Raw genomic sequence first — 110,530 nt, 5'->3', positions numbered from 1 at the left:
GTATGGCGCCAGGCGAACAAGTACAAGGTGCCGCGCATCGCGTTCGTCAACAAGATGGACCGCATCGGCGCGGACTTCTTCCGCGTGCAGCGCCAGATCGGCGAGCGCCTGAAGGGCGTCGCCGTGCCGATCCAGATTCCGATCGGCGCGGAAGATCATTTCCAGGGCGTCGTCGATCTCGTGAAGATGAAGGCGATCGTCTGGGACGACGAAAGCCAGGGCGTGAAGTTCACGTACGAAGACATCCCCGCGAATCTCGTCGAGCTCGCGCACGAATGGCGCGAGAAGATGGTCGAGGCCGCCGCGGAAGCCAGCGAGGAACTGCTCGAGAAGTACCTGCACGACCATGAATCGCTGACCGAGGACGAGATCAAGGCCGCGCTGCGCCAGCGCACGATCGCCAACGAGATCGTGCCGATGCTGTGCGGCAGCGCGTTCAAGAACAAGGGCGTGCAGGCGATGCTCGACGCGGTGATCGACTACCTGCCGTCGCCGGTCGACGTGCCGGCGATTCTCGGTCACGACTTCCACGATCCGGAGAAGCCGGCCGAACGTCACCCGAGCGACGACGAGCCGTTCTCGTCGCTCGCGTTCAAGATCATGACCGATCCGTTCGTCGGCCAGCTGATCTTCTTCCGCGTGTATTCGGGCGTCGTCGAATCGGGCGACACGGTGCTGAACGCGACGAAGGACAAGAAGGAGCGGCTCGGCCGGATCCTGCAGATGCACGCGAACGAGCGCAAGGAAATCAAGGAAGTGCGCGCGGGCGACATCGCAGCGGCAGTGGGCCTGAAGGAAGCGACGACGGGCGACACGCTGTGCGATCCGGCCAAGCCGATCATCCTCGAGAAGATGGAATTCCCGGAGCCGGTGATCTCGCAGGCCGTCGAGCCGAAGACGAAGGCCGACCAGGAGAAGATGGGCCTCGCGCTGAACCGTCTCGCGCAGGAAGATCCGTCGTTCCGCGTGCAGACCGACGAGGAATCCGGCCAGACGATCATTTCGGGGATGGGCGAGCTGCACCTCGAAATCCTGGTCGACCGGATGAAGCGCGAGTTCGGCGTCGAGGCGACGGTCGGCAAGCCGCAGGTCGCGTATCGCGAAACGGTGCGCACGACGGCATCCGATGTCGAGGGCAAGTTCGTCAAGCAGTCGGGCGGGCGCGGCCAGTACGGGCACGCGGTGATCACGCTGGAGCCGAACCCCGGCAAGGGCTACGAGTTCCTCGACGAGATCAAGGGCGGCGTGATTCCGCGCGAATTCATCCCGGCCGTCGACAAGGGCATCACCGAGACGCTGAAGAGCGGCGTGCTCGCGGGCTACCCGGTGGTCGATGTGAAGGTGCACCTGACGTTCGGCTCGTACCACGACGTCGACTCGAACGAAAACGCGTTCCGGATGGCCGGCTCGATGGCGTTCAAGGAAGCGATGCGCAAGGCCAAGCCGGTGCTGCTCGAGCCGATGATGGCCGTCGAGGTCGAGACGCCCGAGGACTTCATGGGCAACGTGATGGGCGACCTGTCGAGCCGGCGCGGCATCGTGCAGGGGATGGAAGACATCGCGGGCGGCGGCGGCAAGCTGGTGCGCGCCGAGGTGCCGCTCGCGGAGATGTTCGGCTATTCGACGTCGCTGCGCTCGGCGACGCAAGGCCGTGCGACGTACACGATGGAGTTCAAGCACTACGCGGAAACGCCGGCGAACGTGTCGGAAGCCGTGATCAACGCGAAAGTGAAGTAAGCGCGGCGCGCCTGCGCACTGGTGCGCGGCAAGCACGAGCCCGTCCGGTTCCGGACGGGCTTTTTTTCGTCCGTCGAACGCAGCGATGCGACCGGCCGGCGACGTTTTTGATCGGCACGCCAGGCATTTTTTTCGCATGCCACAATGCATCGCGATTCGTCCGACGGAACCCTGCCGATGCCACGCCCCCCTGCCCTGCGCCGCCTGCTGATGCTGTATGCCGGCCTGATCGCCGCGAACGTCGCCGTCTGGCTGTGGGCACTCGCGGTGCTGCGCGACCATCCGCTGCTGCTCGGCACCGCGGCGATCGCGTACGGGCTCGGCCTGCGTCATGCGGTCGACGCCGATCACATCGCCGCGATCGACGTCGCGACGCGCAAGCTGATGCAGGACGGCCGGCGTCCGGTGACGGTCGGCCTGTTCTTCTCGCTCGGCCACTCGACGATCGTGATCGCCGCGACGCTCGGCATCGCGCTGAGCGCGTTCGCGCTGCGCGACCGCTTCGACGCATTCCGCGAGATCGGCGGCACGATCGGCACGGCCGTGTCGGCCACCTTCCTGCTCGTGCTCGCGTGCATCAACCTGGTGATCCTGCGCGACGTGTGGCGGCGCTATCGCGGCGCGCCCGATCAGGCGCACGACGCCTCGCATGCACATCCTCCGGCCGGCCTCGTCGGTCGGCTGCTGCGTCCGCTGTTCCGCTTCGTGTCGAAGAGCTGGCACATGTATCCGGCCGGGGTGCTGTTCGGCCTGGGTTTCGATACTGCAACCGAAATCGCGCTGCTCGCGATCGCGGCCGCACAGGCGAGCCACGCGCTGCCGCTCTATACGGTCATGCTGTTTCCCGCGCTGTTCGCCGCCGGCATGACGCTGATCGACTCGACCGACAATGTCCTGATGATTCATGCGTACGGATGGGCGATGGACGACCCGCGGCGCAAGCTGCTCTACAACGCGAGCATCACGCTGCTGTCGGCGGCCGTCGCGCTGGCCATCGGCGGGATCGAGGCCGCCGGCCTGCTCGCCGACAAGCTGTCGTTGACGGGCCCCGTACGCGATGCGCTCGATGCACTCGGGGAACGCTTCGGCGCGATCGGTTACGGCATCGTCGCACTCTTTCTCGTCGCCTGGATCGCGTCGATCCTCTGCCATCGCTGGCCGCGCGCTGCCGACACGACGGCGCGCCAGACGTAGTCAGACGTTTCAGTTCGGAAACAAAAAGCTCACGACGACGTATCGCACGCTGTCGCGCACTACGTGCGCGCCTTGCGCCGCGGGCATAGCCGGCCGGTGGCACGAATCTCGCAGTTAGGGATTCGCACGGCGGGCCCGCGTGCCGACTCGTGCTCGCGGCTGGCCTCTGGCGCCGGCCGGACACACGTCGGCCGCCGAAACGACACTGCATCGTTGCTGGTCCCCTGCTCCACACGTTGATGAACGCGCGTGTCGAGGCATCGCGCGCATCGGGAGGCCAATGATGAGCAGAACGAAACAACTGTCCCGCACGACGGGACGGTGCTATCGCATGACCCTGCTGGCCGCAGCCGCGATTGCGTGCTGCTGCTCGTATGCCGTCGCGCAGGACACGACAACCGTCGTTCCTGTGACCGTGCTGCCGGGTGACGGCACTTCCACCACCCCATCCGCCCAGATCGAGCAGAACGCGGCGCCTGACGCCACGTCCAGCGCGGACACCGTGATGATCTTGGCCGAAAACGCTGCGTCATGTGCGGCCAACCCGGCCGCTTGTGCGGTGCGTGTGTATGCCGGCGGCGGCAATGGCGGAAATGGCGGCCTCGGTAGCGGCGGAACGACCGGAAGCGGGAGCGCCAGCACGGGTAGCGGCGGAAACAACGGCAATGGCGCCGTCGGCCCCGCAGGCGTCGGCGGGACAACGGGCGGGACGAACGGCTCGGTTGGCTCGGGGGGCACCGGCCGCGGCGGCAATGCCTCCGGCAGCGGGGGCTCAGGCGGTGGTACTTCGGGCGGTGGTACTTCGGGCGGTGGTACTTCCGGAGGCGGTACTTCCGGGGGCGGTACTTCCGGAGGCGGTACTTCCGGAGGCGGTACTTCCGGAGGCGGTACTTCCGGAGGCGGTACTTCCGGAGGCGGTACTTCCGGGGGCGGTACTTCCGGAGGCGGTACTTCCGGGGGCGGTACTTCCGGAGGCGGTACTTCCGGGGGCGGTACTTCCGGAGGCGGCCATGGTGGCGGTGGCGGCTCCGGCGGTGACGGAGGCCATGGCGACGGAGGCCACGGTGACGGAGGCCACGGTGACGGAGGTCACGGCGACGGAGGTCATGGTGGTGGCGGCTCCGGCGGCGGCGGAGGCCACGGCGACGGAGGTCACGGTGGTGGCGGCTCCGGCGGTGGCGGAGGCCACGGCGACGGAGGTCACGGCGGTGGCGGCTCCGGCGGTGGCGGAGGCCACGGCGACGGAGGTCACGGTGGCGGCGGCTCCGGCGGTAGCGGAGGCTCCGGTGGCGGAGGTCACGGTGGTGGCGGCTCCGGCGGTGGCGGAGGCCACGGTGGCGGTGGTTCCGGCGGCGGTTCCGGTGGCGGTTCCGGCGGCGGTTCCGGCGGTGGTTCCGGCGGTGGTTCCGGTGGCGGTTCCGGCGGTGGTTCCGGCGGTGGTTCCGGCGGTGGTTCCGGCGGTGGTTCGGGCGGTGGTTCCGGCGGTGGTTCCGGCGGTGGTTCCGGCGGTGGTTCCGGCGGTGGTTCCGGCGGTGGTTCCGGCGGTGGTTCCGGCGGTGGTTCCGGCGGTGGTTCCGGCGGTGGTTCCGGCGGCGGCGGCCATGGCACCGGCGGCCATGGCACCGGCGGTCACGGCAACGGCGGTGGCAACGGTAATGGCAACGGTAGCGGCGGCGCTGGCAACGGTGGCGCCAATGGCGTCGGCAATGGCAATGGAAGCGGCAGTGCCGGCGGCAACGGCGGATCGTCCAGTGGCCATGGCCACTGACCGACGCGTCGCCTGCCCCCGACGCGGTCAGAGCATTTCGAGCGCGCGCTTGCTGCGCGGCGGACGGAAGTACCCGTCGAGTTGCGCGCGCTCGTCATCGCTCAACACGAGATCGAGCGCGGCGCGATTGTCGCGCACGTGCTCGATCCGTGACGTCTTCGGAATCGCGAACACGCCCGGCTGCGCAAGCACCCAGGCGAGTGCGACGCGCGTGACCGACACACCGCGCTGCCGCGCGATTTCATCGAGCGGAGAACGCTTCGGCAGCCGTCCGTGATCGACCGGGCTGTAGGCCATCGCCGGCATCCGGTGATCGGCGAGCCACGGCAGCAGGTCGAATTCCGGGCCGCGCCGCGCGATGTTGTAGAGAATCTGGTTGGTCGCGCACGCGCCCCCGCCCGCCTCGTCGACGAGCTCGGCCATGTCGGCCGTATCGAAGTTGCTGACGCCCCAGTGGCGGATCTTGCCCGCGCGTCGCAGCGCCTCGAACCCCTCGACGGTCTCCTCGAGCGGCACCGAACCACGCCAGTGCAGCAGGTACAGGTCGAGACGATCGGTACGCAGACGCTTGAGGCTCGCGTCGCACGCGACGACGACGCCGCGCCGGCTCGCATGATGCGGATACACCTTGCTGACCAGGAACACGTCGTCGCGCAGGCCGGCGAGCGCCTCGCCGACGAGTGCCTCGGTCGCACCGTCGCCGTACATCTCGGCGGTATCGACCAGCGTCATCCCGAGATCGATCCCCTCGCGCAATGCGGCGATCTCGTCGGCGCGGCGCGCGGGCCGCTCGCCCATTTCCCAGGTGCCCAGGCCGAGTTTCGGAATCGTCTCGCCGTCCGGCAGGACGACCGTGGCGATCGTGTCTGTCATGTGCTCCTCGCTGCGGATTCGTGGCCGCGCACCCGCGGCCGAAGCATCAAATACGACGCATCAGTGTAGTCAATCGGTGCGGCGTCCACCTGTTACGCGGCAAAAACCGGCTATAACGGCACCGCATGATGACTTAGAATGGCCGGCACCCTGATCGATACCCATTCCATGAAGGCACCCACGGACGACCGCTGGCAGGACCTGCGCCCCGACCCCGACAACGACACGCCGCTCTACCTGCAGCTCGCCCGCAAGCTCGGCGACGCGATCCACGACAATCGCTGGGCGGCCGGCGAGGCGCTGCCGTCCGAACGCGTGCTGTCCGAAGCGCTCGGCGTGTCGCGCATTACCGCGCGCAAGGCGATCGCGCTGCTCGTCGAGCAGGGCCTGATCCGCCGCACGCAAGGCGCCGGCAACTTCATCCGGCCGCGCTACGAGGATCCGCTGTCGCGGCTGTCGAGCTTCAGCGAGATGCTCGAGCGCCGCGGCTTCAAGCCGAGTTCGCAATGGCTCGAGCGCGAAATCCAGCCCGCGAATCGCGACGAAGTGATCCAGCTCGGCCTGTCGCCGGCCGCCTCCGTTACACGGCTGAAACGCCTGCGCCTCGCCGACGGCATCGTGATGGCCGTCGAGAATTCGACGTTCCCCGCCACGCTGATTCCCGATCCGCAGGCGATCGGCGGTTCGCTGTACAGCTATCTCGAAGCGCGCGGCACGCCGATCGTGCGCGCACTGCAGCATTTCCGCGCGGTCAATGCGACCGACGAGATCGCGCAACAGATGGGCATCGCGCCGCACGACGCGCTGCTGCTGATCACGCGGATCGGTTATACGGCCGACCAGCGCGCGATCGAACTCACCGATACCTACTGCCGCAACGACTACTACGACTTCGTCGTCGAACTGCGCAAGTAACGCCGGCAATACTCACGGCGTACGGCGCCGCCGGCGCTCACAGCCAGCATGCTTCGTCCGTGCCGAGCGGCACGGGCGGCCTCGAGAAGCGCGGCGGTGTCGCAGACAGGCGTTCGGCCGGACGCACGGCATCGATCGTGCCGAACGGCGACGCGCTCCGGTCCATCCGGTCGCGCACGTCGTCGAACGTGAAATCCGGCGCCCGCAGGCCGTCCGGCACCACGCCGAGCGATTGCAGCCAGCGCCCCGTCTGCGCGAGCGAGAGCCGCACGTGCCAGCTCCCTCCTTCCGTCGCACGGCGCGCGAGCGCGATCATCGCGCCGAACGCCGCGAGATAACCCGTCGCATGATCGAGCGCCTGGCATGGCAGATGGCGCGGGCCGTCCGCGTGCGCGGCGTGCTGCTCGTGCCACGCGATACCGCTCGCCGACTGCACGAGACTGTCGAAGCCACGCCGCATCGACCACGGCCCCGCGTGCCCGTATGCGGACACCGACACGCAGACGATGCCGGGCCGCAACTCCGCCAGCGCCTGCGGCGAAAACCCGCGCGCCGCGAGCGCGCCGGGGCGATAGGCCTGCAGGAATACGTCGGCGTCGCGTGCGAGCGCGCGCAACGCGGCGACACCGCCCGCCTCGCGCAGGTCGATCCACGTCGAGCGCTTGCCGCGCCCGTTGTCGATCACGAGCGACGCGATGTTCGGCAGGTGCGGGCCGTTGACGAGCAGCGTCTGTGCACCGTGCGATGCCAGCGTGCGGCCCGCGACCGGCCCCGCGATGATGCGCGTGAGATCGAGCACGCGCACGCCCGCGAGCGGCTGGTCGGGCGCGCCGTGGCCGATCGCCTCGACGGGCGCGTCACCGATCCGCTCGATCTCGAACAGCGGCAGCGACGCGAGTGCCCGTGCCTGGTCGTGCGCCGCCCATTCGTCAGGGGTTCTGATCAATGCCGCGCACAGGCCGGCCTCGGCGAGCGCGGTATCGAGTGCCGCGCCGTCCCACGTGCGGATCGCCGCGGCCACTTCATCGCGCTGCGGGCCGCTGCCGAGCACGTCGAGAATCCCGTGCAGGTGATGCGGAAAGTTCGCATGCAGCTGGATCCAGCGCCCGTCGCGCGTGTCGTAGAAGCCCGTCACCGGATGGCGCGGCTCGGGCGGCAGGCCGTCGTCCACGCGCAGGTAGCGTTCGCTGCGAAACGCGACGAGCGCGTCGCGCATCGACACGTCGACGCGCTGCGCGACGCCCGTGCGCAGCCGGTGGCATTCGGCCGCCGCGAGCCCGGCTGCCGCGATCGTCGCCGCGGCGAGCGTGCCGACATGGAACGCCGATGGCAGCGTCGGGTCCTGCCCCGCCACGGCCGCGCGAGCCAGTGCGCGCGGTTCGCCGTGCGCGAGTTGCCACAAGTGGGTCAATGCGAGTTCGGGGGTCATGGTGGAAGCGCGCCGTGGAGGAGACGCATTCGAGTCTAGAATTCGCGACAGGCGCGATCAATCTTGATTGCGCGAATCAATGCATAACGAATAGTTGTAGCCGGGCCGCGCTTCATGCGCCCCGACAGGAGCGATCGGCATGACGTCCCTCAGCGCGCCGGAAGCCGCCGGCATCCTCGGTGTCAGCGTGAGCACCCTTTACGCGTATGTGAGCCGCGGCCTGCTGCGCTCGCTGCCCGACGGCGCGAGCAAGCGCCGCCGCTACGACGCGGACGAGGTGCGCCTGCTCGCGCGCCGCCGCGCCGATGCAAAACGCGCGGGCGGCGTCGCCGAACGCTCGCTCGACTGGGGCGTGCCCGTGCTCGAATCGCGGATCACGCAGATCGCCGATGGGCGCCTGCGCTATCGCGGCGCCGATGCGATCGCGCTCGCGAACGACGCGACGCTAGAGGAAACGGCGGCCCGCCTGTGGGATTGTCCGCCCGCACGGCTCGCTGCGGCAGCGCTTGCATCGACCGGTTTCGACGCCGCCCAGTGGGAAGACTGGGCCCGCCGCTGGGCCCATCTCGCGCCGCTCGAGCGCACGCTGGTGCTGCTCCCCGCCGCGGCCGCCTCGCTGCCGCGCCTGTGGGCGCAGGGGCGCGACGCGCAGTTCGACGCGGCCACGCTGCTGCTGCGCGTGACGACGGCCGCGCTCGCCGGCATCGCGCCGGGCGACGCGCCCGTGCATCGACAGCTCGCCGCCGCGTGGCGGATCCGGCGGCGCGACGAAGCCGACCTGCTGCGCCGCGCACTCGTGCTGTGCGCCGATCACGAACTGAACCCGTCGACCTTTGCGGTGCGCTGCATCGCGTCGACCGGCACCCACCTGTTCGGTGCGATCGCGGGCGGGCTCGCGGCGCTGTCGGGCCCGCGCCACGGCGGCGAGACGTTCCGCGCGGGCGCCCTGCTCGACGAAGCCGCGCGGGCCGCCGACCTCGACCGCTACCTCGCGCTGCGCGTCGCACACGACGAACGCGCGGACGGCGCACGCACGGCGCTGTCCGGTTTCGCGCATCCGCTCTATCCCGACGGCGATCCGCGCGCACGCGCATTGCTCGACGCACTGCACGCGACGCTGCCCGCCCGGGCGCCGCTGCGCATGGCCCGCGCGCTCGCCGCGCGCGTCGAGGCGGCGACCGGCCTGCGGCCGTCGATCGATTTCGCGCTCGCGGTGCTGGAGCGCACGCTTGCGCTGCCCGACGGCGCCGCGTTCACGCTGTTCGCGGCCGGCCGCACTGCGGGCTGGATCGCGCACGCGCTCGAACAGTACGCTAGCGGCAAGCTCATCCGGCCCCGCGCGCGCTACGTCGGCAGCGACGCGGCGGCCTGAGCGCGGCCGCCGCGCCATGCGGCGAGCCGCCGCCATGCGCTCGGCGCAGCCTGCACGGCCGGCGCCGCCTGCGGGCCGAACGCGAACACCGCGCCGCCCGCCGCCGCGCTGATCCAAACGCGCATGCCGGGCAGCAGCGCGAGCGTCTCACCGGCATGCAACCAGTGATCGTCGGGCCGGCCCTCGATCGTCACCCACAGACCGCCGTCCGCGACCTGCAACGCGGTGCGATCGACGATCCGCCACCGCCCGGCCGGTTCGTTGCCGTCCATCTCGTAGAGTCGCAGTTCGCGCATGGCCGCCTCCGGGTCGTGTGGGTTCGATGACGCCAGTATTTCGGACAGTGGCGAAACACGGACAGATACGCCTGCAGACACTTTCGACTGAACTGTATCGGTCCGCCACCGGACAGGCGTCCGGACCGATCCTGCGTGGCACGGCGGCTTTGCCTACAATGGCGGCTGTCCCGCGCCACCGGTCCGTCCCCATGTTCCAACGCCCGCCCGCCGCCGCTCCCGGCGAAAAGAACCTCACCATAATGCTCTGGCTCGTTGCGACGGGCTTCTTCATGCAGACGCTCGATGCGACGATCGTCAACACGGCGCTGCCGTCGATGGCAGTGAGTCTCGGCGAATCGCCGCTGCGGATGCAGTCGGTCGTGATCGCCTACTCGCTGACGATGGCGGTGATGATTCCCGTCTCGGGCTGGCTCGCGGACACGTTCGGCACGCGGCGCGTGTTCTTCAGCGCGATCCTGGTGTTCTCGCTCGGTTCGCTGCTTTGCGCGAACGCGCATACGCTGTCGCAGCTCGTCGTGTTCCGCGTCGTGCAGGGGGTGGGCGGCGCGATGCTGCTGCCGGTCGGGCGGCTGGCCGTGCTGCGCACCTTTCCGGCCGAACGCTACCTGCCCGCACTGTCGTTCGTCGCGGTTCCCGGGCTGATCGGGCCGCTGATCGGGCCGACGCTCGGCGGCTGGCTCGTGAAGATCGCGTCGTGGCACTGGATCTTCCTGATCAACGTGCCGGTGGGCGTCGCCGGCTGCGTCGCGACCTTCTACTCGATGCCCGACGCGCGCAACCCGGCCGTCGGCCGCTTCGACCTGAAGGGCTATCTGCTGCTGACGATCGGGATGGTCGCGATCTCGCTGTCGCTCGACGGGCTCGCCGATCTCGGGATGCAGCACGCGGCCGTGCTCGTGCTGCTGATCCTGAGCCTCGCGTGCTTCGTCGCGTACGGGCTGTACGCGGTGCGCGCGCCGCAGCCGATCTTCTCGCTCGAGCTGTTCAAGATCCATACGTTCAGCGTCGGCCTGCTCGGCAACCTGTTCGCGCGGATCGGCAGCGGCGCGATGCCGTACCTGATCCCGCTGCTGCTGCAGGTGAGCCTGGGCTATTCGGCATTCGAGGCCGGGCTGATGATGCTGCCGGTCGCGGCGGCCGGGATGTTCTCGAAACGGATCATCACGCGCCTGATCACGCAGCACGGCTACCGCAAGGTGCTGCTCGCGAACACGATCATGGTCGGGGTGATGATGGCGAGCTTCGCGCTGATGCGCGACACGGTGCCGGTGTGGGTGAAGGTCGTCCATCTCGCGCTGTTCGGCGGCTTCAACTCGATGCAGTTCACCGCGATGAACACGCTGACGCTGAAGGATCTCGGCACCGGCGGCGCGAGCAGCGGCAACAGCCTGTTCTCGCTCGTGCAGATGCTGTCGATGAGCCTCGGCGTCACGGTCGCGGGCGCGCTGCTGGCCACCTTCACCGGGATGCTGCGCACGGTGACGCCGAGCAACACGCTGCCCGCGTTCCATGCGACCTTCATCTGTGTCGGGATCATCACGGCCGCGTCCGCGTGGATCTTCGCGCAACTCGCGCCCGACATCCGCGGCGGCACGCAGCACAAGACCGATCCGTCCGAACGCGCGTGACGCACGGCGCGCGCCGCCGCAATCGCCACGGCGGCGCGCCGCGCACCATGTCGGTGCAGCACGGCTGCACCGCGCGCGCCCTGCCGGCCGCGACGGCCCGCCGCACGGGGCACGATGCCGTGCATGCTTCTTGCTCGCCTATTCTGTAGGTAAACTGGCAGTCCTCCTTCGGCCGACATCATGAGCATGATCGACATCGATCCACCCGGCTTCCAGCCGCCCCGCCCCGTCGCTGGCGACGACGGGAAGCGGCGCACCGTGCTGTACGGCGCATACACCGTGTTCAGCGTGTTCCAGCCCGTTTTCTCGGTGTCGCACCGCCGCGCGATCGGCTATCACGCGTCGCTGCGCGCGCACGACGAGGACAGCCGCCAGGTCGCGTCGCACGAGGTGTTCACGCAGGCGGCGCGGCGCGGCGACCTGCTCGAGCTCGGCCGGCTCGCCGAATCGCTGCATCTCGGCAACTTCCACGCGTTCGACAGTCACGACGAATGGCTCTTCCTGAGCCTGCACCCGGCGGCACTGATGGACACCGTCTACGGCGACGCGCTGCTCGCCAACCTGAAGGCGCTCGGCCTGCCGCCGCATCGCGTGGTGCTCGAGGTGCCCGAGCAGGCGGGCGGCGAGACGCCGCGCTATGCGGCGATCGTCGACGGGCTGCGCAAGGCCGGCTTCCTGATCGCGCTCGGCGGCTTCGGCGCGAAACATTCGAACATCGACCGCGTGTGGCACCTGCACCCCGACATCGTCACGCTCGACCGCGGGATCCTCGCGCAGGCGAGCGAACACTCGCATCTCGAGCGCGTACTGCCCGGGCTCGTGTCGCTGCTGCACGAATCCGGCCAGCTCGTGCTGATGGGCGGGCTCTCGACCGAGCGCGACGCGATGATCGCGCTCGAATGCGACGTCGATTTCGTGCAGGGACAGTACTTCGCGGGGCCGAGCGTCGACCCCGTGCAACCGCAGGCCGCCGCAGGCTGCATGGATACGCTGTCGGCCGCGTTGCGGCTGCGCGTCGCGCAACGCGAGCGCACGCAGGCCGAACGCCTCGCGCCGTATGTCGCCGCGCTGGAGGAAGCCAGCCGGAAGCTCGTCGCGGGCGAATCGCTGATCGACGCGGCCGGCGCCGTGCTCGGGTTGCCGGAAACCGCGCGCTGCTTCCTGCTCGATGCATCGGGCCGCCAGATCGGCGACAACGTGCTCGCGCGCGGCAGCGTCTCGCAGCGGGCGAAGCGCTTCCGGCCGCTGCTGCATTCGGAAGGCGCGAGCTGGGAGCGCCGCCCCTACTTCATCCACGCGATGCGCGCGCCCGGCCGCGTGCATCTGACGCCGCCGTACCTGTCGATCAACGAAGCGCACCTGTGCGTGACCGCATCGATCGCCGCGCCGGCCGCGACCGGCATGCAGGTGCTGTGCGTCGACATCAACTGGGAAGCGGCACTCAGCCGCGAATGAGTTCGCGCGGCCGCGCTCACGCGGCGCCGTCGAGGTCGTTGGCCCGGCGCGCGATCAGCCGGTGCACGCGCTTGCCGGACGACGCGCTGACCACCTCGTGCTCGTCGATCACGTGCATGCCGGCGCCGAGCGCCGCATGCATGCGCGCCGAATCGAGCGGCGTATACAAGCGGCCGCGCTCGTCGCGCAGCGCGCCGTTGCCGGCCACCCGCCAGCTCAGGTACAACGTGCCGCCGGGCATCAGCAACCCGGCCAGCCGCGCGGCCGCCGCTGCGGCATCCGCCTGTTCGAGATGCATGACGACCGTCTCGCACAACACGTTTCGAAACGCGCCGGCCGGCACGCCGGCGAGCGCCGGCAGCGCTGCCAGCTCGAAGTTCAGCAACGGATGGCGCAAGCGCGCCTCGGCAAGCAGCGCGGCGCTCGCATCGTAGCCGCGCACGTCGAATCCGCGCGAAGCGAGCCACGCGGTGTCGCGTCCCGCACCGCAGCCGACGTCGGCCGTCGGCCCGGGCGAGAAATGCTGTTCGAGCAGTGCATACATGTCGTCGGGGGCGGCCTGGTCGAGCCAGTCCTGCGCGTATTGCGCGGCATGGGCTTCGTAGGCATCGAGAGTCGGGCGATCCACCATGGCGATTGCTCCGCGTACGCGTCCTGTCGTGCGACGCACCCCGCATCTTAGCCGTTGCGCGTCGCGCGTGGGATGGCGGGCGACGCGCGGCCCCGCGCCGCTCGCAGGTCGCCGGCGCGGTCAGTTCGGCCCACGGCGCATCGCCGCGCCAGGGCCGGCCGCGATGCCGCCGCGAACCGGCCGCCGAAGGCGCAGCCGACCGCGTCCGCGCCGAACCCGCAGGCCGGCGCGGCCGACGCGTCAGACATGCGAATGCGCGCCGCCGTGCACGGGCCCCGCGCGCCGCTCGACCTCGCGGCGCACGTCGCCGCGCAGGCCCGCGAAAAACGCGACTTCGGCGACGACGAACAGCGGCCCGACCATCAGCCCGACCAGGTCGTCGACGAACGCGGGCTTGCGCCCCTCGAACCAGTGCCCGACGAACTGCACGATCCAGCCAACCACGAACGCGCCGATGCCGATCCCGAGCCATTGCGCGGTCGGCAGCAGCGCGAGCGTCTGCGCGGCCCACAGGCCGAGGGCGAACAGCGCGGTCATGACCGCCCCGAAGCGCAGGTCGAGGCGCAGGTAGAACACCGCGAACGCCACCGCGAGCAGCAGCGCCGGCGACAGCGCGACACCGGCCAGCGTACCGAGCGCCGGCCGCGACAGCAGCACCTCGACCGCGAACACGATCATCGGAATACCGACCAGATGCGTCGCGATGTTGCGTGCGTCGCGATGGTAGGCCGCATACTGGGAAAGGTGGTCTTCGAGCGTCTTCATGGCGTCTCCTGAACGATCATTGGGCGCTATGATGCGCGTCACGCCCAGGAACCTCTGTCAGCTACCCGACATCGCGTGCCCATGCCCTCGCCGCTCGCCCCGTACCTGCCGCAGATCGAAGCGCACCCGTGGTTCGCCGCGCTGCCGCGGGCATTGCGCGACGACCTGCTCGCCCGCGCCGCGTTGCGGCACCTGCCGGCCGGCCACGCGCTGTTCCGCCGCGGCGACCCGCCATGCGGGCTGTATGCGGTGCTGGCCGGCGCCCTCACCATAGGCGCGGTCGATCCGCAGGGCAAGGAAGCGCTGCTGACGGTCGCCGAACCCGTCACGTGGTTCGGCGAGATCGCGCTGTTCGACGGCCAGCCGCGCACGCACGACGCGATCGCGCTCGACGACACGCTGCTGCTGCACGTCCCGCAGCGCGCGCTGCTCGCGATTCTCGACACGACGCCGCAATACTGGCGGCAGTTCGCGCTGCTGATGGCGCAAAAGCTCCGGCTGAGCTTCCTGACCGTCGAATCGATGAGCGTGATGCCGGCCGCGCAGCGGCTTGCCGCACGGCTGCTGATGATCGCCGACGGCTACGGCGGGATCAGCGCCGGCCGCACGCGCATCCGGCTGTCGCAGGAAAAGCTCGCGGCGATGCTGTCGCTCACACGGCAGACCACCAACCAGCTGCTGAAGGCGCTGCAGGCCGACGGCGTCGTGCGGCTGCATGTCGGCGAGATCGAACTCGTCGACGTCGATGCGCTGCGCCGGGCGAGCGGGCTGCCTGACGGCACTCACTGACGGCACGCACTGACGACGCGCCGCCTCCGTCCTGACGCGCCCGTCGTGACGCCATCGAGCGATCGCCGCAACGCCGCATTCCCGCCGTCATCGCTTCGCGCTATCGTGGCGGCTCGTTCGTCCTTCTCCCCGCATACGCGCTTGAACACGTCCACCCTTACCGCCCCTTCCCGCCACGCGTGGCCTGTCTTCGTCGCGTTCCTGCGGCTCGGCCTCACGTCGTTCGGCGGGCCCGTCGCGCATCTCGGCTACTTCCGCGACGCGTTCGTCACGCGGCGCGGCTGGCTGACCGAACGCGCGTATGCCGATCTCGTCGGCCTGTGCCAGTTCCTGCCGGGGCCGGCGAGCAGCCAGGTCGGGATGGCGATCGGCCTGTCGCGCGCGGGTTATGCGGGAATGTTCGCCGCATGGCTCGGCTTCACGCTGCCGTCGGCGCTGCTGATGATGCTGTTCGCACTCGGCATGCACGCTGCGGGCATGCCGGTCGCGGCCGGCGCGCTGCACGGGTTGCGGATCGTGTCGGTCGCGGTGATCACGCAGGCGGTGTGGGGCATGGCGCGCACGCTGTGCCCGGATGCGCGCCGCGCCACCCTGATGGCGGTCGCGGCCTGCCTCGCGCTGCTCGTGCCGGCCCCATGGCTGCAGGTGGCCGTGATCGTCGCGGCCGGCGCGGCCGGGCTCGTACTGTTGCCGCAGCCCGAGCGCGGCGCGCACGATCCGCTGCCGCTGCACGTGTCGCATCGCGCGGGTGCGCTGTGGCTCGTGCTGTTCGCCGCATTGCTCGTCACGTTGCCGTTCGCGGCGGGCGCGCTGCATTCGCACCCCGTCGCGGTGGCCGACGCATTCTTTCGCACCGGCGCGCTGGTGTTCGGTGGCGGGCACGTCGTGCTGCCGCTGCTGCAGGCAGCCGTCGTCGCGCCGGGCTGGGTCGGCGATGCGGCGTTCCTCGCCGGCTACGGTGTCGCGCAGGCCGTGCCGGGGCCGCTCTTCACGTTCTCGGCGTTCCTCGGTGCGTCGCTGCGCGACGCGCCGAACGGCTGGCTCGGCGGGACGATCGCGCTCGTGTCGATCTTCGCGCCGTCGTTCCTGCTCGTCGCGGGCACCGCGCCGTTCTGGGAACGCCTGCGCCGCAGCACACGCATGCAGGCCGCGCTCGCGGGCGTGAACGCGGCGGTGGTCGGGCTGCTGCTCGCCGCGCTGTATCACCCGGTGTGGAGCGAGACGATCGTGTCGCCGCGCGACTTCGCGGCGGCGCTCGTCGCGTTCGTCGCACTCGTGTTCTGGCGGGTGCCGCCGTGGGCCGTCGTGATCGCGAGCGCGGCGCTCGGCTGGTTGGCGACGGCGCTCGCGTGATCCGGCAAGTGCCACGCATCGATTCCCGCCCGACCAAAACAAAAAAGCCCTCGTGACGAGGGCTTTTCTTCGGGTGCCGCGCGCCGCAACGGCGCGCAGTACGCATGGACTTACGCGAAGTTCTTCGCTGCGAAGTCCCAGTTCACGATGTTCCAGAACGCTTCGACGAACTTCGGACGTGCGTTGCGGTAGTCGATGTAGTACGCGTGTTCCCACACGTCGATCGTCAGCAGCGGCTTGTCGGCCGTCGTCAGCGGCGTGGCGGCGTTGCTCGTCGACACGATGTCGAGCGAACCGTCGGCCTTCTTCACGAGCCATGCCCAGCCCGAACCGAACGTGCCGACCGCGGCCTTCGAGAACGCTTCCTTGAACGCGTCGTACGAACCCCACTTCGCGTTGATCGCGTCGCCCAGCGCGCCCGACGGTGCGCCGCCGCCGTTCGGCGACAGGCTGTTCCAGAAGAACGTGTGGTTCCAGATTTGCGCGGCGTTGTTGAAGATGCCGCCCGACGACTTCTTCACGATCTCTTCCAGCGACAGGTTTTCGAATTCCGTGCCCGGGATCAGATTGTTCAGGTTCGTCACATAAGCCTGATGATGCTTGCCGTAGTGGTACTCGATCGTCTCTTTCGAGATGGTCGGCGCGAGTGCGTCTTCAGCGTACGGGAGCGGCGGGAGCGTATGAGCCATGGCGATTCCTTCGTTGAGTATGTAGGGAGGCTGTGTTGAATGCTGCCGAGCGTCCGATTGTAGGCGAGTCCGAATATCCCCGCAAACTCACGGGCATTTATCCGCGGTATGCAGAAAATCGGCGTTCCCGCTTCATCCGGCAGGACGAGAAGACGGATGCGCAGCATCCGTTCCCGCGCCGTGCGCCGGACTATCCGGAGCGCCGGACGCGCGACCTTCGTTCCGCTTACGCCGCCGTCGTCAGATCGTATCGGTCAGCCGCGGCTGCACGTCGGCGAGCGATACGTCGGCCGAGCCTTCGGCGAGATGCACGGTCAGGCGGCGCTGCGGTTTCAGCGCGTTCGGCGCGCGCACCGCGCGGCCGGTCTGCGTGTCGATCAGCGCCGCGTAGCCGCGCTCGAGCGTGCGCTGCGGGCTCAGCACCTCGAGCCGCGCCGCGCAGGCCGACACGCGCGCGGTATCGCGCTCGTGACGGCGCTGCAGCGCCACCGCGAGACGTTGCGACAGCCCGGCCAGTGCCTGACGCGCCTGCGCCGGGTCGGGCCGCGCGCGCTGCCAGCGCAATTGCGCGAGCGCGAAACGCGCACGCGCGTCGCGCACCGGCCGCGACGCGGCCGAGGCGAGCCGCACCGCCAGTTGCTCGACGTGGGTACGCTGCCGCTGCAGCCGCTCGGCCGGGCTGACGAGCCGGCGCGCGAGCCAGTCGAGCTGCTGCGCGCGCTGCTCGAGCCCGCGTTCCAGGCAGCGCGCAAGCGCGCGCTGCCGGTCGGCCACCTCGCGCAACAGCAACGCACGCTGCGGACTCGCGAGCTCGGCCGCGCCGGTCGGCGTCGGCGCGCGCAGGTCGGCCGCGAAGTCCGCGATCGTGAAATCGGTTTCGTGGCCGACGCCGCTGACGACCGGCAGTTCGCTCGCCGCGATCGCACGCGCGAGCGCTTCGTCGTTGAACGACCACAGATCCTCGATCGACCCGCCGCCGCGACAGACCAGCAGCACGTCGACCTCGCGCCGCGCGTTCGCCGCCTGCACGGCCGCGACGAGCTTCTCGGCCGAGCCCGCACCCTGCACGGGCGCCGGATAGACGATCACCGGGATGTGCGGCGCGCGGCGCGCGAGCGTGGTCAGCACGTCGCGCAGCGCGGCGGCCTGCAGCGACGTGACGATGCCGATCGCGCGCGGGTGCGCCGGCAGCGGCCGCTTGCGCTCGGGCGCGAACAGGCCTTCGGCCTCGAGCTGCGCCTTCAGCCGCAGGAACGCCTCGTACAGGCGCCCCTGGCCGGTCCGCCGCACGGCCTCGACGTTGAGCTGCACTTCGCCGCGCGGCTCGTACATCGTGACGACCGCGCGCACCTCGATCCGGTCGCCTTCGCGCGGCGTGAATTCCGCGTACTGCGCGCGACCGCGGAACATCACGCAGCGCATCTGCGCCTGCTGGTCCTTGATCGAGAAATACCAGTGGCCGCTCGCGGCGCGCGTGAAATTCGACACTTCGCCCGAAATCCACAGCAGCGGAAACGAGCGCTCGAGCATCGTCGAAATCGCGCGATTGAGCGCCGAAACGGGAATCACTTCGTCGCCGCCGCGAGTCGCGCCGGGAGCGGAAAAAGGAGAGTCGGAAAGCATGGGCGGTCGGATGAATGCTGGCGGCGACACGATAGTCCGACACGCGCGCGGCGTCCAGCGCCGGCCGCCCGCGCTGCACCATTTGGAAGGTGTCCACACTCTGGCAATCGTCCATCAAAAACGCTTCAAAACCGCGGAAAAACCCAGACGATTCCTCGCAACGCATTGATTTTTATAGTTTTTTAAACCTTGTAGTTTGATTTGCCGCCGATTCGATGTCCGCCCGGCGGGCGTTTCACGCGGACAGGCCGGGAGTTTTTCACAGAGTTATCCACAGCCCGTTCCGTTCCGGCCCCATCGGGTGCGTCGCCCGGCCGCGCTTGCCGCGCCCGCGTGCGGCGCGCTAGAGTGCCGCCTTCCGAACCCCTAGCGGCATGCGCCGCCCCACGGAGAATCCGTCTTGACGAATCCGTCCCACGCCGCGGCGCACGACGCGCCGCGCCCGGCCCGATGAGCGCGCCCGGCGGCCCGCTCGCGCGGCTCGAAGCGCGCCTCACGCGCGAATGGCAGCGCCGCGGCGCCCTCGCGTGGGCGCTCACGCCGTTCGCGTGCGTGTTCGGCCTGTGCGCGGCGCTGCGCCGCACGGCCTACGCGCAGGGCTGGAAGCAATCGGTCGACGTCGGCGTGCCCGTCGTCGTGGTCGGCAACGTGACCGTCGGCGGCACCGGCAAGACGCCGACCGTGATCGCGCTCGTCGACGCGCTGCGCGCGGCCGGCTTCACGCCGGGCGTCGTGTCGCGCGGCTACGGCGCGAACGTGAAGGCGCCCACCGCGGTCACGCCCGCGTCGCGCGCGCGTGCGGCCGGCGACGAACCGCTGCTGATCGCGCGCCGCACCGGCGCGCCCGTGTGGGTGTGCCCCGACCGCGTCGCGGCCGCGCAGGCGTTGCGCGCCGCGCACCCGGACGTCGACGTGATCGTCAGCGACGACGGCCTCCAGCACTACCGCCTCGCGCGCACGGTCGAGCTCGTCGTGTTCGACCACCGGCTCGGCGGCAACGGCTTCCTGCTGCCGGCCGGCCCGCTGCGCGAGCCGCTGTCGCGCCACCGCGACGCAACGCTCGTCAACGATCCGTACAGCGGCGCGCTGCCGCCGTGGCCCGACACCTATGCGCTCGCGCTCACGCCGGGCGCCGCGTGGCACCTCGACCAGCCGGCGCTGCGCCGCCCGCTGTCGCAGTTCGCGCACGAGCGCGTGCTCGCCGCGGCCGGCATTGGCGCGCCGGAACGCTTCTTCGCGACGCTGCGTGCGGCCGGCCTCGCGCCGGCGACGCGCGCGCTGCCCGACCATTACGCGTTCGCCGACAATCCGTTCGTCGACGACGCGGTCGATGCGATCCTGATCACCGAGAAGGATGCAGTAAAATTGGGCGCTTCCTGGCGCGACGCTCGGCTGTGGGTCGTCCCCGTCGAAGCCGCGCTCGATCCTCGCCTCATTGCCCTCGTTGTGGAGAAACTCCGTGGACGCTCGCCTGCTTGAAATTCTTGTGTGCCCTATCTGCAAAGGCCCGCTCCACTATGACCGCGCCGCGCAGGAGCTGATCTGCAACGCGGACAAGCTCGCCTACCCGATCCGCGACGGCATCCCCGTGATGCTCGTCGACGAAGCACGCCAGACCGTCGAAGGCACGCCGGTCGATCCCGCCGGCCCGGCCGGCAGCTAAACGCCGCACCACTGCACCGGCGCCCGGCCGCGCTTCTTCGCGGCCGCGTGCCGGCCCTGCCGGGCGGCACGCCTTCCACGCGCCGCCCGCCCCGCTCTTCTCACCGCTCAGCCCCGATGACTCATCCGCAGCCCTTCATCGCCGTCATTCCTGCCCGGCTCGCGTCGACGCGCCTGCCGAACAAGCCGCTCGCCGATCTCGGCGGCAAGCCGATGGTCGTGCGCGTCGCCGAGCGCGCGCGCGAAGCGGGCGCGCAGCAGGTGCTCGTCGCGTCCGACGCGCAGAGCGTGCTCGACGCGGCCCGCGAGCACGGTTTCGAAGCGGTGCTGACGCGTGCCGACCATCCGTCCGGCACCGACCGGCTCGCGGAAGTCGCCGCGACGTTCGGGTGGAGCGACGACACCGTCGTCGTCAACGTGCAGGGCGACGAGCCGCTGATCGACCCGGCGCTCGTCCGCGACGTAGCGTCGCACCTCGCCGCGCACCCGGACTGCGCGATCGCGACCGCCGCGCACCCGATCCACGACGCGGCCGATGTGTTCAATCCGAACATCGTGAAGGTCGCGCTCGACGCGCGCAACGTCGCGATGTACTTCTCGCGCGCGCCGATTCCGTGGAGCCGCGATGCGTACCAGCCGCACTGGCCCGACGTCGCGGCCATGCCCGCACCGGCCTTTCCGGTCTATCGCCACATCGGACTCTACGCCTATCGCGCGCGTTTCCTGCGCACCTATCCGTCGCTCGCGCAGGCGCCGATCGAGCAGGCCGAGCAGCTCGAACAGCTGCGCGCGATGTGGCACGGCGAGCGCATCGCGGTGCTGATCACCGAGCATGCACCCGAAGCCGGCATCGATACGCCGGCCGATCTCGCACGCGTGCAGGCCCTTTTTCGGCCGGGTTCAAAATAACCCGTGGCATAATCAGGCGATTGTGCGAGCCGTCCGCGACCCGCGCGTCCTAGCTTGACCCTGCCACGGCCCGTCCCGGCAGCCGCGCGTCGCGTTTCGCCGACGCGCCGCATCAGACCGGTCCGCCGCGCGCAAGGCAAGCCCCGCGCACGCTGTCGCCGACGCTTTTGCGTCTCGCCACACGAATCTACATACCGGAGATATCACCATGCGTTTGATCCTGTTGGGTGCGCCCGGCGCGGGCAAGGGTACCCAGGCAAACTTCATCAAGGAAAAGTTCGGCATCCCGCAAATCTCGACGGGCGACATGCTGCGCGCGGCCGTCAAGGCCGGCTCGCCGCTCGGCGTCGAGGCGAAGGGCTACATGGACGCCGGCAAGCTCGTGCCGGACGCGCTGATCATCGGCCTCGTGAAGGAGCGCCTGAAGGAAGCCGACTGCGCGAACGGCTACCTGTTCGACGGCTTCCCGCGCACGATCGCGCAGGCTGACGCGATGAAGGAAGCCGGCGTCGCGATCGACTACGTGCTCGAAATCGACGTCCCGTTCTCGGAGATCGTCGAGCGCATGAGCGGCCGCCGCACGCACCCGGCATCGGGCCGCACGTACCACGTGAAGTTCAACCCGCCGAAGGTCGAGGGCAAGGACGACGTGACGGGCGAACCGCTGATCCAGCGCGACGACGACAAGGAAGAAACCGTCCTGAAGCGTCTCGAAGTGTACGAAGCGCAGACCAAGCCGCTGATCACGTACTACGGCGACTGGGCGCAGCGCGGCGAGGAAAACGGCCTGAAGGCCCCGCAGTATCGCAAGATCTCGGGCCTCGGCAGCGTGGACGAAATCCGCGAGCGTGCGTTCGACGCACTGAAGTAAGCACCGCGTCGTGCACCGCAAGCCGCCCTTTCGGGGCGGCTTTTTTTTGGTTCATCGTGGAATTTCGTGAACCGGCGACGATGCATGTGCCTCTGGCCGCGCAAATCCCAACGCTGTCGCCGCGATGAACGTGGTCACCCGTTGTGCGCGAATGCCAGCACGATCGCGTTGCCCAGTTCATCGACAACCCTGGCCGACGCGCCCGGTGCCGCGAACATCGTGAACTCGACATCGGGCAGGGCCGGCAGTCCGGCATCCGGCGGAATCGCACGCAAGCCGTGCGCAAGTTGTGTGTGCACGATCGGCGTCACCGCAAGGCCCGCGTGCGCGGCGGCGCACAGGCCGGCGCCGCTCGGGCACACGAGCACGATCCGGTAATCCACGCCCGCTCGGGCCAGTGCTGCCAGCGAGGCCTCGCGATACGGGCAGGGTTCCGGCAGCAGCGCAATCGGCACCGGTACGCCAGGCGTGAGCGACGCCCAATCCGCACCGGCCCACACGAGCGGCTCGCGCCAGAGCACGCGTCCGGCGGGCCCGCCGTGGCAGCGCCCGCCCATCACCACATCCAGTTCACCGTGATCCAGCGCCTGGAGCAGATCGCCCGGGATACCCACTCTGATGCTGAATGCGATGCGCGGGTACCGCCCGGCAAACGCCTTCATCACATGCATCAGCCTGACGTTGGCGAGGTCTTCCGACAGACCCACGCGGATCGTGCCCGCGCTCGGTTCGCGCAGCAGTTGCGCCCGCGCGTCCTGATTGAGCGCGAGGATGGCGCGCGCGTAACCCAGCAGCAGCTCGCCGTCCACCGTGAGCGCGACCGAGCGCGTGGTGCGCACGAGCAGGTCGCGGCCGACCTGTTTTTCCAGGCGGCGCAGATGCGCGCTGACCGCGGACTGCGTCAGATTCAGACGGGCCGCGGCATGCGTGAACCCGCCTTCCTGGACGACGGCCACGAAGGAGCGCAGCAAAACGGTATCGAACATGAGATGTCCCGCAATACAGTGCGAATGCTACTGAGTAGCGTGATGATACTTCGTTTATATTTCGAATCGAACTATGTTCTGATGAGGGCCGTCAACCCGTCAGGAGTCGTTCCATGTCGACCTTGCTTCATATCGAATCGTCCCCGCGCAAGTCGCGGTCCGCATCACTCGACGTTGCGCACGCGTATCTGGAAGCCTGGCGCGACGCGCATCCGGTGCATCGGGTCGACGTGCTCGATCTGTGGGCGACGCAATTGCCGGAACTCGACGGCGATGCGCTCGATGCCAAATACGCGGACTTGAGCGGCACGCCGCTCAGCGAAGGCCAGCAGCAAGCGTGGGCGGATTTCCGGCAGCTGGCGCAGCGGATGCACGACGCGGATACGCTGCTGTTCTCCGTGCCGCTGTGGAATTTTTCCATCCCGTACAAGCTCAAGCATTTCATCGACGCCGTGTCCCACCGCGGCCTCCTCTTCTCATTCGACGAGCGTGGGTTGGCGGGATTGCTGAACGGCAAGAAAGCCGTCGTGATCTATGCGAGAGGCCTCGACTATTCAAGGCAATCGAGCACGCCCGCCGAGTCGTTCGACTTTCAGCGGCCGTTTCTTGAAGCGTGGCTGCGCTTCATCGGTATCACCGACATCGAATCGATCGTCGTCGAGAAAACGCTGTTTGGACCCGAAATCGATCACGCGGGCAGAGAGGCTGCGCGCGAACAGGCAGTGACGCTGGTACACGCGGCTTCAGCATCAGCTTCGGTTGACGGCTGAACTGGCCAACGGCTGGAGACCGCCGAGCGCCGACGGTCTTCCACGTGTTCGCCGGTAATCTTCGATGAACCTTTTTTCCGCCTGCGCCATCCGTTTCGTCCGACCTCGCACGACCGCGCCGGTCTCGCCGGCATCCGGCGGCGCCCCGTACAATCGATCGAATACGTGCGCCGCACGAACCGGCGCGGCGGCCGTGCCTCCGATCGACCGGCATCGGACCCAACCAAGGAGACAGTGATGGAGATTCGCGACAACGTCTTTCTGATCACGGGCGGCGCATCGGGCCTCGGCGCCGGAACGGCCCGCATGCTCGCTCAGGCCGGCGGCAAGGTCGTGCTCGCCGACCTCAACGAAGCAGCCGGCGCGGCGCTCGCGGGCGAACTCGGCGGCGTATTCGTGCGCTGCGACGTATCGAGCGAAGTCGATGCGCAAGCGGCCGTCGACGCCGCGACGCGCGCGGGCACGCTGCGCGGCCTCGTGAATTGCGCAGGCATCGCGCCCGCCGCGAAAACCGTCGGCAAGGACGGCGCGCATCCGCTCGACGTGTTCGCGAAGACGATCAACGTCAACTTGGTCGGCACCTTCAACATGATCCGGCTCGCGGCCGCCGCGATGGCCGCGACCGCGCCGAACGCCGGCGGCGAACGCGGCGTGATCGTCAGCACCGCGTCGGTCGCCGCGTACGACGGGCAGATCGGCCAGGCCGCGTATGCGGCGTCGAAGGCCGGTGTCGCTGGCATGACGCTGCCGATCGCGCGCGACCTGTCGCGCCACGGCATCCGCGTGATGACGATCGCGCCCGGGCTGTTCGAGACGCCGATGCTGCTCGGCATGCCGAAGGACGTGCAGGACGCGCTCGGCGCGATGGTGCCGTTCCCGCCGCGGCTCGGCAAACCGGACGAATACGCGATGCTGGTGCGCCAGATCGTCGAGAATCCGATGCTCAACGGCGAAGTGATCCGCCTCGACGGCGCGATCCGGATGCAGCCGAAGTAAGTGCAAGCAAGCAGCTGCAAAAAAACGCCCGCGATGCGGGCGTGTCGACGTTCGGGGTGCCGGTGAGACTACGACGGCTCAGTCCTCGCCGTCGCGCTGCATCCGCTGCCGCAACTCGGTCACCTGCGACTCGACGACGGTCGCGTCCTCCGCATCGGGCCGCTCGCCGAGATACTGCTCGAGATCCTCGAGCGCGGGGCGCAGGTAGTCGAGCCGTGCATACGCGAAGCCGCGGTCGCGCACTTCGTCGAGCTGTTCCGGCAGCAGGATCACGAGCCGCTGCTGCACCGCGAGCAGCCGCTGCCAGCGTTCCGTCTGCAGATAGATCGTCTTCAGGTTGCGCAGCATCCGCGCGATGATCTCGCGGCTCGTGGCCGGCTGCAGCAGCGCGCGCAACGCGCTGTCGACCGCGCCCGCCGCACGCGCGACGTAGGGCTCGAGCATCTCGACCATCTCGGCCTCGGACAGCGAATGGCCGTTGGTCGGATCGATGATCAGGTCGCCGTCCGGCAGCGTCACGCGCAGCAGGAAGTGGCCGGGGAACGACACGCCGCGCGCCGGCACGCCGATCTGCTCGGCGAGCTCCAGGTACAGCACCGACAGCGAGATCGGAATCCCGCGCCGCCGCTTCAGCACCGCGTTCAGGTGGCTGTTATCGGGGTCGTAGTAATCGTTGTGATTGCATGCGAAGCCGAGTTCGCGGAAGAAGAACTCGTTGAGCGCGGCGACGCGGTCCTTCAGGTCCGCATCGTCGGCGAGCCGGCGGCTCAGCCGCGCGGCCAGGATGTCGAGTTCGGCCAGCGTACCCTGCAGGTCGAGGTCGGGATACGCGTCCTGCGCCAGCGACAGCGCGGTTTCCGTGACGGGCAGACTGTCGTCGTCCGCCACGAGCGTGCTGAAGTAGTCGAGGACGCGGGTCATTGCGGTCGTCACTTGGCGCGCCTTCTGAAGTAAGCGTATTTGAAGCCCATCACCCACAACATACCGAAATATAGTGCAGCGAACAGCACGAGGCACGCGGCCATCAGTGCAATGCGATCGAGCGGCTGCGCACGCATGCCGGCCCAGTCGAAGTTGATCGCGCACCAGTGCATCAGGCCGGCGAGCACGAGCGCCGCGCCGATCAGCTGCACGAAGAAGCGCAGCCAGCCGGGCGACGGCTGGTAGATGCCGCGCTTGCGCAGCCCGAGGAACAGCAGCAGCGAGTTCAGGCAGGCACCGACGCCGATGCTCAGCGTGAGGCCCGCATGGCCGATCAGCGGCACGAACACGTAGTTCGAGATCTGCGTGACGATCAGCACGCCGATCGCGATCTTCACCGGCGTCTTGATGTCCTGCTTCGCGTAGAAGCCCGGCGCGAGGATCTTGATCAGGATGATGCCGACGAGACCGATCCCGTAGGTCGCGAGCGCGCGCGCGACCATCGTGACCGTATGCGCGTCGAACTTGCCGTAGTTGAACAGCGTCGCGGTGAGCGGCGTCGCGAAGAAGAACAGCGCGAGCGCGCTCGGCGCCGCGAGCAGGAACGTGACGCGCAGCCCCCAGTCGAGCAGCGCCGAATATTCATGCGAATCGGCGTCGACGTGCGCCTTCGACAGGCTCGGCAACAGGATCGTGCCGAGCGCGACGCCGAGCAGCGCGGTCGGGAACTCCATCAGGCGGTCGGCGTAGTTGATCCACGAGACCGCGCCCTGCCCGAGCCGCGACGCGATGTTGGTGTTGATGATCAGCGACAGCTGCGCGACCGACACCGCGAACGTCGCGGGCACCATCTTGGCGAGCACCCGCTTCACGCCGGGATGACGCAGCGCGCGCACCGGGTTGAGGCCGATCAGCGGCACCATGTCGATCTTCTTCAGCCCCGGCAGCTGCACGATGAACTGCAGCACGCCGCCCACGATGACGGCCCACGCGAGCGCGTAGACCGGCACCTTCAGGTGCGGCGCGACGAACACGGCCGCGGCGATGAACGCGACGTTGAGCAGCACGGGCGCGAACGCCGGCAGCGAGAAGCTCTTGTAGGTATTGAGCACGCCTGACGCGAGCGTCGTCAGCGAGATGAACACGATGTACGGGAACATGATCCGCGTCATCGTGACCGCGAGCGGGAACGCCTGCCCGTCGGTATGCAGGCCGGACGCGACCGCGAACACGACCCACGACGCGCCGGCGATCCCGACGACCGACAGCACGGCGAGCGCCCACGCGAGCACGGTCGACATCGCGTCGACGAGCGCCTTGGTCGCATCGTGCCCCTGCTGGTTCTTGAACTCGGCCAGGATCGGCACGAACGCCTGCGAGAACGCGCCTTCGGCAGACAGGCGGCGCAGCAGGTTCGGAATGCGGAAAGCGACGTAGAACGCGTCGGTGTATTGACTGGCGCCGAACGCACGGGCGATCAGCGTCTCGCGGGCCAGTCCGGTCACGCGCGACAGCAGCGTGAAGCCGCTGACCGTCAGCAGGGCTCGGAATAGATTCATGGGGCGCTTATTATACGGACGTTGCGTGGCCCGGCACGGACGGATGGCGAAAAGGGCGCACGTCGCCGGCGCCCCCGTCCGGCCGACGTCACGTTGACCTTGCCACGCGCTTGATTTTGTTGCTATAATCGCCGGTTTCTGAGCCTGTTACATGCACAGCGCCTGTCGTTTTCATGTCTCGGCCTCGGTTAAAATCACCGTTTTTTATGCGCCCCTGGGCAATCGCTCTCAGGGGACGGATCGAAAAGCAGCGCTTGGCCGTCAGGCTCCAAGCTCTGGAAACAGGACAGGATAAGGAACCGTCATGGCTAACTCCGCACAAGCACGCAAGCGCGCCCGCCAAGCCGCGAAGGCAAATTCGCACAACTCGGCGCTGCGCTCGAAATTCCGTACCGCGATCAAGTCGGTTCGCAAGGCTGTTGAAGCCGGCGACCAGGCAAAGGCTGCCGAGCTGTTCAAGGCTGCCGTGAAGACGATCGACACGATCGCCGACAAGAAGATCGTTCACAAGAACAAGGCCGCTCGCAGCAAGAGCCGCCTCGCCGCAGCCGTCAAGGGTCTGCAGGCAGCAGCGTAAATCCGGCGTGCCCGCTTCGGCGGGCGCTCCTGTTTCCTGCGATCGCAAAAAAGCCCGCCTAGGCGGGCTTTTTTGCTGTGCGTCGCCCGCGCATCGCGCCGGGCGACCGCCAGGCAGGGGCGCGGCACGCGCCCTCGCCCGTCGAACTCACTTCTTCTCGCGGTAGTCCGGCAGCTCGCACGCCTCGGTGACGACGAGGTTGTTGTCCTTCGCGAAATTCAGCACGAAATCGAACGCCATCGGCTCGACGTCGCGCAGCCGGGAATCGAGGATCACGCATTTGAGGTCGCCGAGCATCGTCGGGCGCACGTACAGCGAATATTTCAGGCGCGCGTTCGGCCCGCTCGCACCGGGCCCGAAGCAGGCCATCACGCCGGCCAGACGCTCCGACCAGTCGCTCGGGCGAAACTTTTTCCCGTCTTTCGTAATGCCCTGGATGAAGAATTCGGTCGGAGGGGTTTCAGCCATGTGGTTACCCAAGTGACGGCCCGGCGATGTCCAGGCGACAGCGCCCGGATACGCGAACACAAAGCTCGAGCGGACAGCGGCACTCGCGCTCCGATATCCCGAAAAAACAGGCTGTCGAGGCGTGCCGCCGACGCGCCGCACCGGATTTGTGCAGCGCATGGCTTGTGTCCGGCAGAGCGCGAAGAGGCTTGCCTGCCGGGCTGGAGAAAACTTTTGGATTATACCGCAGCGCGGCATCGCGCGTCGTCTCGCCGCCCCTCTTCCGGCGCCTTCCAGCGTGCGCCACGATCCCAACCCGGTTTTCGTCGCGGCTCGTCAAAGCACAGAAAATCCTTTATGCTGCTTTGAGTTATCCACACCCGACGGCGGCGCCGTCCGGCCCCGCGGCCGGTTCAGACCCGCCGTATTTCGTTTCATGACCGCCAAAACCATTCGTCACTACCTGCAGTTCAAGGATTTCTCGCTGGAAGACTACGAGTACGTGCTCGAACGCACGGGTATCCTGAAGCGCAAGTTCAAGAACTACGAGACCTATCACCCGCTGCACGACCGCACGCTCGCGATGATCTTCGAGAAGAGCTCGACGCGCACGCGCCTGTCGTTCGAAGCCGGCATCTTCCAGCTCGGCGGCCACGCGGTGTTCATGAGCACGCGCGACACGCAGCTCGGCCGCGGCGAGCCGGTCGAGGATTCCGCGCAGGTCATCTCGCGGATGGTCGACATCATCATGATCCGCACGTTCGAGCAGGACGTGATCACGCGCTTCGCGGAAAACTCCCGCGTGCCGGTGATCAACGGCCTGACCAACGAATACCACCCGTGCCAGGTGCTCGCCGACATCTTCACGTACTACGAGCACCGCGGCCCGATCGCCGGCAAGACGGTCGCGTGGGTCGGCGATGCGAACAACATGCTGTACACGTGGATCGAAGCCGCGCAGATCCTCGGCTTCAAGCTGCGCCTGTCGACGCCGCCGGGCTATGCGCTCGACATGAAGCTGGTGGCGCCGGACAGCGCGCCGTTCTACGAGGTGTTCGACGATCCGAACGAAGCGTGCAAGGGCGCCGATCTCGTGACGACCGACGTGTGGACGAGCATGGGCTTCGAAGCCGAGAACGAAGCGCGCAAGCAGGCGTTTGCCGACTGGTGCGTCGACGAGGAAATGATGGGGCACGCGAATCCCGACGCGCTCTTCATGCACTGCCTGCCCGCGCACCGCGGCGAGGAAGTGACGGCCGGCGTGATCGACGGCCCGCAGAGCGTCGTGTGGGACGAGGCGGAAAACCGCCTGCACGTGCAGAAGGCGCTGATGGAGTTCCTGCTGCTCGGCCGCCTCAAGCACTGACCGCCGCGCGCATCGCCGCCATCCGCGCGGCATGCGAAAAAAGCGCCGATCGTCGTCGATCGGCGCTTTTTTGTTGGGTCGGACGAACGCGAATGAACCGCGCGGCGCAACACCGCGTTACAGGCACACGGGCTCGGGTTCGAGCTCGACGCCGAACCGTTCGCGCACGTCGTCCTGGATCGCGCGCGCCAGCGCGAGCACGTCGGCGCCCGTCGCGCCGCCGCGATTGACCAGCACGAGCGCCTGCCGGTCGTGCACGGCCGCCGCGCCGAGCGCGCGCCCTTTCCAGCCGCAGCGGTCGATCAGCCAGCCGGCCGCGAGCTTCACCTGCCCGTCCGGCTGCGGATACGACACGACTTCGGGGGCGCGCGCGCGCAGCGCGTCGAACTGCGCGACGTCGATCACCGGATTCTTGAAGAAACTGCCCGCGTTGCCGAGCACGAGCGGATCGGGCAGCTTCGCGCGGCGAATCGCGACAACGGCGTCGAACACGTCGCGCGGGGTCGCGGCGTCCGGCGCGATGCCGCGTGCGTCGAGCTCGCGCGTGACGTCCGCGTAGCCGAGCCGCGGCGTCCAGCGCTTGGGCAGCCGGAACGTCACGGCGACGATCGCGAAGCGGCCGCGCCCTTCCCGCTTGAAGAAGCTGTCGCGATAGCCGAACCCGCAGCGCGCGGCGTCGAAGCGCTCGCTGCGCCCCGTCGCGAGCTCGACGGCGACCAGCGAATCGAAATAGGTCTTCATCTCGAGGCCGTATGCGCCGATGTTCTGGATCGGCGCGGCGCCGACGGTGCCCGGAATCAGTGCAAGGTTCTCGAGGCCCGGCATCCCGTGCTCGAGCGTCCACGCGACGAACGCGTGCCAGGTCTCGCCGCCGCCGGCCTCGACGTACCACGCGTCGTTGTCCTCGCGCACGACGCGACGGCCGGCGATCTCGTCGAGCAGCACGACGCCGTCGAAATCGCGCGTGAACACGACGTTGCTGCCGCCGCCGAGCACAAGCTGCGGCAGCGATGCGACGCGCGGGTCGCGGTGCAGCGCCTCGAACTGCGCCGCATGCGTGACGCGCGCGGCAAAGCGCGCCTTCGCGGCAATGCCGAACGTGTTGTGCGCGGCGAGCGGATGGTCGGGGAGCAGCGACAGGGCGGAATCGTCAGGAGGCATCGGCATTCGCGTTCACGTCCGCCGGGCGGGCAGACAGCCGGCCTTGGGCAAACGGAGGGGCATCGGTAAAATGGCAAACAGTCCGCAATTATAGCGAGTGCCCGCGCGCGAGCCGGGCGCCCGCATCTCAAGGGAGAATGCCATGCCATCGTTCGACGTCGTTTCCGAAGCGAACATGATCGAAGTGAAGAACGCCATCGAGCAGTCGAACAAGGAAATCTCGACGCGCTTCGACTTCAAGGGCTCCGACGCGCGCGTCGAGCAGAAGGAGCGCGAGCTGACGCTGTTCGCCGACGACGATTTCAAGCTCGGCCAGGTCAAGGACGTGCTGATCAACAAGCTCGCGAAGCGCAACGTCGACGTGCGCTTCCTCGACTACGGCAAGGTCGAGAAGATCGGCGGCGACAAGGTCAAGCAGGTCGTCACCGTGAAGAAGGGCGTGACGGGCGACCTCGCGAAGAAGATCGTCAGGCTCGTGAAAGACAGCAAGATCAAGGTGCAGGCGAGCATCCAGGGCGACGCGGTGCGCGTGGCCGGCACGAAGCGCGACGACTTGCAGAGCGTGATCGCGATGCTGCGCAAGGACGTGACCGACACCCCGCTCGACTTCAACAACTTCCGCGACTGATCGACGCGGTCGGCCGCGCCGTCAAGCGCGCCGTCGACCGCGCCGTCACCGATCACGCCGCGCCGCCGGGCCCCGCATGCGGGGCGCCCCGGCGGGCGGCGGCAATCCCCTTCCTCAGGCCTTCCCGCCGTCCTGCGCGCCGCCGTCGGACGCCGCCTTCTTCTTGTCGCCGATCCGGCTTTCCTGCCCCGCCAGCAGCTTCGAGATATTGCCGCGGTGACGCCACACGAGCAGCACGCTCATCGCGAGCACGGCCCACGCGACCGGGTTGTGGCCGGTGCCGAACAGGAACACGTCGAACACCGGTGCGAACACGGCCGCCACCAGCGCCGCGAGCGACGAATAGCGGAAGAAGAACGCGACGATCAGCCAGGTCAGCGCGGTCGCGAGGCCGAGCACCGGGTGCACGGCGAGCAGCACGCCGGCCGCGGTCGCGACGCCCTTGCCGCCCTGGAAGCGGAAGAACACCGGATAGAGGTGGCCGAGGAACACGGCGATCGCGACCCACGCGACGGCGACGTCGGACAGCCCGAAGTGCCGCGCGAGCCAGACGGCGAACCAGCCCTTGAACGCGTCGCCGACGAGCGTCAGGATCGCGGCCTTCTTGTTGCCGCTGCGCAGCACGTTGGTCGCGCCGGGATTCTTCGACCCGTACGAACGGGGATCGGCCAGGCCCATCGCGGCGCTGACGACGACGGCGAACGACACCGAACCGATCAGGTAGGCAACAAGTGCGGCGAGCAGGATCTGCATGCGGAAAACTCTTCTTTCAACGTATCGGTAAAGGGACGGCCGGGCGCGGCAGGCCGGCCCGTCGGGGCAGGCGCCGCCGCGGCGAACCGCCGGCAGGCCGTGGCAGCCGGCCGTGCGGGCCGACCGGCCGAAACGGCGCCCATTCTACCGAACGAGCGCGGCCTGCCACGAAGGTGAAACCCTCAGTCGACGCTCGCGCACTGCACGGGCGTCGCGCCGAGCAGCGTCGTGAGTACCGCCGGCGCGAGGCTGACAAGGTAGCCGCGGCGGCCGCCGTTCAGGTAGATCGCCGGCAATTCGAGGATGGTCGACTCGACGTACACGGGCATCGTCTTGCGCGTGCCGAACGGCGACGTGCCGCCGACCAGATAGCCGGAATGGCGGTTCGCGACGTCGGGCTTGCACGGCTCGACGCGTTTCGCGCCGATCTGCCGCGCGAGGTTCTTGGTCGACACCGTGCGGTCGCCATGCATCAGCACGATCAGCGGCTTCGCGTGCTCGTCCTCCATCACGAGCGTCTTCACGACGCTGTGCTCGTCGACGCCGAGCTGGCGCGCCGACTCGCCGGTGCCGCCGTGCTCGACGTAATCGTACGGATGCTCGCCGAACGCGACGCCGTGGCGGCGCAGCAGCTGGGTCGCGGGTGTCTCGGACACGTGTCTGGATTTGCTCATGGCGGCATTTTAATGGCGAACGACCGGCGGGCGGGCGGCGTTGCGGCCATCGCATGCATCGCACACCATTGCACACGAGCGCATCACGCCTTCGCCTTCGCGACAGCGTACCGGGCGCCGGCGGTATACTCGCGGCCCTTTTGTCCCGGGGCGAGCGCAGCCGCAGCCGCGTCGAGCCGATCCGCGCCGCGCCGCGCCGGCATCATTGCGGACATCGCGAACCGCTATTGCCCGATTGACCGATTGTGGCGCGCCCGCCGCCATGGCACGATCGTTCGCAAAACTCGCCGCGCCACCGCCCGGCCCTTCTTCTGGAGACGCCATGTCCTCGCCTGTCCGCTCATCCGCGCCGCTCGACGTCGCGGCACTGCTCGCCGCGCTGCCCGGCCGCATCGCCGACGTGCCCGCCCGCTGGGCCGCGCAAGCGCCCGCGCAGCCGGCGCTGATCGAAGACGCGCGCCGCCTGTCGTACGGCGAGCTGGCGCGGGCCGTCGATGCGGCCGCCGAGCGGCTCGCGCGCCTCGGCGTGCGCGGCGGCGATCGCGTGATGATCGTCGCGGAAAACAGCGTCGCGCAGATCGTGCTGCTGTTCGCGGCCGCGCGCGTCGACGCTTGGGCGCTCGTGTCGAACGCGCGGCTGTCGGCCGGCGAGCTCGATGCGATCGCCGCGCACGCGCGGCCGAAGCTGATCGCGTTCGCGACGGAAGCATCGCCCGATGCGCGCACGCACGCGGCACGCCACGACGCGACGCCCGCCGACGCGCTGCCGGTCGACATCGGCGCGTGGTCGTACCGCGTCGACGCGAGCGCGCCCGCCGAGCCGGTGGCACCCGACGGGGCCGCGCAGTGCGCGGCGCTGATCTACACGACCGGCACGACGGGTACGCCGAAAGGCGTGATGCTGTCGCACCGCAACCTGCTGTTCATCGCGGCGACGTCGAGTGCGCTGCGCGGCGTGTCGCCCGACGACGTCGTCTATACGGTGCTGCCCGTGTCGCACGTGTACGGGCTCGCGTCGGTCTGCCTCGGCAGCCTGTACGCGGGGGCGACGCTGCGGCTCGCGCCGCGCTTCGCGCCCGAGGCCGTGCGCGTCGCGCTCGCCGACGAAGGCGTAACGATCTTCCAGGGCGTGCCCGCGATGCACGCGAAACTGCTCGAGCACCTGCACACGCACGCGCACGCATGGCGCGCGCCGCGGCTGCGCTTCGCGTATTCGGGCGGCTCGCCGCTCGACGCCGACCTGAAGGCGCGCGTCGAACGCGTGTACGGCGTGCCGCTGCACAACGGCTACGGCATGACCGAGAGCAGCCCGACGATCACGCAGACGCCGCTCGACGCGCCGCGTACCGACTGCTCGGTCGGCGTGCCGATCCCGGGCGTCGAGATGCGGATCGTCGCAGCGGACGGCACCGCCGTGCCGCCGGGCGAAGTGGGCGAAATCCGCGTGCGCGGGCCGAACGTGATGCTCGGCTACTACCGCAACGCGGACGCGACGCGCGCGGCCGTGTCGCCGGACGGCTGGCTCAGCACCGGCGATCTCGCGCGCCAGGCAGCGGACGGCTCGGTGACGATCGCGGGCCGCAGCAAGGAGCTGATCATCCGCTCGGGCTTCAACGTGTATCCGGTCGAGGTCGAACAGGTGCTGAACGCGCACCCGGACGTCGTGCAGGCGGCCGTCGTCGGCCGCGCGGTCGAGGGCAACGAGGAAGTGCTCGCGTTCGTCGAGCTGGTGCCGGGCGCGGCCGCGACCGAGGCCGCGCTGCAGGCGTGGTGCGCGCAACGGCTCGCGCCGTACAAGCGCCCCGCGCGCATCCGCGTGCTCGATGCGCTGCCCGCCGCATCGACGGGCAAGGTGCTGAAGCACAAGCTGCGCGCACTCGCGTGACGCGCGGCGCTGGCCGCATCGCGCGCGTGGGCCCGCGCGCGCCGCGCTAGCCGCGCGGGTGGTGTTGCGCGTGCAGCGTCTTCAGCCGCTCGCGCGCGACGTGCGTGTAGATCTGCGTGGTCGAGATGTCGCTGTGGCCGAGCAGCAGCTGCACGACGCGCAGGTCGGCGCCGTGGTTCAGCAGGTGCGTCGCGAACGCGTGGCGCAGCGTATGCGGCGACAGGTGCGCGCGCACATCGGCCTGCTGCGCGTGGCGCTTGATGATGTTCCAGAACTGCTGGCGCGTCATCCCGTCGCCGCGCGCGGTCACGAACAGCGCGTCGGCCGCGCGCGCGCCGAGCAACGCGGGCCGCGCGTCGCGCAGATAGCGTTCGATCCAGCCGTGCGCGACTTCGCCGAACGGCACGAGCCGCTCCTTCGAACCCTTGCCCATCACACGCACGACACCCTCGTTGAGCCCGACCTCGACGGTCTTCAGCGTCACGAGCTCGCTCACGCGCAGCCCGCTCGCATACATCAGCTCGAGCATCGTGCGATCGCGCAGGCCGAGCGGCGTGCCGATGTCGGGCGCGCCGAGCAGCGCTTCGACCTGCGCCTCGGACAGCGTCGACGGAAACCGCGCGGCCTGCTTCGCCGACGTGATCCGCAGCGTCGGGTCCGCGCTCGCGTGACGCTCGCGCACGGCCCAGCCGTAATAGCGCCGGAACACCGACAACCGCCGGTTCGACGATGTTGCCTTGCCGTCACTGCGCGCGGCGATGTAGCCGGTCACCATCGCTTCGTCGGCCGAGTCGAGCGACGTGTCGTGCGTCGCGGCCAGCCATTGCGAAAACAGCGCCAGGTCGCGCCGGTACGCATCGAGCGTGTTGCGCGCGAGCCCGTGCTCGAGCCACAGCGCATCGCAGAACACGTCGATCGACGCGCGGCTCGCGAGCAGCGCGGGCGATGCGGCCGCCGCGCCATCGCTGGCGTCGGATGCGGAATCGGAATCAGGGGAAAGCAACGGTTCGCTCATCAGTACGGCACGCCTTCATGCGCCAGCAGCCAGCGCTTCACTTTCTGGTAATAGCCATTGTCGTCGTGATTCGCGAAACCGCCGAGGCCGCCGGCCGCGACGACGCGATGACACGGGATCACGAGCGGGAAATAGTTCGCGCCGCACGCCTGGCCGACCGCGCGCGGCGCGCTGCCGATCCGCTTCGCGACCTGCCCGTAAGTCAGCACCGTGCCCGGCGGAATGTCGCTGATCACGTTCCACACGCGGTGCTGGAATGCACTGCCGACGTCGGCGAGCGGCAGGTCGAAGCGCGCCGACGCACGCTCGAAATAACGTTCGATCTGCTCGACCGCGCGCTTCGCGAGCGGCGAATCCGGATCGACCGACTCGACCGACTCGGGCAGATAGACGATCTCGCGCACCACCGCGGCATCGGTGCGGATGCCGACCTTGCCGAACGGCGCGTCGATGACTGCGTTGAACATGAACTTCTCCTGACCGGTGAAACACGCGGCGCCGCCGCGCGCCGACGACACTTTACGCCGCCTTCATGCGGCACGCAGCGCCCATTCGACATGCTCGCGCACGACCGGCGACGGATCGTCGGCCCGTGCGCGCAACGCGGCGACGATCGCGGTGCGCGCTTCGGGTGCGAGCCGATCGGCCGGCGCGCGCAACGCATTGCCGAGCCCGACCGCGAGATTGCGCAGCCAGCTTTCGTAACCGATGCGCCGGATCGCGCTGCCCTGCATCCGCGTGTCGAACGCATCGGCGTCCCACGCGAACAGCTCGACGAGCGTCGCGCGGTCGAGCCCGTGCCGCACGTCGAAATCGGCGACGGGCGCGGCCTGCGCGAACTTGTTCCACGGACACACGAGCTGGCAGTCGTCGCAACCGTACACGCGGTTGCCGATCAGCGGCCGCAGCGGCTCCGGAATGCTGCCTTTCAGTTCGATCGTCAGGTACGAGATGCAGCGGCGCGCGTCGACGCGATACGGTTCGACGATCGCGCCCGTCGGGCACGCGGCGATGCAGCGCGTGCAGCTGCCGCAGTGCGCGCCGGGCGTCTCGGGCGCGCGCTCGGGCGCCGTTTGCGCGTCGGTCGGCAGCGGCACGTCGACGTAGATTTCGCCGAGGAAGAACAGCGAACCCGCGTCGCGCTGCAGCAACAGCGTATGCTTGCCGCGCCAGCCGACCCCGGCCTTCTGCGCGAGCTCGACCTCGAGCACCGGCGCCGAATCGGTGAACACGCGGTAGCCGAATGCGCCGATCTCGCGCTCGATGCGCTCCGCGAGCGTCTGCAGCCGGTTGCGCAGCACCTTGTGATAGTCGCGGCCGCGTGCGTAGATCGACACGACGGCCGCCTGCGGATCGTCGAGACGCGCGCGCTCGCGGCCGCGCCAGTCGTGCGGCGCGAGCGCGCCGGATGACGCATCGGGCGCGTCGGCGGCGAGCGTTTCGGCCGGCAGATAGGCGAGCCGCGCGGAAATCACGCGTCGCGTACCGGCCACAAGTTCGGCCGGCCGCGCGCGTTTCATCCCGTGTTTCGCCATATAATCCATTTCGCCGTGGTACCCGGCTTCCAGCCAGGCGGCGAGGCCTGCTTCGGCATCCGAGAGATCGGTATCGCTGATGCCTATCGCCCCGAAACCCAATTCGCGCCCCCACGCCCTGATGCGCGCGGCGAGCGCAGTCAACGTCGCATCATCGAGCGCGCACGGCGCCGCGCCTTCGGCACGAGTCGAAGGCCTGTCGGATGCGGCGAGTTCCGGTAATCGGTTCATCGCACTATTTTACGAGAATGCCAGCCACGTCCCATACGCCTCATGCCGACACGCTGCCCGCCCCGCTCGCGGAGCGCGTGATCGCACTCGCCGACGAAGCGGCGACCGAGGCCTTCGGCACCCGCTTCGCGCACGCGCTCGACGCGGCGCGCAGCGAACTCGCCCATGCACACGCGTTCAACGGGCTGCAGATCCAGCTGATCGGCGACCTCGGCGCGGGCAAGACGACCCTCGTGCGCGCGATCCTGCGCGGCCTCGGCCACCCGGGGCGCGTGCGCAGCCCGACCTACACGCTGGTCGAACCGTACGCGTTCGCGCGCGACGACGGGGAACTTGAGGTCTATCACTTCGATCTGTATCGATTCAACGATCCGGCCGAATGGTCCGATGCAGGCTTTCGCGAGTATTTCAATTCCAGCGCGATCTGCCTCGTCGAATGGCCGCAGCAGGCGGGCCCCCTGCTCGGCGTGCCCGATCTGGTTTTCTCGCTCGACGTGGATGGCGACGGCCGCGCCCTCACCGTCCGTGCGTACAGCGCTTCAGGAAAGGCATGTCTCGAAAGATGTTGATCAAACCGTTCCGCTCGATCGAATCGGCGGCCACCGCCACGCACAACTGGCGGCGCCGCCAGATCCTGTGCGCGGGCGCGTCGACGCTGGTGCTCGGCCTCGTCGCGCCGCGCCTCGCGCACGCGTCGTCGGTGCTCGGCGTGCGTGTATGGCCCGCGCGCGATTACACGCGCGTCACGATCGAATCCGACCAGCCGCTGCAGAATAGCCAACAGCTGCTGCAGGGTCCCGACCGGCTCGTCGTCGACCTGAACGGGCTCGATCTCGACCAGGCGCTGCGCGACCTCGTGTCGAAGATCGCGCCGAACGATCCGCAGATCCAGTCGGTGCGCGTCGGCCAGTATCAGCCGCACGTGGTGCGGATGGTGTTCGACCTGAAAGGCTCGGTGAAGCCGCAGGTGTTCACGCTGCCGCCGGTCGGCACCTACAAGTACCGGCTCGTGTTCGACCTGTATCCGGCCGTCGCGCCCGATCCGCTGACCGACCTGATCGCGCAGACGGAACGCAAGGAACAGGCGCTCAACGACACCGCGCGCGCGCAGCAGGTGCAGCCGCCGAGCGCGCTGAACGGGCCGGCGACGCCGCCCGTCGCGGGCAACGACAACAGCGACGCGTTCTTCCAGCGCTTCGCGCAGAACACGCCGGCCGCGCCGCGCACGCCGCCGGCCGCCGCGACGCCGTCCTCGCCTGCCACGCCCGCGAAGCCGGCCGTCAAGCCGCCGCCCGTCATCGCCCGCCGCGACGACACCGAGGACGACGGCGACACCTACAAGTTCACCGCGCCGAAATCCGGCAAGGGCGGCACCGTGCGCCTGCTGACGGTCGCGATCGACCCGGGCCACGGCGGCGAGGATCCGGGCGCGATCGGCGGCGGCGGCACGTACGAGAAGCACGTGGCACTCGACATCGCGAAGAAGCTGCGCGCGAAGATCGACGGCGCGCCGAACATGCGCGCGATGATGACGCGCGACGCCGACTTCTTCGTGCCGCTGAACGTGCGCGTGCAGAAGGCGCGCCGCGTCGGCGCGGACCTGTTCGTGTCGATCCACGCCGATGCGTTCACGACGCCGTCCGCGCGCGGCTCGTCGGTGTTCGCGCTGTCCGACCACGGCGCGTCGAGCGCCGCGGCGCGCTGGCTCGCGAACAAGGAGAACTCGTCCGACCTGATCGGCGGCATCAACATCAAGACGCAGGACGCGGCAGTCAGCCGCGCGCTGTTCGACATGTCGACGACCGCGCAGATCCGCGATTCGCTACGCTACGGCAACTACGTGCTGAAGGAAGTCGGCGGCATCAACAAGCTGCACAAGGGCTCGGTCGAGCAGGCCGGGTTCGCGGTGCTGAAGGCGCCCGACATTCCGTCGATCCTCGTCGAGACGGCGTTCATCAGCAATCCGGAAGAGGAAAGCCGGCTGAACGACGACAGCTATCGCGACCAGATGGCCGACGCGATCTTCCGCGGCATCAAGCGTTACTTCGCCGCGAATCCGCCGCTCGCGAAGAGCCGGATGGCCTGACCGGCCACCCTTCCCCGCCGCCGGCACGCGCTGCGTGCCGGCGCGTCACGACGCCGCGAAGCGGCGCGCGAGCTTCCCGCCGAACACGTTCACCGCGAGCCCGCCCATCACGAGCGCGGCGCCGATCAGCTGCGCGTCCGTCAGATGCTCGTCGAGCAGCAGCGCCGACGACGCGAGCCCGACGATCGGCACCAGCAGCGAGAACTGCGCGACCTGGGCGGCCGGATAACGCGACATCAGGCGGCTCCACAAGCCGTAGCCGAGCAGCGTCGCGACGAACGCGAGATAGACGACCGCGAAGATCGACGCGCCGTTCAGCCCGAGCAGCGCGGCCTCGATCCGCTGCGGCCCCTCGAACCACAGCGACAGCAGGAAGAACGGCACCGGCGGCACGAGGCTCGCCCACACGACGAGCGACACCAGGTTGGCCTTGCCCAGCTTCTTCGTGACGATATTGCCGAACGCCCACATCGCGGCCGAGCAGAGGGTCAGCAGGAAGCCCGCGAGCGTCATCGCGCGGCCGCCCTGCGCAGCGATCACGACGAGTCCGGCCGCGGCGACCGCGAGCCCGACCAGGCTCTGCACGCGCAGCCGCTCGCCGAGGAACAGCATCGCGAACACCAGCGTGAAGAATGCCTGTGACTGCAGCACGAGCGACGCGAGGCCGGCCGGCATGCCGACGTACATGCCGGTAAACAGGAGCACGAACTGGCCGAGCTGGATCGTCGCGCCGTACAGGATCAGCATGCGCCACGGAATCTGCGGCCGGCGCACGAAGAACACCGCGGGCACCGCGGCGAGCGTGAAGCGCAGCGCGCCGAGCAGCATCGGCGGCATGCCGTGCAGGCCAACCTTGATCACGACGAAGTTCACGCCCCACGCCAGGATCACGACCAGCGCGAGCAGCAAGTCCTTCGGGGCCATCATCGGCGTCTCCTCGATTTTGTCGGATGGTTTCCTGAACGCCGCTCAGTCTACCGAATTTCGCCGCGCGACCCGATACCCGCGCGGCGCACATGGAATCGGCGCCAGGCACGGCGACGTGGCCGCGCTGCACGACGCGTGCCTGCCCCACGGCCGCATCGCGCGGCGGACATCCGGCTGCCCGTTGCACGCGTGGCCGCCGTGCCGCCAGTACAATGACCGGCATTCCTGCCGTTCCCCACGAGGCCCGCCATGACCGATCCGATCAAAGCCCTGCTGAAGCCGCACATCCGCGACATCGGCAACCTGCAGGTGCGCCGCACGCTGCCCGCGCTCGCCGCACGCCTCGTCGGCCCGTTCATCTTCTTCGATCACATGGGGCCCGCGACGCTGCCGGCCGGCACCGGTCTCGACGTGCGCCCGCATCCGCATATCGGGCTCGCCACCGTCACCTACCTGTTCGACGGCGCGATCCTGCACCGCGACAGCCTCGGCTCGCTGCAGGAGATCGTGCCGGGCGACGTGAACTGGATGACGGCCGGCCGCGGCATCGTTCACTCGGAGCGCACGCCCGACGCGCAGCGCGCGAGCGGCCACACGGTGCACGGGATCCAGACCTGGGTCGCGCTGCCGGTTGCCAACGAGACCACCGAGCCGTCGTTCGAGCACCATGCGGCCGACACGCTGCCCAAGCGCGACGAGAACGGCGTGTCGCTCACGTTGATCGCCGGCGACGCGTTCGGCCTGCGCTCGCCCGTCACGACGTTCTCGCGCACGCTGTACGTCGCCGCCGAATTCGTGGCCGGCAGCCGCCTCGAACTCGACGCATCGCACGAGGAACGCGCGGTCTACGTGGTCGACGGCGACCTGTCGATCGACGGCACGCCGGTGCCGGCCGAGCAGATGGCCGTGCTCGCACCGGGCGCCACCGTCACGCTCGCGAGCGGCAACGGCGCGCGCGCGATGCTGCTGGGCGGCGACAAGATCGACGGCGAGCGCTTCATCGAATGGAACTTCGTCGCCAGCAGCCGCGACGCGATCGAGCGCGCGAAACGGGCGTGGACGAACCAGGAAATGGGCAAGGTGCCCGGCGAAACCGAGTGGATTCCGCTGCCCGAGTCGAAGCCGCGTTGAAAAAGGGACGCGCCGCCCCCATCCTGACGACATTCGAACCGAAGAGAACGACATGGACACCACGCTTGCCACTTTCGAGAAAGACGTCATCGAGGCGTCGCTGGACACGCCCGTGCTGGTCGACTTCTGGGCGCCGTGGTGCGGCCCCTGCAAGACGCTCGGTCCGCTGCTCGAAAAGCTCGAAGCCGACTACGAAGGCCGCTGGAAGCTCGTGAAGGTGAACGTGGACGAGAACCAGGAGCTCGCCGCGCACTTCCAGACGCGCAGCATCCCGCACGTGATCGCGTTCGCCGACGGGCGCCCGGTCGACCAGTTCATCGGCGTGCTGCCGGAAGGCCAGTTGCGCGCGTTCCTCGACCGGCTGCTGCCCGCGCCCGACGAAGCGGAGCGCCGCGCCGCACAATACGCGATCGCCGAATCGCGCTACGACGATGCGATCACCCACCTCGAAGCGGCGCTCGCGCTGAACCCCGGCTTCGACGACGCGCGGCTCGACCTGATCGAACTGCTGCTCGCGAACAACCAGGTGGACGCCGCACGCGCCGAGGCCGAACGCCTGTCGCCGCAGACCGTGCAGGGCACCGATCCGCGCTACCAGGCGATCAAGACCCGTTTCGATGCGCTCGACGCGACGGCCGACCTGCCGCCGACCGACGCGCTCGAGGCGCGCATCGCGGCGAACCCCGCCGATCTCGACGCACGCTTCGACCTCGCGCAGAGCCTGATCGCGCGCCGCGCGTACGAAGGCGCGCTCGAGCAGTTGCTGGAAATCGTGCTGCGCGACCGCGCGTATGGCGACGACCTCGGCCGCCGCACGATGATCTCGGTGTTCGAGCTGGCGGGCGATCGCCCGGAACTCGTCGCCGCGTGGCGGCGCAAGCTGAGCATGGCGCTCAACTGACGAACGACCGGCCGGGCCGTGGCGGCCTGGCCGACTCGCCTCGTCGCGCGCGGCGGGTCCGCCGCGCCGCAACATTCCTTGGCGCGTCGCTCGACGCCCCGATCAACCCGCGGCCCGCGCCGCGATCGCCCGCAACGCATGCGCGGCGGCCGCGAAACCGAAGCTCGCGGTCACGCACACGCTCGAACCGAACCCCGCGCAGTTGAGCCCCGCGACATGCGCGGCGGTCGACGGCTCCGCGCCATCCTCGATGTCGCACGCGGCCGCTTCCGGATAGATCAGCGGCTCGTCCGAATACACGGCGCTGACCTTGAAGCGTGCCTTCGGCCCGCGCGGAAAGCCGTGCTGTTTGCGCAGCTGCGCACGCACCTTCGACAGCAGCGGATCCTGGATCGTCAGCGCGAGATCGTCGATGCGGATGCGCGTCGGGTCGAGCTGCCCGCCTGCGCCGCCGACCGTGACGAGCGGCTGCCCTTTCGCGACGCACCACGCGATCAGCGCGACCTTCGTGCGCACGCTGTCGATCGCGTCGATCACGTAGTCGAAGCCGCCGCCGAGCAGCGCGTCGAAGTTGTCGGGTTCCGCGAAATCCTCGATCCGGTTCACGCGGCACGCGGGATCGATCAGCGCGATCCGCTCGGCCATCGCGTCGACCTTCGGCTTGCCGTAATTGCCGTCGAGCGCGTGGATCTGCCGGTTCGTGTTGCTTTCGGCGACGTTGTCGAGATCGATCAGCGTCAGCGTGCCGATCGCGCTGCGCGCGAGCGCCTCGGCCGTCCACGACCCGACGCCGCCGATGCCGATCACGGCCACGTGCGCGCCCTCGAACGCGGCGAGCGCCGGGGCGCCGTACAGCCGCGCGATGCCGCCGAAGCGGCGCTCGCGATCCACGTCAAGCTGGATTGTCGGGGTCGGGGTAAGATCAGAGGAACTGAGCGGGGCGGTGTCGGCAGCGGACATGGCAGCAAGGAAAACGTAAGTCGAGCAGCCCTCTATTTTGCCTGAACTCCCCGCCGGCACGCGCCACTGTGCACGCACGATTCTCGCGCGTTCGCTATACTGGCCCCAGATTGAAGCGTTTGCATAACATGACGACTCTCGCCGATCTCCGCATCAACTATTCGCGTGCTTCGCTCGACGAAGCCGATGCCGCCCCCGACCCCTTCGCCCAGTTCGATCGCTGGTTCAAGGAGGCGCTCGCCGCCAAGCTCCCCGAGCCCAACACGATGACGCTCGCCACCGTCGGCGACGACGGCCGGCCGTCGGCACGCATCGTGCTCATCAAGGCTGTCGACGAACGCGGGTTCGTCTTCTTTACCAATTACGAAAGCCGCAAGGGGCGCGACCTCGCCGCCCATCCGTACGCGGCACTGCTGTTCTACTGGATCGAGCTCGAGCGCCAGGTGCGCATCGAGGGCCGGATCGAAAAGACCAGCGCCGACGAAAGCGACCGCTATTTCGCGTCGCGCCCGCTCGGCTCGCGCATCGGTGCGTGGGCGTCCGAGCAGAGCGCCGTGATCGACAGCCGCGCGACGCTCGAAGCGCGCGAGAAGGACGTGGCCGAACGCTACGGCGAGAACCCGCCGCGCCCGCCGCACTGGGGCGGCTATCGCGTCGTGCCCGACGCGATCGAGTTCTGGCAGGGCCGCCCGTCGCGGCTGCACGACCGCCTGCTCTATACGCGCGACGCCGCTGCGGCGTCGAGCTGGACGATCTCGCGCCTGTCGCCGTAAGCCGAACCGCGGCCGCGGTGCCGCTCGCCGGTCGTGTCTCGTGTTGCATCCGGGCGCCCGCCTCGCAGGAGGCGGGCGCCGGTCAAGATACTTGGCTGTATTCGATTCAACGAACAAACGGAGAATCCAAATGTTCTGGGAAAAGAAGCTGGCACAGTGGGCGGACGAAGTACGGGCGAAAGCGAACATACCGGCGCGCCTCGTGCTGTGGAACGGCGATCAACTCGATTTCGGCACCTTCAGCGCGCCGCAGGTCACGCTGAAGGTCAACAGCGCGTCGGCGCTGCCGCTCCTGCTCGAACCGAGCCTCGACAATCTCGGCGAGGCGTACGTGAAGGGCAAGATCGACATCGAAGGCCGGCTGTCGGACATCATCAACATCAGCTATTCGCTCGCGCGCAGCACGGTCACCAGCGCGAGCAAGCTCGCGCGCGTGAAGCGCTACTTCAATCACACGAAGAACACCGACCGGAAGGCGATCCAGTATCACTACGACGTCTCGAACGAGTTCTACCGGCTGTGGCTCGACGAGAACATGGTGTACTCGTGCGCGTACTTCGAGAACGGCGACGAGGATCTCGCGACCGCGCAGATCAAGAAGATCGACCACATCCTGACCAAGATCCAGCTCGAGCCCGGCCAGCGCCTGCTCGACATCGGCTGCGGCTGGGGCGCGCTCGTGCTGCGCGCCGCGCAGAAGTTCGGCGCGACGTGCCTGGGCGTGACGCTGTCGCAGAACCAGTTCGATCTCGCGACCGCGCGCGTGAAGGCCGCCGGGCTCGAGGACAAGATCGAGATCCGCCTGCAGGACTACCGCGAGATCGACGGGCAGTTCGACCGCATCACGAGCGTCGGGATGTTCGAGCACGTCGGCCGCAAGAACCTGCCGCTCTATTTCTCGCGCGTGCACGACCTGCTGACCGACGACGGCATCGCGATGAACCACGGGATCACGTCGACCGACGCGGAAAGCGGCGAAACGGCGCTCGGCGGCGGCGAATTCATCGACCGCTACGTGTTCCCGGACGGCGAGCTGCCGCATATCAGCCTCGCGCTCGAAGCGGCGCAGCGCGGCGGGCTCGAGGCGATTGACGTCGAAAGCCTGCGGCGGCACTATGCGCGCACGCTCGACATCTGGACCGAGAACTTCGAGGCGAAGGCGGACCAGGCGCGCGCGCTCGTCGACGACGAGAAATTCCGCATCTGGCGCGTGTACCTCGCCGGTTGCGCGTATGCGTTCGAACACGACGACGTGTCGATCTTCCAGATCGTGTGCCGCAAGGCCGGACGCAGCGCGAAAACGCTGCCGTGGTCGCGGCGCTACATGTACGAACACACGCTGCCGCGCTAGGCGGCACTTCACGCTGGGCATGCATGGGTGACGGCAGGACGCGGCGCAACACGGCGCCGCAACGACAGCAGCGCGACGAACCGGACGGATCGCACGCCGACGGGCAGTTCGACCTGTTCGGCGGCGCGGCGCCCGACGACGCGGGCGCGGCCGCGCCCGCGGATGGCGACAGCGCTGCAGGTGCCGACGCACGCGTGACGCCGGACGAGCACGACGCTGCGCGGCCGGCAAAGTCGCCCGCGCGCCCCGGCCGTGCATCGCCCCGCCCTTCCGCCGACCAGGAGCCGGTAGAACCGCCCCCCGCCTCCGGCCTGCTGTGGGACGAACCGTCTCCACCGGCCGCGCCGCCGAAGAAAAGCCGGCGCCGGCGCGGCGTGCCGCCCGCCCCGGTTTCCGCGGAAGTCGCCGACGCCGCGGCCGCGCTGCCGCCCAATGTGCGGCTCGGCACGTCGTCGTGGTATTTCCCCGGCTGGGACGGCATCGTCTACGACGGCGATTTCGCGCAGACGAAGCTGTCGCGCGAGGGGCTCGAGGCGTACGGCGCGCATCCGCTGCTGAAGAGCGTGAGCCTCGACCGGTCGTTCTACGGGCCGCTGTCGGTGGCCGATTACCTGCGCTACGCGCAACAGGTGCCGGACGACTTCCGCTTCGTCGTGAAGGCGCCGGCGTCCGTCACCGATGCGGTCGTGCGCGGCAGGCGCGGCGAGCCGTCGGGCCCGAACCCGACCTTCCTCGACGCGCAGCTCGCCACCCGGGAATTCGTGCAGCCGTGCCTCGAAGGGCTCGGCCGGAAGGCCGGCGTGCTGGTGTTCCAGTTCTCGCCGATGCCCGATCAACTGCTCGCCGAGCCGGCCGCGCTGATCGACCGGCTGTCGGCATTCTTCGCGGCATTGCCGCCGCTGCCGCCGGACGCCGACGGCACGCGCTACGCGATCGAGATCCGCGACGCGAGCCTGCTCACGCCGCGCTTCATCCGCGCGCTCGCGGCGCTCGGCGTGCGCTACTGCGTCGGCCTGCACGCGCGGATGCCCGACCCGCTGCGCCAGGCGGCCGCGCTCGCGCTGCTCGACGGCGATGCGCCGGGCCCGCTGATCGTGCGCTGGAGCCTGCACGGCGGCTTCAAGTACGAACAGGCGAAAGCGAAGTACGAGCCGTTCGACAAGCTCGTCGACGAGGACCCGGCAACGCGCGCGGCGCTCGCCGAGCTGGCCGCGCGCTACGCGCTGGCCGGACAGCCGGTGATCATCACGATCAACAACAAGGCGGAAGGCTCCGCGCCGCTGTCGTGCCTCGCGCTCGCGCGCGAGATCGCCGCCGCGTGCGCGCACTGGCGCAGCGAGGCGGCGTAGGGGGCGCGGCGCGGGTGCCCGCGCCGCTTGCGGCTGACGCGTCGATTACGCGCCGCGCTGCGACTTCAGCCGGTGCGAGAACTTCTGGCGGAATTTCGCGAGCTTCGGCCCGATCACGACCGAGCAGTAGCCCTGCCCCGGATTGCGTGCGTAATAGTTCTGATGATAGTCCTCGGCCGGCCAGTAGTTGCCGTCGAGCGGCACGACCTGCGTGACGATCGGCTGCCCGAACACCTGCTCGCGCTCCAGTTCGCGGATCACGTCGAGCGCGACGTCGCGCTGCGCGTCGGAATGCGTAAACACGACCGACCGGTATTGCGTGCCGACGTCGTTGCCCTGCCGGTTCAGCTGGGTCGGATCGTGCGTCGCGAAGAAGATCTCGAGGATCTCGCGATAACCGATGCGCGCCGGATCGAACGTCACGTTCACGACCTCCGCGTGACCGGTGTCGCCGTCGCAGACGTCGCGATAGCCGGGATTGCGCGTATGGCCGCCCGCATAGCCCGACTGGACGGCCGTCACGCCGTCGACGTCCAGAAACACGGCCTCCGTGCACCAGAAGCACCCGCCGCCCACAGTCGCGGTTTCAAGCATCTCGTTCACCATGAAATCAGTACCTCGTTGAAGACGGCGGCCGGCACGCGGGCGCGTGCCGGCGCCGCCGGTCCTTATCGTCGCTGCCCGGTTGCCCGGCGCGCAGCGGCAGCGTTCAAGTATCTCACTCGCGCGCGAATCCGGCAGAACCGCATGCGCGCCGCGCGCCACCGGCTGCGCGTTTCTCGACTACACTTAGGCACGCTTCGCCGCGACGGCACACCGTCCGGCTGTACGCAGCGTCCGATGCATGCCCGCCCTGATGCCAACCACATCTGCCGGAACATCGATATGCACGCCTCAGCAGAAATCACCCGCATGACGGGCCTAACCGCCGGTGCCCCGCGCGCCGTCGCCTTCACCGCACCCTCGCGTCACCGTGCGCCCGTTGCGCCGCCTGCGCGACGATCCGGCGCGCCGCGTTTCCCCACTTTCCCGACCTGATACACCGCACCGCGCGTCCTGCAATTGCGCGCAACCGCCTGTGCATTCCCGTCACTCAACCTGTTCGACCCGCACGCCCGCAGTGAACGGCCGTGCGCCCGTGATCCGATACAACCGAGAGAGGCACTACGATGAGCATGCGGCCTGACCCGACCTTTCACGCTTCGCCGGAACTTGCGATGCAGGCGCCGGCGGAAGAGTTTGCCTATACGTTGTTGCTGAGCCCCGATTTTTCCAGGCCCGACGCGCTCGCCGTGATCGACGTGAAACCCGGCTCGGCGACCTACGGCAAGATCGTGCACACGGTGACGATGCCGAACACCGGCGACGAATTCCACCACTTCGGCTGGAATGCATGCTCGTCGTCGCTGTCGCCGCTGACCGGTCACGCGTTTCTCGAGCGCCGCTTCCTGATCATCCCGGGCCTGCGCTCGTCGCGGATCTACGTGATCGACACGAAGCCGCACCCGACGCAGGCGGGCATCCACAAGATCATCGAGCCCGGCGAGGTGTTCGCGAAGACCGGCTATTCGCGGCCGCACACGGTTCATTGCGGCCCCGAGGGCATCTACGTGAGCACGCTCGGCGGCGCGGGCCCGGACGGCACCGACGGCGCGCCGGGCATCTTCATCATGGACTGCGAGACCTTCGACGTGCTCGGGCGCTGGGAAATCGACCGCGGCCCGCAGGACAAGCATTACGACTTCTGGTGGAACCTGCCGCGCGACTACATGGTGTCGAGCGAATGGGCGCTGCCGCCGCAATTCGAGAACGGCATCGTGCCGGAAGACCTGCTCGCGAACCGCTACGGCCACCGGCTGCATTTCTGGGACCTGCGCGCGCGGCGCAACGTGCAGACGATCGATCTCGGCGCGCAGCACCAGATGGCGCTCGAAGTGCGGCCCGCGCACGATCCGGTGCGCGAATACGGGTTCGTCGGCGTCGTGGTCGACACGACCAATCTCGAAGGGTCGATCTGGACCTGGTGGCGCGAGGACGGCCAGTTCCATGTGGAGAAGACCGCGACGATTCCGCCCGAGCCGGCCGCCGCCGACGAACTGCCGCCGCTGCTCCAGGGATTCGGCGCGGTGCCGCCGCTCGTGACCGACATCGACCTGTCGCTCGACGACCGTTTCCTGTACGTATCGTGCTGGGGCACGGGCGAGATGCGTCAGTACGACGTGTCGGATCCGCGTCACCCGGTGCTCGCCGGGTCGGTGCGCATCGGCGGGATCGTGCGCCGCGCGCCGCACTCGAACGGCCGCGCGTTCGCGGGCGGCCCGCAGATGGTGGAAATCAGCCGCGACGGCCGGCGCGTGTACTGGACCAACTCGCTCTACTCGACGTGGGACGACCAGTTCTATCCGGACGGCGTGCCGGCCGCGCAGGTGCTCGCGCATGCGGGGCCGGACGGCGGGCTGACGCTCGCCGACGACTACTGGGTCGAGTTCCCCGACGGCTATCGCGCGCACCAGATCCGGCTGGAAGGCGGCGACTGCTCGACCGACTCGTTCTGCTATCCGTCGGTCAAGCGTTGAGCGCCGGCCTCTCCGCGCCGCTCGCGCTGTGGGCGGCCGTGCTCGCGAGCGGCGTCTATCACGGGCTCAATCCGGCGATGGGCTGGCCGCTCGCGGTGTCGAACGCGTTGATGACGCGCCGCGGCGGCGCGCTCGTCGCGGCGCTCGGCTATCTCACGCTCGGCCATGCGCTCGCGGTATTCATGGTGATGCTGCCGTTCGGGCTGCTCGCCGCGCTGCTTGCATGGCAGTCGGCGATCCGGATCGGCGCGAGCGCGCTCGTGATCGGCTTCGGTGCGGTGCTGCTGATCCGGCGGCGCCACCCGCGTGCGCTCGCGCGGATTCCGCCCGCGCGGCTCGGGCTGTGGTCGTTCGCGGTCGCGCTCGCGCACGGCGCCGGGCTGATGCTGGTGCCGATCTATCTGGGGCTTTGCGGGCTCGACACGGACACCGGCGATCGCGCGGCGGCCACGCTCGTCGACGCGCATCTCGGGATGGCGCTCGTCGTCGCGGCCGTGCACGCGGCCGCGATGATCGGCACGGGCGGCGTGATCGCGTGGCTCGTGTACCGCTATCTCGGGCTGAAGTTCGTCGCGCGGAGCTGGTTCAACCTCGATGCGGTGTGGGCGTCGAGCCTGATCCTGACGGGTGCGCTGTCGCTCGGGCTGGCGGCGGCGCGGTAGCGCACGCGCGGCGGCTGCCGCGGCGGTCGCGCGTGATGCATGGCGTGGCGGAGGGCCTGCCGCATGGGCAGGCCACCGACCGCACGCGATAAAACGCGCCTGAAACGCCGCCGCCGGCCTGATCGCGGCGCCGCGCGACTGTGTTCGCTACCTCACGCCGGCCCCGCAATGCACCGTCCGCACGGGCCCGGCGGTCGCGATTCCGCTAAAATCGCGCCATGCGCACCACTTCCCGACCGACCGCCCTGGCCTTGCCGCCTTTCGTCCGCCGCGCCTCCCGCACCCGCCGCGCGCCGCGCCTGTCCGTTTCGATCCGGATGGCCGCCCGATGAAGCATGCCACCCCGCCCGATTTCGACTCGGCCGCCTTTCGCCAGGCGCTCGGCCAGTTCGCGACCGGCGTCACGGTCATCACGACGCGTGCGCCGTCCGGACAGCTGATCGGCATCACCGCGAGCTCGTTCAACTCGGTGTCGCTCGATCCGCCGCTCGTGCTGTGGAGCCTCGCGCACAAATCGGCGTCGACGCCGGTGTTCCGCAGCAACAGCCATTACGTGGTGAACGTGCTCGCGGCGTCGCAGCTCGACCTGTGCAAGCGCTTCTCGACCTACAAGGGCGACCGCTTCGAAGGGATCGCGCACGCGGCCGGCAACTCGGGCATGCCGGTGCTCGACGGTGCGCTCGCATGGTTCGAATGCCACAACCGCAGCCGCTACGACGAAGGCGACCATGTGATCTTCGTCGGCGAAGTGGAACGCTGCGGCGTGCGTGCCGTGTCGGATGCCGCTCCGCCGCTCGTGTTCCACGGCGGCGGCTTCCACGGCCTCACACCGCTTTGATCGCCCCCATGCGCGCCAGCCCGACCGGCGCGCCCGCTTCGTCCTTCAGCGTCTGCAGCACGATGTTCGAACGGATGTCCATCACGCCCGGCGCCTTGTAGAGCCGGTTCAGCACGAAATCCGAATAGTGCTTGAGGTTGTGCGCGAGCACGCGCAGCAGGTAGTGGCTCTCGCCCGTCACGACGAACGCGCCGACCACCTCCGGCCATTCGCGCAGCGCCTCCGCGAAGCGCTCGTGCCATTGATTCTCTTCGTTGCGCATCGACACCTGCACGAACGCCTCGAGCTCGAAGCCGAGCTTCTCGCGGCTCAGGCACGCGCGATAGTGCTCGATCACGCCCTGCTCCTCGAGCAGGCGCATCCGGCGCAGACAGGCGGATGGCGAAAGCGAGATGCGCTCCGCCAGATCGAGATTGCTGATTCTGCCCTCTTCCTGCAGGACCGCCAGAATCCGGCAGTCGGTGGCATCGAGCGTGATCGCGTGCATTTTTGGTCCCCGTTTTCCCTCTGAGTCGAATTATCTGCCAATCGGGCGGATTGTCCATGTTTATTTCGCAAGCACTTTCTGCGAGCGTCCACCTATCATTCGAAGCATCGATTCACCGACTCGTCATGCCATGGACACACTCTGGGACATCTCGCCGCCCGTCAGCCCCGCCACCCCCGTGTGGCCGGGCGACACGCCGGTTTCCGTCGAACGCGTCTGGCGGATGGAGGCCGGCTCGCCGGTCAACGTCGCGCGCCTGACGCTGTCGCCGCATACCGGCGCGCACTGCGACGCGCCGCTTCACTACGACGCCGACGGCGCGCCGATCGGCGCGGTGCCGCTCGACACCTATCTCGGCCCGTGCCGCGTGATCCACTGCATCGGCGCGTCGCCGGTCGTGCGCCCGGCCGACCTCGAGGCCGCGCTCGCCGGCGTGCCGACGCGCGTGCTGCTGCGCACCTATGCGCGCGCCAGCGTCGCGCAATGGGACAGCAGCTTCTGCGCGGTCGCGCCCGAGACCGTCGACCTGCTCGCCGCGCACGGCGTCAAGCTGATCGGCATCGATACGCCGTCGCTCGACCCGCAGGAATCGAAGACCATGGATGCGCATCACCGCGTGCGCACGCACCGGATGGCGATCCTCGAAGGGATCGTGCTCGACGACGTGCCGCCCGGCGACTACGAGCTGATCGCGCTGCCGCTGAAGTTCGCGACGCTCGACGCGAGCCCCGTGCGTGCGGTGCTGCGCGCGCTGCCCGGCCGGTCCTCCTGATTCATCCAACCATCGACCCGCGAACCACTCGTCCGCGAACTACTGACCCGACATCATGATCATCAAGACCCGTGAAGACGCGCTCGCCCTCGACCGCGACGACCCGCTCGCCGCGCTGCGCGACCAGTTCGCGCTGCCCGACGGCGTGATCTATCTCGACGGCAACTCGCTCGGCGCGCAGCCGCGCGCATCGGCCTCCCGCGCGCAACAGGTGATCGGCGCCGAATGGGGCGAAGGCCTGATCCGCAGCTGGAACACCGCCGGCTGGTTCGCGCTGCCGCGCCGCCTCGGCGACAAGCTCGCGACGCTGATCGGCGGCGCGCCCGGCGAAACCGTCGTGACCGACACCATCTCGATCAACCTGTTCAAGCTGCTGTCGGCGATGCTGCGCCACCAGGCCGAACGCGCGCCGGAGCGCCGCGTGATCGTGTCGGAGCGCTCGAACTTCCCGACCGACCTGTACATCGCGCAAGGGCTGATCGAACAGCTCGGCGGCGACTACGAGCTGCGCCTGATCGACGATCCGGCGGACCTGCCCGACGCGCTCGGCGCGGACACGGCCGTCGCGATGATCACGCACGTGAACTACCGCACCGGCTACATGCACGACATGCCGGCCGTCACGCAGCTCGTGCACGATTCGGGCGCGCTGATGCTGTGGGATCTCGCGCATTCGGCCGGCGCGGTGCCGGTCGACCTGAACGGCGCGCACGCGGACGGCGCGGTCGGCTGCACGTACAAGTACCTGAACGGCGGCCCCGGTTCGCCGGCCTTCGTGTGGGTGCCGCAGCGCCATCTCGCGCATTTCTCGCAGCCGCTGTCGGGCTGGTGGGGCCACCGCGCACCGTTCGCGATGCAGCCGGGCTTCGCGCCCGATCCGGGCATCGCGCGCTTCCTGTGCGGCACGCAGCCGATCGTGTCGATGTCGATGGTCGAATGCGGGCTCGACGTGTTCCTGCAGACCGACATGCACGCGATCCGCCGCAAGTCGCTCGCGCTGACCGACGCGTTCATCGCGCTCGTCGAAACGCGCTGCGCGGGCCTGTCGCTGAAGCTCGTCACGCCGCGCGCGCATCACCAGCGCGGCTCGCAGGCGAGCTTCGAGCATCCGCACGGCTACGAGGTGATGCAGGCGCTGATCGCGCGCGGCGTGATCGGCGACTACCGCGAGCCTTACGTGCTGCGCTTCGGCTTCACGCCGCTCTATACGCGCTTCGTCGACGTGTGGGATGCCGTCGAGACGCTGCGCGACATCCTCGCCACCGACGCGTGGAAGGCGCCCGAGTTCGCCGAGCGCGGCGCGGTGACCTGACCGCTTCCAGCCCGGCGCGCGCCGCCGCGACGTGCGGATTGCGCGCCGCGCCCCGTCATTCAAATCTGGAGAAAGTCGTGAATTCTGGTCATATTCAGCCACCCGGCGACGATGCGCCGGCGGGCTGCCCGTTCTCGGGCGCACGCGCGGCCCAACCGGCTCATGAAGCGCCGCACGTGCCCGGCGAAGCCACTGCTCAAGCCGGCTGGCACGATGCGCAGCTCGATTTCTCGAAGTCGATGAGCTACGGCGACTACCTGTCGCTGAACGCGATCCTCGACGCGCAGCATCCGCTGTCGCCCGATCACAACGAGATGCTGTTCATCATCCAGCATCAGACGAGCGAGCTGTGGATGAAGCTCGCGCTGTTCGAGCTGCGCGGCGCGCTCGACGCGGTGCGCGGCGACGCGCTGCCGCCCGCGTTCAAGATGCTCGCGCGCGTGTCGCGGATCCTCGAGCAGCTCGTGCAGGCGTGGAACGTGCTGTCGACGATGACGCCGTCCGAGTATTCGGCGATGCGGCCGTATCTCGGCCAGTCGTCGGGCTTCCAATCGTACCAGTACCGGCAGCTCGAATTCCTGCTCGGCAACAAGAACGTGCAGATGCTGCAGCCGCATGCGCACCGGCCCGACATCCTCGAACAGGTGCGCGCGACGCTCGAGGCGCCGTCGTTCTACGACGAGGTCGTGCGCCTGCTCGCGCGGCGCGGTTTCCCGATCGCGCCCGAACGGCTCGAGCGCGACTGGACGCAGCCGATGCGTCACGACGAAACGGTCGAGGCCGCGTGGCTCGAGGTCTATCGTCACCCGCAGCAGCACTGGGAGCTCTACGAGATGGCCGAGGAACTCGTCGATCTCGAGGATGCGTTCCGCCAGTGGCGCTTCCGTCACGTGACGACCGTCGAGCGCATCATCGGCTTCAAGCAGGGCACCGGCGGCACGAGCGGCGCGCCGTATCTGCGCAAGATGCTCGACGTCGTGCTGTTCCCCGAGCTCTGGCACGTGCGCACCACGCTGTAACGCACGCCTCGCGCCCGCGCGTCACGACGACGTGCGGGCCGGCGCCTCCCCTTCGCGCGGCAACGCACGTTCGTGCGCGAGCCGCGGAATGTGCCGGCGCGGCCTGCGCGGCCGGCTCGCACAAGGGCGGCCGGGCACGCACGGGATCGGTCTCGCGCCGTCCGCGCGCGGGATCCGATGCCGACGCGGTCGCCGCGTTTCCGACGGGCCGACGTACCGACGTATCGACATACCGACGTATCGACGTATCGACGTATCGACGTATCGACGAACCGCCGTGCCGCCGTGCCGCCGTGCCGCCGGGACGATCGCCGGCATATCGCCATATCGTTGCGGCGCCGCACCATCCGCTGCGCATGCTCACCGCGTTCCGACAGCGCCTCGGCATCCTGTCGGGGCCGGTCGGCAAGCTCGCTGCTCGACGAACTCGTCACATCGATGCGCGACGGACGCTAACGCCTTCCGCCTTCCGCCCCCGCCCCCGCCCCCGCCCCCGCCCCCGCTTCCGCCCCGCCCGCCCCGCCCCGCCCACGCGCCGCCGCAGCGCACCATCGAAATGCCGCGTCCGCGCCTTGACTTTCGCCCGCCCGAATACGATCATTCGCTCACACAAAGAGCAAATGATCGTATTCGACAGGAAAACTGGCACGAACAGGAGACACCGGATGAGCGAATCGCCCTCCGCCCACGCGCCCGTGCTGCTGCACATCGGCGCAGGCTCGTTCCACCGCGCGCACCAGGCGTGGTATCTGCACCGCGTGAACGCGGCCGTGCCGGCCGACGAACGCTGGTCGCTGACCGTCGGCAACATCCGCGACGACATGCGCGCGACGATGGACGCGCTCGCCGCGCAGCACGGCGCCTATACGCTCGAAACCGTCACGCCGCAGGGCGAGCGCGCGTACGAGACGGTCCGCGCGATCTCGCGCGTGCTGCCGTGGTCGATCGATCTCGCCGCGCTGATCGACGCCGGCGCCGACCCCGCGTGCCGGATCGTGTCGTTCACCGTCACCGAAGGCGGCTACTACCTCGACGAACACAACCGGCTCGACCTCGCGAACGCCGATCTCGCGGCCGACCTGCAGGGCGCGCGCACGACGCTGTACGGCGCGCTCGCGGCGCTGCTCGCCGAACGCGCGAAACGCGGCGCGGGCCCGCTCACGCTGCAGAGCTGCGACAACCTGCGCAACAACGGCGCGCGCTTTCGCGCGGGCATGCGCGAATTCCTCGAACGCCGCGGCGAGGCCGATCTGCTCGCATGGTTCGATGCGCACGTCGCGACGCCGAGCGCGATGGTCGACCGCATCACGCCGCGCCCGACCGCCGACGTGCGCGAACGGGTGCGCGCGGCAACCGGCGTCGACGACGCGTGTCCGGTGATGGGCGAGTCGTTCATCCAATGGGTGATCGAGGACCGCTTCGCGGCGGGCCGGCCGCGCTGGGAGCTGGCCGGCGCGGAACTCGTCGACGACGTGCATCCGTACGAGGAAGCGAAGATCCGCATCCTCAACGCGACGCACAGCTGCATCGCGTGGGCCGGCACGCTCGCGGGCCACACGTACATCCATGAAGGTACGCACGACGCGGCGATCCGCCGCTTCGCGCACGACTACGTGACGCAGGACGTGATCCCGTGTCTCAGCCCGAGCCCGCTCGATCTCTGGCGCTACCGCGACGTGGTGCTCGAACGGTTCGGCAATCCGTACGTGCTGGACACGAACCAGCGCGTCGCGGCCGACGGCTTCTCGAAGATTCCCGGCTTCATCGCGCCGACGCTCGCCGAATCGCTCGCACGCGGCGCGGCGCCGGTCGCCACCGCGGTGCTGCCGGCGCTGTTCCTGCGCTTTCTCGAACGCTGGGCGCGCGGATTGCTGCCGTATGCGTACCAGGACGGCGTGATGGACGACGGCGCCGCGCGGGCGATCGTCGAGGCCGACGACCCGGTCGTCGCGTTGTGCGCGAGCCGCGCGCTGTGGGGCTCGCTCGCCGGCAACGCGGCGTTGTTCGACGCGCTGCGCGCCGGGCTCGCACGCGTCGACGCATGGCTCGCGCAGCGCTGACGCACGGCGGCCCGCGGCCTCGCAGCCGGCCGCCCGCGAGCGGCCGCGCATCCGGGCGAACCTGCGTTGGCAGGCGCGCGCGCGTGCGGCTAAAGTAGCGGCTCCTCACTGACGGAACGGATCGCTCATGTATCTCGGCATCGACCTCGGCACCTCGGAAGTGAAGGTGCTGCTGCTTGCTCCGGACGGCACCGTGGTCGGCACCGCCGGCACGCCGTTCAGCGTGTCGCGGCCGCACCCGCGCTGGGCCGAACAGCATCCGGACGACTGGTGGCAAGGCACGCTCGCCGCGCTCGCGGCGCTGCGCGAACGGCATCCGCAGGCCTTCGCGCAGGTGCGCGGGATCGGCCTGTCGGGCCAGATGCACGGCGCTGTGCTGCTCGGCCGCGACGACCGCGTGCTGCGCCCCGCGATCCTGTGGAACGACATGCGCAGCGCCGACGAATGCGCGCTGCTCACCGAACGCGCGCCCGATCTCCACGCGCTGGCCGGCAACCTCGCGATGCCCGGCTTCACCGCGCCGAAACTGCTGTGGGTCGCGAAGCACGAACCCGACGTGTTCGCCGCAACGGCCTGCGTGCTGATGCCGAAGGACTACCTGCGCTTCCGGCTCACCGGCGCGAAGGTGTCCGATCCGTCCGACGCGGCCGGCACGTTGTGGCTCGACGTCGCGCGCCGCGACTGGTCCGACGCGCTGCTCGCCGCGTGCGACATGACGCGCGCCCAGATGCCGCGCATCGTCGAAGGCAATGCGCCGTCCGGCACGCTGCGCGCCGACGTCGCGCGCGAACTCGGGCTGTCGGAGGCCGTCGTGGTGGCGGGCGGCGGCGGCGACAACGCGACGAGCGCGCTCGGCATCGGCGCGATCCACGCGGGCGACGGCTTCGTGTCGCTCGGCACGTCGGGCGTGCTGAGCGTGGTCGGCGACCGCTTCATGCCGAATCCGGCATCGGCCGTGCACGCGTTCTGCCACGCGATTCCCGATCGCTGGCAACTGATGAGCGTCGTGCTGTCGGCCGCGAGCTGCCTGCGCTGGGTCTGCAAGCTGACGGGCACCGACGAGCCGGCGCTGCTCGCCGAAATCGCGGCGCTCGACGCGGACGCACTCGCGACGGCGCCGCTGTTCCTGCCCTACCTGTCCGGCGAACGCACGCCGCACAACGATCCGTATGCGCAGGGCGTGTTCTTCGGGATGACGCATGCGACCGAGCGCGCGCATCTCGGCTACGCGGTGCTCGAAGGCGTGACGCTCGGCCTCGCGGACGGCCTCGACGCGCTGCACGCGGCCGGCGTCGAAACCGACCGGCTGTCGCTGATCGGCGGCGGCGCGCGCAGCGCGTTCTGGGCGCAGCTGATCGCCGACGCGCTGGACGTGCGCACCTGCCAGCACGGCGGCGGCGAAACGGGTGCGGCACTGGGCGCCGCGCGGCTGGGCTGGCTCGCCGTCGGCGGCGATCCGCAAGTCGTGCTGACCAAGCCGCCGGTGCGCGCCGAATACGTGCCCGACGCCGCGCGTCATGCGCTGCTGCGCGAGCGCCTCGACGCGTTCCGCGCGCTGTATCGCCACGTGCGCCCGCTTTACGAACCGTCGCGCGCGCGGCTCGCGTAGGCGACGACGCAGGGCGGCCGTCGGCCGCCCGCCGCGCATGCGTTACAGTGGATGCCGTTGCGCCGCCCGACGGCCGGTCCGCGGGCGGCCCCCCAGATCCGAACCGAACCGCTATCGTGTCCAAGTCCTCAGAAAAACTCGATCTCGCCACGCGTGCCGCGTGGCTCTACTACGTCGCGGGCGACACGCAGAACGAAATCGCCGAGAAGCTGCAGGTGTCGCGCCCGGTCGCGCAGCGCCTCGTCGCGTTCGCGGTCGAGAAGAACCTGATCCGCGTGCGCGTCGATCACCAGCTCGCCGACTGCCTCGAGCTCGGCGCGCAGCTGTCGAAACGCTACGGGCTCACGATGTGCGAAGTCGTGCCCGTCGATGCCGATGCGGCCGAAGCGATCGACCGCAAGCTCGCGGTCGCCGGCGCGCAGGTGATGGAGCGCTACCTGAACGAGACGCGGCCGATGGTGATCGCCGTCAGCAGCGGCCGGACGCTGAAGGCGGCGGTCGCGCAGATCGCGCAGATCGAGCGGCCGCAGCACCGGCTCGTGTCGATGGTCGGCGCGATCGCCGCCGACGGCTCGTCGAACCGCTACGACGTCGCGCAGTACATCTCCGAGAAGACCGGCGGCAAGCACTTCCTGCTGCCCGCGCCGCTGTTCGCCGACAGCGACGCCGAGCGCGCGCAATGGTGCAATCACCGGCTGTACCGGATCGTCGACGCGCTGTCGGCGCAGGCCGACGTCGCGTTCGTCGGGATCGGCAACATCGGCCCGCACTGCCCGCTCTATGAAGACGGCTTCATCACCGAACAGGAACGCGACGAGATGACCGCGCTCGGCGCGGTGGCCGAACTGCTCGGCGTGCCGATCGATGCGCAGGGCCGGCTCGTCGACGTGTCGACGAGCGCGCGCGTGACGAGCGTCGCGCTCGACGCGCCGCCGAAGCGCCCGACGATCGCGTTCGCAGGCGGCCCGAAGAAGCGCGACGCGGTGATCGCCGCGCTGCGCGGCGGCTGGCTGTCGGGGCTCGTCACCGACGAAACCTGCGCACGCGCGGCGCTCGACGCGAAGGCGGCCTGACGCCGCCGCACGCTCACGCGGCCGCGCGCGGCGCCGGGAACGCATGCCGGCGCGCGCGCCATGCGCCGAGCCACGCCGCCGCCAGCAGCGCGACCAGCACCCACGGAATCGCGCCCGCGCCCGTCGCGCCGAGCAGCATCCCGCCCGCGATGCCGCCGCCCGCGATCGCGAGGTTCCACACCGTCACGAGCATCGACTGCGCGACGTCGGCCGCATCGCCCGCCGCGTTCGCGGTGGCCGTCTGGAACAGCGTCGGCGCGCCGCCGAACGCGAGCCCCCACAGCGCGACACCCGCATAAACGATCGTCATCCCGGACCCCGCACCGAGCATCGCCGCCGCAAGCGCGAACAGCGCGATGCTCGCGAGCGTCAGCCGCCGCTGCGCGGCGCCGATCCATGCGCCCGTCAGCGCGATGCCGACCAGCGACGCGATACCGAACACGAACAGCACCGCATCGACCTGCGCGCCCATCCGCACGCCGGCAAGGAACGGCGCGACGTACGTGTACAGCATGTTGTGCGCGAGCACATAGGCGAACATCACGACCAGCACCGGCCGCACGCCGGGCAGTGCGATCACGCCGAGCACCGGCTCGCGGGCGCCGGCGGGCTGCCCCGGATAGTCGGGCACGCGCAGCCGGATCCAGCCGATCAGCGCGAGCGCCGCGACCGTGATGCCCGCGAACGCGATGCGCCAGCCGAACATCGCGCCGAGCGCGGTGCCGGCCGGGATGCCGATCGACATCGCGACCGGCGCGCCGAGCATCGCGACCGCGATCGCCCGGCCGCGCAGCGATGCGTCGACCATCCGGCTCGCATAGCCGGCCAAGAGCGCCCACAACAGCCCGGCCGACATGCCCGCGACGAAGCGCGCGGCGAGCGTGAGCGCGTAATACGGCGACGCGGCCGTCAACGCATTCGACACGACGAACCCGGCAAGCGCCGCGAGCAGCAGCCGGCGCCTGCGCATCGCGCGCGTCGCGGCGACGAGCGGGATCGCCGCGACGATCGAGCCGAGCGCGTAGACGGTCACGAGCTGGCCGATCAGCGCCTCGGTCACGCGCAGGTCGACGCTCATTAGCGGGAGCAAGCCGGCCGGCAACGCTTCGGTGAGGATCGTGATGAACCCGGCGGTGGCGAGCGCCAGCAGGTTCGCGACCGGCAGGCGTTCGCGCACCGGTGCGGACAGACCGGACGCAGGGTCGGAGACGCGGTCGGAAGCGCGGTCGGGAACGGATACGCACTCGCTCATGCCGCGCTCCGGTCGTCGACGCCATACACCGCATCGCGCACGTCGGTGACGACACGCCCGTGCATCCCTTCGTACAACGTATTGGTCAGCGCGACGACCGTCAGCCCGGCCGCGCGGTCGACGAACCACGCATGCCCGTACGCACCGCCCCAGCGCCACGTGCCGACCGACTCCGGCGACTGCGCGGCCGCCGGATCGCGCAGCACCGAAAAACCGAGCCCGAAACCGAATCCCGGCGCGTCCGGCAGGTCATGCGCGCCCGGCTGCACGCGCGCCATCTCGTCGATCCAGCGGCGCGCGAGCCAGCCGTCGCGGCCGGTGCGCAACGCATCGAGCAACGTCATGCAGTCGCGCGCGGTGCCCACCATACCCGCGCCGCCCGACGGCCACGCGGCCGCGTCGAACGCGCGCGCCGGCGCGAAGCGGATGCCGACCGTGCCGTCGTACACCGGCGCGAGATCGTCGTCGGCCATCCGGCGCGGCGCGCCCGGCGTGCTGACGTACGGTGTCGCGAAGCGCGCGGCGTCATTCGAGAAGAACGCGGTGTCGGTCATCCCGAGCGGCGTCGTGACGAGCGCGGCCACGGCTTCGGCGAGCGGCCGGCCGTCGACCGCCTCGATCAGCGCGCCGACCACGTCGGTCGCGAGCGAGTAGTTCCACGACGTGCCGGGCGCGAATTGCAGCGGCACGCCGGCGATGCGCCGCACGTTCTCCGCGAGCGACAGGTCCGCGCGGTCCATCCCGTCGGACACGCCGGCACGCGCATACGGGCCGTCGGCGTCGGCTTCGAGGAAGCGGTAACCGAGCCCGGCCGTATGCGAAAGCAGATGACGCAACGTGATGTCGGCCGGCGTGCCGTCGGGCAGCGTCGGCCGGAACGCGGGCAACCAGCGCGCGACCGGCTCGTCGAGCCCGATGCGCCCCGCCGCGACCAGCCGCATCGCGGCGGCCGTCACGATCGGCTTCGACACCGATGCGAGCCGGAACAGCGCGTCCTCGCGCATCGGCGTGCCGGCCTCGCGATCGGCCAGACCGGCCGCGCGCGCATAGCGAAGTTGGCCGTCGCGGGCGACCAGCACGACCGCGCCGACCACGCGCGCATCGGCCAGCGCGCGATCGAGCGCGGCGTCGAGGCGCTCGGCCAGCGCGGCGTCGGCGTCCGGTTCGGCGCGGTGGGCGGTGACAGGCAGGGATGACATGGCGTGACCTCGAACAGTGAAGGAACGCCCATCGTAGGGAGCCGGCGCGAGAAGAAAAACCGGGTTAGAGTTCCGGACACTCCGGACATCGGTGTCCGCAATCGGGGACCAGCATGGAAAATCTTGGCGGTTTCGTCGTGTTCGTCCAGGTCGCGGAAACGCGCAGTTTCGTCGCGGCCGGCCGCGCGCTCGGGCTGTCGGCGTCGGCGATCGGCAAGCGCATCGCGCGGCTCGAGGCGCGGCTGAACGTGCGCCTCTTTCACCGCAGCACGCGCAGCATCACGCTGACCGCGGAAGGCACGCGCTTCCTGGAACGGTGCCGGCGCGTGATCGCCGAGATCGACGCAGCCGAGCAGGAACTGACGCACAGCGCCGAAGCGCCGCGCGGGCGCCTGCGCGTGAGCCTGCCGACGATCGGCACGCTGCTGCTGCCGCTGCTCGCCGATTTCATGGCCGCGTATCCGGAGATCGAACTCGACATCGACTTCAGCGACCGCCTCGTCGACGTCGTCGAAGAAGGTTTCGACGCGGTGCTGCGCACCGGCCAGCCGACGGATTCGCGGCTGTCGTCGCGGCTGCTCCGCCATTTCCGCCAGCACCTCGTCGCGGCGCCCGACTACCTCGCGCGGCACGGTACGCCGCGCACGCCGGCCGATCTCGCGCAGCACCGCTGCCTGCACTACCGCTTTCCGAGCAGCGGCAAGCTCGAGACCTGGCCGCTGCGCGTGCCACACGCGAGTACGCCGCCCGAGGTGCCGGTCGCGATGGTCAGCAACAGCGCGGAAGCGCGCCTCTGCTTCACGCTGCGCGGGCTCGGCATCGCGTGCCTGCCCGAGTTCTTCGTGCGCGACGCACTCGACGACGGCACGCTGCGCGCGGTGCTCGACGAACACGTCGCGAGCTGCACGCCGATCTACGTCCTGTGGCCGTCAGGCCGCCATCCGACGCCGAAACTGCGCGCCTTCGTCGATTACATGGCCGAGCATCTGCGGCTCTGACCGGCGCGCGCCCTCACGCCGCCTTCGCGTGCGCGCTCAAGCGCCGGAACGCCTGGCCGTGCTCGTCGAACAGGTGGCAGTGCTCGGCCCGCGCATGCACGTGCAGCGCCTCGCCGGTGCGGTACGTATCGAGCGGCGGAATCCGTGCGATCAGCCCGTCCGGCGCGACGGCCGACTCCGCATACAGGTACGCGGCGTCGCCGAGCGATTCGACGGCCATCGTCCGCGCGGCCACGCCGGTCTCCGCCTGCCCCACCATCAGATGCTCGGGCCGCACGCCGACGGTCACCGCCGCGCCGCGCAACAGCCCGGCCGCCTCGACCGCGACGCGCTGCGTCTCGCCGCTGCCGAAGCGCACCAGCACGCCGGCCGCGTCGACCGACTCGACGGTGCCTTTCAGGAAGTTCATCTTCGGCGAGCCGATGAAACCCGCGACGAACTGGTTGGCCGGCGCGTGGTACAGCGCGTTCGGCGTGCCGACCTGCTGCACCGCGCCGCCCGACAGCACGACGATCTTGTCGGCGAGCGTCATCGCCTCGACCTGGTCGTGCGTCACGTAGATCATCGTGGTCTTCAGCTCGTCGTGCAGCCGCGCGAACTCCAGCCGCATCTTCACGCGCAGCGCCGCGTCGAGGTTCGACAACGGCTCGTCGAACAGGAACACCTTCGGCTTGCGCGTGATCGCGCGGCCGATCGCGACACGCTGCCGCTGGCCGCCCGACAGCTGCTTCGGCTTGCGATCGAGCAGATGGTCGATGTGCAGGATCTTCGCGGCCTGCTTCACCGCCTGGTCGATCTCGGGCTTCTTCGCGCCGGCGAGCTTCAGGCCGAACGCCATGTTGTCGTACAGCGTCATGTGCGGGTACAGCGCATACGACTGGAACACCATCGCAATGCCGCGCTTCGCGCTCGGCACGTCGTTGACCTTCGCGCCGTCGATCAGCAGTTCGCCGCTCGAGATGTCCTCGAGCCCGGCGATCATCCGCATCAGCGTGGATTTGCCGCAGCCGCTCGGCCCGACGAACACGACGAATTCGCCGTCGGCGATGTCGAGGTTCACGTTGCGCAGCACTTCGGTGTCGTCGTAGCGCTTCGCGATGTTGCGCAGGAGCACGCTTGCCATGGTCTGTCTCCGTTCGTTCGTGATGCGCCGCGTTGAAGGCGGCGCGCATTCGTTCCTGGTTGCTAGTTCGGCAGCACCGCGCCGGTCGCCTGCCAGCGCGCGACGTAGCCGGGCAGCTCGTGCATGTCGTCGAATACGTGACGCGCGCCGATCCCGCGCAACGCGTCGATCTGCGCGGCCGACGCATGCCCGCCGCCGACGAAGCCGAGCACGGTCATGCCGGCCGCGGCGGCCGCGGTGATGCCGGTCACGCTGTCCTCGACGACGAGGCATTGCGCGGGCACCGCGCCGAGCGCACGCGCGGCCGCGAGATACACGTCGGGCGCCGGCTTCGGCCTCGCCACGGCGTCCGCGCAGAACAGCCGGTCGCCGAAGAAGCGCGCGAGGCCGGTGCGCGCGAGCGCCGCCTCGACGTACGCGCGGTAGCTGTTGCTCGCGCACGCGGTCGTCAGGTTGAGCGCCGCGAGGGCCTTGTCGATGCCGTCGACCATCGGCGCGTTGACGGCCGCCGCCTCGACCGCGCGGCGGATCGCGTCGACGTCGCCGGCCGACAGCGTGCGGCCGACGGCCTCGCCCGCGCCGGCCAGCACGCGCTCGATGCGCAGCCCGAGCAGCGGCATCACCGCCGGCCGCGCGTCGACACCCGGCCAGCGCGCATCGAGCTCGCGCACGATCACGTCGGCGGCGACGGCCTCGCTGTCGATCAGCACGCCGTCGCAGTCGCAGATCAGCACGTTCATCCCGTGACCGAACGCGCGTTCGCCGGTAGCAGCTTCGCCGGTAGCGCTCATTTGACCGCCCCGAACGTGAGCCCGCGCACGAGCTGCTTCTGCGACAGCCAGCCGACGATCAGGATCGGCGCGACCGCGAGCAGGGAAGCCGCGGACAGCTTCGCCCAGAACAGCCCCTCGGGGCTCGAGTACGACGCGATGAACACGGTGAGCGGCGCGGCGTTCGAGCTCGACAGGTTGATGCTCCAGAACGCCTCGTTCCACGACAGGATCACGAGCAGCAGCGCGGTGGACGCGAGCCCCGGCAGCGCCATCGGCATCAGCAGGTAGACGATCTCCTGCCACGTCGACGCGCCGTCGATGCGCCCCGCTTCGAGGATGTCCTTCGGGATCTCGTTGAAGTACGTGAAGGTCATCCACACCGCGATCGGCAGGTTGATCAGCGTGTACACGATCACGAGGCCCGACACGGTATCGAGCAGCCCCGCGTTCTTCCACAGCAGGTAGATCGGCACGAGCACGCCGACCGACGGCATCATCTTGGTCGACAGCATCCACAGCAGCACCTTCTGCGTGCGGTGGTTCGGGAAGAACGCCATCGCGTAGGCCGCCGGCACCGCGAGCAGCAGCGAGATCACCGTGACGCCCGCCGAGATCAGCACCGAGTTCCACGCGAACGCGAAGTAGTTGCTGCGCGCGAACACCTCGCGGAAGCTGTCGAGCGTCGGCATGAAGAACAGCGTCGACGCGTACGCCTGCTGCTCGGTCTTGAACGCGGTGATCGCCATCCAGAAGATCGGGAAGAACAGCAGCAGCGCGAGCAGCCATGCGAGCGCGCCGGGCAGCGCGCGCCGCACGAGGCCGAATGCAGCCGGCGCGCGCCGGCCTTCCAAAGTCAGGTCGCTCATTTCTCGTACTCTCCCTTCAGGTTGCGCGCGAGCATCCGCACCAGGAAGAACGACACGACGTTCGCGACCACGACGGCGATGATCCCGCCCGCGGATGCGAGGCCGACGTCGAACTGCTGCAGGCCGAGCGCATAGATCAGGTACGACAGGTTGGTCGTCGCATCGCCGGGGCCGCCGCCCGTCGTCGTGTAGATCTCCGCGAAGATCGACAGCAGGAAGATCGTCTCCATCATCACGACCACGGCGATCGCGCGCTTCAGGTGCGGCAGCGTGATGTAGAAGAACATCGCGATCGGGCCCGCGCCGTCGATGCGCGCGGCTTCCTTCTGCTCCTGGTCGAGCGACTGGATCGCGGTGAACAGGATCAGGAACGCGAACGGCAGCCACTGCCACGCGACGATGATGATCACGGCGGTGAGCGGATAATCGGCGAACCAGTCGACCGGCGTCATCCCGAGCGCGCGCATCGCGTTCGCGACGAGCCCGTACACCGGATGCAGGATCATGTTCTTCCAGATCAGCGCGGCGACCGTCGGCATCACGAAGAACGGCGCGATCGCGAGCAGGCGGGCCACGCCCTGCCCGTAGAACTTGCGGTCGAACAGCACGGCCATCAGCACGCCGCCGACCACGGTGATCGCGAGCACCGCGCCGATCAGCACGAGCGTGTGCCAGATCGCGGGCAGGAACGACGGATCGGTCGCGAGGAAGCGGTAGTTGTCGATTCCGGCGAAGCCCTTCACGTCCGGGTTCAGCAGGTTGTAGCGCGAGAACGAATACCAGATCGTCATCGCGAGCGGGATCGACATCCACAGCAGCAGCACCGCGACGGACGGCGACACGAGCCAGCTGGCGCCGCCGCGCGCGCGGCGCGGCGCGCCCGGCGGCGACGACGCGTCGCCGACCGGCGACGCATGGCTCAGGGGAAGACGCAAATGACGCATGATCGGAGTCCCTCCGGTTGAGACGCGGGCACGAACGGCCGGCCCGCCTTTCTGCATCGGCGACGCGCACCGTGCGCGGCGGCGCGCACGATGCCAGCCGCGTTACTTCTTGTAGCCGGCCTGCCGGACCGCGCGGTCGGCCGCCGCCTGCCCGGCGGCGAGCGCCTGGTCGACCGTCATCTGGCCGGCCACCGCACCCGCGATCGCCTGTCCGACCACCGTGCCGAACGACTGGAATTCAGGAATCCCGACGTACTGCACACCCGTGTACGGCACCTTCTTCAGCGACGGATCGTTCGGGTCGGCCGTCTCGATCGCCTTCAGCACGAAGTCCGAGAACGGCGCGGCGGCCTTGTACTCGGCGCGCTGGTAGGTCGACGTGCGGGTGCCCGGCGGCACCGACGCCCAGCCTTCGTCCTTGCCGGCCATCTCGATGTACTGCTTCGACGTCGCCCACGCGATGAACTTACGCGCGGCGTCCTGCTGCTTCGACGTCTTCGGCACGGCCAGCGCCCACGCCCACAGCCAGTGCGAGCCCTTCGGCGTGGCGGCGACCGGCGCGGCGGCGAAGCCGATCTTGTCGGCGACCTGCGACTGCTGTTTGTTATAGAGCATCCCGGCCGCGACCGTCGCGTCGATCCACATCGCGCACTTGCCCGACGCGGTCAGGGTCAGGTTTTCGTTGAAGCCGTTCGAGCTCGCCCCCGGCGGGCCGTCTTTCTTCAGCAGGTTCACGTAGAAGCCGATCGCCTTCTTCCATTCCGGCGACGTGAGCTGCGCGTTCCAGTTCTCGTCGAACCAGCGCCCGCCGAACGTGTTCACGACCGTCGACACGTACGCCATGTTCTCGCCCCACCCGGCCTTGCCGCGCAAGCAGATCCCGTAGGTGCCCTTCGCCTTGTCGGTGAGCTTGTCCGCGAACTCGGCGATCTGGTCGTAGGTCGGCTGGTCGGGCATCTTGAGCCCCTTCGCCGCGAACAGGTCCTTGCGGTAGAACGTCATCGAGCTCTCGACGTAGAACGGCAGCGCATACAGCTGGCCGTTGTACGACAGGCTGTCGCGCGCGGTCTTCACGATGTCGTTCAGGTCGTAGTCGGCGGGCAGCCCCGTGATCGGCGCGAGCCAGCCGCGCTTGCCCCACTGCGGCGTCTCGTAGGTGCCGATCGCCATCACGTCGAACTGGCCGCTGCCGGTCGTGATGTCGGTGGTCGCGCGCTGGCGCAGCACGTTCTCCTCGAGGATCACCCAGTTCAGCTTGATGTCAGGGTTCGCCTTCTCGAACGCCGGCGACAGCTTCTTCAACTCGATCATGTCCGGGTTGTTCAGCGTCGCGATCGTCAGCGTGCCGGCGGACGCCGCGCACGCGGCCGTCGCGAGCGCGGCCCCGGCGAAGCAGCGTGCGGCGGCATCGAGCATCTTTCGTTGCATGGCATGTCTCCTGTGATTGTTCGAACTGTCGTCGGTGTTGCGTATTGCGTATTGCGTATTGCGTGTGTCGCGTTGCTGCACTCCCTTCGCGGCCCGTCACGCCGGCCGCTGCATCCCGCACGCGCGCGCATAGTGCGCGATCACGTCGCGTATCCGGTGGCGCACCCAGGCGCGCGGCTCCTTCGCGAGGCCGCCCGCGCGGCACGCCGCGTACACGTCCGGCAGCCACTGCGCGACGAGCGTTTCGGGCACCGGCTGCCGCGCGAGGTTGTCGAACAACTGCTCGACCGCCGCCGCGACGGCCGGCTGCAGCCAGTAGTAGCGGATCCGGTCGCTGTAGCTGAACTGGCGCGCGAGCCGCTGCTCGGTCTCGTCGCCGCGGTAGTACGGCGCCCAGTGCTCGGGCTGCGCGCGCATCGCGGCGTCGACCACGTCGCGCAACCGCGAGCGCTGCGCGCCGTCGCCGATCAGCGCGTCCTCGATGAAGGTGAGCGCGAACAGCGCCTCGCGCAGCGCGAAGGTCAGCGCGGGGCCGACCTTCAGCACCGCGAAGTGGTCGCGCACGAGCGCGGCGAGCGCGCCTTCGGTCTGGTAGTCGGTCGAATGCGCTTCGAACACGAGGCGCGGCGTGCGCAGGATGCTTGCACCGAGCGATGCGGCCCTCGCGCTGTCGTAGTCGAGCACGTGGCGATCGTCGAAATCGACGCCCGGTTGCGCGACGATCGCGACCACGCGCGTCCATGCGTCGTCGAGCCCGGCCGCCGCGAATGCGCTGCGATGCGCGTCGAGCGTCGCCGCGATGCTGTCGCTGCGCGTGACCGCGATCCGCGCGATCGCATCGCCGGCTGCGTCGCCGGCCACTTCGCCGCCCGGCGTCGGCACCTCGGTGCCGATCACGTAGACGGGCGCGACGCCGGTGCGCGCCGCCGCGTCTTCGGCCGCGCGGCAGAGCCCGGCCGCGCGCGCGGCGATCGTCCGGTCGTCGAGCCGCGCCGGATCGTCCGCACACGCCATGCTCGCATCGAGGTGGATCTTCTCGAACCCGGCTTCGACATACGCGGCGACCATCGCCGCCGCTTCGCGCATCGCGTCGGCCGCGCGGCGGTGCCGCCACGGGTTCGGTCCCAGATGGTCGCCGCCGAGCACCAGCGCCGACGGCGCGAGCCCGCAGCGCTGCGCGATCGCATCGACGTCGCGCCGGAAATCGGCGGGCGTCATGCCCGTATAGCCGCCGAGATGGTTCACCTGGTTGCAGGTCGCCTCGATCAGGAGCGGCGAGCCGTCCGCGCGCGCGGCCTCGCACGCGGCCTCCAGCACGAGCCGGTGCGCGCTGCAGACCGAATAGATGCCGCGCTGCGCCTGCGCGCGGTTCGCGTCGAAGATCATCCGCAGCACGGCGCCGGCGTGCGCGCTGCGCGGGCGTTCGGCAGTGGAAGTCAGGCCGGGCATGCGACACCTCGTTCGGTCAGGAAGCGGTCGATCTCGGCCGCGCTGCTGTTGCCCTCCATCGGGCCGCGCCGCGTGACCGCGATCGCGCCGGCCGCGTTCGCGCGGCGCAATGCGACGTCGATCGGCAGGCCGGCGACGAGACTCGCGACCAGCGTGCCGCCGAAGCAGTCGCCGGCGCCGGTCGGATCGCGTTCGTCGACGGGATAAGCCGGCGCGTCGACGCGGCTCGCACGGTCGAACGCGACGCTGCCGGCCGCGCCGCGCTTGAGCACGACGCGTTCGAGCAGCGGATGCGTCGCGAGCAGCCCGGCGATCGCGCGCTCGGCCGGCTGCGGCCCGCAGAAGAACGGCAGGTCGGCCTCGCTCGGCAGGAACAGGTGACACGCGGCGAGCAGCGTGTCGAGCGCCGCGCGCATCGGGCGGAAGCTCAGCATCTCGGGCCGCACGTTCGGGTCGAACGACACCTTCGCGCCGGCGCGCGCCGCCTCGATCACGCCGCGCTGGACCGCCGCGATCGCCGATTCGCTCGTCAGCGACGAGCCCATCACGTGAAAGTAGCGGCAGCCGTCGAACATCGCGGTGTCGACGTCGGATGCGTCGACGCACGCGGCCGCGCTGGTCGACAGGCTGAACACGAAGCTGCGCGAACCGTCGTCGCGATACGCGACGAACGCGGTGCCGGTCGGACGTGCGACGCGACGGATGCGCGCGACGTCGACGCCATCGCGCTCGAGCCGCGCGACGATCGCGTCGCCGAACGCGTCGCGGCCGACGCAGCCCGCATACGCGACGCGCACGCCGAGCCGCGCGGCCTGGTCGGCGAAGATCGCCGGCGCGCCGCTCGGGAACGGGCCCGCGAACAGGCCCGGCACGTCGAAGCCCTGGCCGCGCTCGGCGGCGACGAATTCGGCCAGCAGTTCGCCGGCGACCACGATCTCCGCCATCATGCGTGTCCTCGTGCGGCGGCGGCCGCGCGCGGCACGAACGCCAGGGGTAAGCGTGCGAGCGGCGCCACTTCAGCTCATCCAGTTGCCGCCGTCGACGTTCAGCGTCTGGGCGGTGATGTAGTCGGCGTCGGCCGACGCGAGGAACAGCGCGGCGCCCGTGAGGTCGCCCGGCACGCCCATCCGGCCGAGCGGCACGGCAACGCCGACGAGCCGCTTCTTCTCACCGAGCGGCCGGTTCTCGTAGCGCGCGAACAGCGCATCGACCTGCTCCCACATCGGCGTGTCGACCACGCCCGGCGCGATGCCGTTCACGTTGATCCGGTGCGGTGCGAGCGCGAGCGCGGCCGACTGCGTATAGCTGATCACCGCGGCCTTGGTCGCGCAGTAGTGCGAAACGAGTGCCTCGCCGCGACGCCCCGCCTGCGACGACATGTTGACGATCTTGCCGCCGCGGCCCTGCTCGACCATCCGCTGCGCGACCGCCTGCATCAGGAAGAACAGCCCTTTCACGTTGACCGCGAACAGCCGGTCGAACACGTCCCAGGATTCGTCGAGGAGCGGGCGCATGTCGAACAGCGCCGCGTTGTTGAACAGGATGTCGACGCCGCCGAAGCGCTCGACCGCGGTCGCGACGATGCGCGCGATGTCGTCGCGGCGCGTGACGTCCGCGGTAACGGCCACCGCCCGGCCGGGATTTTGCTCGATCAGCCGCGCGAGCGAGCCGCTCGGCGGCTTCACGTCGACCAGCACGCAGCGCGCGCCCTCGTCCAGATAGCGTTGCGCGACCGCTTCGCCGATGCCGCTTGCCGCGCCCGTCAGGATCGCGACCTTGTCTGCCAGTCTCACTGGTTGTCTCCGGTTCGTTCTGCTGCACGAAGGCCGCGAGGTGAGCGAACGCTCGCCGGCCGATCAATTGCTCTGTTGTTGATCGAATGATCGGATACGCGATTCATGCTGTCAAGGCGACACGGCGGCTTTCGATGATGCGCTGCGGCACGGCCGCGCCGTGCGCCGGCCGGCGACCCGCGCCCGGCAAGGCGCGGCGGGCTGGGTGCGGCGCGGCTGAAACGGCGCTGAAGGGGACGGAGCGCGTGCATCGGCAGGAATTCGGGCTGCACGGCATGGAGATACGTTATATCATCGCGATACTTCGTTTCATTGCCTGCTTCACGCCATGGCCACCTCATCGCCCATCGACGCCCGGCTGTCCCGGGCCGACGCATTCGCCGCCGAGCACGGGCTCGCGTGGACGCCGCTGCGCCGCCAGGTCTACGAACGCGTGCTGGCCGCGCAGCGCCCGATCGGCGCGTACGACCTGCTCGCCGAGCTCGAGCCGCAACGCGGCCGCGTGCCGCCCACGACCGTCTATCGCGCGCTGGATTTCCTCGTCGAGCACGGCTTCATCCACCGGATCGAATCGAAGAACGCATTCTTCGCGTGCTGCGAGATCGGCGTGCCGCACGAAGGCCAGTTCCTGATCTGCGACTCGTGCGGCGAGACCGTCGAGATCCCGGGCAGCGACCTCGCGAAACAGTTGTCCGCGAGCGAGCCCGCGCACGGGTTCGAAGTCCACCACCAGGTCGTCGAGCTGAACGGCCTGTGCGGGCACTGCAAGGGCAAGCCCGCGCAACGCTGACACCGCACCGCGCGGCGCACCCGCCGCCCCTTCCAACGAGGAGTTTCATGTCCATTGCCCTGAAGCGCGCGCCGCGGCGCGCCCTGCCGCTTGCCCGCCTGCTGGCCGCCGCTGCTGCCGCGCTGTCGATCGCGGCGCCCGCGTTCGCGCAGGCCGCGACTGTCAACGTGGTCGCCGCCGAGAATTTCTATGGCGACGTCGCGTCGCAGATCGGCGGCCGCCATGTCGCGGTAACCAGCATCCTCAGCAGTCCCGACCAGGATCCGCACCTGTTCGAAGCGAGCCCGAAGACCGCGCGCGCGCTGCAGCACGCGCAGGTCGTGATCTACAACGGGGCGAACTACGACCCGTGGATGGCCAAGCTGCTGTCCGCATCGAAGCAGGCGAAGCGCGCGACGATCGTCGTCGCGGATCTCGTCGGCAAGAAGGCCGGCGACAACCCGCACCTGTGGTACGACCCGGCAACCATGCCGGCCGCGGCGCGCGCGATCGCGGCCGAGCTCGGCCGGGCCGACCCGGCGAACAAGGCCGACTACGACGCGAACCTGCAGAAGTTCGTCGCATCGCTGAAGCCGATCGACGACAAGGTCGCCGCGCTGCGCGCGCAGTACAAGGGCGTGCCGGTGACGGCCACCGAGCCGGTGTTCGGCTACATGTCGGATGCGATCGGCCTCGACATGCGCAACCAGCGCTTCCAGCTCGCGACGATGAACGACACCGAAGCCAGCGCGCAGGACGTCGCCGCGTTCGAGAACGACCTGCGCAAGAAGCAGGTGCGCGTGCTGATCTACAACAGCCAGGCCGAAGCGCCGATGACCAAGCGCCTGCTGAAGGTCGCGCGCGACGGCGGCGTGCCGAGCGTCAGCGTCACCGAGACGCAGCCGGCCGGCAAGACCTTCCAGCAATGGATGGCCGGCCAGCTCGACGCGCTCGCGGCCGCGCTTTCCGCCAGCAAGAAATGATTCACGCTACGACATGACCGCCACTCCCCACGCACTCGCACTCGATCGCGTCACGCTCGAACTGGGCGGACGCACGATCCTGCGCGACGTGAGCTTCTCGATCGAACCCGGCGAATTCGTCGGCGTGCTCGGGCCGAACGGCGCGGGCAAGACGACGCTGATGCGCGCGGTGCTCGGCCTCGTGCCCGTCACGGGCGGCACGCTGTCGGTCGGCGGCGTGCCGGTCGTGCGCGGCAACGCGTCGATCGGCTACATGCCGCAGATCAGAAGCGGCCTCGCGAATCGCCGGATGCGCGGCTACGACTTCGTCGCGATGGCCGCCGACGGCCACCGCTGGGGGCTGCCGCACACGAACGCTGCGACGCGGCGCGACGTCGACCGCGTGCTCGACCTCGTCGGCGGCCCGACGCTTGCGCGCCGGCCGCTGTCGGAACTGTCGGGCGGCGAGCGGCAGCGCCTGCTGCTCGCGCAGTGCCTGCTCGGCAGCCCGAAGCTGCTGCTGCTCGACGAGCCGCTGATCAGCCTCGACCCGAACCACCAGCGCGGCGTCGTCGAACTCGTGCGCAACGTCCAGCGCGAGCTCGGCATCACCGTGCTGTTTTCCGCGCACGAACTGAATCCGCTGCTGAACGCGCTCGACCGCGTGCTGTATCTCGGCAACGGCGTCGCGGCGCTCGGCACCGTCGACGAGGTGATCACGAAACCCGTGCTGTCGCGCCTGTACGGCTCGCCGATCGACGTGATGCGCGTGAACGGCAGGATCTTCGTGATGTCGGGCGACGTCGAAATCGAGAAGCACGATCACGAACACGAGGACGACGGCCACTCCCACGGCGGCGGCGGTCACGATCACGGTCACCACCACCACGGACACGCTCATCCCGGGCATTCGCACGATGTTTGAATACGACTTCATGATCAACGCGTTCGCCGCGTCGGGGATCGTCGCGGTGCTCGCGGGCATCGTCGGCTACTTCCTGGTGCTGCGCGGACAAACCTTCGCCGGCCACGCGCTGTCGCACGTCGGCTTCACCGGCGCGACCGGCGCGGTGCTGCTCGGCATCTCGCCGATCTGGGGGATGGTCGGCTTCACGCTCGCGGCCGGGATCGGGATGGGCGCGCTCGGCGAACGGCTCGCGGGCCGCGACGTCGCGATCGGCGTAATCCTGTCTGGCGCGCTCGGCTTCGGGCTGCTGTTCCTGCATTTCTACACGTCGTTCGCGACGCAGGTCACCGCGCTGCTGTTCGGCAACGTGCTCGCGGTCAGCCACGATACGCTCGCGGTGCTGGCCGGCATCGGCGCGGTGAGCCTCGTCGCGCTCGCGCTGATCGCGCGGCCGCTGCTGTTCGCGTCGCTGCAGCCCGAGCTGGCCGAAGCCAAGGGCGTGTCGCTGCGCACGGTGTCGATGCTGTTCCTCGCGGTGTGCGCGCTCGCGGTGGCCGCGGCGACGCAGATCGTCGGCGTGCTGCTCGTGTTCACGCTGCTGGTCGGGCCGGCCGCAGCCGCGCAGAACGTGTCGACGCGGCTGTCGACCGGCGTGCTGCTCGCCGCGCTGTTCGCGCTGTTCGAAGCGTGGGCCGGGATCGCGCTTGCGTATCACACCGACTGGCCGACGAGTTTCTGGATCACCGCGCTGTCCGCGCTCGTGTATGGGGCGAGCCTGTTGCGGCGACGCACATGACGTTCGGCGGGCGCTCGACAGGGCGCCGCGCATGTCGCACGCACCCCAAAGGCGTGCACGGAATCAGCAGGGGATGCGTGACCATCGAATCGACGATCGATTACGCGCGACTGAGAAACTTGCTGATCGCGCAGAAGCCGGTTCCGATCCCCGGCTCCTCCGTGCGCGCGTACGGCACGATTACCGTCGAATGAAGCGAGTCGCGTACCGAGCCGCGGTGACCGCGTGGGTACTCGTGGCATCCGTGTCGCTTGCACGGCTGTGCCTCACTCACGAGTCGTTCGCACTGCCGATATCCGAGCGCGCGTGGGCTTGGCTCGTCACGCATGTTCCCGGGTTCTGGGACGGCGAGTCGGGCGATGATCTCGTCATCGTCGTGCATTTGCTGATAGCGCTTGCGGTCGTGATACCGCTGACCTGGCTCGCCTTGCGCATGCTGCGAAAGCGGAAGCGCCACGCCACTCGCTGATGGAGGGTGGCGCGGCTGGTTTATCGCACTAACGTGCCAGCACCCGCGCATGATGCGCGACGTGATCGGCGATGAACGTCGAGATGAAGTAGTAACCGTGGTCGTAGCCCGCATGTCGGCGCAGCGTCAGCGGCTGGCCGGCCTTCGCGCACGCGGCTTCGAACACGTCGGGGTTCAGCTGGTTCGCGAGGAACTGGTCGGCGAGGCCCTGGTCGACGAGAATGCCGTCCGCGAACTTCGGCGCATCCGCACGCGCGACGAGCTCGCTTGCGTCGTGCTGTTTCCACGCTTCGCGATCGTCGCCCAGATAACCCGAGAACGCCTTCTCGCCCCACGGGCAGCGCGTCGGCGCGGCGATCGGCGCGAACGCCGACACCGACCGGTACAGGTCGGGGTGACGCAGCGCGAGCGTCAGCGCGCCGTGCCCGCCCATCGAGTGGCCGAAGATCCCGAGCCGCGCGCCGTCGATCGGCAGCTCGGCCGCGACGAGTTCGCGCAGCTCGCCCGTCACGTACGACTCCATCCGGTAGTGCGTCGACCACGGCGCTTGCGTCGCGTCGACATAGAAACCCGCGCCGACGCCGAAATCCCACGCCTCCGACTCGCCCGCCACACCCGCGCCGCGCGGGCTCGTATCGGGCATCACGAGCGCGAGGCCGTGCTGTGCCGCGTACTGCTGCGCGCCGCCCTTGATCGCGAACGTCTCCTCGGTGCAGGTGAGCCCCGCGAGATAGAACAGCGCCGGCACGCGGCCGTGCGCCGCCTGCGGCGGCAGGTACACCGAGAACTTCATCGGCAGGCCGATCGCCTTCGAATCGTGGCGATAAAAGCGTTGCTCGCCACCGTGGCAAGCATGCGAAGAAACGAGTTCGAGCATGGGGTTCCCTTCCGTTCAATACAGCACGATCGGGCGAATCGATTCGCCCTTCTTCATCGGGTCGACGCCGTCGTCGAGCATCTCGCGCGGCAGCGCATGTGTGATCAGGTCGCGCCGTGCCGCGCGACACGGCGAAGCCGTATCGTGTCCGGCATGATCTCCGATCCCGCTGCCCGTCGCGCGCGGGAAACGGCCGTCGGCTTGCCGCGAGGCGTCACCGCTGTCGCAACAGGACAATCCAGGACAAGTGCCCGAGTTTAAACGCCGCTCGTGAACCACGCATCCGCTCGCGCATACAGATCGATGAAACGCGCATGACGGGCGGCCAGCGCGCGATCGTCGCGCGGCGCGGCGACGGGTGACGCAGCCGGCGCCAGCGTGCGCAGCGCGTCGTCGCGCCAGTGTCCGATCGCGACGCCGGCGAGCAGCGCGGCACCGCGCGTCGCGGCGTTCGGGCAATCGACCGCGTCCAGCGACGCGCCGAGCGCATCCGCGAGCAACTGGCGCCAGCGCGGATCGACCGAGCCGCCGCCGGCGAGGCGCAGCGTCGTCACCGGATCGGCCGGGTTCGCAGCGCGGATCGCATCGAGCCCCGCGCGCAGCGCGAACGCGACACCTTCGAATGCGGCGCGCATCATCGCGCCGCGCGTGTCGCCGAGCCCGAGCCCGAGCCAGCCGCCGCGCGCATCGGGATTCATCCACGGCGAGCGCTCGCCCGTCAGGTACGGCAGGAAGCACAGCCGCTCGGACGCCGGCTGCGCGAACGCGTCGTCGTACGCATCCGCCCAGCCCGGATAGCCGAGCCAGCCGCGCACGGCTTCGAGCGCGAGCCCGACATTCTGCATCGCGGCCATCGTGTAATAACCGTCGCCGGCTGCCGCGCGATAGCGGTGCAGCCCGCGCCGCGCGGGCGGCAGCGCATCCGCGAGCACGACGATCTGGCCGCCGCTGCCGGTGGTCAGCAGCGCGTCGCCGGCCGCGACGAGCCCGCTGCCGAGCGCCGCGCACGCGGTATCGGCCGCCCCCGTCGCCAGCGGCACGCCGGCCGGCAGCCCGAGTGCCGCCGCGGCCTTTGCGTCGAGCACGCCGCAGCGCGCGCCCGACGCCCGCACCGGCGCGAACCGGTCGGCCGGCAAGCCCAGCGACTCGATCAGCGCCGTATCCCATGCGCCGTCCGGCGTCGCGAGCGCGGTCGCGCACGCGTCGCTCGGATCGGCCACGACCTCGCCGCCCAGCGCGACGCGCAGCCAGTCCTTCGGCTGCACGGCCCAGCGTGCGGCCCGCAGCGCCTGCGGTTCGTGTGCGGCCAGCCAGCGCAACAGCGGGCCCGCCATGCCGGGCGCGACGGGATTCGGTGCGACGGGCAAACCGGCGGCGGGCCAATCCGCCGCGTCCGCTTCGCGCACCGCGCGCGTATCGGGCCACAACAGCGCGGGCCGCACCGGCTGCCCGGCCGCGTCGATCAGCACGACGCCGTGCATCTGGCCGGAGAAGCCGATCGCGGCGACCTGCGCGCGCTCGCCGGCCGGCAGCCGCGCGGCGGCCCGCACGAGCGCCTGCCTCCAGACGTCGGGCGCGATTTCGGCCCAGCCGGGCTGCGGCGACGACAACGCATAGGGTTCGCTCGCGACCGCGCGCTCGACGCCATCGGCATCGAGCGTGACGAGTTTGACGGAGCCGGTGCCGAGGTCGATTCCGAGCAGGCGCATGACGGGATGGCGTAGTCGAGTGAACGGATATCGATGATAGCGGGATCGCGCCATTCGCCCCGATTTTTGCGACGCTTTCGGCCGCGCGGCGACGCGAAAACACGGCCGTGCACGACCGCCCACGCCGGGCTGCACCTTGCCCGCCAAAACAGCCGCTCGCGGGTTAACCCGGCGCGATTTTTCGCCGGTCGTTTTTGCCACTATGCCGCGGTCGCGATACACACCATAAAGCGGCCGATATTTGACACGGGGGTCCGCGCTATTTTGTAGGGCTATAAAACCGGGGAACCTCACTCCAGCGGCAGTTTCCCGATGATCGACACCCTGTTTCATGCCGACCAGGCATATCGAACCAGCAAAGAACGGAATAGAACCCAGCGCTCTTGTTGCGATGTGGCATTCCGCATAACTTCGTACCACCCCGAAAACAAGATCATGGAGTGAGACAGATGCAATCGAACACGGTCCATCCGTGCGATGAGGTGCTGCCGACCGGCAAGCTTGTAACGCTTGGTCTCCAGCACGTCCTCGTCATGTACGCCGGCGCCGTCGCCGTGCCGCTTATCGTCGGCGGCGCGCTGAAGCTGCCGAAAGACCAGATCGCGTTCCTGATCAGCGCCGATCTGTTTTCGTGCGGCATCGCCACGCTGATCCAGACGCTCGGCCTGTGGATCTTCGGGATCCGCCTGCCCGTCATTATGGGCTGCACGTTCGCGGCCGTCGGCCCGATGATCGCGATCGGCACCAACCCCGGCCTCGGCATTCTCGACATCTTCGGCTCGACCATCGCGGCCGGCATCATCGGCATCGTGCTCGCGCCGATGATCGGCAAGCTGTTGCGGTTCTTCCCGCCGGTCGTGGTCGGCACCGTGATCGCTGTGATCGGGCTGTCGCTGATGGAAGTCGGGATCAACTGGGCAGCCGGCGGCGTCGGCAACCCCGAATACGGCAGCCCCGTCTACCTCGGCCTGTCGCTGCTCGTGCTCACGCTGATCCTGCTGATCAACAAGTACGGCCGCGGCTTCCTCGCGAACATCTCGGTGCTGCTCGGCATCGTCGCCGGCTTCGTGATCGCGTTCGCGATCGGCCGCGTGAATACCGACGGCGTCGCGCACGCACCGTGGGTCGGCTTCGTGATGCCGTTCCACTTCGGCCTGCCGCACTTCGACCCGCTGTCGATCGCGACGATGGTCACGGTGATGTTCGTCACGTTCATCGAATCGACCGGCATGTTCCTCGCGGTCGGCGACATGGTCGATCGTCCGGTCAACCAGGACCGCCTCGTGCGCGGCCTGCGCGTCGACGGCCTCGGCACGCTGATCGGCGGCATCTTCAACTCGTTCCCGCATACGTCGTTCTCGCAGAACGTCGGCCTGATCGGCGTGACGGGCGTGAAGAGCCGCTTCGTCTGCGCGACGGGCGGCGTGATCCTGGTGCTGCTCGGCCTGTTCCCGAAGATGGCGCAGGTCGTCGCGTCGGTGCCGCCGTTCGTGCTCGGCGGCGCGGGCATCGTGATGTTCGGGATGGTGGCCGCGAACGGCATCAAGGTGCTGTCGAAGGTCGACTTCGTGAACAACTCGCACAACCTGTTCATCGTCGCCGTGAGCGTCGGCATGGGCCTCGTGCCGGTCGTGTCGCCGCACTTCTTCTCGAAGCTGCCGCCCGCGCTCGCCCCGATCCTGCATAGCGGCATCCTGCTCGCGTCGGCCACCGCCGTGATCCTGAACGTCGTGTTCAACGGCGTGAAGGGCGAGAAAGACGCGCGTTGCGAGATCCGCCGCGCAGGGCATGACTTCGACGGACGCCCGGCCGACGTGCATCACTGATCGGTCCGACCCGGACGCGCCGAAGGACGGCGCGATACGGTAAAGGAAAAACGCCACGGCTTGCCGTGGCGTTTTGCTTTGCGGCGAGTGATTGAGCGACGATAGCGGAGGTGCCGGTGATGACGATCCGCGGTCGCGGCCAACCGAACCGGCCGCACATAAAAAAACGCCACGGACCTTCGTCCGTGGCGTTGTCTCATCCCGGGGACCGCGACTTCGGCGAACCGGCGCGGTCGCCCGCCCCTGCCCGCCGTCGTGCTTACCCGTTCGTCGCTGCCGCCGACGCAGCGGCCGGAGCAGCCGCCTTGTCGTAGTCGACCGTCTCGTCCGGTGCGCGCGGCGTCTCGCCCGCGTGCTGGATCCAGCCGCCGCCCAGTGCGCGGTACAGCGTGACGAGGTTCGTCCAGCGTGCCAGGCGCGCGCTGATCAGCGACTGCTGTGCCGAGTACAGGTCGGTTTGCGCGGTCAGCACCGACAGGTAGCTGTCGACACCGTTCTTGTAGCGCAGGTCCGACAGGTCGAAGCGACGCTGCTGCGCGTGCTCGTTGCGCTCGAGCGCGGCGATCTGCTGGTCGTACGTGCCGCGTGCGGCCAGCCCGTCCGACACTTCGCGGAACGCCGACTGGATCGCCTTCTCGTAGTTGGCGATCTCGATGCGCTTCTGCACGTTCGCGAGGTTCAGGTTCGCGATGTTCTGCCCGCCTTCGAAGATCGGCATCGTGATCTGCGGCGCGAACGACCACGCCGCGGTGCCAGCCTTGAACAGGCCGCCGAGCGTCGGGCTGCCGGTACCGAACGCGCCCGTCAGCGAGATGCGCGGGAAGAACGCCGCGCGTGCCGCGCCGATGTTCGCGTTCGCGGCCAGCAGCGTCTGCTCGGCCTGCATCACGTCCGGACGACGCGTCAGCAGGTCGGACGGCAGACCGGCCGGCACGTCCGTCAGCAGGTTCTGCGCGTCGAGCGGCATGCCCGCCGGCAGATCGTCCGGCAGCGGCTCGCCGATCAGCAGCACCAGCGCGTTCAGTGCCTGTGCACGCGCGCGCGCCTGCGCCTGCTGGTTCGCGAGCGCCGTCTCGACGACCGTCTGCGCCTGACGCAGCTCGAGCTCGGAGCCCGTGCCGTTGTCGAACTGCAGCTTGGTCAGGTCGTACGACGCCTGGGCCGACTTCAGCGTGTTTTCCGTGACCTGCAGCAGGTCGTCGGTCGACAGCAGCGTCAGGTACTGATCCGCCACCTGCGACACCAGCGAGATCTCGGCGGCCTGCCGTGCGTACGACGTCGACAGGTACTGCGCGAGCGCCTGATCCTTCAGGCTCTGCACGCGACCGAACAGGTCGAGTTCCCACGACGCGGAAACGCCGACGTTGTAGGCCCGCGAGATATACGGCGCACCCGTCTGCGACAGGCCCTGCGGCACGCGCTGGATGCTGCCCGTGCCCGTGCCGTCGAGCGTCGGGAACAGGCCCGCGCGCGTGATCTGGTACTGCGCGCGCGCCGCCTCGATGTTCAGCACCGACACGCGCAGGTCGCGGTTGTTCTTCAGCGCGATCTCGATCAGCCGCTGCAGGCGCGGATCGACGAAGAATTCGCGCCAGCCGATGGCGGTCGCCGCCTGGCCGTTCGCGCTGCGCGCGCCGGCAGCGCCCGGCTGCGTCGCATAGACGCCGCCGGCCGGGTACGCCTGCGCGACGGGCGCGTCGGGCCGCGTGTAGTGCGGCGCCATCGTGCAGCCCGTGGCCAGCAGCGCGACCGCGATTGCAGTCAAAGCGTGTTTTTGCATCATCACTGTCCCTTGTTGCCTTCGTCGCCGTTGCCCGGCTTCTCTTCGTGGTGCGAGTGCTCCTGAGCCAGACGCAGCGCCTGGTCGACGTCTTCCTTCTCGCCGCTGAAGATCGCGCGGATCTTCACGAAGAACATCGGGATCATGAAGATCGCGAGGAACGTCGCCGTGATCATCCCGCCGATCACGCCGGTACCGATCGCGTGCTGGCTCGCCGAACCCGCGCCGTTGCTGATCGCGAGCGGCATCACGCCGAGAATGAACGCGAGCGACGTCATCAGGATCGGACGCAGCCGCAGGCGCGCCGCTTCCAGCGCAGCCTCGATCGGCCCCATCTTCTCCGTCATCTGCAGTTCGCGCGCGAATTCGACGATCAGGATCGCGTTCTTCGCGGACAAGCCCACCGTGGTCAGCAGGCCGACCTGGAAGAACACGTCGTTCTCGAGGCCGCGCATCGTCGCCGCGAGCAGTGCGCCGACCACGCCGAGCGGCACCACCATGATCACCGAGAACGGGATCGACCAGCTTTCATACAGTGCCGCAAGACACAGGAACACGACGAGGATCGAGATCGCGTACAGGATCGGCGCCTGCGAGCCGGACTGGATTTCCTGGAACGACAGGCCGGTCCACGAATAGCCGATACCGACCGGCAGCTTCTTCGCGAGCCCTTCCATCGCGGTCATCGCCTGACCGGTCGACTTGCCCGGTGCGGCCTGACCCTGGATTTCCATCGCCGACACGCCGTTGTAACGCTCGAGCTTCGGCGAACCGTACGTCCAGTGACCGGTCGCGAACGCGCTGAACGGCACCATCCCGCCCGACCCGTTGCGCACGTACCAGATGTTCATGTCCTCCGGCGTCATCCGGAACGGCGCATCCGACTGCACGTACACCTTCTTGATCCGGCCGTCGGTGTCGAGGAAGTTGTTCACGTACTTCGACGCCCACGCGATCGAGAACGTCTGGTCGATCGCATCCGCCGTCACGCCGAGCGCATTCGCCTTCTCGCGATCGATGTCGACCTTGTACTGCGGCGTATCGTTCAGCCCGTTCGGACGCACGCCCTGCAGCGTCGGATCCTTCGACGCCATCCCGAGCAGCTGGTTACGTGCGGCCATCAGCGCGTCGTGGCCGAGACCGGCGTTGTCCGTCAGCTCGAAGTCGAAGCCGGCGGCGGTGCCGAGTTCCGGAATCGACGGCGGGTTGAACGGGATCACGATCGCGTCCTTGTAGCCCGAATAGCGCCCGAACATCCGGCCGATCAGCGCCTGGACCTTCTGGTTCGCGTGCTGGCGCTGCGAGTAGTCCTTCAGGCGCACGAACACGAGACCCGAGTTCTGGCCGCGGCCGGCGAAGCTGAAGCCGTTGACCGTGAACGCCGATTCGACGATTTCCTTCTCGTCCTTCAGCAGGTAGTCGGAAATGTTCGCGAGCGTCTTCGCGGTCGTTTCCTGCGTCGAGCCCGACGGCGTCTGCACGATCACGAACATCAGGCCCTGGTCTTCATCGGGCAGGAACGACTTCGGCAGGCGCACGAACAGCAGGCCGACCGCGACGATCACGACCAGGTAGATGATCAGCCAGCGGCCCGAGCGCTTGATCACGTGGTGCACGCCGACGTGGTACTTGTCGCGGCTGTTGTTGAACGTGCGGTTGAACCAGCCGAAGAAGCCCTTCTTCTCTTCGTGATGGCCCTGCGGGATCGGCTTGAGGATCGTCGCGCACAGGGCCGGCGTCAGAATCAACGCGACCAGCACCGACAGCACCATCGCCGACACGATCGTCAGCGAGAACTGACGATAGATCGCGCCGACCGACCCGCCGGAGAACGCGACCGGCACGAACACCGCCGACAGCACGAGCGCGACGCCGACGAGTGCGCCGGTGATCTGGCCCATCGCCTTGCGGGTCGCCTCCTTCGGTGACAGCCCCTCTTCCGCCATCACGCGCTCGACGTTCTCGACCACCACGATCGCATCGTCCACCAGCAGGCCGATCGCGAGCACGAGGCCGAACATCGACAGCGTGTTGATCGAGAAGCCCACCAGCGACATGATCGCGAACGTGCCGAGCAGCACGACCGGCACCGCGATCGTCGGGATGATCGTCGCCCGCAGGTTCTGCAGGAACAGATACATCACGAGGAACACGAGCACGATACCTTCGAGCAGCGTCTTGACCACTTCCTCGATCGACAGCTTCACGAACGGCGTCGTGTCGTATGGATACTTCACGACGAGACCGTGCGGGAAGAACGGTGCGAGCTCGTCGATCTTCGCGCGCACGGCCTTCGCGGTCGCGAGCGCGTTTGCGTTGGTCGCGAGCTGGATACCGAGTGCCGCGGTCGGCTGACCGTTGTACTTCGTGTCGAAGTTGTAGTTTTCGCCGCCGAGGCCGATCTGCGCGACGTCCTTCAGGCGCACCTGCGAGCCGTCCTGGTTGACCTTCAGCAGGATGTTGCCGAACTGCTCGGGCGTCTGCAGCAGCGTCGATTCGGTGATCGTCGCCTGCAGCACGGTGCCCGGCTTGGCCGGCGTGCCGCCGATCTGGCCGCCCGCGATCTGCACGTTCTGCGCGGTGATCGCGCTCGTCACGTCGACCGGCGTGAGGCCGTAGTTCGTCAGGCGGGTCGGGTCGAGCCAGATCCGCATCGCGTACTGCGAGCCGAACAGCGTGACGGTACCGACGCCGTTCAACCGGCTGATCGGATCCTTCACGTGCGACGCCACGAAGTTCGCGAGGTCGTACTTGTTCATGCTGCCGTCTTCGGAGTTGAAGGCGAGCACCAGCAGGAAGCTGCTGCTCGACTTCGTCACCGACAGACCGAGCTGCTGCACGACCTGCGGCAGAACCGGCGTCGCGAGCGACAGCTTGTTCTGCACCTGGACCTGTGCGATGTCGGCGTTGGTGCCCGGCGCGAACGTCAGCGTGATCGTGGCGTTGCCCGAGTCGTCACTCGTCGACGACATGTACAGGAAGTTGTCGAGACCGCTCATCTGCTGCTCGATCACCTGCGTCACCGTGTCTTCCACCGTCTTCGCGGAAGCGCCCGGGTAGTTCGCGGTGATCTGGATCGATGGCGGCGCGATCGTCGGATACTGCGCGATCGGCAGCGTGAAGATCGCCGCAACCCCGGCCAGCATCAGGATGATGGCGATCACCCACGCGAAGATCGGGCGATCGATAAAAAACTTTGCCATGAAACAGGCTCCCTGTTATTGCGCGCTCGAAGCAGCGGCGGCGCTCGCCGGCGCTGCGCCCGATGCGGCGGCGCCGGACGCGGCGGCGGCGCCGGAACCGGCGGCAGCCGGCGCGGCGGTGGCAGCGGCGACACCCGATGCGGCACCGGCCGCCGGTGCGAGTTGTGCCTCCACCGACTTCACGGTCGCGCCCGGACGCACCTTCTCGCCCCCCTGCACGATTACGTGGTCGCCCGCCTGCAGACCGCCTTCGACGATCCAGTCCTGGCCGCGCATGCCCGCCGTCTTCAGCGGACGCGGCTCGACCTTGTTGCTCGCGTTCACCACCATCGCGATCGCCTGGCCCTTCTGGTCATGCGTGACGCCGATCTGCGGCACCAGGAACGCGTTCTCGTTCACGCCTTCCTCGATCCGTGCGCGCACGAACATCCCCGGCAGCAGCACGCGGCCCGGGTTCGGGAAGACCGCGCGGATCGTCACCGAGCCGGTGGCCTGGTCGACCGTCACGTCGGAGAACTGCAGCTTGCCGGCTTCGGAGTACGTCTTGCCGTCTTCCAGGATCAGCGACACCTTCGCCGCGCCCGGGCCGCTCGTCTTCAGGCGGCCGCTCTGCACGTCCTGGCGCAGCTTCAGCCCGTCGAGGCTCGACTGCGTCAGGTCGACATAGACCGGATCGAGCTGCTGCACCGTCGACATCAGCGTCGCCTGGCTCGCCTGCACGTACGCGCCCGGCGTCACCTGCGAAATGCCGACGCGGCCGGTGATCGGCGAGACCACATCCGTGTAGCCGAGATTGATCTGCGCGGTGTCGACCGCCGCCTTGCCGGCCGCGACGTCCGCCGCGGCCTGCCCTTGGGTGGCCACCGCGTTGTCGTAGTCCTGCTTGCTGACCGCGTTCGCGGCCACCAGCACCTTGTAGCGCGCGACCAGCGCGTTCTGCGTGACGAGGTTCGCCTGCGCCTTCGCGAGCGTCGCCTTCGCGCTGTTCAATGCAGCGAGGTACGGCGCCGGATCGATCTTGTACAGACGCTGGCCGGCCTTGACGTCGGTGCCTTCGGTGAATTCACGGCGCAGCACGATGCCGTCGACCCGCGCGCGGACCTGCGCAACGAGGAATGCGCTGGTACGGCCCGGCAGTTCGCTGTAGACCGGCACGGCTTGCGGCTGGACGGTGACGACGCCGACTTCCGGCGTTTGCGGCGGCGGTGCCGATTCTTTTTTTCCGCATGCAGCCAGGAAAACCGCGGCTGCCGCGACAGTGATCAAGCGGTATGGAACCCGTTCGACGCGCATGGAGCGACCTCTGTGTGTAACCAATGGAATGAGTGCGGCGCACGGACGGAGCGCCACACGGATGCGCCTCGCGGCGCAGATCGAACACCTGAATTACTGGACTACTGGATACAGCAAGTCGGCACGAGACCTCCATGCCGACGAGATGCCGCGAACTGCGGACTGGTACTTTGGCGGGAATCAGCAGAGTGGGATATTAACTGATTGCCACTTTGGTCATTCGATCGTAGGGTGGTATTGTATATACATTCACGAATGTATGTAAAAAGCCCGCTCGTCCGTCGCCAACCGCCAAGTCTTACGAATTATTACCAGTCGCAAGCATAGCCCGTCCGCACAGCCGCGACGAGGGTTACGGACCCTATATTCACCTACGATCGATCCATTCAGGCCTGCACATGGTCAGACGCACCAAGGAGGAGGCGCTCGAGACGCGCAACCGCATTCTCGACGCCGCCGAACACGTGTTCTTCGAGAAGGGCGTGTCGCACACGTCGCTCGCGGACATCGCCCATCACGCCGGCGTGACGCGCGGCGCGATCTACTGGCATTTCGCGAACAAGAGCGAGCTGTTCGACGCGATGTTCGACCGCGTGTTCCTGCCGATCGACGAACTCAAGCGGATGCCGCTCGATGCGCCCGGCGGCAATCCGCTGGAGAAGATCCGCAAGATCCTGATCTGGTGCCTGCTCGGCGTGCAGCGCGACTCGCAGTTGCGGCGCGTGTTCAGCATCCTGTTCATGAAGTGCGAGTACGTCGCGGACATGGAACCGCTGCTGCAGCGCAACCGCGCGGGGATGAGCGAGGCGCTGCACGCGATCGATGCCGATCTCGCGGGCGCCGTGCGGCTCAAGCTGCTGCCCGAGCGGCTCGACACGTGGCGCGCGACGCTGATGCTGCACACGCTCGTCAGCGGTTTCGTGCGCGACATGCTGATGCTGCCCGACGAGATCGACGCCGAGCAGCATGCGGAACAGCTCGTCGACGGCTGCTTCGATATGATGCGTTACAGCCCGGCGATGCTGAAGACGGGCGACTGACCGGCTCAGGCCGCCTTCGCGCGTTGCGCGCGGGCCCGCCGGTTCGACGCGGCCACCGAATCGCGCGTCGGCATCGCCGCGCCGCCGAGTCCCGCGATCCATGCGTCGGTCGACATCACGGCCGCGAAATTCGACTGGAACACCACCGTGTACGCGCGGTGAATCTCTTCGGCGCTCGCCGCGCCCGCTTCGTTCGCGTACGGCAACGCGCCGGTCGCGTCCGCCAGGTATTCGACGGCGAGCCCCGCGTGGGCCGCGTGATAGACCGTCGACGCATTGCAGTTGTGCGTCATGTAGCCGACGACCGCGAGCGTATCGATGCCGTGCGCGTCGAGCCACGCGGCGAGATCGGTGCCGGCGAACGAACTGGCCTGCGCCTTCACGATGAGGTGCGCATACGGCCGGTCGGCGACGACCGGATGCAGCGCGACACCGTCGGTGCCCGGTGCGAAGATCGGCGCGCCCGCCGGCGCGACGTGCTGGACGACGATCACCGGCACGCCGGCCGCGTGCGCGGCGTCGATCGCGCGGCCGATGTTCGCCAGCGACGCGTCGACGGGCGGATATTCGATCGGCAGGTTGCCCGTCACGTATTCGTTCTGGACATCGATCACGATCAGGGCACGGCGGGAAGCGGAAGACGATACGGCGTTCGACATGGCAGGCTCCGGGTTCGGCCGCGCCGCCCCGCTCCGGAACGGGGCGGACAGCAGCGCGATGCGATGCATTGTCGGATTGCATCGCGCCGGCGGACAGTGGCCCGATAGCCATTCTTCGATAGAATCGGGCCATCGCCACCCCGGAGCCCGTCATGCGCGCCGCTGCGTCGCTCGTTGCCCCCGCCCCGACCGTCGTCGCCGTGATCGCGTACGACGGCATCAGCCCGTTCCACCTGTCGGTGCCGTCCGTCGTGTTCGGCAAGGAGCGCGATGCGGCCGCGATGCCCGCGTTCGAGTGCCGCGTGTGCTCGGCCGAGCGCGGCCCGCTGTCGACGACGGGCGGCTTCACGATCACCGCGCCGTACGGGCTCGACGCGCTCGACGACGCGGACATCGTCATCGTGCCGGCATGGCGCGATCCCGACGAAGCGCCGCCGGACGTGCTGGTCGATGCGGTACGCGCGGCCGCCGCGCGCGGCGCGCAGGTGGTCGGCCTGTGCCTCGGCGCGTACGTGCTCGCCGCGGCCGGGCTGCTCGACGGGCGCCCGGCCACGACGCACTGGGCGTGGGCCGACGACTTCGCGCAGCGCTTTCCGCGCGTGAAGCTCGACCCCGACGTGCTGTACGTCGACGACGGCAACCTGATGACGTCGGCCGGCACGGCCGCGGGGCTCGACTGCTGCCTGCACGTCGTGCGGCGGCGCTTCGGCTCGGACGCCGCGAACCAGATCGCGCGGCGTCTCGTGATCCCGCCGCACCGCCAGGGCGGCCAGGCGCAATACGTGCCGCAGCCGGTCGCCGCGCATCCGCGCGACGCGCGCCTCGCGGGCCTGCTCGACTGGGTGCGCGCGCATCTCGACGTCGCGCACAGTGTGGATTCGCTCGCCGAACGCGTGCTGATGAGCCGGCGCACCTTCACGCGCCACTTCCGCCAGGCGACGGGTACGACCGTCACCGCGTGGCTGCAGGCGGAGCGGCTCACGCGTGCGCAGCATCTGCTGGAAACCACCGGACAATCGATCGACGCGATCGCGCAGGCGGCCGGCTACGGCTCGAGCGTGTCGCTGCGCCAGCATTTCGCGGGCGCGCTCGGCACGTCGCCGTCGGCATATCGGAAGGAATTTCGCGGCGCCGGGCCCGACGCCCGACGCTAGCGGCGGCGCGCGCAGGCGCTCAGGCGCCGTTGATCCAGCGCGCCGCGTACAGCAGCAGCGCCACGAACACGACGATCGCGGCCCACGCCCAGACGGGCAGCGGACCCGATTCGCGATGATGCACGGCGCTCGCGGCGCGGCCGCCGAGCGCGCCGCCGAGGTGCGGCAGCGGACGCTTCGCCGCGGCCATCAGCGACGCCGGCCGCAGGAACACATGCTGGCGACGCTGCGGGCTCGAGCGCGCGCGGTTCGGCACGAGACCGTGCTTCGCCTGCACGACCGCGCAGAATTCGCGGAAGAAATCGTCCGTCCACTCGTGCAGCGCGTTCTCGATCTGCCGCGCCGGCAGTTCGGCGAGCGGCCCGCTCGCCGTCGCCCACACCACGTATTCGATGCACGTCGCGGCCGTGTCGTCATCGTCCGGCCGCAGCACGAGCTCGACCTGCCCGCGCAGCGCGCCGAGGCCGTCGGCCCGCGCCTTGAAGTTGAGCACGCGGCGCGGCTGCCCTTCCGCGTCGCCCTGCTCGCTCGCCGAATGCGCACGCACGTCGTAGCGCGCGCGCAGCGGGCCGAGCGGCACCGTGATGGTCAGCGCGAACTCGCCGCGCGCGAGCTTCACGAACGATTCGCAATGATCGAAGCTCGCCCGCAGCAGCGCGAGATCCTCGAGCGCCGCCCGCACGACAGCCGGCGCGAGTGGTACGCGTAACGTGTCGTTCAGTTCCATGATGCCTCCCCGATGAACACGCGCCGCATCAGGACGTCTCGACGAGACTGTCGACCCGTGCGACGTCGAAGGCGACGTAGTGCGCAAGCGCGGACGCGGTCGCCCCCGGTTCCTCGTAACTCCATGCGGCGTTCTCGATCACGCCGTCTTCGGTCTGCAGGTCGAAATACACGGCCCGGCCCCTCAGCGGACAGTCCGTCGTGACGCTCGACTTCACGAGCCGGTGCATGTTCACGTCGCCGCGCGGCAGGTAATGGATATCCGGCAGGCCCGTTTCGCGCACGGTCAGCGCGCCGTGCGAATCGGCATACGTGATGCCGCGATGGATCACGCGCACGCGATGGCGGTTCGGCACGATTTCGAGGCGAGGGTCGGCGGCATCGGACATCGTTTCTCCTCCGGGCGGCGGTCCCGGCGCGCAAGCCGCGGGCCGGAAACGAAAAAGCCACGGCACAAGTGCCGTGGCCTTCATTATGGGCGAAACTGGGCCCGATTGCGCGGCCCGGCCGGGCCTGCGCGCGACGCGCTACTGCGCACTCCACTGGAACGCGACCTTCGCGCCGCCCTTCGCGCCGACCGTGACCGCGCGCGATTCGTCGCTGCCCTGGTACGACGCGTGCACGGTGTAGCGCCCCGGCGGCAGCTTCACGAGCATGTAGGGCCCGCGCGCGTCCGTCGCCAGCAGCTCGGTGCCCTTGCCGTCGACGATCCGCACATGGACGTCGGCCAGGTATTCGCCGCCCTTGCCGGTGAACCGCAGCGCCAGCGGCCACGCCGCCTCGTTGCTCTCGAATGCCGTCGATTGATCCTTGCCGATGCCGCCCGACACGTAGCTGACATCGCCCTGCTGGCTCGCCGCGGGCAAGCCGTCCGATTGCGCGTACGCGCCGGGCGCGGCGGCGGCGAAGCCGGCGGCCAGCGCCGCCGCGACGGCAAATCGGGACACGTTGCGTAGATATTGCATGGCTCCCTCCTTTCGGGTCGGAACACAGCACCACGGGCCGCACGCCGGCGGCGCCCGTCGGGGCCGGCCAGGCCGGCCCGCAACGGCCGCCGGTCAGCTCAGGTCGACCGGCACGAAGATCTGTGCATTATCCCGCTGGATCAGGAGAGCAAGACTGTTGCCTGCTCCCTTGACTGCGTCGCGCAACTGCTCGGGGCTCGTGACCGGGCGGCCGTTGACCGCGAGGATCACGTCGCCGGGCTGGATGCCCGCGCTGGCTGCCGGGCCGCCGGCCTGCTGCACGATCAGCCCGTGCGACAGGTTGGCGGCACTGCGCTCCTGCGGCGTGAGCGGCCGCACCGCGACGCCGAGGCGCCCTTGCTCGACCGGGCCGCCGTCGTTCGATGCCAGCTTCGCGTCGGTCATCGCGCCGAGCGTCACGCTGATCGACTTCGTCGACTTGTCGCGCCACACCTGCAGGTCGGCCTTCGAGCCCGGCTTCAGGTTCGCGATCTGCGCGGGCAGCGACGTGGAGTCGGCCACCGGCGAGCCGTTGACCGCGAGGATCACGTCGCCCGGCTGCAGGCCGGCCTTCGCGGCCGGGCCATTCGGGTCGACCGAGCTGACGAGCGCGCCGTCCGGCTTCTGCAGTCCGAACGAGCTCGCGAGCGTCTGGTTGAGCCCCTGCACGGCGACGCCGAGGCGGCCGCGGCTCACGTGGCCGGTCTTCACGAGCTCGTCCTTGACCTTGATCGCCTCGTTGATCGGGATCGCGAACGACAGGCCCTGGAAGCCGCCCGTCTGCGAGTAGATCATCGAGTTGATGCCGATCACCTCGCCCTGCAGGTTGAACAGCGGGCCGCCCGAGTTGCCGGGGTTCACCGGCACGTCGGTCTGGATGAACGGCGTGTAGTTCTCGTCGGGCAGCGCGCGCGATTTCGCGCTGATGATGCCGGACGTGACCGTGTTGTCGAAGCCGTACGGCGAACCGATCGCGACGACCCACTGGCCGACCTTGCTCTGTGCCGGGTCGCCGATCTTCACGGTCGGCAGGCCGCTCGCGTCGATCTTCAGCACCGCCACGTCGGATTGCTTGTCGGCACCGACGACCTTCGCCTTGTACTCGCGCTTGTCGGTCAGCTTGACCGTGACGACGTTCGCGCCGTCGATCACGTGCGCATTGGTGAGGATGTACCCGTCCGAGCTGACGATGAATCCCGACCCGAGGCTCGCGCTCGGCTGGTCGTCCGGCTGCGTGTCGCCGCCCATGCCCGGCACCTGGCCGTAGAAGTGCTTGAAGAACTGGTAGAACGGATCGCTCGGATCCATCGGCAGCTGCGGCTGCGGCACGCGCCGCGACACCTGCTTCACGACGTGCTTCGCGCTGATGTTCACGACCGCCGGGCCGTAGGTTTCGACCAGCCCGGAGAAATCGGGAATGCCGGTCTTCGCCGCGGCCTCGGCCGGCATCAGCGCGGCGGCCTGCGCGGGCGTGATGATCTGCGGATCGGCGCGGCGGGTGCCCGCGACATAACCGGCGGACAGGGCGGCCGCCACGGCGACCGCGACGGCGCCGCGCGCAAGGAATCGGGTGTTCATCGTAGGACCTCCTCGTTGTTAGGACGCAGCGTAACGACGCTGACTTAAAGGAGGCTTAATCGACCTTAAGCGGGGCTTAGGCCGCCGCTAGCGCGCGGCGCCCGCGCGGTGTGCCGTTCGTCATACGGATTCGGACGCCTGCGGCGCCGGCTGCGGCAGCCCGGCATCGCGGAACACGACGCTCACGAGCAGGCCGCCCGCGGCCGCGTCGCCGAGCGTCACGGTCGCGCCCTGCTGAGCCGCCACGCGCTTGACGATCGCGAGCCCCAGCCCGCTGCCCGACACGTCGGCCCGCGCCCGCGCGGAGCTGTCGCGGTAGAAGCGGTCGAACACGCGCTCGCGCTCTTCGGCCGGGATGCCGGGGCCGCTGTCGCCGATCTGCACGCACGCGCGGCCTGCCGCGTCGCGCGTCAGCGACACGTCGATGCGGCCGCCGTCCGGCGTGTACTTCACCGCGTTGTCGAGCAGGTTGCCGAACATCACGCGCAGCGCGCCGACGTCCGCGACGACGGTCGCCGCGCGCGTCTCCTCGAAGCCGAGATCGATGCTGTGCCGTTGCGCGAGCGGTGCATGCGCGGCCACGCATTCGACCAGCAGCGCCTGCAGGTCGACCGGCTCGCGCATCGTCGCGCCGTCCGGTTCGGCGCGCGCCAGCGCGAGCAATTGCTCGGCGAGGCGCGTCGCGCGCGTGACGCCGTCCTGCAGATCGGCGAGCGCCTCGCGGCGCGACGTGTCGTCCTTCGCGCGCGCGACGAGCTGCGCCTGGATCTGCACGGCCGCGAGCGGCGTGCGCAGCTCGTGCGCGGCGTCGGCGACGAAGGCCTTCTGCGTGTCGAGCGCGGCCGCGAGCCGCGCGAGCAGCCCGTTCAGCGCGCGCACGAGCGGCTGCACCTCGAGCGGCAGGCGTGCATCGGGCAACGGATCGAGCGCTTCCGGCCGGCGCGCCTCGACCGCGCGCGTGAGACGCTCGAGCGGCGCGAGCCCTTGCCCGACGATCATCCAGACCGCCGCGCCGAGAAACGGCAGCAGCACGATCAGCGGCCACAGCGTGCGCAGCGCGACGTTCGCCGCGAGCCGGTTGCGCACCGACAGCGGCTGCGCGAGCTGCACGACGTTGTCGCCGACGATCGCGCCGTACACACGCCATTCGCCGCGATCGGTGCGCTCGGTCGAGAAGCCGAGTTCCGCGCGCGGCGCGATCGGCGCGCGCGGATGCGAGAAGTACATCAGCACGCCGTTGCGGTTCCAGATCTGGATCACGATGCCTTCGTCGCCGTTGGTGCGCGAACCGAACACCTGCGAAAACGGCTCGGACGGCAGCGCCGCGGCGATTTCCTGCAGCTGGTAGTCGAACAGCTCGTTCGCTTCGGCGAGCGCCTGCCGGTAGATCAGCCAGCCCGCGGCGCCCACGCCCGCGACGACGATCGCGAGCAGCCAGATCAGTAGTTGATGACGAATCGACCGCACGCGTCAGCTTTCCTTGACGACCATGTAGCCGAGCCCGCGCACGTTGCGGATCAGGTCCGAGCCGAGCTTCTTGCGCAGCGCGTGGATGTAGACCTCGACCGTGTTGCTGCCGATCTCCTCGCCCCAGCCGTACATCTTTTCCTCGAGCTGGCTTTTCGACAGCACCGCGCCGGGCCGCGCGAGCAGCGCCTCGAGCAGCGCGAACTCGCGCGCGGACAGCGCGACGGGCGCGCCGTCGAGCGTCACCTGGTGCGACGCGGGATCGAGCGTCAGCGCGCCGTGGCGGATCAGCGACTCGCTGCGCCCCGCCTGGCGGCGGATCAGCGCGCGCATCCGCGCGCCCAGTTCGTCGAGGTCGAACGGCTTGACGAGGTAGTCGTCGGCGCCCGCGTCGAGCCCCTTCACGCGATCGGCCACCGCATCGCGCGCGGTGACGATCAGCACCGGCAGCGACTGCCCGCGCGCACGCAGCGTGCGCAGCACGTCGATGCCGTCGCGCTTCGGCAGGCCGAGGTCGAGCAGCAGCAGGTCGTACGTCTCGCCGCCGAGCGCCGTGAGCGCGGCGTCGCCGTCCTGCACCCAGTCGACCGCGAAGCCGTCGGCGCGCAACGCCTTGCGTACGCCCTCGGCGATCATTCGATCGTCTTCAACAAGCAGAATCCGCATCGGAACCGGAACCCATCTGACGAGTAAGACATGGCGACCATTGTAGCGCCGCGAATCGCGTGCGCCGCCTGCAATGCAACAGAAAGGCGGATTGCAAGGGGCGTGTGCGCACTTGTCTCTACAATGTGCGCTCCGGCGCCGCGCGCGCCCTGCCCGAGCCCGACGCTTTTCCCGTATTCGCCCATGCCGATTTCCGATTTTTCCGCCCGGTTCGCCCCCCGCGCCCGCCCCTTCCTGCGTGCGGCCGCCGTCGTCGCCACCTGCACGGCCCTTGCGTTCGCACCGTCCGCCCAGGCCCGCAAGAAGTCCCACAAGGAAGCGCGCAAGACCGCCGTGGTGTCGCCCGCCGCGCGGGCGGCCGGCCTGCCGGCGTCCGTGCTCGTCGCACTGCAGCGCGCGAAGGTGCCTGCCTCGGCGATGAGCGTCGTCGTCGAGCGCGTCGGCGATCCCGAGCCGCTGATCGCGTGGAACGCGAGCCGGCCGATGATGCCGGCGTCGACGATGAAGCTCGTCACGACCTTCTCGGGGCTGTCGATCCTCGGCCCCGACTTCCGCTGGCGCACCACCGCGTATGCGGACGGCTCGGTCGATCCGGACGGCACGTTGCAGGGCAACCTCTACATCAAGGGCACCGGCGATCCGAAGCTCGTACCCGAGGAACTGATCGACCTCGTCGACAAGTTGCGCAAGGCCGGCATCAAGCGCGTGGCCGGCGGCCTCGTGCTCGACAAGAGCTATTTCGCCGCGTCGACGCGCGACCTGCCGTCGTTCGACGACGACGTGAGCGCGCCGTACAACGTCGGCCCCGATCCGCTGCTGTATGCGTTCAAGGCCGTGTCGTTCACGGTGACGCCGGGCGACGACGGCAAGATCGCCGTCGACGTGCTGCCGCCGCTCGCGAACCTGTCGATCGACAACCAGCTGGTCGAAGGCACCGGGTCGTGCGGCGCGGCGGCCGCGGCCGCGCGTCCGACGTTGTCGGCCGGCGGCGACATCATGACCGCCTCGTTCGCCGGCGACTATCCGCTGCGCTGCGGCGCGCACACCACGAACCTCGCGATCCTCGATCACACGACGTTCTTCGCACGCGGCTTCCTCGCGCTGTGGCAGCAGGACGGCGGCACGATCGCGGGCCCCGTCAGCGAAGGCAAGGTGCCGACCACCGCACGGCCGCTCGCGGTCCATCACAGCCCCGTGCTCGGCAGCATCGTCTACGACATCAACAAGTTCAGCAACAACGTGATGGCGCGCAACCTGTTCCTGACGATCGGCGCGGTCGCCGGCAAGCCGCCCGCGACGCCCGAGCAGTCGAGCCGCGCGATTCGCGCGTTCCTGCAGAAGAGCGGGATCGCGATGCCCGACCTCGACCTCGAGAACGGCTCGGGCCTGTCGCGCGAAGAACACGTGAGCGCGCAGTCGCTCGCCGCGCTGCTGCAGGCCGCGAATGCAAGCCCCGTCGCGCAGGCGTTCATCGATTCGCTGCCGATCGCCGGCATCGACGGCACGATGAAGAACCGTCTCACCAACGCGGGCGTGCTCGGCAACGCGCACATCAAGACCGGCACGCTGCGCGACGTGCGCGCGATCGCGGGCTACGTCGCGGGCGCCGACGGGCAGAGCTACATCGTCGTCAGTTTCATCAACGACGATCGCGCCGAAGGCGCGCGTGCCGCGCACGACACGCTGCTCGAATGGATCTACGCGGGCGCGCACTGACGACGCACGCGCCGCGAAGCGGCGCACGCATGCCGCGCTGCCGGCTTGCGTCGATCGCGGGCGGCGCCACATGTCGGGGCGCCCCGCACCCCGGGCGTTCTCGCCGCGCGGTTTGAAACGGTCCCGGCCGCCGGCGCGCCGCGCAGCGCCCGCCAGCCGTGCCCATGAAACGGGGCCGCACCGCGCGGCCCCGTTCCGCATGGCTTCCGTAGAAACCCAGTCCTCAAGAAAACGCCGGGCCGCCCCCAGGTTTTCCGCCCCGCAGGACGCCCCCTCGGCGGCCTGGCGCGAAGCGACCGGTTTGGGCCGCTCAGAGGGAACCCTCTACGCTGCCCCCTCGCCTAGCGCGTGCCGATTGCGTAGGCTGTTGGCCTGACCGATATCTACAACGGGCCATACGCCCGGCCTCACGGCTTGCAGGGGAAAGGAGGAGACACGTCCATGCGATTCGACGTCGAATTGCTTCTGCTCGCGCTGGCGCCCGTCTTCCTGCTCTGCATCGCGTGGGAGGCCTGGCACCTCGCCCGCACGCGCGCGCAGGATCATCTCTATGCGTGGCGCGACACGCTGTGCAATGCGGCGCTCGCGCTGATGCACCAGGCCGCCGACAAGCTCGCGTGGCTGTTCGTGATCCCCGTTTATGCGTACTGCTACGCACATTTCCGGCTGTTCACGTGGCACGACGGCTGGCTGTCGTTCGCCGTGCTGTTCGTCGGCCAGGATCTCCTCTACTACGGGTTCCATCGCGCGAGCCATCGCGTGCGCTGGCTGTGGGCCGCGCACGTCGTGCACCACTCGTCCGAGCGGATGAATTTCTCGACCGCGTTCCGGCAGAGCCTGATGTATCCCGTCGCGGGCATGTGGGCGTTCTGGCTGCCGCTCGCGTTCCTCGGCTTTCCGCCGCAGCAGATCGTCGGCGTCGTGCTGATCAACCTCGCGTTCCAGTTCTTCGTGCACACGCAGGCGATCGGCAAGCTCGGCTGGCTCGAATACGTGCTCAACACGCCGTCGATCCATCGCGCGCACCATGCACGCAACCCGCGCTACATCGACCGCAATTACGCAGGTGTGCTCGTGATCTGGGATCGCCTGTTCGGCAGCTACGTCGAGGAGTCGCCCGACGATCCGCCGCAATTCGGAATCGTCGAGCCGCTCGGCTCGAACAACCCGCTCGTCGCGACGTTTCACGAGTGGGTGTCGATGGCGGCCGACGCGTTGCGCGTCCATGGATGGCGCAACAAGCTGCGCGCGATTTTCGGCCCGCCCGAATGGGCGAGCGCTTATCATGCGCAGATCGCCGAGGCCGCAAACCACGATCCGCGCACCACGCCGCTCGCGGCCGTGCGCGACCAATAAACCGCTTCAGCCAACGGCCGCCGCGCAGCCAGTACCTGAGGAGACGCGCGGCAGATGAGAAATACATCGGGCCATATCTACGAGGAGATCGAACGATGCAGTCACAACGACAATTCCCGTCGCGCAACCGTCAACGCCTGCTGCGCACCGCGCAGGTCGCGATCGCGGGCGCCGCGCTCGCCCTGCTCGCCGCATGCGGCGGCGGCGACGACAACAACAGCAGCAGCGCGTCGAACACGCCGCCGTCCGGCGTGAAAATGCAGATCGTGTCGTTCGGCGACAGCCTGTCGGACGCCGGCACCTACTCGCAGATCAAGCTCGGCTTCGGCGGCGGCCGCTTCACGACCAACCCCGGCCAGGTGTGGACCCAGGACGTCGCGCAGTACTACGGCGACACGCTGCAGCCCGCGAACCAGGGCGGCTTCGGCATTCCGCTGCAGGCGACGGGCGGCCTCGGCTATGCACAGGGCGGCTCGCGCGTGACGCTGCAGCCGGGCATCGGCCACGCGGACGCGAGCGTGCCGAACGCCGACTACGCGCAGGCGACCACGACGCCGATCGCCGATCAGGTCAAGCAGTACCTGACGCAGCACGGCAGCTTCAACGCCGGCCAGATCGTGCTGGTCAACGGCGGCGCGAACGACATCTTCTACCAGGCGCAGGTCGCGCAGGCGCAAGGCAACACGCCGGCCGCGCAACTCGCGGCGGCGCAGGCGATCGGCCTGGCCGCGCAGCAGCTCGGCGGGATCGTCCAGCAGATCGTCGCGGCGGGCGCGGCGCACGTGTACGTGTCGAACGTGCCGGACATCGGCGGCACGCCGCTCGCGCTGCAGGGCGGCGCGCAGACGCAGGCCGCGTTCACGCAACTGTCGGGGCTGTTCAACCAGACGCTCGCCGGCACGCTGGCTGCGCTGAAGGTCGACACGACGAAGGTCGCGCTGCTCGACACGTTCACGTGGCAGGACGGCATCGCGGCCAACTTCCAGGCGAACGGCTTCAGCGTGTCGAACACCGACACCGCGTGCAACCTGAAGGCGATGGTCGCGGCCGCCACGCAGTACGGCGTCGCGAACGCGACCGCATTCGGCTCGTCGCTGTTCTGCTCGCCGCAGACCTACACGGTCCCGAACGCGGACCAGACCTACATGTTCGCCGACACGGTCCACCCGACGACGCGCCTGCACGCGCTGTTCGCACAGTTCGTGGAGAAGCAGATCGCGGCTTCGGGCGTCGGCAAGTAAGCCGCCCGCCACGCGCGCAAACAAGAACGCCCGACCGGTTCGCCGGTCGGGCGTTCTTTCATTCCGGAGCCGACGGCGTCGGAAAGTTGCGTCAGTCGCGCGCTTCGAACGCCGCGGCCGCACGACCGAGACGATCGTTGACCGCGATCCACTCGACGGTCTCGGGCAGCTTCTCGACGAGAATGCGGGCGACCTGCGCACGATCGAGCGCGCGCAGCATCCCGTACAGATCGCGCGCATACGCCTGCGGATCTTCCGGCGCCGCGACGAAATGCACGCCGTCGGCCTGCGCCCAGCGTCCCGCGCGCGACGCGCGCGCGACGAGCGCGACGCGTTCGCCGTCGGTCTGCGCGGCCGCGAGCAGCGGCTCGAGCGCGTCGAACGGCAGCAGCGCGAGCGGCGTGCGCGGCGCGTAATGCGCCTTCAGCGTGCCGGACGCACGCGGCGCGGTCGCATCGCTGCCGTCGGGCAGGCGCGGCGCGCGGCCGAGCACGTCGGCGATCTGCTGCGGCGTCACGTGGCCCGGGCGCAGCAGCGCCGGAAAGCCGCGCGACAGGTCGAGGATCGTCGATTCGATGCCGACTTCCGACGGACCGCCGTCGAGCACGTGCACGGTGTCGCCGAATTCTTCGCGCACATGCTGAGCGGTAGTCGGGCTCACGTGGCCGAAGCGGTTCGCGGACGGCGCGGCGACGCCGCCGTGGCCGCCGCGCCGCGCGCTGAACGCGGCCAGCAGCGCCTGCGCGACCGGATGCGACGGACAGCGCAGGCCGACCGAATCCTGGCCGCCGCTCACGGCATCCGGAATGCGCGCATGACGCTTCAGGATCAGCGTCAGCGGGCCCGGCCAGAATGCATCGATCAGCGCCTGTGCATCGGCCGGCAGGTCGTCGGCCCAGTAGCCCGGGTCGCCGCCGGGCGGCAGATGCACGATCACCGGATGGTTCGCCGGCCGCCCTTTCGCCGCATAGATGCGCGCGACGGCCTCGGGATTCGCCGCGTCGCCGCCGAGCCCGTACACGGTTTCGGTCGGGAATGCGACGAGTTGCCCCGCGTCGAGCAGCGCGGCAGCCGCGTCGATCTGCGCGGGCGTCACGGTGTTCGGGAGATCGATGGACATCGGCCGGTGCCTCAGTCGAGCGGCACGCGCAGCAGCTGCGCGCACGCGGTGGCCGCGGCAACCGCGTCGTCGCGCGTCTCGGCCGTGAAGTTCACGTGACCCATCTTGCGGCCGACGCGCGCTTCTTCCTTGCCGTACAGGTGCAGGTGCGCGGCCGGCATCGCGGCGACCGTGTCCCACGGCGGCGTGACGGCCTCGGCCGCACCGTTCGGGAACCACACGTCGCCGAGGATGTTCAGCATCGCCGCCGGCGAGTGCTGGCGCGGGTTGCCGAGCGGCATGCGCGTCATCGCGCGTACCTGCTGCTCGAACTGGCTCGTTGCGCACGCATCGACCGTGTAGTGGCCGGAGTTGTGCGGGCGCGGCGCCATTTCGTTCGCGACGAACGAGCCGTCTTCCAGCACGAAGAATTCGACGCACAGCACGCCGACGTAGCCGAGCGTATCGGCGATCCGCACGGCTGCCTGCTGCGCCTCCTCGACGCGCGCGGCATCGGCGGCCGGCGCCGGCACGACCGTCAGCGCGAGGATGCCGTTGTGATGCACGTTCTGCGCGAGCGGGAACGCGGCCGAGCGGCCGTCCGCGCCGCGCGCGATCAGCGCGGACACTTCGTATTTCAGCGGCAGGCGCTTCTCGAGCACGCACGGCACGCCGCCGAGCGACGCATGCGCGTCGCGCGCTTCCCGCGCGGTGCTCACGCGCGCCTGGCCCTTGCCGTCGTAGCCGAGGCGCGCCGTCTTCAGGATGCCCGGCAGCACCGCGTCGAGCGCGGCATCGTCGAGGGCGGCGAGCGCCGCCGCCGATTCGATCACGACGTGCGGCGCGACCGGCACGCCCGACGCCTCGATGAAACGCTTCTCCGCGATCCGGTCCTGTGCGACCCCGACGCAGCGGCCGGCCGGCGCGACGAACGTCGTGCGCGCGAGGAAATCGAGGCTCGCGGCCGGCACGTTCTCGAATTCCGTCGACACGGCATCGCACAGTTCGGCGAGTTCGGCGAGCGCGGCTTCGTCGTCGTAGGCCGCGCGCAGGTGACGGTCGGCGACCGCGCCGGCGGGGCTCGTCGGATCGGGATCGAGCACGGCGACGCGATAGCCCATCGACTGGGCGGCAAAGCAGAACATGCGGCCGAGCTGGCCGCCGCCGACCATGCCCAGCCACGCGCCGGGCAGGATCGGGGAAACGGAATCAGGAGTTGCGGTCATGTCAGTGGTCGGTCGCGGCGAGCAACGCCCGCCGCAGTGGGGAGGATCAGGCGGCCGCTGGCATCGCAGTGCGGCCGCCGGTGCGCCGTCACGCGAGCGGCGGCAGCACCATCGCGTGCGCGGCTTCGTTCTGGCGCACGCGGAACGCGGCGAGCCGGTTCGCGTAGTCGACCGAGTTGCCGGACAGGATCGACACCGCGAACAGCGCGGCATTCGCGGCGCCGGCCTCGCCGATCGCGAACGTCGCGACCGGCACGCCCTTCGGCATCTGCACGATCGAGTGCAGCGAATCGACGCCCTTCAGGTACTTGCTCGCGACCGGTACGCCGAGCACCGGCACCGTGGTTTTCGCGGCCAGCATGCCGGGCAGGTGCGCGGCACCGCCGGCGCCCGCGATGATCGCGCGCAGCCCGCGCTCGCGCGCCTTCTCCGCGTAGTCGAACATCTCGTCGGGCATCCGGTGCGCGGACACGACCTTCGCTTCGTACGGCACGCCGAATTCCTGCAGGATCGCGACCGCGTTCTTCATCACGTCCCAGTCGGAACTCGAACCCATCAGCACGCCGACGAGCGGCGCGCTGTGCGTGTGGGCAGTCTGGACTTCACTCATTTCGTGCGTTCCTTCGTTCAGGCGAGCGGCTGGCCGGTGATGCGCTCGAGCGCTTCCTGGTACTTCGCGGCCGTCTTCTCGACGACGTCGGCCGGCAGTGCCGGTGCCGGCGCGGTCTTGCCCCACGGCTGCGCCTCGAGCCAGTCGCGCACGAACTGCTTGTCGAACGACGGCGGGTTGGTGCCGACCTGGTACTGGTCGGCCGGCCAGAAGCGCGACGAATCGGCCGTCAGCACTTCGTCCATCAGGTACAGCTTGCCGTGGTTGTCGAGGCCGAATTCGAACTTCGTGTCGGCGATGATGATGCCGCGCGTCGCCGCGTAGTCGGCTGCTTCCTTGTACAGGCGGATCGAGATGTCGCGGATCGTCGCGGCCAGCTCGGTGCCGATGCGGCGCTCGGTTTCCTCGAACGTGATGTTCTCGTCGTGCTCGCCGAGCTCGGCCTTCGCGGCCGGCGTGAAGATCGGCTCGGGCAGCTTCTGCGCGTTCTGCAGGCCTTCCGGCAGCTTGACGCCGCACACGGCGCCCGACGCCTGGTATTCCTTCCAGCCGCTGCCGGCCAGGTAGCCGCGCACGACCGCCTCGATCATGATCGGCTCGAGGCGCTTGACGACCACGGCGCGGCCCTTGACCTGCTCGACCTCGTCGGCCGCGACGACCGCTTCCGGCGTGTCGCCCGTCAGGTGGTTCGGCACGATGTGCGCGAGCTTGTCGAACCAGAAGTTCGCCATCTGGTTCAGCACGCGGCCCTTGTTCGGAATCGGCTCGCCCATGATCACGTCGAATGCCGACAGGCGGTCGGTCGTGACGATCAGGAGCTTGTCGTTGCCGACCGCGTAGTTGTCGCGGACCTTGCCGCGACCGAGGAGCGGCAGCGAGCGGAGCGTGGATTCGTAAAGGGTAGACATCGTCTTTTCGCAGATAAGGAGCCAAACAAAAAGGGAAACGCCGTTCCCCGCGGCAGGCGGGAACGGCGGTCTTGCAATGCGTCGGCGAACCGCCGGGAGATCACGCCCGTCGGTTGCCGGCCGGCCCTTGTTCGGCCGGACGGAACGGCTGCCGGAGCCGGATCCGATCCGGCCCCAAGGCAGTCAGCCCCGGCCCGGCGCGAAACCGGGCGGGGCAATCGTACTACAGTCTCAGCGCACGACCTGCGCGAGCGCGCCGGACTTGTACTGTTCGGCGATCTTGTCGAGCGACACCGGCTTGATCTTCGCGGCCTGGCCTTCGCAGCCGAACGCGAGGTAGCGATCGACGCAGACCTGCTTCGCCGCTTCGCGCGCGGGCTTCAGGTAGTCGCGCGGATCGAACTTGCCCGGGTTCTCGAACAGGTAGCGGCGGATCGCGCCGGTGATCGCGAGACGCAGGTCGGTGTCGATGTTGATCTTGCGCACGCCGTGCTTGATGCCTTCCTGGATTTCCTCGACCGGCACGCCGTAGGTTTCCTTCATGTCGCCGCCGAATTCGCGGATCTCGGCCAGCAGTTCCTGCGGCACCGACGACGAACCGTGCATCACCAGGTGCGTGTTCGGGATGCGTGCGTGGATTTCCTTGATGCGCTGGATCGACAGGATGTCGCCCGTCGGCTTCTTCGAGAACTTGTACGCACCGTGCGAGGTGCCGATCGCGATCGCGAGCGCGTCGCACTGCGTGAGCTTCACGAAGTCGGCGGCCTGCTCCGGATCGGTCAGAAGCTGCTCGCGGGTCATCGTGCCTTCCGCGCCGTGGCCGTCTTCCTTGTCGCCCTTCATCGTCTCGAGCGAGCCGAGCACGCCGAGTTCGGCTTCGACCGTCACGCCGATCGAGTGCGCCATCTCGACAACCTTGCGCGACACGTCGACGTTGTATTCGTACGAGGCGACCGTCTTGCCGTCGGCTTCGAGCGAACCGTCCATCATCACACTGGTGAAGCCGCTGCGGATCGCGGCCGTACAGACGGCCGGCGACTGGCCGTGATCCTGGTGCATCACGACCGGGATGTGCGGATACGACTCGACCGCCGCTTCGATCAGGTGGCGCAGGAACGGCTCGCCCGCGTACTTACGCGCACCGGCCGATGCCTGCATGATCACGGGCGCGCCGACCTGGTCCGCTGCCGCCATGATCGCCTGGACCTGCTCCAGGTTGTTCACGTTGAAGGCCGGCAGGCCGTAACCGTGCTCTGCCGCGTGGTCCAGCAATTGACGCATTGATACGAGAGGCATTGTGGAACTCCTTGGAATGAAAACCGGTGCGCCCTGACGCCGGCGCGGCGCTCGCTCCCCGTCGAATCCGGGGCGGCACGGCGCGGCTGAGCGTCGAATAGCCGCATTTTATCGCGAAGCGCCTCCGATTCCGACCGCCCGGTGGCGCGTACTCGCATTTTGTTACCTTCGCACGGCACAATGCCGCCAAAAAATAGAAAAAAAGCCGCGCGGGGCATCGGACCCCGCGCGGCTTTCGTCGAATAAACGGTGCCCGATCAGTTCGGGCGGCCGTCGGACCGGTCGACGGACCGGCCCGGTGCACGCCGGCGCTCAATAATGTTCGCCGACCCGCACGATCTTCAGCGTGTTGGTGCCGCCCGCCTGCCCCATCGGCTCGCCGACGGTCAGCACGACCATGTCGCCGTGCTGCACGTAGCCCTGCTTGACGACGATCTCGAGCGCCGCCTGCAGCGCCGAGTCGCGGTCGCTGTTGAAGTCGACGTGCAGCGGCGTCACGTTGCGGTACAGCGCCATCGTGCGCTCGCTGCCGACGCGCGGCGTCAGCGCGAAGATCGGCACGTGCGTGTAGTGACGCGACATCCACAGCGCGGTCGCGCCCGATTCGGTCAGCGCGACGATCGCCTTCGCACCCAGGTGATAGGCGGTAAACAACGCGCCCATCGCGATCGACTGGTCGATCCGCGTGAACGTGCGGTCGAGGAAATCCTTGTCGAGTTCGACGTGTTCCGACTTTTCCGCCTCGACGCACACGGCCGCCATCGTCTCGATCGTGACGACCGGGTACTTGCCGGCGGCCGTCTCGGCGGACAGCATCACCGCGTCGGTGCCGTCGAGCACCGCGTTCGCGACGTCCGACACTTCCGCGCGGGTCGGCACGGGCGCGTGGATCATCGATTCCATCATCTGCGTCGCGGTGATCACGAGCTTGTTCGACTCGCGCGCCATCCGGATCATGCGCTTCTGCAGCGCCGGCACGGCCGCGTTGCCGACTTCCACCGCGAGGTCGCCGCGCGCGACCATGATGCCGTCGGACGCGTCGAGGATGCTCTGCAGCGCCGGAATCGCCTCCGCGCGCTCGATCTTCGCGATCATCTTCGGCTTGATGCCGTACGGCGCGCCCGCGATGTTCGCGAGCTGGCGCGCCATTTCCATGTCAGTCGCGTTCTTCGGGAACGACACCGCGACGAGATCCGCGCCGAGCGACATCGCCGTGCGGATGTCTTCCATGTCCTTCGCGGTCAGCGCGGGCGCCGACAGGCCGCCGCCCTGGCGGTTGATCCCCTTGTTGTTCGACAGCTCGCCGCCCACCTTGACGATCGTGTGAATCTCGTCGCCGAGCACGCGCTCGACGGTCAGCACGATCAGGCCGTCGTTCAGCAGCAGCAGGTCGCCCGGCTTCAGGTCGCGCGGCAGTTCCTTGTAGTCGAGGCCGACCCGCTCGTCGTTACCGAGCTCGCAGCCCGCGTCGAGGATGAAGGCCTGGCCCGGCACGAGCGTCGTCTTGCCGTTCTCGAACTTGCCGACGCGGATCTTCGGGCCCTGGAGGTCGGCCATGATCGCGATCTCGCGGCCGACCCTGCGGGCGGCCTCGCGCACCATCTCGGCGCGCTGGCGGTGATCGTCGGCCGTGCCGTGCGAAAAATTGAGCCGCACGACGTCGAGGCCCGCCTGCATCATCTGCAGCAGAATCTCCGGCGAACTGGAAGCCGGGCCGATCGTGGCGACTATCTTGGTGGCGCGCTGCATGAAACTCCTCATCTGGATCAAGGTGGATGCGCTGGGTGAAACGCTGCGAGAGCCGGAATCGGCGAGCCCAGCGGCGGCCGTTCCGGGGGGCGTGCCGGTGCTTGCGCCCGGCATCGCTTTGTTCTGAATCTCGTGGTGCTGCATGGCCGCGTCGCCGGCGGCCGCCGGTGCGCGCGGGGTTGAGTTCGCCCGCGCGGGCGCGCGTTTGCGCTTGCCCGCGCCGGCCGGCTGCTCCGCTTTCGCGGAGCGCGCGGCCTTCGTCACCCCTGCGCGCGCCACCACGCTCAGGCCGCCCGCGTTTCGAGCACTTCCACCGCCGGCAGCTTCTTCCCCTCGAGGAACTCGAGGAAGGCGCCGCCGCCCGTCGAGATGTAGCTGACCTGGTCGTGGATGCCGTACTTCGCGATGGCCGCGAGCGTGTCGCCGCCGCCCGCGATCGAGAACGCGGACGATTTGGCGATCGCTTCGGCGAGCGTCTTGGTGCCGTTGCCGAACTGGTCGAACTCGAACACGCCGACCGGGCCGTTCCACACAATCGTGCCGGCCTTCTCGAGCTGGCTCGCGAGCGCGCGGGCCGTATCCGGGCCGATGTCGAGGATCATGTCGTCCGCTTCGATGTCGGCGACCTGCTTCACCGTGGCCGCGGCCGTCGGCGAGAATTCCTTCGCGGTGACCACGTCGCTCGGGATCGGCACCGACGCGCCGCGCTCGCGCGCCTCGTCGATGATCGCCTTCGCCTCGGCGACGAGATCGGCTTCCGCGAGCGACTTGCCGATCGACAGGCCGGCCGCGAGCATGAACGTGTTCGCGATGCCGCCGCCGACGATCAGCTGGTCGACCTTGCCGGCCAGCGACTTGAGAATGGTCAGCTTGGTCGACACCTTGGAACCGGCGACGATCGCGACCAGCGGACGCGCCGGGTTGCCGAGCGCCTTGCCGAGCGCGTCGAGTTCGGCGGCCAGCAGCGGGCCCGCGCATGCGACGGGCGCGTACTTCGCGATCCCGTGGGTGGTCGCTTCCGCGCGGTGCGCGGTGCCGAACGCGTCGTTCACGTACACGTCGCAGAGCTTCGCCATCTTCTGGGCGAGCTCGTCCGAATTCTTCTTCTCGCCCTTGTTCACGCGGCAGTTCTCGAGCAGCACGACCTGGCCCGGCGCGACGTTCACGCCGTTCTCGACCCAGTTCGAGACGAGCGGCACGTCGCGGCCGAGCAGTTCGGCGAGTCGCTTCGCGACCGGCGCGAGCGAGTCTTCCGGCTTGAATTCGCCTTCGGTCGGACGACCGAGGTGCGACGTGACCATCACGGCCGCGCCGGCGTCGAGCGCGGCCTGGATGGCCGGCACGGACGCGCGCACGCGCGTGTCTTCGGTGATGTTGCCTTGATCGTCCTGCGGGACGTTCAGGTCGGCGCGGATGAACACCCGCTTGCCGGCGAGCTGGCCGGCGGCGATCAGGTCGGTAAGACGCTTGACTTGGCTCATGTTGAACAGATTGAAGTAGTGGATGGGGAAAGGGGGTTCACGCTGGACGTGCGCGGGCTGCCGCGAAAGGGCGCCGGATGCGGCCGTGGCTGGCGGTTCGCATGACGCGCACGGGTAAAAAATCTCGAACGGGCATTCTAGCCGATCCATCCGGCAGACTGACCCGTGCGGCGGCGAATTCCGCCTATTTGGGATCGCGCGTGGCCGTCGACACATTGCCGCAACGCAGCAATGCGCGCGCGCCAGCGGCCGGCCCCGGCCGGCCGGCGCGGCGATTCGTCAGAAGATTAAGCGCAGCACGGTGAAGACGAGCATCCCGATGACGATCGTACCGAGCATGCTGCGCCGCCACAAGAACCAGCCGAGGCCGGCGAGCGCCGCGTAGAACGGATGGTTGGACAGCGCGAACGACAGCCCGGCCGGCGTTTCGAGCACGTCGGGCAGCACGACCGCGACGAGCGCGGCGGCCGGCGCATAGCGCAGCGCGCGCTGGGCGCGCTCGGGCAGCACGGTGCGTTCGCCGCCGAGCAGGAACAGCGCGCGCGTGACGGCCGTGACGACCGTCATCCCGACGATCACGATCCAGATCTCGGTCGCGCTCATTCGATCTCCTTCTCGTGCACGGTTTCGGTACGGATGCGCCGCCAGTCGGCCCGTTCGACGAAGAAATCGGCCATACTGCCCGCCGCGAGCGCGGCCAGCACCGCGATCGGCAGCGCGAGCCGGTACGGCAGGTCGAACGCGACGAGCGACACGATGCCGGCGACCGCGACGGCCGCGAGCGTCGAGCGGTTCGCGACCGCCGACACCATGATCGGGATCAGCGCGAGCGTGCCGGCCAGCTCCAGCCCCCAGCTCGCGGGAACGAAGCTCGCGAGCAGGATGCCGGCGAGCGACGACGCCTGCCACGACGCCCAGCTCGCGAGCGCCATTCCCCAGAAATACGCCTCCTTGCCCGGCACGTGGCCGTTCGCGAAGCCCTGTTTCTGGAACAGCAGGTAGATCACGTCGCCGTTGAAATAGCCGATCGCGAGGCGCCGCCACAGCGGCAGGTAGGAAAAATGGGGAGCAAGCCCGGCGCTGAAGATCACGAAGCGCAGGTTGACCATCGTGGCCGTGAGCAGGATCGTCCAGATCGGCAGCTTCGCGACGAGGAGCGGCAGCACCGCGAGCTGCGACGAGCCCGCGTAGACGAAGATCGACATCGCGCTCGCCTGCCCGAGCGTCATCACCGACTTGCTCATCGCGACGCCGGTGACGAGCCCCCAGGACAGGATCGCCATCAGGGTCGGGGAATAGTCGCGCGCGCCCTGGATCAGCGCGAAGCGGTCGGTGGCGGACAATCGAGCGAGCATGGGAAGGCGGGCCGCAGCGGGCGGTTCGTCCGGGCTCCGGCGTCTCCCGCCGGCACGGCCCGTCGTCATTGGAATCGGTGCCGGACGATTATAGCCCCGGCCCTCGGCCGACCGACCGGCTCGACGCCAAATGACGCTAAAATATGCGTCTTTCCGGCTCAACGCTGCACACAACCCGCAGCACCTCACCGCTTCCAGGAGAATCCTATGTCAATGGCCGACCGCGACGGCAAGATCTGGATGGACGGCAAGCTGATCGACTGGCGCGACGCCAAGATCCACGTCCTGACCCATACGCTGCACTACGGCATGGGCGTCTTCGAGGGCGTGCGTGCGTACAAGACGGCCGACGGCAGCACCGCGATCTTCCGTCTGCGCGAGCACACCAAACGTCTGCTGAATTCGGCGAAGATTTTCCAGATGGACGTGCCGTTCGACCGGGAAACGCTCGAAGCCGCGCAGCTCGAAGTCGTGCGCGAGAACAAGCTCGAGTCGTGCTACCTGCGCCCGATCATCTGGGTCGGCTCGGAAAAGCTCGGCGTGTCCGCGAAGGGCAACACGATCCACGTCGCGATCGCCGCATGGCCGTGGGGCGCGTACCTCGGCGAGGAAGGCCTCGCGAAGGGCATCCGCGTGAAGACGTCGTCGTTCACGCGCCACCACGTGAACGTGTCGATGGTGCGCGCGAAGGCGTCGGGCTGGTACGTGAACTCGATCCTCGCGAACCAGGAAGCGACCGCCGACGGCTACGACGAAGCGCTGCTGCTCGACGTCGACGGCTACGTGTCGGAAGGCTCCGGCGAGAACTTCTTCCTGGTGAACAACGGCAAGCTGTACACGCCCGACTTGTCGTCGTGCCTCGACGGCATCACGCGCGACACGGTCATCACGCTCGCGAAGGACGCCGGCATCGAGGTGATCGAGAAGCGCATCACGCGCGACGAGGTCTACACGGCCGACGAGGCGTTCTTCACGGGCACGGCCGCCGAAGTCACGCCGATCCGCGAACTCGACAACCGCACGATCGGCAGCGGCGCGCGCGGCCCGGTCACGGAAAAGCTCCAGTCGGCGTTTTTCGATATCGTGTCGGGCAAGAACGCGAAGTACGCGCACTGGCTGACGAAGGTCTGAGTGCGCTGCGCCACCGACCGCCCCACAAAAGAGTGATAAGAGAAAGTCTCATGAGCGAAATCAAGGAAATGCCGCTGGTCGAGCTGACGGCCAAGGATCTCCCCGCCTACTGCCCGAACCCGGCCATGGCGCGCTGGAGCGCGCACCCGCGCGTGTTCATCGACGTGTCGCACGGCGAGGCGCGCTGCCCGTACTGCGGCACGCGCTACAAGCTGCGCGACGGCGAGGTGGTCAAGGGCCACTGAGCCCCGGCCGGCCGGGCCCGCGGGCCCGCCGCACGCAAGGCGGCGCAGCCGGAATCCCGGCGCGCCGCCCTTTTCCTGTTCTGACAACCCGAACGCGGTGCCTGTGCGCCGTGCTTCATTACGACATCGGAAGTCGACCTGATGCGTCGAGCGCTGGTTATCGCACCGAACTGGATCGGTGACGCATTGATGGCGCAGCCGCTTTTTGCGCTGCTGAAGAAGCTCCATCCCCGCATCGCGATCGATGCCGTCGCGCCCACCTGGGTCGCGCCCGTGCTCGAGCGGATGCCCGAGATCCACGATGTCTACGCGACCGACCTCGCGCACGGCAAGCTGCAGCTGCTGCGCCGCTGGCAGCTCGCGAGCGACCTGCGCGACGTCGGCTACGACGCGGCGTACGTGCTGCCGAATTCGCTGAAGTCCGCGGTGATCCCGTGGCTCGCGAACATCCCGCTGCGGATCGGCTACACGGGCGAGCACCGCTACGGCCTGCTGAACGTGCGGCACGCGAACCCGGACAAGTCGGCCGAGCGAGCGCCGATGACGACCCACTACGCGGCGCTCGCGTATGCGCCGGGCGCGAAGCTGCCCGAGTCGATGAAGACGCTGCCCGCGCCGCGCCTCGACGCCGACCTGAACGAGACGGCGCGCGTGTCCGCGCGTTTCAATCTCGATACGCGCAAGCCGCTCGTCGTGTTCTGCCCCGGCGCGGAATACGGCCCGGCCAAGCGCTGGCCGCCCGAGCATTTCGCGACGCTCGCGACGATCGTCCACCAGTCGTTCCCGTACACGCAGATCGTCGCGCTCGGCTCGCAGAAGGACGCCGCCGCCGCGCAGGCGATCGCCGACCACGCGCCGAACGTGCGCAACCTGTGCGGGCAGACGTCGCTGTCCGAGGCATGTGCGCTGATCGCGCGCGCGAACGCGGTCGTGACCAACGATTCGGGGCTGATGCACGTCGCGGCCGCCTTGCGCCGGCCGCTCGTCGCGCTGTACGGATCGACCGATCCGCGCCACACTCCTCCGCTGTCTGACCTGGCGAAGGTACAATGGCTGCATCTCGAATGCAGTCCCTGCTTCGAACGCGAGTGCCC

The 110,530-nt window shown here is 69.1% G+C and carries 104 protein-coding genes (2 of these 104 cut by a window edge); 51 read left to right on the top strand and 53 right to left on the bottom strand.

The features are described from left to right. Both fusA and U4Z64_RS14765 read left to right on the top strand, forming a co-directional pair. Nucleotides 1-1,737 carry the 3' portion of an elongation factor G gene (gene fusA, locus U4Z64_RS14770; RefSeq protein WP_044845578.1) on the top strand. 375 nt of this gene lie to the left of the window's left edge, so the window shows 1,737 of its 2,112 coding nt (coding positions 376-2,112); the start codon falls outside the window, past its left edge; it ends in the stop codon at nucleotides 1,735-1,737. A 177-nt stretch (nucleotides 1,738-1,914) separates the two neighbouring features. Next, complete coding sequence (locus U4Z64_RS14765) at nucleotides 1,915-2,931, top strand: HoxN/HupN/NixA family nickel/cobalt transporter (protein WP_321820331.1); 1,017 nt, start codon at nucleotides 1,915-1,917, stop codon at nucleotides 2,929-2,931. 772 nt (nucleotides 2,932-3,703) lie between these two features. Here U4Z64_RS14765 and U4Z64_RS37625 read toward each other — a convergent pair. Both U4Z64_RS37625 and U4Z64_RS14755 read right to left on the bottom strand, forming a co-directional pair. After that, complete coding sequence (locus U4Z64_RS37625; RefSeq protein WP_415750574.1) at nucleotides 3,704-4,690, bottom strand: hypothetical protein; 987 nt, start codon at nucleotides 4,688-4,690, stop codon at nucleotides 3,704-3,706. Between the two features lie 36 nt (nucleotides 4,691-4,726). Then, nucleotides 4,727-5,572: an aldo/keto reductase gene (locus tag U4Z64_RS14755; protein ID WP_321820329.1), complete on the bottom strand. Its 846-nt coding sequence runs from the start codon at nucleotides 5,570-5,572 to the stop codon at nucleotides 4,727-4,729. Between the two features lie 168 nt (nucleotides 5,573-5,740). Here U4Z64_RS14755 and U4Z64_RS14750 point away from each other — a divergent pair, with 168 nt between their 5' ends. After that, nucleotides 5,741-6,487, top strand: coding sequence for a GntR family transcriptional regulator (locus U4Z64_RS14750; RefSeq protein ID WP_044845577.1), 747 nt, complete (start codon nucleotides 5,741-5,743; stop codon nucleotides 6,485-6,487). A gap of 37 nt (nucleotides 6,488-6,524) precedes the next feature. Here the strand turns inward: U4Z64_RS14750 and U4Z64_RS14745 are convergent, their stop codons facing one another. Beyond that, entirely contained in the window at nucleotides 6,525-7,916 is a 1,392-nt protein-coding gene (locus tag U4Z64_RS14745; RefSeq protein ID WP_321820328.1) for a CoA transferase, read from the bottom strand. Nucleotides 7,917-8,055: 139 nt separating this feature from the next. Between U4Z64_RS14745 and U4Z64_RS14740 the strand changes: the two genes are divergently transcribed. Next, nucleotides 8,056-9,288, top strand: a complete 1,233-nt coding sequence (locus U4Z64_RS14740) for a citrate/2-methylcitrate synthase (protein WP_321820327.1) — start codon at nucleotides 8,056-8,058, stop codon at nucleotides 9,286-9,288. On the opposite strand, the gene U4Z64_RS14735 is transcribed toward U4Z64_RS14740, so the two are convergent. Further along, nucleotides 9,261-9,584 (bottom strand): DUF2917 domain-containing protein, encoded by a 324-nt coding sequence (locus U4Z64_RS14735; RefSeq protein WP_044845574.1) that lies wholly within the window; start codon nucleotides 9,582-9,584, stop codon nucleotides 9,261-9,263. The genes U4Z64_RS14740 and U4Z64_RS14735 overlap by 28 nt on opposite strands. A gap of 191 nt (nucleotides 9,585-9,775) precedes the next feature. Here U4Z64_RS14735 and mdtD point away from each other — a divergent pair, with 191 nt between their 5' ends. Continuing rightward, a complete protein-coding gene (mdtD, locus tag U4Z64_RS14730) occupies nucleotides 9,776-11,215 on the top strand; it encodes a multidrug transporter subunit MdtD (protein WP_044845573.1) in 1,440 nt (479 codons plus the stop codon). Between the two features lie 180 nt (nucleotides 11,216-11,395). Beyond that, on the top strand, nucleotides 11,396-12,670 hold the full coding sequence (locus U4Z64_RS14725; RefSeq protein WP_044845572.1) for an EAL domain-containing protein: 1,275 nt from the start codon (nucleotides 11,396-11,398) through the stop codon (nucleotides 12,668-12,670). A gap of 16 nt (nucleotides 12,671-12,686) precedes the next feature. Here the strand turns inward: U4Z64_RS14725 and U4Z64_RS14720 are convergent, their stop codons facing one another. Together U4Z64_RS14720 and U4Z64_RS14715 are read right to left on the bottom strand one after the other, a co-directional pair. Beyond that, nucleotides 12,687-13,301, bottom strand: coding sequence for a class I SAM-dependent methyltransferase (locus U4Z64_RS14720; RefSeq protein WP_321820326.1), 615 nt, complete (start codon nucleotides 13,299-13,301; stop codon nucleotides 12,687-12,689). A 240-nt stretch (nucleotides 13,302-13,541) separates the two neighbouring features. Further along, nucleotides 13,542-14,066: a DUF962 domain-containing protein gene (locus U4Z64_RS14715; protein ID WP_044848582.1), complete on the bottom strand. Its 525-nt coding sequence runs from the start codon at nucleotides 14,064-14,066 to the stop codon at nucleotides 13,542-13,544. An 81-nt stretch (nucleotides 14,067-14,147) separates the two neighbouring features. Here U4Z64_RS14715 and U4Z64_RS14710 point away from each other — a divergent pair, with 81 nt between their 5' ends. Then, nucleotides 14,148-14,855: a Crp/Fnr family transcriptional regulator gene (locus tag U4Z64_RS14710; RefSeq protein WP_044848581.1), complete on the top strand. Its 708-nt coding sequence runs from the start codon at nucleotides 14,148-14,150 to the stop codon at nucleotides 14,853-14,855. Nucleotides 14,856-14,996: 141 nt separating this feature from the next. Further along, complete coding sequence (gene chrA / locus U4Z64_RS14705) at nucleotides 14,997-16,208, top strand: chromate efflux transporter (RefSeq protein ID WP_321820325.1); 1,212 nt, start codon at nucleotides 14,997-14,999, stop codon at nucleotides 16,206-16,208. Between the two features lie 110 nt (nucleotides 16,209-16,318). Here the strand turns inward: chrA and sodB are convergent, their stop codons facing one another. Next, nucleotides 16,319-16,897 carry a superoxide dismutase [Fe] gene (gene sodB, locus U4Z64_RS14700; RefSeq protein WP_124486975.1) on the bottom strand — a complete coding sequence of 193 codons (579 nt, stop codon included), beginning with the start codon at nucleotides 16,895-16,897 and terminating at the stop codon, nucleotides 16,319-16,321. A gap of 240 nt (nucleotides 16,898-17,137) precedes the next feature. Beyond that, entirely contained in the window at nucleotides 17,138-18,520 is a 1,383-nt protein-coding gene (gene xseA, locus U4Z64_RS14695) for an exodeoxyribonuclease VII large subunit (protein WP_124522998.1), read from the bottom strand. Between the two features lie 450 nt (nucleotides 18,521-18,970). Between xseA and lpxK the strand changes: the two genes are divergently transcribed. The 4 genes from lpxK to adk all read left to right on the top strand — a co-directional run bounded on the left by lpxK (nucleotide 18,971) and on the right by adk (nucleotide 21,962). Then, nucleotides 18,971-19,999: a tetraacyldisaccharide 4'-kinase gene (gene lpxK / locus U4Z64_RS14690; protein ID WP_321820324.1), complete on the top strand. Its 1,029-nt coding sequence runs from the start codon at nucleotides 18,971-18,973 to the stop codon at nucleotides 19,997-19,999. Further along, a complete protein-coding gene (locus U4Z64_RS14685) occupies nucleotides 19,980-20,183 on the top strand; it encodes a Trm112 family protein (RefSeq protein WP_006750935.1) in 204 nt (67 codons plus the stop codon). Before lpxK ends, U4Z64_RS14685 begins: the two co-directional genes overlap by 20 nt. Before the next feature lie 116 nt (nucleotides 20,184-20,299). Then, nucleotides 20,300-21,091 carry a 3-deoxy-manno-octulosonate cytidylyltransferase gene (kdsB, locus tag U4Z64_RS14680; RefSeq protein WP_044848576.1) on the top strand — a complete coding sequence of 264 codons (792 nt, stop codon included), beginning with the start codon at nucleotides 20,300-20,302 and terminating at the stop codon, nucleotides 21,089-21,091. Nucleotides 21,092-21,299: 208 nt separating this feature from the next. Further along, nucleotides 21,300-21,962 carry an adenylate kinase gene (adk, locus tag U4Z64_RS14675; RefSeq protein WP_044848575.1) on the top strand — a complete coding sequence of 221 codons (663 nt, stop codon included), beginning with the start codon at nucleotides 21,300-21,302 and terminating at the stop codon, nucleotides 21,960-21,962. Between the two features lie 134 nt (nucleotides 21,963-22,096). Here the strand turns inward: adk and U4Z64_RS14670 are convergent, their stop codons facing one another. Further along, nucleotides 22,097-22,948: a LysR substrate-binding domain-containing protein gene (locus tag U4Z64_RS14670; protein ID WP_044848574.1), complete on the bottom strand. Its 852-nt coding sequence runs from the start codon at nucleotides 22,946-22,948 to the stop codon at nucleotides 22,097-22,099. 113 nt (nucleotides 22,949-23,061) lie between these two features. On the opposite strand from U4Z64_RS14670, the gene U4Z64_RS14665 reads away from it, so the two are divergent. Then, nucleotides 23,062-23,718, top strand: a complete 657-nt coding sequence (locus U4Z64_RS14665) for an FMN-dependent NADH-azoreductase (protein WP_257775603.1) — start codon at nucleotides 23,062-23,064, stop codon at nucleotides 23,716-23,718. Nucleotides 23,719-23,955: 237 nt separating this feature from the next. Then, nucleotides 23,956-24,714: an SDR family NAD(P)-dependent oxidoreductase gene (locus U4Z64_RS14660; RefSeq protein WP_124486970.1), complete on the top strand. Its 759-nt coding sequence runs from the start codon at nucleotides 23,956-23,958 to the stop codon at nucleotides 24,712-24,714. A gap of 78 nt (nucleotides 24,715-24,792) precedes the next feature. Here the strand turns inward: U4Z64_RS14660 and U4Z64_RS14655 are convergent, their stop codons facing one another. Together U4Z64_RS14655 and murJ are read right to left on the bottom strand one after the other, a co-directional pair. Then, on the bottom strand, nucleotides 24,793-25,635 hold the full coding sequence (locus tag U4Z64_RS14655; RefSeq protein ID WP_044848584.1) for a SirB1 family protein: 843 nt from the start codon (nucleotides 25,633-25,635) through the stop codon (nucleotides 24,793-24,795). Nucleotides 25,636-25,643: 8 nt separating this feature from the next. Continuing rightward, nucleotides 25,644-27,194 (bottom strand): murein biosynthesis integral membrane protein MurJ, encoded by a 1,551-nt coding sequence (gene murJ / locus U4Z64_RS14650; RefSeq protein ID WP_044848571.1) that lies wholly within the window; start codon nucleotides 27,192-27,194, stop codon nucleotides 25,644-25,646. Between the two features lie 304 nt (nucleotides 27,195-27,498). Here murJ and rpsT point away from each other — a divergent pair, with 304 nt between their 5' ends. Beyond that, a complete protein-coding gene (gene rpsT, locus U4Z64_RS14645) occupies nucleotides 27,499-27,771 on the top strand; it encodes a 30S ribosomal protein S20 (RefSeq protein WP_006482211.1) in 273 nt (90 codons plus the stop codon). Between the two features lie 147 nt (nucleotides 27,772-27,918). Here rpsT and U4Z64_RS14640 read toward each other — a convergent pair whose 3' ends face one another. Beyond that, a complete protein-coding gene (locus tag U4Z64_RS14640; protein WP_321820323.1) occupies nucleotides 27,919-28,239 on the bottom strand; it encodes a DUF3579 domain-containing protein in 321 nt (106 codons plus the stop codon). A 415-nt stretch (nucleotides 28,240-28,654) separates the two neighbouring features. Between U4Z64_RS14640 and argF the strand changes: the two genes are divergently transcribed. After that, nucleotides 28,655-29,584 carry an ornithine carbamoyltransferase gene (argF, locus tag U4Z64_RS14635; protein WP_124486968.1) on the top strand — a complete coding sequence of 310 codons (930 nt, stop codon included), beginning with the start codon at nucleotides 28,655-28,657 and terminating at the stop codon, nucleotides 29,582-29,584. Nucleotides 29,585-29,701: 117 nt separating this feature from the next. Here the strand turns inward: argF and murB are convergent, their stop codons facing one another. Beyond that, nucleotides 29,702-30,751, bottom strand: a complete 1,050-nt coding sequence (gene murB, locus U4Z64_RS14630) for a UDP-N-acetylmuramate dehydrogenase (RefSeq protein WP_321820322.1) — start codon at nucleotides 30,749-30,751, stop codon at nucleotides 29,702-29,704. Between the two features lie 136 nt (nucleotides 30,752-30,887). Here murB and U4Z64_RS14625 point away from each other — a divergent pair, with 136 nt between their 5' ends. Continuing rightward, nucleotides 30,888-31,373, top strand: coding sequence for a YajQ family cyclic di-GMP-binding protein (locus tag U4Z64_RS14625; protein WP_014896235.1), 486 nt, complete (start codon nucleotides 30,888-30,890; stop codon nucleotides 31,371-31,373). A gap of 114 nt (nucleotides 31,374-31,487) precedes the next feature. On the opposite strand, the gene plsY is transcribed toward U4Z64_RS14625, so the two are convergent. Next, nucleotides 31,488-32,126, bottom strand: a complete 639-nt coding sequence (gene plsY / locus U4Z64_RS14620) for a glycerol-3-phosphate 1-O-acyltransferase PlsY (protein WP_044848567.1) — start codon at nucleotides 32,124-32,126, stop codon at nucleotides 31,488-31,490. A 182-nt stretch (nucleotides 32,127-32,308) separates the two neighbouring features. Continuing rightward, nucleotides 32,309-32,800: a Cys-tRNA(Pro) deacylase gene (ybaK, locus tag U4Z64_RS14615; protein WP_321820321.1), complete on the bottom strand. Its 492-nt coding sequence runs from the start codon at nucleotides 32,798-32,800 to the stop codon at nucleotides 32,309-32,311. A gap of 322 nt (nucleotides 32,801-33,122) precedes the next feature. On the opposite strand from ybaK, the gene U4Z64_RS14610 reads away from it, so the two are divergent. Beyond that, nucleotides 33,123-34,685: a class I adenylate-forming enzyme family protein gene (locus U4Z64_RS14610; protein WP_321820320.1), complete on the top strand. Its 1,563-nt coding sequence runs from the start codon at nucleotides 33,123-33,125 to the stop codon at nucleotides 34,683-34,685. A gap of 46 nt (nucleotides 34,686-34,731) precedes the next feature. Here U4Z64_RS14610 and xerD read toward each other — a convergent pair whose 3' ends face one another. The 3 genes from xerD to queG form a co-directional block, all read right to left on the bottom strand. Beyond that, a complete protein-coding gene (gene xerD, locus U4Z64_RS14605; protein WP_321809393.1) occupies nucleotides 34,732-35,700 on the bottom strand; it encodes a site-specific tyrosine recombinase XerD in 969 nt (322 codons plus the stop codon). Beyond that, nucleotides 35,700-36,167: a methylated-DNA--[protein]-cysteine S-methyltransferase gene (locus U4Z64_RS14600; protein WP_321820319.1), complete on the bottom strand. Its 468-nt coding sequence runs from the start codon at nucleotides 36,165-36,167 to the stop codon at nucleotides 35,700-35,702. The genes xerD and U4Z64_RS14600 overlap by 1 nt, the downstream gene beginning before the upstream one ends. A gap of 63 nt (nucleotides 36,168-36,230) precedes the next feature. Continuing rightward, entirely contained in the window at nucleotides 36,231-37,466 is a 1,236-nt protein-coding gene (gene queG / locus U4Z64_RS14595; RefSeq protein WP_321820318.1) for a tRNA epoxyqueuosine(34) reductase QueG, read from the bottom strand. Nucleotides 37,467-37,483: 17 nt separating this feature from the next. Between queG and tsaE the strand changes: the two genes are divergently transcribed. Both tsaE and U4Z64_RS14585 read left to right on the top strand, forming a co-directional pair. Beyond that, the gene (gene tsaE, locus U4Z64_RS14590; RefSeq protein ID WP_044848561.1) at nucleotides 37,484-38,035 is read left to right on the top strand and encodes a tRNA (adenosine(37)-N6)-threonylcarbamoyltransferase complex ATPase subunit type 1 TsaE; all 552 of its coding nucleotides are present in this window, start codon (nucleotides 37,484-37,486) and stop codon (nucleotides 38,033-38,035) included. After that, a complete protein-coding gene (locus U4Z64_RS14585; RefSeq protein ID WP_321820317.1) occupies nucleotides 38,017-39,552 on the top strand; it encodes an N-acetylmuramoyl-L-alanine amidase in 1,536 nt (511 codons plus the stop codon). Before tsaE ends, U4Z64_RS14585 begins: the two co-directional genes overlap by 19 nt. Before the next feature lie 45 nt (nucleotides 39,553-39,597). Here U4Z64_RS14585 and U4Z64_RS14580 read toward each other — a convergent pair whose 3' ends face one another. Continuing rightward, entirely contained in the window at nucleotides 39,598-40,476 is an 879-nt protein-coding gene (locus U4Z64_RS14580; RefSeq protein WP_185640843.1) for an EamA family transporter, read from the bottom strand. 252 nt (nucleotides 40,477-40,728) lie between these two features. Here U4Z64_RS14580 and U4Z64_RS14575 point away from each other — a divergent pair, with 252 nt between their 5' ends. Both U4Z64_RS14575 and trxA read left to right on the top strand, forming a co-directional pair. After that, nucleotides 40,729-41,610, top strand: coding sequence for a pirin family protein (locus tag U4Z64_RS14575; protein WP_321820316.1), 882 nt, complete (start codon nucleotides 40,729-40,731; stop codon nucleotides 41,608-41,610). Nucleotides 41,611-41,662: 52 nt separating this feature from the next. Continuing rightward, nucleotides 41,663-42,511 carry a thioredoxin gene (trxA, locus tag U4Z64_RS14570; RefSeq protein ID WP_044848557.1) on the top strand — a complete coding sequence of 283 codons (849 nt, stop codon included), beginning with the start codon at nucleotides 41,663-41,665 and terminating at the stop codon, nucleotides 42,509-42,511. Nucleotides 42,512-42,613: 102 nt separating this feature from the next. Here trxA and tcdA read toward each other — a convergent pair whose 3' ends face one another. Beyond that, nucleotides 42,614-43,471: a tRNA cyclic N6-threonylcarbamoyladenosine(37) synthase TcdA gene (tcdA, locus tag U4Z64_RS14565; protein ID WP_044848556.1), complete on the bottom strand. Its 858-nt coding sequence runs from the start codon at nucleotides 43,469-43,471 to the stop codon at nucleotides 42,614-42,616. Between the two features lie 128 nt (nucleotides 43,472-43,599). Between tcdA and pdxH the strand changes: the two genes are divergently transcribed. The 3 genes from pdxH to U4Z64_RS14550 all read left to right on the top strand — a co-directional run bounded on the left by pdxH (nucleotide 43,600) and on the right by U4Z64_RS14550 (nucleotide 46,944). Beyond that, complete coding sequence (gene pdxH, locus U4Z64_RS14560) at nucleotides 43,600-44,244, top strand: pyridoxamine 5'-phosphate oxidase (RefSeq protein WP_321820315.1); 645 nt, start codon at nucleotides 43,600-43,602, stop codon at nucleotides 44,242-44,244. Between the two features lie 130 nt (nucleotides 44,245-44,374). Continuing rightward, entirely contained in the window at nucleotides 44,375-45,595 is a 1,221-nt protein-coding gene (locus tag U4Z64_RS14555; protein WP_321820314.1) for a cyclopropane-fatty-acyl-phospholipid synthase family protein, read from the top strand. A 23-nt stretch (nucleotides 45,596-45,618) separates the two neighbouring features. After that, a complete protein-coding gene (locus U4Z64_RS14550; protein WP_321820313.1) occupies nucleotides 45,619-46,944 on the top strand; it encodes a DUF72 domain-containing protein in 1,326 nt (441 codons plus the stop codon). A 45-nt stretch (nucleotides 46,945-46,989) separates the two neighbouring features. On the opposite strand, the gene msrA is transcribed toward U4Z64_RS14550, so the two are convergent. After that, on the bottom strand, nucleotides 46,990-47,550 hold the full coding sequence (gene msrA, locus U4Z64_RS14545; RefSeq protein ID WP_044844456.1) for a peptide-methionine (S)-S-oxide reductase MsrA: 561 nt from the start codon (nucleotides 47,548-47,550) through the stop codon (nucleotides 46,990-46,992). Between the two features lie 563 nt (nucleotides 47,551-48,113). Here msrA and U4Z64_RS14540 point away from each other — a divergent pair. The 3 genes from U4Z64_RS14540 to U4Z64_RS14530 all read left to right on the top strand — a co-directional run bounded on the left by U4Z64_RS14540 (nucleotide 48,114) and on the right by U4Z64_RS14530 (nucleotide 51,020). After that, nucleotides 48,114-49,520, top strand: a complete 1,407-nt coding sequence (locus tag U4Z64_RS14540) for a selenium-binding protein SBP56-related protein (protein WP_321820312.1) — start codon at nucleotides 48,114-48,116, stop codon at nucleotides 49,518-49,520. Continuing rightward, nucleotides 49,517-50,182, top strand: a complete 666-nt coding sequence (locus tag U4Z64_RS14535) for a hypothetical protein (protein ID WP_321820311.1) — start codon at nucleotides 49,517-49,519, stop codon at nucleotides 50,180-50,182. Before U4Z64_RS14540 ends, U4Z64_RS14535 begins: the two co-directional genes overlap by 4 nt. Before the next feature lie 328 nt (nucleotides 50,183-50,510). Beyond that, on the top strand, nucleotides 50,511-51,020 hold the full coding sequence (locus U4Z64_RS14530; protein WP_044844459.1) for a flavin reductase family protein: 510 nt from the start codon (nucleotides 50,511-50,513) through the stop codon (nucleotides 51,018-51,020). Here the strand turns inward: U4Z64_RS14530 and U4Z64_RS14525 are convergent. After that, on the bottom strand, nucleotides 51,007-51,507 hold the full coding sequence (locus tag U4Z64_RS14525; protein WP_044844460.1) for an Lrp/AsnC family transcriptional regulator: 501 nt from the start codon (nucleotides 51,505-51,507) through the stop codon (nucleotides 51,007-51,009). The genes U4Z64_RS14530 and U4Z64_RS14525 overlap by 14 nt on opposite strands. Before the next feature lie 130 nt (nucleotides 51,508-51,637). Here U4Z64_RS14525 and kynB point away from each other — a divergent pair, with 130 nt between their 5' ends. The 6 genes from kynB (at nucleotide 51,638) to U4Z64_RS14495 (ending at nucleotide 59,352) form a co-directional block, all read left to right on the top strand. Continuing rightward, nucleotides 51,638-52,279: an arylformamidase gene (gene kynB, locus U4Z64_RS14520; protein ID WP_321820310.1), complete on the top strand. Its 642-nt coding sequence runs from the start codon at nucleotides 51,638-51,640 to the stop codon at nucleotides 52,277-52,279. Nucleotides 52,280-52,334: 55 nt separating this feature from the next. Beyond that, a complete protein-coding gene (gene kynU / locus U4Z64_RS14515) occupies nucleotides 52,335-53,591 on the top strand; it encodes a kynureninase (protein WP_415750259.1) in 1,257 nt (418 codons plus the stop codon). Nucleotides 53,592-53,683: 92 nt separating this feature from the next. Further along, nucleotides 53,684-54,610, top strand: coding sequence for a tryptophan 2,3-dioxygenase (gene kynA, locus U4Z64_RS14510; RefSeq protein ID WP_044844544.1), 927 nt, complete (start codon nucleotides 53,684-53,686; stop codon nucleotides 54,608-54,610). Nucleotides 54,611-55,275: 665 nt separating this feature from the next. Then, a complete protein-coding gene (gene dalD / locus U4Z64_RS14505) occupies nucleotides 55,276-56,670 on the top strand; it encodes a D-arabinitol 4-dehydrogenase (RefSeq protein WP_321799155.1) in 1,395 nt (464 codons plus the stop codon). A gap of 127 nt (nucleotides 56,671-56,797) precedes the next feature. Beyond that, on the top strand, nucleotides 56,798-58,279 hold the full coding sequence (gene xylB, locus U4Z64_RS14500; RefSeq protein WP_044844465.1) for a xylulokinase: 1,482 nt from the start codon (nucleotides 56,798-56,800) through the stop codon (nucleotides 58,277-58,279). 116 nt (nucleotides 58,280-58,395) lie between these two features. Continuing rightward, nucleotides 58,396-59,352, top strand: a complete 957-nt coding sequence (locus U4Z64_RS14495) for a sugar-binding transcriptional regulator (protein ID WP_044844466.1) — start codon at nucleotides 58,396-58,398, stop codon at nucleotides 59,350-59,352. Between the two features lie 13 nt (nucleotides 59,353-59,365). Here U4Z64_RS14495 and U4Z64_RS14490 read toward each other — a convergent pair whose 3' ends face one another. Further along, a complete protein-coding gene (locus tag U4Z64_RS14490) occupies nucleotides 59,366-60,604 on the bottom strand; it encodes an MFS transporter (protein WP_321820309.1) in 1,239 nt (412 codons plus the stop codon). Next, complete coding sequence (locus tag U4Z64_RS14485; RefSeq protein WP_321820308.1) at nucleotides 60,601-61,803, bottom strand: serine hydrolase domain-containing protein; 1,203 nt, start codon at nucleotides 61,801-61,803, stop codon at nucleotides 60,601-60,603. The genes U4Z64_RS14490 and U4Z64_RS14485 overlap by 4 nt, the downstream gene beginning before the upstream one ends. A gap of 113 nt (nucleotides 61,804-61,916) precedes the next feature. Here U4Z64_RS14485 and U4Z64_RS14480 point away from each other — a divergent pair, with 113 nt between their 5' ends. Further along, nucleotides 61,917-62,801 (top strand): LysR family transcriptional regulator, encoded by an 885-nt coding sequence (locus tag U4Z64_RS14480; protein WP_257773773.1) that lies wholly within the window; start codon nucleotides 61,917-61,919, stop codon nucleotides 62,799-62,801. Between the two features lie 13 nt (nucleotides 62,802-62,814). Here the strand turns inward: U4Z64_RS14480 and U4Z64_RS14475 are convergent, their stop codons facing one another. From U4Z64_RS14475 to U4Z64_RS14440, 8 genes are all read right to left on the bottom strand, one after another. Beyond that, nucleotides 62,815-63,924 carry a sn-glycerol-3-phosphate ABC transporter ATP-binding protein UgpC gene (locus tag U4Z64_RS14475; RefSeq protein ID WP_321820307.1) on the bottom strand — a complete coding sequence of 370 codons (1,110 nt, stop codon included), beginning with the start codon at nucleotides 63,922-63,924 and terminating at the stop codon, nucleotides 62,815-62,817. A gap of 62 nt (nucleotides 63,925-63,986) precedes the next feature. Beyond that, nucleotides 63,987-64,715 (bottom strand): HAD family phosphatase, encoded by a 729-nt coding sequence (locus U4Z64_RS14470; protein WP_321820306.1) that lies wholly within the window; start codon nucleotides 64,713-64,715, stop codon nucleotides 63,987-63,989. Then, the gene (locus U4Z64_RS14465; RefSeq protein WP_321820305.1) at nucleotides 64,712-65,563 is read right to left on the bottom strand and encodes a carbohydrate ABC transporter permease; all 852 of its coding nucleotides are present in this window, start codon (nucleotides 65,561-65,563) and stop codon (nucleotides 64,712-64,714) included. Before U4Z64_RS14465 ends, U4Z64_RS14470 begins: the two co-directional genes overlap by 4 nt. After that, entirely contained in the window at nucleotides 65,560-66,507 is a 948-nt protein-coding gene (locus U4Z64_RS14460; RefSeq protein ID WP_321820304.1) for a sugar ABC transporter permease, read from the bottom strand. The genes U4Z64_RS14465 and U4Z64_RS14460 overlap by 4 nt, the downstream gene beginning before the upstream one ends. A 102-nt stretch (nucleotides 66,508-66,609) precedes the next feature. Next, the gene (locus U4Z64_RS14455; RefSeq protein ID WP_321820303.1) at nucleotides 66,610-67,935 is read right to left on the bottom strand and encodes a sugar ABC transporter substrate-binding protein; all 1,326 of its coding nucleotides are present in this window, start codon (nucleotides 67,933-67,935) and stop codon (nucleotides 66,610-66,612) included. A gap of 96 nt (nucleotides 67,936-68,031) precedes the next feature. After that, nucleotides 68,032-69,384 (bottom strand): D-tagatose-bisphosphate aldolase, class II, non-catalytic subunit, encoded by a 1,353-nt coding sequence (locus U4Z64_RS14450; RefSeq protein ID WP_321820302.1) that lies wholly within the window; start codon nucleotides 69,382-69,384, stop codon nucleotides 68,032-68,034. Further along, a complete protein-coding gene (locus tag U4Z64_RS14445) occupies nucleotides 69,372-70,328 on the bottom strand; it encodes a sugar kinase (protein ID WP_321820342.1) in 957 nt (318 codons plus the stop codon). Before U4Z64_RS14445 ends, U4Z64_RS14450 begins: the two co-directional genes overlap by 13 nt. Nucleotides 70,329-70,400: 72 nt before the next feature. After that, entirely contained in the window at nucleotides 70,401-71,177 is a 777-nt protein-coding gene (locus U4Z64_RS14440) for an L-iditol 2-dehydrogenase (protein WP_124486942.1), read from the bottom strand. A gap of 328 nt (nucleotides 71,178-71,505) precedes the next feature. Here U4Z64_RS14440 and U4Z64_RS14435 point away from each other — a divergent pair, with 328 nt between their 5' ends. Genes U4Z64_RS14435 through U4Z64_RS14410 form a run of 6 tightly spaced genes read left to right on the top strand, consistent with a single transcriptional unit; the run spans nucleotide 71,506 to nucleotide 75,080 of the window. Further along, on the top strand, nucleotides 71,506-71,967 hold the full coding sequence (locus tag U4Z64_RS14435; RefSeq protein WP_014896195.1) for a Fur family transcriptional regulator: 462 nt from the start codon (nucleotides 71,506-71,508) through the stop codon (nucleotides 71,965-71,967). 47 nt (nucleotides 71,968-72,014) lie between these two features. Further along, nucleotides 72,015-72,929 carry a metal ABC transporter solute-binding protein, Zn/Mn family gene (locus U4Z64_RS14430; RefSeq protein WP_044844477.1) on the top strand — a complete coding sequence of 305 codons (915 nt, stop codon included), beginning with the start codon at nucleotides 72,015-72,017 and terminating at the stop codon, nucleotides 72,927-72,929. Nucleotides 72,930-72,942: 13 nt separating this feature from the next. Then, complete coding sequence (locus U4Z64_RS14425) at nucleotides 72,943-73,833, top strand: ABC transporter ATP-binding protein (RefSeq protein WP_321820301.1); 891 nt, start codon at nucleotides 72,943-72,945, stop codon at nucleotides 73,831-73,833. Next, nucleotides 73,826-74,611 (top strand): metal ABC transporter permease, encoded by a 786-nt coding sequence (locus U4Z64_RS14420; RefSeq protein ID WP_044844479.1) that lies wholly within the window; start codon nucleotides 73,826-73,828, stop codon nucleotides 74,609-74,611. Before U4Z64_RS14425 ends, U4Z64_RS14420 begins: the two co-directional genes overlap by 8 nt. Continuing rightward, nucleotides 74,608-74,805, top strand: a complete 198-nt coding sequence (locus tag U4Z64_RS14415; RefSeq protein WP_321820300.1) for a tlde1 domain-containing protein — start codon at nucleotides 74,608-74,610, stop codon at nucleotides 74,803-74,805. Before U4Z64_RS14420 ends, U4Z64_RS14415 begins: the two co-directional genes overlap by 4 nt. Further along, nucleotides 74,802-75,080, top strand: coding sequence for a hypothetical protein (locus U4Z64_RS14410; protein WP_321820299.1), 279 nt, complete (start codon nucleotides 74,802-74,804; stop codon nucleotides 75,078-75,080). The genes U4Z64_RS14415 and U4Z64_RS14410 overlap by 4 nt, the downstream gene beginning before the upstream one ends. Before the next feature lie 28 nt (nucleotides 75,081-75,108). On the opposite strand, the gene fghA is transcribed toward U4Z64_RS14410, so the two are convergent. After that, complete coding sequence (fghA, locus tag U4Z64_RS14405) at nucleotides 75,109-75,957, bottom strand: S-formylglutathione hydrolase (protein WP_321820298.1); 849 nt, start codon at nucleotides 75,955-75,957, stop codon at nucleotides 75,109-75,111. 257 nt (nucleotides 75,958-76,214) lie between these two features. Next, complete coding sequence (locus U4Z64_RS14400) at nucleotides 76,215-77,666, bottom strand: xylulokinase (protein ID WP_321820297.1); 1,452 nt, start codon at nucleotides 77,664-77,666, stop codon at nucleotides 76,215-76,217. Nucleotides 77,667-78,115: 449 nt separating this feature from the next. On the opposite strand from U4Z64_RS14400, the gene U4Z64_RS14395 reads away from it, so the two are divergent. After that, nucleotides 78,116-79,492 carry a nucleobase:cation symporter-2 family protein gene (locus U4Z64_RS14395; protein ID WP_185640842.1) on the top strand — a complete coding sequence of 459 codons (1,377 nt, stop codon included), beginning with the start codon at nucleotides 78,116-78,118 and terminating at the stop codon, nucleotides 79,490-79,492. A gap of 259 nt (nucleotides 79,493-79,751) precedes the next feature. On the opposite strand, the gene U4Z64_RS14390 is transcribed toward U4Z64_RS14395, so the two are convergent. From U4Z64_RS14390 to U4Z64_RS14380, 3 genes are read right to left on the bottom strand one after another with little or no spacing between them, the layout of a single operon-like run. Then, nucleotides 79,752-81,275, bottom strand: coding sequence for an efflux transporter outer membrane subunit (locus U4Z64_RS14390; protein ID WP_044844485.1), 1,524 nt, complete (start codon nucleotides 81,273-81,275; stop codon nucleotides 79,752-79,754). Beyond that, entirely contained in the window at nucleotides 81,275-84,475 is a 3,201-nt protein-coding gene (bpeB, locus tag U4Z64_RS14385; protein ID WP_044844486.1) for an efflux RND transporter permease BpeB, read from the bottom strand. Before bpeB ends, U4Z64_RS14390 begins: the two co-directional genes overlap by 1 nt. Nucleotides 84,476-84,490: 15 nt before the next feature. Continuing rightward, nucleotides 84,491-85,768 (bottom strand): efflux RND transporter periplasmic adaptor subunit, encoded by a 1,278-nt coding sequence (locus U4Z64_RS14380; protein WP_124486935.1) that lies wholly within the window; start codon nucleotides 85,766-85,768, stop codon nucleotides 84,491-84,493. A gap of 398 nt (nucleotides 85,769-86,166) precedes the next feature. Here U4Z64_RS14380 and U4Z64_RS14375 point away from each other — a divergent pair, with 398 nt between their 5' ends. Continuing rightward, nucleotides 86,167-86,808: a TetR family transcriptional regulator gene (locus U4Z64_RS14375; RefSeq protein WP_124486934.1), complete on the top strand. Its 642-nt coding sequence runs from the start codon at nucleotides 86,167-86,169 to the stop codon at nucleotides 86,806-86,808. 5 nt (nucleotides 86,809-86,813) lie between these two features. On the opposite strand, the gene U4Z64_RS14370 is transcribed toward U4Z64_RS14375, so the two are convergent. Beyond that, entirely contained in the window at nucleotides 86,814-87,467 is a 654-nt protein-coding gene (locus U4Z64_RS14370) for a cysteine hydrolase family protein (RefSeq protein WP_321820296.1), read from the bottom strand. A 152-nt stretch (nucleotides 87,468-87,619) separates the two neighbouring features. Here U4Z64_RS14370 and U4Z64_RS14365 point away from each other — a divergent pair, with 152 nt between their 5' ends. Beyond that, nucleotides 87,620-88,621: a helix-turn-helix domain-containing protein gene (locus tag U4Z64_RS14365; RefSeq protein WP_321820295.1), complete on the top strand. Its 1,002-nt coding sequence runs from the start codon at nucleotides 87,620-87,622 to the stop codon at nucleotides 88,619-88,621. A 19-nt stretch (nucleotides 88,622-88,640) separates the two neighbouring features. On the opposite strand, the gene U4Z64_RS14360 is transcribed toward U4Z64_RS14365, so the two are convergent. The 6 genes from U4Z64_RS14360 to U4Z64_RS14335 form a co-directional block, all read right to left on the bottom strand. Further along, nucleotides 88,641-89,348, bottom strand: coding sequence for a CoxG family protein (locus tag U4Z64_RS14360; protein ID WP_321799201.1), 708 nt, complete (start codon nucleotides 89,346-89,348; stop codon nucleotides 88,641-88,643). 28 nt (nucleotides 89,349-89,376) lie between these two features. Then, nucleotides 89,377-89,736 (bottom strand): DUF427 domain-containing protein, encoded by a 360-nt coding sequence (locus U4Z64_RS14355; RefSeq protein ID WP_044844491.1) that lies wholly within the window; start codon nucleotides 89,734-89,736, stop codon nucleotides 89,377-89,379. Nucleotides 89,737-89,874: 138 nt separating this feature from the next. After that, nucleotides 89,875-90,312 carry a carboxypeptidase-like regulatory domain-containing protein gene (locus U4Z64_RS14350; RefSeq protein WP_124570685.1) on the bottom strand — a complete coding sequence of 146 codons (438 nt, stop codon included), beginning with the start codon at nucleotides 90,310-90,312 and terminating at the stop codon, nucleotides 89,875-89,877. 93 nt (nucleotides 90,313-90,405) lie between these two features. After that, the gene (locus U4Z64_RS14345) at nucleotides 90,406-91,890 is read right to left on the bottom strand and encodes a DegQ family serine endoprotease (protein ID WP_044844493.1); all 1,485 of its coding nucleotides are present in this window, start codon (nucleotides 91,888-91,890) and stop codon (nucleotides 90,406-90,408) included. 120 nt (nucleotides 91,891-92,010) lie between these two features. Further along, on the bottom strand, nucleotides 92,011-93,357 hold the full coding sequence (locus U4Z64_RS14340; protein ID WP_044844494.1) for an ATP-binding protein: 1,347 nt from the start codon (nucleotides 93,355-93,357) through the stop codon (nucleotides 92,011-92,013). A 3-nt stretch (nucleotides 93,358-93,360) separates the two neighbouring features. Continuing rightward, complete coding sequence (locus U4Z64_RS14335; protein WP_044844495.1) at nucleotides 93,361-94,023, bottom strand: response regulator; 663 nt, start codon at nucleotides 94,021-94,023, stop codon at nucleotides 93,361-93,363. 183 nt (nucleotides 94,024-94,206) lie between these two features. On the opposite strand from U4Z64_RS14335, the gene dacB reads away from it, so the two are divergent. The 3 genes from dacB (at nucleotide 94,207) to U4Z64_RS14320 (ending at nucleotide 98,336) form a co-directional block, all read left to right on the top strand. Continuing rightward, nucleotides 94,207-95,739, top strand: coding sequence for a D-alanyl-D-alanine carboxypeptidase/D-alanyl-D-alanine-endopeptidase (gene dacB / locus U4Z64_RS14330; RefSeq protein WP_321820294.1), 1,533 nt, complete (start codon nucleotides 94,207-94,209; stop codon nucleotides 95,737-95,739). A 441-nt stretch (nucleotides 95,740-96,180) separates the two neighbouring features. Then, the gene (locus U4Z64_RS14325; RefSeq protein WP_321809368.1) at nucleotides 96,181-97,095 is read left to right on the top strand and encodes a sterol desaturase family protein; all 915 of its coding nucleotides are present in this window, start codon (nucleotides 96,181-96,183) and stop codon (nucleotides 97,093-97,095) included. A gap of 95 nt (nucleotides 97,096-97,190) precedes the next feature. Then, the gene (locus U4Z64_RS14320; RefSeq protein WP_321820293.1) at nucleotides 97,191-98,336 is read left to right on the top strand and encodes an SGNH/GDSL hydrolase family protein; all 1,146 of its coding nucleotides are present in this window, start codon (nucleotides 97,191-97,193) and stop codon (nucleotides 98,334-98,336) included. Nucleotides 98,337-98,427: 91 nt separating this feature from the next. Here the strand turns inward: U4Z64_RS14320 and U4Z64_RS14315 are convergent, their stop codons facing one another. The 6 genes from U4Z64_RS14315 to pyk all read right to left on the bottom strand — a co-directional run bounded on the left by U4Z64_RS14315 (nucleotide 98,428) and on the right by pyk (nucleotide 105,224). Then, nucleotides 98,428-99,456: an L-threonylcarbamoyladenylate synthase gene (locus U4Z64_RS14315; RefSeq protein WP_044844499.1), complete on the bottom strand. Its 1,029-nt coding sequence runs from the start codon at nucleotides 99,454-99,456 to the stop codon at nucleotides 98,428-98,430. 11 nt (nucleotides 99,457-99,467) lie between these two features. Then, nucleotides 99,468-100,661, bottom strand: coding sequence for a 5-(carboxyamino)imidazole ribonucleotide synthase (locus tag U4Z64_RS14310; RefSeq protein ID WP_321820292.1), 1,194 nt, complete (start codon nucleotides 100,659-100,661; stop codon nucleotides 99,468-99,470). Between the two features lie 88 nt (nucleotides 100,662-100,749). Beyond that, on the bottom strand, nucleotides 100,750-101,271 hold the full coding sequence (gene purE / locus U4Z64_RS14305) for a 5-(carboxyamino)imidazole ribonucleotide mutase (protein WP_044844501.1): 522 nt from the start codon (nucleotides 101,269-101,271) through the stop codon (nucleotides 100,750-100,752). Nucleotides 101,272-101,288: 17 nt separating this feature from the next. Beyond that, on the bottom strand, nucleotides 101,289-102,179 hold the full coding sequence (locus U4Z64_RS14300) for a phosphoribosylaminoimidazolesuccinocarboxamide synthase (RefSeq protein ID WP_124521093.1): 891 nt from the start codon (nucleotides 102,177-102,179) through the stop codon (nucleotides 101,289-101,291). A gap of 231 nt (nucleotides 102,180-102,410) precedes the next feature. Then, nucleotides 102,411-103,475 (bottom strand): class II fructose-bisphosphate aldolase, encoded by a 1,065-nt coding sequence (gene fba, locus U4Z64_RS14295; protein ID WP_044844503.1) that lies wholly within the window; start codon nucleotides 103,473-103,475, stop codon nucleotides 102,411-102,413. 312 nt (nucleotides 103,476-103,787) lie between these two features. After that, nucleotides 103,788-105,224 (bottom strand): pyruvate kinase, encoded by a 1,437-nt coding sequence (pyk, locus tag U4Z64_RS14290; protein ID WP_044844504.1) that lies wholly within the window; start codon nucleotides 105,222-105,224, stop codon nucleotides 103,788-103,790. Here pyk and U4Z64_RS14285 point away from each other — a divergent pair. Beyond that, nucleotides 105,223-105,351, top strand: a complete 129-nt coding sequence (locus tag U4Z64_RS14285; protein ID WP_257773798.1) for a hypothetical protein — start codon at nucleotides 105,223-105,225, stop codon at nucleotides 105,349-105,351. The two genes, pyk and U4Z64_RS14285, sit on opposite strands and share 2 nt — an antisense overlap. Nucleotides 105,352-105,508: 157 nt before the next feature. Here U4Z64_RS14285 and U4Z64_RS14280 read toward each other — a convergent pair whose 3' ends face one another. The 3 genes from U4Z64_RS14280 to U4Z64_RS14270 all read right to left on the bottom strand — a co-directional run bounded on the left by U4Z64_RS14280 (nucleotide 105,509) and on the right by U4Z64_RS14270 (nucleotide 108,060). After that, nucleotides 105,509-106,705 carry a phosphoglycerate kinase gene (locus tag U4Z64_RS14280; RefSeq protein ID WP_124521091.1) on the bottom strand — a complete coding sequence of 399 codons (1,197 nt, stop codon included), beginning with the start codon at nucleotides 106,703-106,705 and terminating at the stop codon, nucleotides 105,509-105,511. A 279-nt stretch (nucleotides 106,706-106,984) separates the two neighbouring features. Next, entirely contained in the window at nucleotides 106,985-107,308 is a 324-nt protein-coding gene (locus U4Z64_RS14275) for an AzlD domain-containing protein (protein WP_124486924.1), read from the bottom strand. Then, entirely contained in the window at nucleotides 107,305-108,060 is a 756-nt protein-coding gene (locus tag U4Z64_RS14270; RefSeq protein ID WP_124486923.1) for an AzlC family ABC transporter permease, read from the bottom strand. Before U4Z64_RS14270 ends, U4Z64_RS14275 begins: the two co-directional genes overlap by 4 nt. A 207-nt stretch (nucleotides 108,061-108,267) precedes the next feature. On the opposite strand from U4Z64_RS14270, the gene U4Z64_RS14265 reads away from it, so the two are divergent. The 3 genes from U4Z64_RS14265 to waaF all read left to right on the top strand — a co-directional run. Further along, nucleotides 108,268-109,191, top strand: a complete 924-nt coding sequence (locus U4Z64_RS14265) for a branched-chain amino acid transaminase (RefSeq protein WP_047898927.1) — start codon at nucleotides 108,268-108,270, stop codon at nucleotides 109,189-109,191. A gap of 50 nt (nucleotides 109,192-109,241) precedes the next feature. Beyond that, nucleotides 109,242-109,436 (top strand): zinc-finger domain-containing protein, encoded by a 195-nt coding sequence (locus tag U4Z64_RS14260; protein WP_006749970.1) that lies wholly within the window; start codon nucleotides 109,242-109,244, stop codon nucleotides 109,434-109,436. Between the two features lie 141 nt (nucleotides 109,437-109,577). Further along, a protein-coding gene (waaF, locus tag U4Z64_RS14255; RefSeq protein ID WP_044844509.1) for a lipopolysaccharide heptosyltransferase II crosses the window boundary here: on the top strand, nucleotides 109,578-110,530 show its 5' portion. 85 nt of this gene lie beyond the right edge of the window; only the first 953 of its 1,038 coding nucleotides appear in the window; the start codon lies at nucleotides 109,578-109,580; its stop codon lies beyond the right edge, outside the window.

Origin of the sequence: Burkholderia sp. BCC1996 (genome assembly GCF_905339955.1) — a bacterium.
Classification (GTDB): Bacteria; Pseudomonadota; Gammaproteobacteria; order Burkholderiales; family Burkholderiaceae; genus Burkholderia.
Note: the sequence above shows the minus strand (reverse complement) of the source record. Positions and strands in the feature narration are given on the sequence as shown.

What these genes read in the sequence shown, in the direction of transcription:
- U4Z64_RS14765 (WP_321820331.1), top strand. Translation starts at nt 1,915, where the DNA reads ATGCCACGCCCCCCTGCCCTGCGCCGCCTGCTGATGCTGTATGCCGGC.
- U4Z64_RS37625 (WP_415750574.1), bottom strand. Translation starts at nt 4,690, where the DNA reads ATGGCCACTGGACGATCCGCCGTTGCCGCCGGCACTGCCGCTTCCATT.
- U4Z64_RS14755 (WP_321820329.1), bottom strand. Translation starts at nt 5,572, where the DNA reads ATGACAGACACGATCGCCACGGTCGTCCTGCCGGACGGCGAGACGATT.
- U4Z64_RS14750 (WP_044845577.1), top strand. Translation starts at nt 5,741, where the DNA reads ATGAAGGCACCCACGGACGACCGCTGGCAGGACCTGCGCCCCGACCCC.
- U4Z64_RS14745 (WP_321820328.1), bottom strand. Translation starts at nt 7,916, where the DNA reads ATGACCCCCGAACTCGCATTGACCCACTTGTGGCAACTCGCGCACGGC.
- U4Z64_RS14740 (WP_321820327.1), top strand. Translation starts at nt 8,056, where the DNA reads ATGACGTCCCTCAGCGCGCCGGAAGCCGCCGGCATCCTCGGTGTCAGC.
- U4Z64_RS14735 (WP_044845574.1), bottom strand. Translation starts at nt 9,584, where the DNA reads ATGCGCGAACTGCGACTCTACGAGATGGACGGCAACGAACCGGCCGGG.
- mdtD (WP_044845573.1), top strand. Translation starts at nt 9,776, where the DNA reads ATGTTCCAACGCCCGCCCGCCGCCGCTCCCGGCGAAAAGAACCTCACC.
- U4Z64_RS14725 (WP_044845572.1), top strand. Translation starts at nt 11,396, where the DNA reads ATGAGCATGATCGACATCGATCCACCCGGCTTCCAGCCGCCCCGCCCC.
- U4Z64_RS14720 (WP_321820326.1), bottom strand. Translation starts at nt 13,301, where the DNA reads ATGGTGGATCGCCCGACTCTCGATGCCTACGAAGCCCATGCCGCGCAA.
- U4Z64_RS14715 (WP_044848582.1), bottom strand. Translation starts at nt 14,066, where the DNA reads ATGAAGACGCTCGAAGACCACCTTTCCCAGTATGCGGCCTACCATCGC.
- U4Z64_RS14710 (WP_044848581.1), top strand. Translation starts at nt 14,148, where the DNA reads ATGCCCTCGCCGCTCGCCCCGTACCTGCCGCAGATCGAAGCGCACCCG.
- sodB (WP_124486975.1), bottom strand. Translation starts at nt 16,897, where the DNA reads ATGGCTCATACGCTCCCGCCGCTCCCGTACGCTGAAGACGCACTCGCG.
- xseA (WP_124522998.1), bottom strand. Translation starts at nt 18,520, where the DNA reads ATGCTTTCCGACTCTCCTTTTTCCGCTCCCGGCGCGACTCGCGGCGGC.
- lpxK (WP_321820324.1), top strand. Translation starts at nt 18,971, where the DNA reads ATGAGCGCGCCCGGCGGCCCGCTCGCGCGGCTCGAAGCGCGCCTCACG.
- kdsB (WP_044848576.1), top strand. Translation starts at nt 20,300, where the DNA reads ATGACTCATCCGCAGCCCTTCATCGCCGTCATTCCTGCCCGGCTCGCG.
- adk (WP_044848575.1), top strand. Translation starts at nt 21,300, where the DNA reads ATGCGTTTGATCCTGTTGGGTGCGCCCGGCGCGGGCAAGGGTACCCAG.
- U4Z64_RS14670 (WP_044848574.1), bottom strand. Translation starts at nt 22,948, where the DNA reads ATGTTCGATACCGTTTTGCTGCGCTCCTTCGTGGCCGTCGTCCAGGAA.
- U4Z64_RS14665 (WP_257775603.1), top strand. Translation starts at nt 23,062, where the DNA reads ATGTCGACCTTGCTTCATATCGAATCGTCCCCGCGCAAGTCGCGGTCC.
- U4Z64_RS14660 (WP_124486970.1), top strand. Translation starts at nt 23,956, where the DNA reads ATGGAGATTCGCGACAACGTCTTTCTGATCACGGGCGGCGCATCGGGC.
- U4Z64_RS14655 (WP_044848584.1), bottom strand. Translation starts at nt 25,635, where the DNA reads ATGACCCGCGTCCTCGACTACTTCAGCACGCTCGTGGCGGACGACGAC.
- murJ (WP_044848571.1), bottom strand. Translation starts at nt 27,194, where the DNA reads ATGAATCTATTCCGAGCCCTGCTGACGGTCAGCGGCTTCACGCTGCTG.
- rpsT (WP_006482211.1), top strand. Translation starts at nt 27,499, where the DNA reads ATGGCTAACTCCGCACAAGCACGCAAGCGCGCCCGCCAAGCCGCGAAG.
- U4Z64_RS14640 (WP_321820323.1), bottom strand. Translation starts at nt 28,239, where the DNA reads ATGGCTGAAACCCCTCCGACCGAATTCTTCATCCAGGGCATTACGAAA.
- argF (WP_124486968.1), top strand. Translation starts at nt 28,655, where the DNA reads ATGACCGCCAAAACCATTCGTCACTACCTGCAGTTCAAGGATTTCTCG.
- murB (WP_321820322.1), bottom strand. Translation starts at nt 30,751, where the DNA reads ATGCCGATGCCTCCTGACGATTCCGCCCTGTCGCTGCTCCCCGACCAT.
- U4Z64_RS14625 (WP_014896235.1), top strand. Translation starts at nt 30,888, where the DNA reads ATGCCATCGTTCGACGTCGTTTCCGAAGCGAACATGATCGAAGTGAAG.
- plsY (WP_044848567.1), bottom strand. Translation starts at nt 32,126, where the DNA reads ATGCAGATCCTGCTCGCCGCACTTGTTGCCTACCTGATCGGTTCGGTG.
- ybaK (WP_321820321.1), bottom strand. Translation starts at nt 32,800, where the DNA reads ATGAGCAAATCCAGACACGTGTCCGAGACACCCGCGACCCAGCTGCTG.
- U4Z64_RS14610 (WP_321820320.1), top strand. Translation starts at nt 33,123, where the DNA reads ATGTCCTCGCCTGTCCGCTCATCCGCGCCGCTCGACGTCGCGGCACTG.
- xerD (WP_321809393.1), bottom strand. Translation starts at nt 35,700, where the DNA reads ATGAGCGAACCGTTGCTTTCCCCTGATTCCGATTCCGCATCCGACGCC.
- U4Z64_RS14600 (WP_321820319.1), bottom strand. Translation starts at nt 36,167, where the DNA reads ATGTTCAACGCAGTCATCGACGCGCCGTTCGGCAAGGTCGGCATCCGC.
- queG (WP_321820318.1), bottom strand. Translation starts at nt 37,466, where the DNA reads ATGAACCGATTACCGGAACTCGCCGCATCCGACAGGCCTTCGACTCGT.
- tsaE (WP_044848561.1), top strand. Translation starts at nt 37,484, where the DNA reads ATGCCAGCCACGTCCCATACGCCTCATGCCGACACGCTGCCCGCCCCG.
- U4Z64_RS14585 (WP_321820317.1), top strand. Translation starts at nt 38,017, where the DNA reads ATGTCTCGAAAGATGTTGATCAAACCGTTCCGCTCGATCGAATCGGCG.
- U4Z64_RS14580 (WP_185640843.1), bottom strand. Translation starts at nt 40,476, where the DNA reads ATGGCCCCGAAGGACTTGCTGCTCGCGCTGGTCGTGATCCTGGCGTGG.
- U4Z64_RS14575 (WP_321820316.1), top strand. Translation starts at nt 40,729, where the DNA reads ATGACCGATCCGATCAAAGCCCTGCTGAAGCCGCACATCCGCGACATC.
- trxA (WP_044848557.1), top strand. Translation starts at nt 41,663, where the DNA reads ATGGACACCACGCTTGCCACTTTCGAGAAAGACGTCATCGAGGCGTCG.
- tcdA (WP_044848556.1), bottom strand. Translation starts at nt 43,471, where the DNA reads ATGTCCGCTGCCGACACCGCCCCGCTCAGTTCCTCTGATCTTACCCCG.
- pdxH (WP_321820315.1), top strand. Translation starts at nt 43,600, where the DNA reads ATGACGACTCTCGCCGATCTCCGCATCAACTATTCGCGTGCTTCGCTC.
- U4Z64_RS14555 (WP_321820314.1), top strand. Translation starts at nt 44,375, where the DNA reads ATGTTCTGGGAAAAGAAGCTGGCACAGTGGGCGGACGAAGTACGGGCG.
- U4Z64_RS14550 (WP_321820313.1), top strand. Translation starts at nt 45,619, where the DNA reads ATGGGTGACGGCAGGACGCGGCGCAACACGGCGCCGCAACGACAGCAG.
- msrA (WP_044844456.1), bottom strand. Translation starts at nt 47,550, where the DNA reads ATGGTGAACGAGATGCTTGAAACCGCGACTGTGGGCGGCGGGTGCTTC.
- U4Z64_RS14540 (WP_321820312.1), top strand. Translation starts at nt 48,114, where the DNA reads ATGAGCATGCGGCCTGACCCGACCTTTCACGCTTCGCCGGAACTTGCG.
- U4Z64_RS14530 (WP_044844459.1), top strand. Translation starts at nt 50,511, where the DNA reads ATGAAGCATGCCACCCCGCCCGATTTCGACTCGGCCGCCTTTCGCCAG.
- U4Z64_RS14525 (WP_044844460.1), bottom strand. Translation starts at nt 51,507, where the DNA reads ATGCACGCGATCACGCTCGATGCCACCGACTGCCGGATTCTGGCGGTC.
- kynB (WP_321820310.1), top strand. Translation starts at nt 51,638, where the DNA reads ATGGACACACTCTGGGACATCTCGCCGCCCGTCAGCCCCGCCACCCCC.
- kynU (WP_415750259.1), top strand. Translation starts at nt 52,335, where the DNA reads ATGATCATCAAGACCCGTGAAGACGCGCTCGCCCTCGACCGCGACGAC.
- dalD (WP_321799155.1), top strand. Translation starts at nt 55,276, where the DNA reads ATGAGCGAATCGCCCTCCGCCCACGCGCCCGTGCTGCTGCACATCGGC.
- xylB (WP_044844465.1), top strand. Translation starts at nt 56,798, where the DNA reads ATGTATCTCGGCATCGACCTCGGCACCTCGGAAGTGAAGGTGCTGCTG.
- U4Z64_RS14490 (WP_321820309.1), bottom strand. Translation starts at nt 60,604, where the DNA reads ATGAGCGAGTGCGTATCCGTTCCCGACCGCGCTTCCGACCGCGTCTCC.
- U4Z64_RS14485 (WP_321820308.1), bottom strand. Translation starts at nt 61,803, where the DNA reads ATGTCATCCCTGCCTGTCACCGCCCACCGCGCCGAACCGGACGCCGAC.
- U4Z64_RS14480 (WP_257773773.1), top strand. Translation starts at nt 61,917, where the DNA reads ATGGAAAATCTTGGCGGTTTCGTCGTGTTCGTCCAGGTCGCGGAAACG.
- U4Z64_RS14475 (WP_321820307.1), bottom strand. Translation starts at nt 63,924, where the DNA reads ATGGCAAGCGTGCTCCTGCGCAACATCGCGAAGCGCTACGACGACACC.
- U4Z64_RS14470 (WP_321820306.1), bottom strand. Translation starts at nt 64,715, where the DNA reads ATGAGCGCTACCGGCGAAGCTGCTACCGGCGAACGCGCGTTCGGTCAC.
- U4Z64_RS14465 (WP_321820305.1), bottom strand. Translation starts at nt 65,563, where the DNA reads ATGAGCGACCTGACTTTGGAAGGCCGGCGCGCGCCGGCTGCATTCGGC.
- U4Z64_RS14460 (WP_321820304.1), bottom strand. Translation starts at nt 66,507, where the DNA reads ATGCGTCATTTGCGTCTTCCCCTGAGCCATGCGTCGCCGGTCGGCGAC.
- U4Z64_RS14455 (WP_321820303.1), bottom strand. Translation starts at nt 67,935, where the DNA reads ATGCAACGAAAGATGCTCGATGCCGCCGCACGCTGCTTCGCCGGGGCC.
- U4Z64_RS14450 (WP_321820302.1), bottom strand. Translation starts at nt 69,384, where the DNA reads ATGCCCGGCCTGACTTCCACTGCCGAACGCCCGCGCAGCGCGCACGCC.
- U4Z64_RS14445 (WP_321820342.1), bottom strand. Translation starts at nt 70,328, where the DNA reads ATGGCGGAGATCGTGGTCGCCGGCGAACTGCTGGCCGAATTCGTCGCC.
- U4Z64_RS14435 (WP_014896195.1), top strand. Translation starts at nt 71,506, where the DNA reads ATGGCCACCTCATCGCCCATCGACGCCCGGCTGTCCCGGGCCGACGCA.
- U4Z64_RS14430 (WP_044844477.1), top strand. Translation starts at nt 72,015, where the DNA reads ATGTCCATTGCCCTGAAGCGCGCGCCGCGGCGCGCCCTGCCGCTTGCC.
- U4Z64_RS14425 (WP_321820301.1), top strand. Translation starts at nt 72,943, where the DNA reads ATGACCGCCACTCCCCACGCACTCGCACTCGATCGCGTCACGCTCGAA.
- U4Z64_RS14420 (WP_044844479.1), top strand. Translation starts at nt 73,826, where the DNA reads ATGTTTGAATACGACTTCATGATCAACGCGTTCGCCGCGTCGGGGATC.
- U4Z64_RS14415 (WP_321820300.1), top strand. Translation starts at nt 74,608, where the DNA reads ATGACGTTCGGCGGGCGCTCGACAGGGCGCCGCGCATGTCGCACGCAC.
- U4Z64_RS14410 (WP_321820299.1), top strand. Translation starts at nt 74,802, where the DNA reads ATGAAGCGAGTCGCGTACCGAGCCGCGGTGACCGCGTGGGTACTCGTG.
- fghA (WP_321820298.1), bottom strand. Translation starts at nt 75,957, where the DNA reads ATGCTCGAACTCGTTTCTTCGCATGCTTGCCACGGTGGCGAGCAACGC.
- U4Z64_RS14400 (WP_321820297.1), bottom strand. Translation starts at nt 77,666, where the DNA reads ATGCGCCTGCTCGGAATCGACCTCGGCACCGGCTCCGTCAAACTCGTC.
- U4Z64_RS14395 (WP_185640842.1), top strand. Translation starts at nt 78,116, where the DNA reads ATGCAATCGAACACGGTCCATCCGTGCGATGAGGTGCTGCCGACCGGC.
- U4Z64_RS14390 (WP_044844485.1), bottom strand. Translation starts at nt 81,275, where the DNA reads ATGATGCAAAAACACGCTTTGACTGCAATCGCGGTCGCGCTGCTGGCC.
- bpeB (WP_044844486.1), bottom strand. Translation starts at nt 84,475, where the DNA reads ATGGCAAAGTTTTTTATCGATCGCCCGATCTTCGCGTGGGTGATCGCC.
- U4Z64_RS14380 (WP_124486935.1), bottom strand. Translation starts at nt 85,768, where the DNA reads ATGCGCGTCGAACGGGTTCCATACCGCTTGATCACTGTCGCGGCAGCC.
- U4Z64_RS14375 (WP_124486934.1), top strand. Translation starts at nt 86,167, where the DNA reads ATGGTCAGACGCACCAAGGAGGAGGCGCTCGAGACGCGCAACCGCATT.
- U4Z64_RS14370 (WP_321820296.1), bottom strand. Translation starts at nt 87,467, where the DNA reads ATGTCGAACGCCGTATCGTCTTCCGCTTCCCGCCGTGCCCTGATCGTG.
- U4Z64_RS14365 (WP_321820295.1), top strand. Translation starts at nt 87,620, where the DNA reads ATGCGCGCCGCTGCGTCGCTCGTTGCCCCCGCCCCGACCGTCGTCGCC.
- U4Z64_RS14360 (WP_321799201.1), bottom strand. Translation starts at nt 89,348, where the DNA reads ATGGAACTGAACGACACGTTACGCGTACCACTCGCGCCGGCTGTCGTG.
- U4Z64_RS14355 (WP_044844491.1), bottom strand. Translation starts at nt 89,736, where the DNA reads ATGTCCGATGCCGCCGACCCTCGCCTCGAAATCGTGCCGAACCGCCAT.
- U4Z64_RS14350 (WP_124570685.1), bottom strand. Translation starts at nt 90,312, where the DNA reads ATGCAATATCTACGCAACGTGTCCCGATTTGCCGTCGCGGCGGCGCTG.
- U4Z64_RS14345 (WP_044844493.1), bottom strand. Translation starts at nt 91,890, where the DNA reads ATGAACACCCGATTCCTTGCGCGCGGCGCCGTCGCGGTCGCCGTGGCG.
- U4Z64_RS14335 (WP_044844495.1), bottom strand. Translation starts at nt 94,023, where the DNA reads ATGCGGATTCTGCTTGTTGAAGACGATCGAATGATCGCCGAGGGCGTA.
- dacB (WP_321820294.1), top strand. Translation starts at nt 94,207, where the DNA reads ATGCCGATTTCCGATTTTTCCGCCCGGTTCGCCCCCCGCGCCCGCCCC.
- U4Z64_RS14325 (WP_321809368.1), top strand. Translation starts at nt 96,181, where the DNA reads ATGCGATTCGACGTCGAATTGCTTCTGCTCGCGCTGGCGCCCGTCTTC.
- U4Z64_RS14320 (WP_321820293.1), top strand. Translation starts at nt 97,191, where the DNA reads ATGCAGTCACAACGACAATTCCCGTCGCGCAACCGTCAACGCCTGCTG.
- U4Z64_RS14315 (WP_044844499.1), bottom strand. Translation starts at nt 99,456, where the DNA reads ATGTCCATCGATCTCCCGAACACCGTGACGCCCGCGCAGATCGACGCG.
- U4Z64_RS14310 (WP_321820292.1), bottom strand. Translation starts at nt 100,661, where the DNA reads ATGACCGCAACTCCTGATTCCGTTTCCCCGATCCTGCCCGGCGCGTGG.
- purE (WP_044844501.1), bottom strand. Translation starts at nt 101,271, where the DNA reads ATGAGTGAAGTCCAGACTGCCCACACGCACAGCGCGCCGCTCGTCGGC.
- U4Z64_RS14300 (WP_124521093.1), bottom strand. Translation starts at nt 102,179, where the DNA reads ATGTCTACCCTTTACGAATCCACGCTCCGCTCGCTGCCGCTCCTCGGT.
- fba (WP_044844503.1), bottom strand. Translation starts at nt 103,475, where the DNA reads ATGCCTCTCGTATCAATGCGTCAATTGCTGGACCACGCGGCAGAGCAC.
- U4Z64_RS14285 (WP_257773798.1), top strand. Translation starts at nt 105,223, where the DNA reads ATGAAACTCCTCATCTGGATCAAGGTGGATGCGCTGGGTGAAACGCTG.
- pyk (WP_044844504.1), bottom strand. Translation starts at nt 105,224, where the DNA reads ATGCAGCGCGCCACCAAGATAGTCGCCACGATCGGCCCGGCTTCCAGT.
- U4Z64_RS14280 (WP_124521091.1), bottom strand. Translation starts at nt 106,705, where the DNA reads ATGAGCCAAGTCAAGCGTCTTACCGACCTGATCGCCGCCGGCCAGCTC.
- U4Z64_RS14275 (WP_124486924.1), bottom strand. Translation starts at nt 107,308, where the DNA reads ATGAGCGCGACCGAGATCTGGATCGTGATCGTCGGGATGACGGTCGTC.
- U4Z64_RS14270 (WP_124486923.1), bottom strand. Translation starts at nt 108,060, where the DNA reads ATGCTCGCTCGATTGTCCGCCACCGACCGCTTCGCGCTGATCCAGGGC.
- U4Z64_RS14265 (WP_047898927.1), top strand. Translation starts at nt 108,268, where the DNA reads ATGTCAATGGCCGACCGCGACGGCAAGATCTGGATGGACGGCAAGCTG.
- U4Z64_RS14260 (WP_006749970.1), top strand. Translation starts at nt 109,242, where the DNA reads ATGAGCGAAATCAAGGAAATGCCGCTGGTCGAGCTGACGGCCAAGGAT.